At 61.2% G+C, this 96916-nt stretch carries 76 protein-coding genes, 1 other RNA gene and 1 CRISPR repeat array (1 of these 78 running past the window's edge); of the genes, 23 read left to right on the forward strand and 54 right to left on the reverse strand.

All coding sequences use genetic code 11. From position 1 onward, the window contains the following. Nucleotides 1-256 carry the 5' portion of a hypothetical protein gene (locus ACRQEG_RS02120; protein ID WP_274733821.1) on the reverse strand. It extends 68 nt beyond the left edge of the window, so the window shows 256 of its 324 coding nt (coding positions 1-256); it begins with the start codon at nt 254-256; the stop codon falls past the left edge of the window. 148 nt (nt 257-404) lie between these two features. Between ACRQEG_RS02120 and ACRQEG_RS02125 the strand changes: the two genes are divergently transcribed. Next, nucleotides 405-941 (forward strand): DUF4916 domain-containing protein, encoded by a 537-nt coding sequence (locus ACRQEG_RS02125; protein WP_026429485.1) that lies wholly within the window; start codon nt 405-407, stop codon nt 939-941. A 142-nt stretch (nt 942-1083) separates the two neighbouring features. On the opposite strand, the gene rdgB is transcribed toward ACRQEG_RS02125, so the two are convergent. The 6 genes from rdgB to clpS all read right to left on the reverse strand — a co-directional run bounded on the left by rdgB (nt 1084) and on the right by clpS (nt 5246). Further along, nucleotides 1084-1707, reverse strand: a complete 624-nt coding sequence (gene rdgB, locus ACRQEG_RS02130; RefSeq protein ID WP_274733823.1) for an RdgB/HAM1 family non-canonical purine NTP pyrophosphatase — start codon at nt 1705-1707, stop codon at nt 1084-1086. Continuing rightward, entirely contained in the window at nt 1698-2489 is a 792-nt protein-coding gene (gene rph / locus ACRQEG_RS02135; protein ID WP_274733824.1) for a ribonuclease PH, read from the reverse strand. Before rph ends, rdgB begins: the two co-directional genes overlap by 10 nt. A gap of 89 nt (nt 2490-2578) precedes the next feature. After that, nucleotides 2579-3376: an MBL fold metallo-hydrolase gene (locus ACRQEG_RS02140; RefSeq protein ID WP_274733825.1), complete on the reverse strand. Its 798-nt coding sequence runs from the start codon at nt 3374-3376 to the stop codon at nt 2579-2581. Beyond that, the gene (gene murI, locus ACRQEG_RS02145; RefSeq protein WP_274733826.1) at nt 3373-4185 is read right to left on the reverse strand and encodes a glutamate racemase; all 813 of its coding nucleotides are present in this window, start codon (nt 4183-4185) and stop codon (nt 3373-3375) included. The genes ACRQEG_RS02140 and murI overlap by 4 nt, the downstream gene beginning before the upstream one ends. A gap of 9 nt (nt 4186-4194) precedes the next feature. Then, the gene (locus ACRQEG_RS02150) at nt 4195-4905 is read right to left on the reverse strand and encodes a DUF2017 family protein (protein WP_274733827.1); all 711 of its coding nucleotides are present in this window, start codon (nt 4903-4905) and stop codon (nt 4195-4197) included. A 2-nt stretch (nt 4906-4907) separates the two neighbouring features. Beyond that, entirely contained in the window at nt 4908-5246 is a 339-nt protein-coding gene (clpS, locus tag ACRQEG_RS02155; protein ID WP_435730714.1) for an ATP-dependent Clp protease adapter ClpS, read from the reverse strand. An 82-nt stretch (nt 5247-5328) separates the two neighbouring features. On the opposite strand from clpS, the gene ACRQEG_RS02160 reads away from it, so the two are divergent. Next, the gene (locus tag ACRQEG_RS02160) at nt 5329-6684 is read left to right on the forward strand and encodes a nicotinate phosphoribosyltransferase (protein ID WP_435733761.1); all 1356 of its coding nucleotides are present in this window, start codon (nt 5329-5331) and stop codon (nt 6682-6684) included. An 88-nt stretch (nt 6685-6772) separates the two neighbouring features. Here the strand turns inward: ACRQEG_RS02160 and ACRQEG_RS02165 are convergent, their stop codons facing one another. The 3 genes from ACRQEG_RS02165 to ACRQEG_RS02175 all read right to left on the reverse strand — a co-directional run bounded on the left by ACRQEG_RS02165 (nt 6773) and on the right by ACRQEG_RS02175 (nt 9309). Next, on the reverse strand, nt 6773-8590 hold the full coding sequence (locus tag ACRQEG_RS02165) for a DEAD/DEAH box helicase (protein WP_284891828.1): 1818 nt from the start codon (nt 8588-8590) through the stop codon (nt 6773-6775). Beyond that, nucleotides 8551-8895, reverse strand: coding sequence for a DUF3039 domain-containing protein (locus ACRQEG_RS02170; protein WP_274733834.1), 345 nt, complete (start codon nt 8893-8895; stop codon nt 8551-8553). Before ACRQEG_RS02170 ends, ACRQEG_RS02165 begins: the two co-directional genes overlap by 40 nt. Before the next feature lie 129 nt (nt 8896-9024). After that, nucleotides 9025-9309 carry an HU family DNA-binding protein gene (locus ACRQEG_RS02175; protein WP_016442950.1) on the reverse strand — a complete coding sequence of 95 codons (285 nt, stop codon included), beginning with the start codon at nt 9307-9309 and terminating at the stop codon, nt 9025-9027. A 217-nt stretch (nt 9310-9526) separates the two neighbouring features. On the opposite strand from ACRQEG_RS02175, the gene mprF reads away from it, so the two are divergent. Beyond that, nucleotides 9527-12235, forward strand: coding sequence for a bifunctional lysylphosphatidylglycerol flippase/synthetase MprF (mprF, locus tag ACRQEG_RS02180; RefSeq protein ID WP_435733762.1), 2709 nt, complete (start codon nt 9527-9529; stop codon nt 12233-12235). Further along, nucleotides 12235-12705 carry a hypothetical protein gene (locus ACRQEG_RS02185; RefSeq protein ID WP_284891824.1) on the forward strand — a complete coding sequence of 157 codons (471 nt, stop codon included), beginning with the start codon at nt 12235-12237 and terminating at the stop codon, nt 12703-12705. Before mprF ends, ACRQEG_RS02185 begins: the two co-directional genes overlap by 1 nt. A gap of 10 nt (nt 12706-12715) precedes the next feature. Here the strand turns inward: ACRQEG_RS02185 and ACRQEG_RS02190 are convergent, their stop codons facing one another. The 3 genes from ACRQEG_RS02190 to ACRQEG_RS02200 all read right to left on the reverse strand — a co-directional run bounded on the left by ACRQEG_RS02190 (nt 12716) and on the right by ACRQEG_RS02200 (nt 18067). Then, complete coding sequence (locus tag ACRQEG_RS02190) at nt 12716-13636, reverse strand: class C sortase (protein WP_284891822.1); 921 nt, start codon at nt 13634-13636, stop codon at nt 12716-12718. An 86-nt stretch (nt 13637-13722) separates the two neighbouring features. After that, nucleotides 13723-15201 carry a SpaH/EbpB family LPXTG-anchored major pilin gene (locus ACRQEG_RS02195; RefSeq protein ID WP_320768156.1) on the reverse strand — a complete coding sequence of 493 codons (1479 nt, stop codon included), beginning with the start codon at nt 15199-15201 and terminating at the stop codon, nt 13723-13725. Nucleotides 15202-15328: 127 nt separating this feature from the next. Then, nucleotides 15329-18067 (reverse strand): MSCRAMM family protein, encoded by a 2739-nt coding sequence (locus ACRQEG_RS02200; protein WP_435733763.1) that lies wholly within the window; start codon nt 18065-18067, stop codon nt 15329-15331. 480 nt (nt 18068-18547) lie between these two features. Between ACRQEG_RS02200 and ACRQEG_RS02205 the strand changes: the two genes are divergently transcribed. Both ACRQEG_RS02205 and ACRQEG_RS02210 read left to right on the forward strand, forming a co-directional pair. Beyond that, nucleotides 18548-18961, forward strand: coding sequence for a DoxX family protein (locus ACRQEG_RS02205; RefSeq protein WP_284891814.1), 414 nt, complete (start codon nt 18548-18550; stop codon nt 18959-18961). 138 nt (nt 18962-19099) lie between these two features. Next, nucleotides 19100-19471 carry a PH domain-containing protein gene (locus tag ACRQEG_RS02210; RefSeq protein ID WP_284891839.1) on the forward strand — a complete coding sequence of 124 codons (372 nt, stop codon included), beginning with the start codon at nt 19100-19102 and terminating at the stop codon, nt 19469-19471. Nucleotides 19472-19615: 144 nt separating this feature from the next. Here the strand turns inward: ACRQEG_RS02210 and ACRQEG_RS02215 are convergent, their stop codons facing one another. Further along, nucleotides 19616-20692 carry an inositol-3-phosphate synthase gene (locus tag ACRQEG_RS02215; RefSeq protein WP_284891812.1) on the reverse strand — a complete coding sequence of 359 codons (1077 nt, stop codon included), beginning with the start codon at nt 20690-20692 and terminating at the stop codon, nt 19616-19618. A 268-nt stretch (nt 20693-20960) separates the two neighbouring features. Then, nucleotides 20961-21983: a Cna B-type domain-containing protein gene (locus ACRQEG_RS02220; RefSeq protein WP_316992452.1), complete on the reverse strand. Its 1023-nt coding sequence runs from the start codon at nt 21981-21983 to the stop codon at nt 20961-20963. Between the two features lie 241 nt (nt 21984-22224). On the opposite strand from ACRQEG_RS02220, the gene ACRQEG_RS02225 reads away from it, so the two are divergent. The 3 genes from ACRQEG_RS02225 to ssrA all read left to right on the forward strand — a co-directional run bounded on the left by ACRQEG_RS02225 (nt 22225) and on the right by ssrA (nt 26875). Next, a complete protein-coding gene (locus tag ACRQEG_RS02225) occupies nt 22225-23274 on the forward strand; it encodes a hypothetical protein (protein WP_284891808.1) in 1050 nt (349 codons plus the stop codon). 243 nt (nt 23275-23517) lie between these two features. Then, entirely contained in the window at nt 23518-24291 is a 774-nt protein-coding gene (locus ACRQEG_RS02230; RefSeq protein ID WP_435733764.1) for a hypothetical protein, read from the forward strand. Between the two features lie 61 nt (nt 24292-24352). Continuing rightward, nucleotides 24353-26093: direct repeats of the CRISPR family, unit length 29 nt; unit sequence GGAATTACCCCCGCTTGCGCGGGGAAGAG. 406 nt (nt 26094-26499) lie between these two features. Beyond that, nucleotides 26500-26875: a transfer-messenger RNA gene (gene ssrA / locus ACRQEG_RS02235) on the forward strand. A gap of 203 nt (nt 26876-27078) precedes the next feature. On the opposite strand, the gene smpB is transcribed toward ssrA, so the two are convergent. The 13 genes from smpB to ACRQEG_RS02300 all read right to left on the reverse strand — a co-directional run bounded on the left by smpB (nt 27079) and on the right by ACRQEG_RS02300 (nt 37479). Beyond that, nucleotides 27079-27609: an SsrA-binding protein SmpB gene (gene smpB, locus ACRQEG_RS02240; RefSeq protein WP_206435387.1), complete on the reverse strand. Its 531-nt coding sequence runs from the start codon at nt 27607-27609 to the stop codon at nt 27079-27081. A gap of 16 nt (nt 27610-27625) precedes the next feature. Beyond that, entirely contained in the window at nt 27626-28321 is a 696-nt protein-coding gene (locus ACRQEG_RS02245; RefSeq protein ID WP_284891803.1) for a YrzE family protein, read from the reverse strand. 101 nt (nt 28322-28422) lie between these two features. After that, the gene (locus ACRQEG_RS02250; protein ID WP_274733533.1) at nt 28423-29736 is read right to left on the reverse strand and encodes a M23 family metallopeptidase; all 1314 of its coding nucleotides are present in this window, start codon (nt 29734-29736) and stop codon (nt 28423-28425) included. 86 nt (nt 29737-29822) lie between these two features. Then, nucleotides 29823-30737 (reverse strand): permease-like cell division protein FtsX, encoded by a 915-nt coding sequence (gene ftsX / locus ACRQEG_RS02255; protein ID WP_126135352.1) that lies wholly within the window; start codon nt 30735-30737, stop codon nt 29823-29825. Continuing rightward, nucleotides 30737-31429, reverse strand: coding sequence for a cell division ATP-binding protein FtsE (gene ftsE, locus ACRQEG_RS02260; RefSeq protein WP_016442972.1), 693 nt, complete (start codon nt 31427-31429; stop codon nt 30737-30739). Before ftsE ends, ftsX begins: the two co-directional genes overlap by 1 nt. Before the next feature lie 169 nt (nt 31430-31598). Further along, nucleotides 31599-32750, reverse strand: a complete 1152-nt coding sequence (gene prfB, locus ACRQEG_RS02265; protein WP_274735633.1) for a peptide chain release factor 2 — start codon at nt 32748-32750, stop codon at nt 31599-31601. Between the two features lie 9 nt (nt 32751-32759). After that, entirely contained in the window at nt 32760-33191 is a 432-nt protein-coding gene (locus tag ACRQEG_RS02270) for a hypothetical protein (RefSeq protein ID WP_274735634.1), read from the reverse strand. Further along, complete coding sequence (locus ACRQEG_RS02275; protein ID WP_435730709.1) at nt 33188-33628, reverse strand: hypothetical protein; 441 nt, start codon at nt 33626-33628, stop codon at nt 33188-33190. Before ACRQEG_RS02275 ends, ACRQEG_RS02270 begins: the two co-directional genes overlap by 4 nt. Then, complete coding sequence (locus ACRQEG_RS02280; RefSeq protein ID WP_435730708.1) at nt 33625-34119, reverse strand: hypothetical protein; 495 nt, start codon at nt 34117-34119, stop codon at nt 33625-33627. The genes ACRQEG_RS02275 and ACRQEG_RS02280 overlap by 4 nt, the downstream gene beginning before the upstream one ends. Further along, nucleotides 34116-34328, reverse strand: coding sequence for a hypothetical protein (locus ACRQEG_RS02285; protein ID WP_435730707.1), 213 nt, complete (start codon nt 34326-34328; stop codon nt 34116-34118). Before ACRQEG_RS02285 ends, ACRQEG_RS02280 begins: the two co-directional genes overlap by 4 nt. 41 nt (nt 34329-34369) lie before the next feature. Next, on the reverse strand, nt 34370-35275 hold the full coding sequence (locus ACRQEG_RS02290) for a type II secretion system F family protein (protein ID WP_435730706.1): 906 nt from the start codon (nt 35273-35275) through the stop codon (nt 34370-34372). 15 nt (nt 35276-35290) lie between these two features. After that, on the reverse strand, nt 35291-36271 hold the full coding sequence (locus ACRQEG_RS02295) for a type II secretion system F family protein (RefSeq protein ID WP_435730705.1): 981 nt from the start codon (nt 36269-36271) through the stop codon (nt 35291-35293). A gap of 2 nt (nt 36272-36273) precedes the next feature. After that, entirely contained in the window at nt 36274-37479 is a 1206-nt protein-coding gene (locus tag ACRQEG_RS02300) for a TadA family conjugal transfer-associated ATPase (protein WP_435730704.1), read from the reverse strand. A gap of 197 nt (nt 37480-37676) precedes the next feature. On the opposite strand from ACRQEG_RS02300, the gene ACRQEG_RS02305 reads away from it, so the two are divergent. Then, nucleotides 37677-38735 (forward strand): phosphotransferase, encoded by a 1059-nt coding sequence (locus tag ACRQEG_RS02305; RefSeq protein WP_435730703.1) that lies wholly within the window; start codon nt 37677-37679, stop codon nt 38733-38735. Here the strand turns inward: ACRQEG_RS02305 and ACRQEG_RS02310 are convergent. Together ACRQEG_RS02310 and ACRQEG_RS02315 are read right to left on the reverse strand one after the other, a co-directional pair. Continuing rightward, on the reverse strand, nt 38683-42525 hold the full coding sequence (locus tag ACRQEG_RS02310; RefSeq protein ID WP_435730701.1) for an ATP-dependent helicase: 3843 nt from the start codon (nt 42523-42525) through the stop codon (nt 38683-38685). The genes ACRQEG_RS02305 and ACRQEG_RS02310 overlap by 53 nt on opposite strands. Beyond that, nucleotides 42522-45941 carry a PD-(D/E)XK nuclease family protein gene (locus tag ACRQEG_RS02315; protein WP_435730699.1) on the reverse strand — a complete coding sequence of 1140 codons (3420 nt, stop codon included), beginning with the start codon at nt 45939-45941 and terminating at the stop codon, nt 42522-42524. Before ACRQEG_RS02315 ends, ACRQEG_RS02310 begins: the two co-directional genes overlap by 4 nt. Nucleotides 45942-46137: 196 nt before the next feature. Here ACRQEG_RS02315 and ACRQEG_RS02320 point away from each other — a divergent pair, with 196 nt between their 5' ends. Both ACRQEG_RS02320 and ACRQEG_RS02325 read left to right on the forward strand, forming a co-directional pair. Next, nucleotides 46138-46362 (forward strand): DUF3107 domain-containing protein, encoded by a 225-nt coding sequence (locus ACRQEG_RS02320; protein ID WP_087070621.1) that lies wholly within the window; start codon nt 46138-46140, stop codon nt 46360-46362. A 259-nt stretch (nt 46363-46621) separates the two neighbouring features. After that, a complete protein-coding gene (locus ACRQEG_RS02325; RefSeq protein WP_435730697.1) occupies nt 46622-48319 on the forward strand; it encodes a DEAD/DEAH box helicase in 1698 nt (565 codons plus the stop codon). 85 nt (nt 48320-48404) lie between these two features. On the opposite strand, the gene ACRQEG_RS02330 is transcribed toward ACRQEG_RS02325, so the two are convergent. Beyond that, on the reverse strand, nt 48405-49031 hold the full coding sequence (locus ACRQEG_RS02330; RefSeq protein WP_274735648.1) for a MarC family protein: 627 nt from the start codon (nt 49029-49031) through the stop codon (nt 48405-48407). Nucleotides 49032-49247: 216 nt separating this feature from the next. Next, complete coding sequence (locus tag ACRQEG_RS02335) at nt 49248-50087, reverse strand: PHP domain-containing protein (protein ID WP_435730695.1); 840 nt, start codon at nt 50085-50087, stop codon at nt 49248-49250. Between the two features lie 72 nt (nt 50088-50159). On the opposite strand from ACRQEG_RS02335, the gene ACRQEG_RS02340 reads away from it, so the two are divergent. Genes ACRQEG_RS02340 through ACRQEG_RS02360 form a run of 5 tightly spaced genes read left to right on the forward strand, consistent with a single transcriptional unit; the run spans nt 50160 to nt 55455 of the window. After that, nucleotides 50160-51686, forward strand: a complete 1527-nt coding sequence (locus ACRQEG_RS02340; protein ID WP_435733765.1) for an aminopeptidase P family protein — start codon at nt 50160-50162, stop codon at nt 51684-51686. Further along, entirely contained in the window at nt 51686-52990 is a 1305-nt protein-coding gene (locus tag ACRQEG_RS02345) for a magnesium transporter MgtE N-terminal domain-containing protein (RefSeq protein ID WP_274755784.1), read from the forward strand. Before ACRQEG_RS02340 ends, ACRQEG_RS02345 begins: the two co-directional genes overlap by 1 nt. Next, nucleotides 52983-53630, forward strand: a complete 648-nt coding sequence (locus ACRQEG_RS02350; RefSeq protein ID WP_016442990.1) for a DUF1003 domain-containing protein — start codon at nt 52983-52985, stop codon at nt 53628-53630. The genes ACRQEG_RS02345 and ACRQEG_RS02350 overlap by 8 nt, the downstream gene beginning before the upstream one ends. After that, nucleotides 53617-54771 (forward strand): Mrp/NBP35 family ATP-binding protein, encoded by a 1155-nt coding sequence (locus ACRQEG_RS02355; RefSeq protein WP_435733766.1) that lies wholly within the window; start codon nt 53617-53619, stop codon nt 54769-54771. The genes ACRQEG_RS02350 and ACRQEG_RS02355 overlap by 14 nt, the downstream gene beginning before the upstream one ends. A gap of 60 nt (nt 54772-54831) precedes the next feature. Continuing rightward, entirely contained in the window at nt 54832-55455 is a 624-nt protein-coding gene (locus tag ACRQEG_RS02360; RefSeq protein WP_274735657.1) for an O-methyltransferase, read from the forward strand. A gap of 167 nt (nt 55456-55622) precedes the next feature. On the opposite strand, the gene ACRQEG_RS02365 is transcribed toward ACRQEG_RS02360, so the two are convergent. The 9 genes from ACRQEG_RS02365 to ACRQEG_RS02405 form a co-directional block, all read right to left on the reverse strand. Next, entirely contained in the window at nt 55623-55790 is a 168-nt protein-coding gene (locus ACRQEG_RS02365; protein ID WP_016442993.1) for a DUF3117 domain-containing protein, read from the reverse strand. A gap of 55 nt (nt 55791-55845) precedes the next feature. After that, nucleotides 55846-56628, reverse strand: a complete 783-nt coding sequence (locus ACRQEG_RS02370; RefSeq protein ID WP_274735659.1) for an LOG family protein — start codon at nt 56626-56628, stop codon at nt 55846-55848. Between the two features lie 58 nt (nt 56629-56686). Next, entirely contained in the window at nt 56687-57847 is a 1161-nt protein-coding gene (locus ACRQEG_RS02375; RefSeq protein WP_320758172.1) for a mannose-1-phosphate guanylyltransferase, read from the reverse strand. A 2-nt stretch (nt 57848-57849) separates the two neighbouring features. Further along, entirely contained in the window at nt 57850-59148 is a 1299-nt protein-coding gene (locus ACRQEG_RS02380; RefSeq protein ID WP_320758171.1) for a YihY/virulence factor BrkB family protein, read from the reverse strand. 70 nt (nt 59149-59218) lie between these two features. Beyond that, nucleotides 59219-60049: an exodeoxyribonuclease III gene (locus ACRQEG_RS02385; protein ID WP_320758170.1), complete on the reverse strand. Its 831-nt coding sequence runs from the start codon at nt 60047-60049 to the stop codon at nt 59219-59221. 1 nt (nt 60050) lies between these two features. Continuing rightward, a complete protein-coding gene (locus tag ACRQEG_RS02390; RefSeq protein ID WP_320758169.1) occupies nt 60051-61055 on the reverse strand; it encodes a bifunctional methylenetetrahydrofolate dehydrogenase/methenyltetrahydrofolate cyclohydrolase in 1005 nt (334 codons plus the stop codon). Continuing rightward, nucleotides 61055-62365, reverse strand: a complete 1311-nt coding sequence (gene glyA, locus ACRQEG_RS02395) for a serine hydroxymethyltransferase (protein ID WP_320758168.1) — start codon at nt 62363-62365, stop codon at nt 61055-61057. Before glyA ends, ACRQEG_RS02390 begins: the two co-directional genes overlap by 1 nt. Before the next feature lie 175 nt (nt 62366-62540). Next, nucleotides 62541-64058 (reverse strand): amino acid permease, encoded by a 1518-nt coding sequence (locus ACRQEG_RS02400; RefSeq protein WP_435730692.1) that lies wholly within the window; start codon nt 64056-64058, stop codon nt 62541-62543. A 217-nt stretch (nt 64059-64275) separates the two neighbouring features. Then, the gene (locus ACRQEG_RS02405; protein WP_320758167.1) at nt 64276-64797 is read right to left on the reverse strand and encodes a holo-ACP synthase; all 522 of its coding nucleotides are present in this window, start codon (nt 64795-64797) and stop codon (nt 64276-64278) included. Between the two features lie 190 nt (nt 64798-64987). Here ACRQEG_RS02405 and ACRQEG_RS02410 point away from each other — a divergent pair, with 190 nt between their 5' ends. After that, the gene (locus ACRQEG_RS02410) at nt 64988-66421 is read left to right on the forward strand and encodes a purine-cytosine permease family protein (RefSeq protein WP_016443002.1); all 1434 of its coding nucleotides are present in this window, start codon (nt 64988-64990) and stop codon (nt 66419-66421) included. A 92-nt stretch (nt 66422-66513) separates the two neighbouring features. Here ACRQEG_RS02410 and ACRQEG_RS02415 read toward each other — a convergent pair whose 3' ends face one another. Next, on the reverse strand, nt 66514-67389 hold the full coding sequence (locus ACRQEG_RS02415; protein WP_320758166.1) for a variant leucine-rich repeat-containing protein: 876 nt from the start codon (nt 67387-67389) through the stop codon (nt 66514-66516). A gap of 234 nt (nt 67390-67623) precedes the next feature. Here ACRQEG_RS02415 and ACRQEG_RS02420 point away from each other — a divergent pair, with 234 nt between their 5' ends. Beyond that, on the forward strand, nt 67624-69249 hold the full coding sequence (locus tag ACRQEG_RS02420; protein ID WP_435730690.1) for a zinc ribbon domain-containing protein: 1626 nt from the start codon (nt 67624-67626) through the stop codon (nt 69247-69249). Nucleotides 69250-69561: 312 nt separating this feature from the next. Here ACRQEG_RS02420 and ACRQEG_RS02425 read toward each other — a convergent pair whose 3' ends face one another. From ACRQEG_RS02425 to ACRQEG_RS02445, 5 genes are all read right to left on the reverse strand, one after another. After that, a complete protein-coding gene (locus tag ACRQEG_RS02425; protein WP_320758007.1) occupies nt 69562-69819 on the reverse strand; it encodes a hypothetical protein in 258 nt (85 codons plus the stop codon). 134 nt (nt 69820-69953) lie between these two features. Beyond that, nucleotides 69954-79004, reverse strand: coding sequence for a polyketide synthase (locus ACRQEG_RS02430; RefSeq protein WP_320758006.1), 9051 nt, complete (start codon nt 79002-79004; stop codon nt 69954-69956). Between the two features lie 84 nt (nt 79005-79088). After that, the gene (locus tag ACRQEG_RS02435; RefSeq protein ID WP_435730687.1) at nt 79089-80693 is read right to left on the reverse strand and encodes an acyl-CoA carboxylase subunit beta; all 1605 of its coding nucleotides are present in this window, start codon (nt 80691-80693) and stop codon (nt 79089-79091) included. Between the two features lie 41 nt (nt 80694-80734). Further along, a complete protein-coding gene (locus ACRQEG_RS02440; protein WP_320758004.1) occupies nt 80735-82489 on the reverse strand; it encodes an ATP-binding protein in 1755 nt (584 codons plus the stop codon). A 2-nt stretch (nt 82490-82491) separates the two neighbouring features. Then, on the reverse strand, nt 82492-83439 hold the full coding sequence (locus ACRQEG_RS02445) for a biotin--[acetyl-CoA-carboxylase] ligase (RefSeq protein WP_320758003.1): 948 nt from the start codon (nt 83437-83439) through the stop codon (nt 82492-82494). Between the two features lie 285 nt (nt 83440-83724). Here ACRQEG_RS02445 and ACRQEG_RS02450 point away from each other — a divergent pair, with 285 nt between their 5' ends. The 3 genes from ACRQEG_RS02450 to ACRQEG_RS02460 are packed head-to-tail and all read left to right on the forward strand — an operon-like array spanning nt 83725 to nt 86335. Continuing rightward, nucleotides 83725-84636: an ABC transporter substrate-binding protein gene (locus ACRQEG_RS02450; protein WP_320758002.1), complete on the forward strand. Its 912-nt coding sequence runs from the start codon at nt 83725-83727 to the stop codon at nt 84634-84636. After that, entirely contained in the window at nt 84636-85502 is an 867-nt protein-coding gene (locus ACRQEG_RS02455) for an amino acid ABC transporter permease (protein WP_320758001.1), read from the forward strand. The genes ACRQEG_RS02450 and ACRQEG_RS02455 overlap by 1 nt, the downstream gene beginning before the upstream one ends. An 8-nt stretch (nt 85503-85510) precedes the next feature. Then, nucleotides 85511-86335, forward strand: coding sequence for an amino acid ABC transporter ATP-binding protein (locus ACRQEG_RS02460; RefSeq protein WP_320758000.1), 825 nt, complete (start codon nt 85511-85513; stop codon nt 86333-86335). 363 nt (nt 86336-86698) lie between these two features. On the opposite strand, the gene pgi is transcribed toward ACRQEG_RS02460, so the two are convergent. Continuing rightward, a complete protein-coding gene (gene pgi, locus ACRQEG_RS02465) occupies nt 86699-88354 on the reverse strand; it encodes a glucose-6-phosphate isomerase (protein WP_320757999.1) in 1656 nt (551 codons plus the stop codon). Nucleotides 88355-88510: 156 nt separating this feature from the next. On the opposite strand from pgi, the gene ACRQEG_RS02470 reads away from it, so the two are divergent. Then, complete coding sequence (locus tag ACRQEG_RS02470; protein WP_320757998.1) at nt 88511-90778, forward strand: 6-phosphofructokinase; 2268 nt, start codon at nt 88511-88513, stop codon at nt 90776-90778. A gap of 143 nt (nt 90779-90921) precedes the next feature. Here ACRQEG_RS02470 and ACRQEG_RS02475 read toward each other — a convergent pair whose 3' ends face one another. The 6 genes from ACRQEG_RS02475 to ACRQEG_RS02500 all read right to left on the reverse strand — a co-directional run bounded on the left by ACRQEG_RS02475 (nt 90922) and on the right by ACRQEG_RS02500 (nt 96559). Continuing rightward, a complete protein-coding gene (locus ACRQEG_RS02475; RefSeq protein ID WP_320757997.1) occupies nt 90922-91563 on the reverse strand; it encodes a hypothetical protein in 642 nt (213 codons plus the stop codon). Next, nucleotides 91541-91771, reverse strand: a complete 231-nt coding sequence (locus ACRQEG_RS02480) for a hypothetical protein (protein WP_320757996.1) — start codon at nt 91769-91771, stop codon at nt 91541-91543. The genes ACRQEG_RS02475 and ACRQEG_RS02480 overlap by 23 nt, the downstream gene beginning before the upstream one ends. Nucleotides 91772-91888: 117 nt before the next feature. Further along, the gene (locus ACRQEG_RS02485) at nt 91889-92827 is read right to left on the reverse strand and encodes a LysR family transcriptional regulator (RefSeq protein WP_320757995.1); all 939 of its coding nucleotides are present in this window, start codon (nt 92825-92827) and stop codon (nt 91889-91891) included. A 119-nt stretch (nt 92828-92946) separates the two neighbouring features. Next, nucleotides 92947-94092 carry a class C sortase gene (locus tag ACRQEG_RS02490; protein ID WP_320757994.1) on the reverse strand — a complete coding sequence of 382 codons (1146 nt, stop codon included), beginning with the start codon at nt 94090-94092 and terminating at the stop codon, nt 92947-92949. Nucleotides 94093-94273: 181 nt separating this feature from the next. After that, entirely contained in the window at nt 94274-95815 is a 1542-nt protein-coding gene (locus ACRQEG_RS02495) for a SpaH/EbpB family LPXTG-anchored major pilin (RefSeq protein WP_320757993.1), read from the reverse strand. A 165-nt stretch (nt 95816-95980) separates the two neighbouring features. Next, nucleotides 95981-96559 carry an LPXTG cell wall anchor domain-containing protein gene (locus tag ACRQEG_RS02500; protein ID WP_435733767.1) on the reverse strand — a complete coding sequence of 193 codons (579 nt, stop codon included), beginning with the start codon at nt 96557-96559 and terminating at the stop codon, nt 95981-95983. Nucleotides 96560-96916 lie beyond the last annotated feature (357 nt).

Consider the following 96916-nt stretch of genomic DNA (forward strand, 5'->3'; position numbering starts at 1 on the left):
TGCCCAGGGGCCACAACCCCAGGGGCGTGGGCGCAAACCACAGCATGAAAACAGCGCCGGCCCCGAATATCCACGGGCGTTCGCTACGGTACCCGAACCCGCAGGCCGCAGCACCCACCGTACCGAGCGCAAGAATCACTCCGTACTGCGGAAGGAGATTCCCGCTGATTGCGATATACCAACCCACAACGAGGGTTGCCACGCCCAGCACAAGAATGGCGAGGGCAAGGTAGTTGAGGTATCGAGCTTGGCGCATGCCACTCAGTCTAACCCCCTAGCTGGCGCATCACACGCCGCGCCCCGGCCCACGCTGGCCCACGCCGGCCCGATACGCGAAAATGCAGATGTTTCGCGGGTAGCGTGGAGTGAACCACGGGAACGCGAAGCCCGGCAAAATTAAGAACATGAGTGAAGTCGACGCAGCTGATATGGGTCCGTGGCTCAGCCCCGAGGAACTCGAGTTTGTCCGGCACAAGGTCCCGATGGTGTACGTGGATATTGTGCCGGTTCGCCTGGATGAAACCGGGCGGGTGATCGCTATCGGGATGCTGCTGCGTGCCGATTCCGAGGGGATTTTGCGGGAGTTTCCCTCGGGGCGGGTGCTCTTCCACGAACCGGTGCGCGCCGCGCTCATCCGCCATATCGATAAAGATCTGGGCTCGGTGGCACTTCCCCAGCTTCCGCCCTACCTGGCACCGTTCACGGTCACCGAATACTTCCCCACTCCCGAACCGGAGGCGGGGTACTACGATGCGCGCCAGCATCGCGTTGATCTGGCCTATATCATCCCCATTCATGGGGATTGTGATCCAGGAAATGACTCCCTGGAATTCACCTGGTTTACGCCCGGGGAGGCACGCACCGCGGAGCTGCAGGCCGAGATGTCAGATGGGCACGCGGCTCTGCTGCGCGCCGCCCTTGGCTATATCGGCCGCTGCTAAGCACTGTAAACACCGCTTACGGCAGCGATTACGTCGCCTGTAAGCGGTGCTTACTCAGGGCCGGAGCGGGCCCCGCCCGCTCCATTAGCTCTGCTCCACCAGCTTTGCTCCCCCGGCACCGTTCCAGCAGCGCTATTTCCCTCTAGTGCTGTTCCAGCAGCACCTGCATAATCACCGGGGCTAGCTGGGCAAATGCCTTACCGCGGTGGCAGATAGCGTCCTTTTCTTCCGGGCTCAGTTCCGCATTGGAACGGCTGGAACCGACCGGCGCGAAAATCGGATCGTATCCAAAACCGCCGCTACCACGCTCAGCGGTAAGGAGAGTACCCGGCATATCCCCTTCGCGTACCTCCTCACGGCCCTGCGGGGTTACCAGTGCGGCCGCGCAATGGAAATGCGCGCCGCGATTGGCCAGGGGCACATCTGCTAACTGGGCGAGCAGCAGGTGGCGGTTTGCGGCGTCGTTCCCGTGCGCACCGCTCCAGCGCGCCGAAAAAATCCCGGGGGCTCCACCTAGAATATCCACACACAGGCCCGAATCATCAGCAATAGCCGGAAGGCCGGTGGCCCGCGCGTAGGCCCGTGCTTTGATGAGGGCATTCTGCGCGAACGTGGTGCCATCCTCCACCGGTTCGGGCACCTCAAACTCCCCGCCGGAGACCAGTTCGATTCCGTTCAACCACGGCGCCAGAATATTGCGCAGTTCCGTGACTTTATGGGCGTTTCCGGTAGCGACGACGACGCGCCGCGGCTGCGCTACTTCCACTGGTCACCGCCGGTAAAAACATCGCTACGCACGGGATTCTCCCCTGCGAAAAGCACCCGGTGCTGGAGCTCACGAAGCTCGCGGGTGCCCTTATCCGCCAGATCAAGCAAAACCGCCAGATCGGCACGGTTGAAAGGGTGGTGTTCCGCGGTTCCCTGCACCTCCACATAGTCCCCACTGCCAAGCGCCACGATATTCATATCGGTATCTGCCCGCACATCTTCTTCATAGGGAAGGTCAAGGCGGGGCTGGCCATCAATAATGCCCACGGACACCGCGGAAACCGAGGTGGTGAGAACCGGGCGACGCACCAACTTACATGCCCGGGCCCAGGAAATAGCATCCGCCAGGGCCACGAAGGCGCCGGTGATAGCCGCGGTGCGAGTTCCGCCGTCGGCCTGCAACACATCGCAATCCAGAGTGATGGTGTTTTCCCCCAGGGCTTTCATATCAACGGCCGCGCGCAGGCTGCGCCCGATGAGCCGCGAAATCTCATGGGTGCGGCCCCCGATTTTCCCGCGCACCGATTCGCGCGGGGAGCGATCCGAGGTAGCACGCGGAAGCATGGAGTATTCAGCGGTAACCCAGCCTTCCCCGCTGCCTTTACGCCAGCGCGGCACCCCTTCTTCAAAGGAAGCAACGCAGAGCACGGTGGTGCGCCCGTAGCGCACCAGCACACTGCCTTCCCCGGTTTCAAAATAGTGGCGGTCAATGGTAACGGGGCGCATCTCATCTGCGGTGCGCCCATCGGCACGAGTGGCGCTGGAGTTCTTGTCAGTCATGCCTTAAGGCTACCGCGCCGCTACGACATGAAAAATATGGCCGCGGCCCCGGGAGCCTCGAAACCGCGGGGACCTACCGACGCGCGGGCTTAGATGCGGAAGGCTTCCCCGGCCCGCACGCAGGCAACCCGGCCCTCGTATTCTTCCCGGGCCGCGGCTCGCACGGATTCCCGGTCCGTCCACGGCTGCAGGTGGGTGAGGAGCATCTCACGGGCTCCGGCCTGCGCTGCCAATATCCCGGCTCGCGAACCGGTGAGGTGAATGCCGCGCACGGTATCCCGGCCGTCCTCATAGGCGCATTCGGAAAGGAGCAGATCGGCGCCGCGCGCCGCGGCGACGACGCCGTCGCACAGATCGGTATCCCCCGTGAACGTGAGCACCGCGTTCTCCCCCGGGCGAATATCAGAAGGCCCGGTGATCCGGTAGGCGAAGGCCTCCACCGTGTGCAGGGCGGGGAAAGCCTGGATGGTCATGGGGCCAACGCGGAACGTATCCCCGCTGCGAACCTGGCGGAAATCAAAGACGTCATCGTACGTTTCCTCGGGGCCGTCGTCGCCCAGTTGGCGGGCGCGCCGCCGGGCATCCCCGGGGCTATAGACCGCCACCCGGGGCAGCGGGCCGGAGGGGTGCCAGCGCCGGTAGACCTGCATCCCGATGAGGTCCGCGCAGTGATCGGCGTGCAGGTGCGAGATCACCATGGCATCCACAAGCGCCGGGTCGGTATAGCGCAGCAGATGGCCCATGGCACCGGGACCGAAATCCAAGGTGAACGTGTAGGTTCGCGGAGTACCGTTCGCGTCTGTACCATCTGCCTGGATCAGGTAGGCCGAGGCCGGCGATTCGGGCCCGGACATCGAGCCGGAACATCCAATGATTGTCAGTCTCATGCCGAGAGTTCCTCCGTAGATAGCACAGTTCCTACTTCCGGACCGAGGAATCTGCGGGCGAGGCGCCCGAAACTCACCGGGTCACCGGTGGCGTAGAAGCGGCGCCGGGGGGTGCCCGGGCCGGCAAACATATCGCGGGTAGCTAGTGCGCGGTAAACGTCGCGGGCGGTTTCATCCGCGGAGGACACGATAGTGACGTCCTCCCCCATGGTGTAGGAGATCACGCCGGCGAGCAGCGGGTAATGGGTGCAGCCAAGCACCAGAGTATCCACTCCGGCCGCCCGCACGGGGGCCAGGTAATGTTCGGCCACCGCCTGCACCTGGGCGCCGGCCGTCTGCCCCTGTTCCACCAGCTCCACGAACTCCGGGCAAGCCCGGGTGGTCAGCTCCAGATTCGGGGCAGCGGTAAAAGCATCTTGGTACGCGCCCGATTCGATGGTAGCCGGAGTGGCGATCACCCCGATTTTCCCGTTCCGGGTGGCCCGTACCGCGCGGCGCACCGCCGGGCGAATCACCTCCAGCACCGGGATCCCCATCTCCGTAGCAAAACGCTGCCGCGCATCGGCAAGCGCCGCGGAGGTAGCCGAGTTGCAGGCGATAACCAGCATTTTCACACCGGATCTCACCAATTTATCCATGATATCCATGGCGTAGGAGCGCACCTCGGGGATGGATTTGGTGCCGTAGGGGCAGTGCGCGGTATCCCCGATATAGGTAATGGATTCGCCCGGAAGTTGATCAATAATGGCGCGCGCCACCGTGAGGCCACCTACGCCGGAATCAAAAATACCAATGGGACGGGAATCCATACTGTCAAGTTACCGCCGCAGGTCCTTGTTCTGAATGGCAGTGATGAGTGAATCTTGCCACCACGCGATAATCACGTAGAGCACGCCGATCATATCGTCGGTGGTATCGATCTGGGGGCGTTCGGATTCCATAATGCTGAGCGCACGCGAGGTCACCGCCTGCGATTCCGCTGCCGTGGTGATATTGCGGCGGCTGCCGAGCACGATGCGGATATCATTAGCACCGGCCAGCCACGCCCCGGCATCCTCATTACTCACCCACACTTTCTCGCTTGCCAGCGAAGTATAGAAAACCAGCAAGTTGCAGATTTTTGCGTGGCAGACCGCGGATTCGGTGAGCGAACGTAATTCGTCCGCGAGCGCGGGTTCTTCCGACATATCGGGGAGGAGGCGGGCGAGGGCGGTATCCATATTGCGCGCGGGAACGTAGCAGCGTGTGCTCTCCAGATCAGCTAATTCACGTTCGTAGGAGGCAAGCACATCGCTGGATTCTTCCACGTGCTGCGCGCTAGTTCCACCCGTCACGTGGTTAGTTCCGCCCGTCAGGTGGCTAGTTCCACCCGTAAGATCGCCGGCTCGGCTACCTTCGTCGTGCATTTCTTCGTCCAGGTTGTAGCCGAGCAGTGTTGCGACGTCGCGGGCGAGTCCGGCAAAAAGTTGCCGTTCGGTCGCGTCAACACTGGCGCGGTAGCCGCCGCGGGCGGGGCGGAAAGGCAGCATGGTTATCTTCCACCTTCCGGTTCTTCTTCGATGGTGGCGAGCAGGCCGTAGGTGTGCATGGCCCGGGCGTCTGTTTCCATCTGCTCGCGCGGTCCGGATGATACGACGGCGCGCCCGCGGGTATGGACCTCTAGCATGAGGGTGAGGGCACGGTCGGCCGAATGGCCAAAGTAGGATTGGAACACCCATTGCACATAGCTCATGAGGTTGATCGGGTCATCGTGAACAACGGTACGCCAGGCACGGGCCGGGCCGGCTACCGCTTCGAAAAGCGTGAGGCTTTCGGTGTGGGTGGCTGGGCTGCTGGCCCCTAAATCTTCAGAAGATGGGTGCGCGCTCATATCTCCATCCTAGTGCCAAGCTCTAACCGGCGCGGCCAATCATCCCCGGCCAGCTCAGGCGGGCGCGGGTAGACTCGTGCATATGAGTGTTTCAACTGCTTTGCTCACTGATATGTACGAGCTGACCATGGTGGATGCCGCCATGCAGTCGGGAAAGGCCCAACGGCGGGCCGTTTTTGAGATTTTTGCGCGCCGGCTCCCGGGCGGGCGCCGCTACGGGGTGGTGGCCGGAACTGGCCGTCTCCTCGACGCCCTGAAGAATTTCCGTTTCGGGGAAGAAGAAATTGAGTATTTGCGCGCCAATAAGATCGTTTCCGATTCCGCTTTGGAGTGGCTGCGCACATTCCGATTCTCCGGTGATATTTGGGGTTACGCGGAAGGTGAAATGTACTTCCCCGGCTCTCCGATTCTCACCGCGGTGGGAACTTTCGCGGAGTGCTGCGTGCTGGAAACTCTCGCGCTATCTATTTTCAACTATGACTCGGCGGTGGCGACGGCTGCCTCGCGGATGACGATTGCGGCGCACGGGCGGCCCTGCGTGGACTTCGGGGCGCGCCGCACCCACGAACGCAGCGCTGTTTCCGCGGCCCGCGCGGCCTATATCGCGGGCTTTGTGGGCACTTCGGATCTGGAGGCCGGGCGCCAGTACGGGATCCCGGTTTCCGGCACCTCGGCGCATTCTTTCACCCTGGTCCATGATTCGGAGCGCGAAGCTTTTGATACTCAGATCGCGGCGATGGGCACCGGCACCACCCTCCTCGTGGATACCTACAATATCGCGCAGGGTGTGGAGAATGCGGTGGCGGCCGGGCGCGCTGCCGGCGGTGAGATCGGCGCGGTGCGTATCGATTCGGGTGATTTGATCGCAACGGCTTTCCAGGTGCGTGAGCAGCTTGATCGCCTGGGGGCCACGTCCACGAAGATTACCGTCACCTCGGACCTGGATGAATACGCGATTGCGGCGCTCAATTCCGCTCCGGTGGATGGCTACGGGGTGGGGACCCGGCTGGTAACCGGTTCGGGAGTTCCCACCGCGCAAATGGTGTACAAGCTGGTCCAGCGCGAAGGTGCGGATGGCCGGCCCGAAGAGGTCGCCAAGGCCTCGGAAAACAAGGCTTCTGTGGGTGGCCTCAAGGTTGCCGGGCGGCTGGAAAGCGGGGGGCATGCCACCGAAGAGCTGGTGGTGAGCGCCGCTAGTTTCGCGGAGGGCCTGGCCTACCTGGAGAAGCAGGGTGCCCGCCCGCTTCAGGTCCACCTGGTGAACGCCGGCGTGATCGATGAACGCTACTGCGGCACGGAGGTCCTCTCCGCGGCCCGCCTGCGCCACGATACCTCGCGCGACGCCCTCCCCTACGACGGTTGGCGCCTCTCCGCCGGGGAACCCGCTATCCCCACCCGCATGGTGGATATTTTCCCGGGCGACGACGCCGCGGCTTAATTCCCGCTCGCCTTTCTGCTCGCTGCGGCCGTTGCGACTTGCTGCACCGGCCGCGCACTCACACGGCGCTGTTTCGGGGGTGACGCGCTTAGCGCTGGCCCACGAACCAGCGCCGCAGTGTTTTCACGCGTGCCTCAATCTGGTCGGCACTGGCGCGCGCCACTTCCGGGCCGCCGCAGGCCCGGCGCAGCTCGGTGTGAATAAGGGCGTGCGGGTCCCCGGTTTTCTTCGCCCAGGCAGCCACCAGCTGGGTGAGTTCCTTACGGGCGGTGCGCCGCCGGGTAAGTTCATCGGTTCCGGCGGCCGGGCGCTGGGTGCGGGCCTTTTTCGCCTGCTCGGCCTGGTGGGCCCGCAGCAGCGTAGTTACTTCTTCGGGTTCAAGCAGGCCGGGAATCCCCAGGAAATCGGCTTCTTCTTCCGAACCGACAGCTGCCCCGAGCCCGAATTCACCGCCGTCAAAAAGCGCCCTATCGAAAAGCGCACCCGATTCCAGGGCTTCGTAGCCCGGGCCGGCGAGTTCCTCACTGGTTTTTTCTTCCCGATTGGCGGCCTCCAGCAGCTCATCTTCCCAGCCGCTCACCTCCGCCTGCTTCGAAATGGCGTGGTCTCGTTCCTTTTCCATCTGAGCGGCCAGCTCAAGCAGCACCGGCACGGACGGCAGAAACACCGTCGCGGTTTCCCCGCGCCGGCGCGCCCGCACGAAACGCCCGATAGCCTGCGCGAAATACAGCGGTGTGGAGGCCGAAGTCGCGTACACGCCCACCGCTAGCCGCGGCACGTCCACACCTTCGGATACCATGCGCACCGCCACCATCCACCGGGAATCCGAATCCGCGAAGCTCGCGATTTTTTCATTCGCACCTGAATCATCGGAAAGTACCACGGTGGGGGCCTCCCCGGTGATCTCGGTAAGAATATCCGCGTAAGCCCGCGCGTCTTTCTGGTTGGAGGCGATCACCAGCCCACCCGAATCAGGTAGTGAGCGGCGCACCACCGTGAGGCGTTCGTTCGCGGCGGACAGCACCTCCGGGATCCACTCCCCGCCCGGGTTGAGGGCGGTACGCCACGCCTGCGCCGTCATATCTTTGGTGAGCGGCTCCCCCAGGGTCGCGGCCACCACGTCCCCCTGTTTCGTCTGCCAGCGCACCTGCCCGGAATAGGACAGGAAGATAACGGGCCGGACAACCCCGTCACGCAGGGCCTGGGCGTAGCCGTAGGTGTAATCAGCTTTCGAGCGCAGGTTGCCGCAGCCATCCGGTTCGTAGGTCACGAAAGGGATAGGCGAGGTATCCGAACGGAACGGCGTGCCGGTGAGGGCCAGGCGCCGCGCCGCCGGGGTGAAGGCTTCGCGGATGCCATCGCCCCAGGAGAGTGCATCCCCGCCGTGGTGGATTTCATCCAGAATCACGAAGGTGGGCCGCGCAGCGGTGCGTTCGCGATGCAGGGCGGGGTTGGCGGCCACCTGAGCATAGGTCACGCACACCCCGTTGAAGAAAGAGCCCTCGGTGCGTTGCGCATTCGTAAAATCAGCGTCCAGCTGAATACCCACGCGGGCCGCGGCCTGCGCCCACTGGGTTTTCAGGTGTTCCGTGGGGCAGACCACCGTGATGGTGCGAGCCTCGTGGCGCGCGAGCATTTCGACGGCGACGCGCAACGCAAAGGTAGTTTTTCCCGCGCCGGGGGTGGCTACCGCGAGGAAATCACGGGGCATGCGCTCCAGGTAGAGGCGCAGCGCTTCGGCCTGCCAGGAACGCAGGCTCGAGGTGGTTCCCCAGGCCGCGCGGGCCGGGAAAGCCGGAGGGAGATTCGAAGCGGCGGAAACAGAGGGACTATGCGGGGTGGAAGCGGGAATCGAACGGTGCAGACTCACTTGCCACTTCCCGGCACGTCCGGCCCGAAGGGCCATCCGGAGCCTTGGTTGCCCATCTGTTTGCGGATCTCCTTGCAGGTGGGGCACACCGGGTAACGATCCGGGTTGCGCGAAGGAATCCAGATCTTCCCGCACAGCGCCACCACGGGCTGACCGTATACGGCCGAGGCCACGAGGCGGTCCTTGCGTACATAGTGGGAAAAACGCTCTTCGTCACCGTGGGAGAGGCGTTCTTCGGTGCGCTCGAGCAACCCTACGGATTGTTGAGATTCCGTAGCCGGGCCGGCCGGGGCCGATGGTGCGCCCGGAGTTCCTAAAGGATCGGGAAGGGAAGTACTCATGGGCTCTATTGTACGGCCCGTGCCGGGAGTGGGAAGCAGCCGGGCGGCGCCGTCGTACCTCACCTCACCACAAAGAAGAATCGCCTCCCCGGCGTGAACCGAGGAGGCGATGCTGGACAGCCCGTGGCGTTACTTGTTGGACACAGCCTTCTTGAGGTTGGAGCCAGCCGAGATCTTCACGCCGTAGCCGGCGGGAATCTCGATTTCGTCACCGGTGCGGGGGTTGCGGCCCTTGCGGGCGGCGCGCTCGGTGCGCTCCACGGAGAGCAGGCCGGTGATCTTCACGGCTTCACCCTTGGAAAGCGAATCGACGAGCACTTCCTGGAGCGCGGCGATCGCCTTATCGGCATCGGACTTGGACAGGCCGGAACGGTCGGCGATAGCTGCGATGAGCTCTGTGCGGTTAACGGACATGAAAATACCTCTCGATATCTGTTCAGGTACATGGCTCATAAGAACCACTAAGCAAAAATGTAGCGGAAACTGGCGCCAAAGTGAGAATTTTCTGCGAAATCGCCGCGTGTCGGTTAAGACATACATCACAACTCCCACCAATTTCCACAGTTGTCACAGGTTTTGCGCGGCCTTGCCGCCTCCATTTACCGGCGCACGGGCCTGGTTTCAGGGCATAATGAGTAAGGTTCAGGATGCCTCCGGGCCGGTCAGTAGCGCGAAAGCGAGCACGCGGGCCGAGGCGTCGTCGTCGAAGAAAGGTTCCCCGGTGTCGCGACTTGTCGCTTTCATCCGCTCCCATCCCCGCCCCTTCAAAATCACTTTCTATGTGCTGGTGATCGCCGGGGTGGCGGCCGTGGCTCGTACGCAACTTCAAGAGTTGAGCGGGGAGCATATGGCGCGGGTCCTCAGCTCAACGCCGCCGGTGGTCCTCGTGGAGCTCGTGGCTCTCGGTTTCCTGGCGTTTACCGCCACCGGTATTTATGACATTTTCGCTTCGCGGCATTTCGGGGTGGAGGTCCCGGTGGGAACCGCCGTGAAAACCGGGTGGATTGCCCAGGCTTTCAATAATTTCGCGGGGCTGGGCGGGCTGACCGGCGGGGCGATTCGCTCGCGCTACTACAAGCGGGCCGGGGCCTCCACCAAAGCCGCCGTGGATGCCAGCGTTGCGGTGTGGGCCGCGAATCTGCTCGGACTTTTCGCCATGCTGCTGGCCACCCTCCCTTTCGCGTTCCGTTATGACGGGCGTTTCCTCATCGTGCCCGTGGTGGCCTGCCTGTACATCCCGGTGTATTTCCTGGCCGGCAAGGTGCATATCTGGAAGATTGACCTGCGCACCACCGCGATCGGCACCCAGAACTTCCGGCAGAAACTCCAGATGCTTTTCGCCTCTGTTGCGGACTGGCTGGCCGCGGCGGTGTTCTTCTGGATTTGCGTGCGCACGTTCCTGGGCGAGGTTTCTTTCGTGCAGGCGGTATTTGTGTACGCCACCGCAACGCTCGTGGGCCTGCTCAGCTTTATCCCGGCGGGGCTGGGAACCTTCGACCTCACCGTTATCGTGTTCTTTCAGCACCTCGGTTTTGATTCCTCCACCCTGGTGCTTGCGATTATCGTTTACCGGGTTACCTACTACGCGCTACCGTGGCTGGCGGCCACCGTGTACTGGCTGGCCGAATACGCCTACCCGCGCCTGGGCCTGGAGGACCGTGATAAGCGTGAACGCTGGCTCATTAATGCGCTCTCCACCGGCGTGGTGATCCTGGGGATTTTCTCCATCGTCAATGCTTTCGCGCCTTCTTTCTACGCGCGGGTGGCGCTGCTACATGTATTCCTCCCCCACGAAATGATCCGCTCCTCGCGCATTGTCTCGCTGCTGGTGGGGATCATGCTGCTCATTTTGGCGCGCGGGGTGCGCCAGCGTGTCAGCCGCGTCTTCCCCATCATTTTGATCCTGCTAGGCGTAGCCGCGGTGGCCTCGGTGGCGCGCGGGCTAGATACCGGCGCGCTCATCGTCATCATTCTGTTCTCGATTCTGCTCTACCTGGCACGCGGGGCCTTCAACCGCGAACCCCTCCCCTTCGAATGGCGTTCTTTCGCGTTTTCCGCGGTGATCGCGGTAGGTATCCCGCTGGCAATTTTCGCCTGGCGTTGGATCCACGGTGCCCCGCAGGCGCACGTATACCCCACCGCGCACGCCCTTCTCACCGGGCTGAGCATGATCTGCTTCGTTTCCCTTATTTCCCTCGCGCTGCTCTTCTCACGTTCCCGCGCCCCGCATTTCGAGCTTCCCACCCCGGCCGATGTGCAGCGTTTCGAGGCGTTCCTGGCCGAACACAATGCCGGTAACGCTTTCACCCACCTCTTCTACCTGGGCGATAAGCAGGTCTTTTATTCGTCTAACGGGCGCGCCGCGCTCCTCTACCGCCCCTACCGTTCCTCCATGCTGGTACTCGGTGATCCTTTCGGGGATGAGGCTGCTTTCGAGGAGCTTTTCGAGGAATTCGTCACCTATGCCGATGAACACGGCTGCTCGGTCGCGATTTACGAGATTGCGGATATCTACCTGGGGGCGTGCGCGAATATCGGTTTCTCCTTCGTGAAAATCGGGGAGGATGCCACCGTGGATCTGGCCACGTATTCCAATGTGGGCAATAAGGGCAAGGTATTCCGGCGTATGCGTAACCGGATGGGCGAAAAGGGCACCCATTTCGAGGTGCATTTCCCGCCCTATACTCCTGAGTTCCTGGAGCAGCTACGCGAGGTTTCGGATGCGTGGCTGGGCAAGCGCGCGGAGATGGGCTTCTCCCTCGGTTTCTTCGATGCCTCCTATATTGGCCGCACCCCGGTGCTGCTGGTGCGCGGGGAGGAGCGTATCGAAGGTTTCGCGAGCCTCATGCCGATGGCCCCGGGGGTTGCCTCCGTGGACCTCATGCGCATCCGCCCGGACGCGCCGGGCGGCACCATGGACGGTATTTTCGTTTCCCTTATCGAATGGGCGAAGGACAACGGCTATACCCACGTGAATCTGGGGATGGCGCCTATGTCTAATACCGGCACCACGCGCTTCTCACGGGCGCGCGAAAAGGTGGTGCGTGTGATTTACGATTTCGGGGACCGTCTCTACAATTTCAAGGGCTTGCGTTCCTATAAAGAAAAGTTCAAGCCGCGCTGGCAGTCCCGCTATCTTGCGTATACCGGCACGACGGCGCTCACCCCCACTATCTTGGGCCTTCTCGATGTTATTCAGCATCCGGATCGCAGCCGCGGGGCAATTCCGCTGCAGTGGAGCCTCCCCGCGCCTTGCCCGAGTGAGGGCGACGACGCCGCAGCTGCCGTTCCGGCAGCTGACGCTACGGCTCCCGCGGGCTCTGGAAAGGAAGGTGCCTGATGGCAAAGCGGCCCTCGATGCGTGATCCCGAAACGCCGATGTCAGCATTTGGCACGGTGGTGCTGCGGCGCCCCGCGGAGAATGTGCACAGCGCGCTGGTAGCTGATCCGGAACGGCACAAGTCTGAGCTCGCGGCTGCGGAACGGCGCGATGCGGATAATCAGGTGCGTGAGCTCTTCCCGGAGGCGCGGATCTGGTACCTGGAGGCACGGCCCAGCCATTTCCGATTGAAGTCGGCTGGCTTCTTTATTATGAGCATGCTGGATTTGGATGCTTTCCGGGGGTGGTTGGATGGACCGCATCCGCGTGCTTTTTACCTGGTGGAGCAGGGGAAGCTTCAGCTCCTCGTGCGGGTGACCGATACCGGCCTTGAGGCTATTGCGCTTCCCGCACCACCCGCGCCGGTGGCGAAGCGGCGCTTCACCATCGGTAGGGATGAATTCTTACGTGCTGACGAGGAACTGTCCTGAATAGCGGGCACTATTCTTCCTGAGCGGCTGCTACCTTCTGAGCCGAGGCTTCTTTCCGGGCGGCTGCTGCTTTCTGGGCGCGGCGGCGCTCTTTCCACGTCGTACGCGCAAGCACCCCGATGGTGGCCAGCACAGCCACTCCGTACGCAATAGCGAACCACGGGAAGCGCGGCAGATCGGAGGGTTTATTCGCGGCTTCTACGTCCGCTACCGGGGTGGGGATAATGCGCTCCCCCGTGACTAGGATGCGATGGGAGTTAATACCGAGCGGGGTGCAGGTCACCAGGGTGACGAGGTCTTTGCCTTCTTCTACCCGCAGGGTATCGGTATCTTCCGGCGCTACTACTTTGGTATCCCGCACGCGATAGGTGAGTACATCTCCGAACACTTCAATGGTGAAGGTATCCCCCACATTGACTTTGTTGAGGTCGGTGAACATGCGGGCGTTCGCGAGGCCGCGGTGCGCGGTGATAACGGCGCGGGTGCTGGGCCCGCCCACGGGTAGTGAGGTGCCTTCTAGGTGGCCGGCCGCGCGGTTGAGAACCTCATCTGAAGTGCCATGGTAGACGGGTAGGTCAACGTCGATAGTGGGGATGCGGAGTCGGGCCATGAGGCCCTCGGAGTCCGCGGCAAGGATTTTTTCGTATGGCCAGATGCCGTCTGCGGCGGTGGTGTCGCCGGTGCCGGTGGCTTTGCGTTCATTGGCTTCCAGGACCGCGCCAGCGTTGAATGCTTCGTTATAGGCATGCGCGGCGGCTAGCTGGGTATCTTTATCGGGCTGGGCGGTAGCGATTTGCTCGGAGTACGCCCCGGTGACTTTGGATTGCTCGTATTGGGAGAGCCAGGCGGCGGCGTGCGGGTACACCAGTAGCGTGAGCCCGAGGATAACAAGGAGCCCGATGAGGTAGGGCAGCAGCAGGTTTTTCTTCATGAGATACAGACCCGGGTGGGGAGGTACCAGATGGCACCTCCCCACCCGTTCGGTAGGCCGCGAAAGTTACGCGGTCAGTTCTGTGCTTAGGCGTTCACCGCGCGGTTGCGGCGAACCTGAGCGACGGTCAAGCCACCAGCAGCACCCAGCAGCGCGAGGCCACCGAGGGTGAGCATGAGCTGGCCGGCAGCACCGGTCAGCGGCAGGTTCGGGCCGTCATGCTTGGTGTTATCAACAGTGAGTCCGACTTCAGTAGTCTCTCCCTTATTGACAGTAACCGGCTTGACTTCGGTACTAATCACGTAACCGGCAGGAGCCTTCTTTTCCTTGACGAAGAACTGCTTGCTATTAGCATCTCCAAGAACCAGACCCGGGAAACGAACCTTACCTTCATCATCCGATGTCGCGGAAGCAATGGGGTTCGTACCAGCTTCAGCCTCAGCCTGGGTAGCGAATACTTCGAATTCAGCACCCTTCAGCGGCTTCTGGTTATCCTTATCCTGCTTGAGCAGAATCAGGTTACCGAGCTTCACGGGGCGGTTGCTGGTGGTCGTTTCGGTACCCGGGTTGTATTCGTTAACGATCGGTCCGAAGGAGTTAGGAATCTCGCCATTCTTCGGGAGGCCGGTAATTTGGGTCGAAAGCTCAACCTTGAATTCCTGGCCGGCCTTGACCTTGTTCAGACCTTCCTGAGTGAGCTGCACGGTAACGGTCTGACGCACCGAGACGTCAGTATCATCCTTAGCAGCCGGGTTCACATCAAGGGTGTAATCGGTGTTTTCCGTAAGAGCCTGACCACCCAAGGTCACAGTTGCAGAGACGTACTTGAGGTGAGCATTGAGCTGATCGACCATGCCGACCTTCTTGTAGGTTTCGTCCTTCTTCAGCGCCGGAACCTTGTACTTGATATCCCACTTAACGATGTCGCCAACCTTTTGAGCGGCTTCGTCCTTCAGAGTCTTGGTGCCGTCATCGGACACGGTGTTCTTCGGGTAAGCATGGACGTCGTAGATCCATTCGGCCTTGTCAGCTACCTTCGAAGGGAACGGAATGGACACAAAGAAGGGCTGAGCCTTTTCGATGACCTTGTGATCACCCGTATTACCTTCGCGAACGAGGTACACACCAGCAGCTAAATCTGCAAACTGCGCAGTGCCACCATTAGCGGTCGTCTTAGTAGTCTCGGCAGCGTTCAGCGCCACGTCGTTACCTTCGTACGTGACCTTCTTGGTATTTTCATCGTACTTGAGCTTGGAGATCTTCTCCCACTCGTCCGGGTTGGAAAGATTGATTCCATCAACCTTTTGGAGAATGAATTCGATACCGTCGAGAGCTTCTGCCCCCTGCGGAACATCCGTGATTAGACGACCATTATTGTCTTTATTCCAGGCCGGGTTCTTGTACTTGTGAACCGTAATGGAACCCTTAGCGTTAAGATCGGGGTTGCCGAGGGTGTCAGCACCCGGCACAGCGTGGGCCCCGGGTGCGAGCACCAGACCAGCGGCGCCCAGCAGGGCGGTGATCAGGGCGGCGAGCACCGCGCGGATAGATTTCTTCAGCTGCATGGTAGTCCTCTCCGTGATTGCAGCACATATTGCTTCAATTAGTTTTGTGGTTATTTCTGCCCGAAGGGCGGCGTTAGCTGCACAGTTTGACGTGCACAGCTCTCAGTGGCTGAGCCTTATTTCACGCTCACCCCCGGTTTCGCCGTCTGATCATCACGATGCTCACCAGGAGCACAGCTCCCCCGAGCACCGCGAAGCCTGCCGTGCGGAACGCGTCCTCGCTCCATCCACCGGTGAGTGGGAGCGGCGGTGCCTCACGAAGCTTGTTATAAATCGCGCCGAGATTCAGTTCCACGGGCTCGTTACGGTCATTCGTGACCGTTGTGGCGCCCACCTCCACGGTTTTCACCTCGGTGGATTTCACGTAGCCCAGCGGCGCGGTCTTTTCTTCCAGGGTGTAGGCACCCCAGGGAACGTTTTCCAGGCGCAACTTGCCCGGGCGCGGATCCTGATCCTGCCAGAGCTTCGTGGCCGGGCACGCCTGCGCGGTCTCCCCCACGCAATCGCTTACCTCGAAAGGCCGCCCATGCTGATCGCGCACCGTCCATACGGATCCCTTGAGGAATTTCTCCGACCCGGTTTCCTTCTTTTCCCAGACGATGGTGCCACGCACGCGATCATTCTTAATGATGACCGGCGGATTCTGCTGCGCCGTCGTTACTACCTGGGGCGCACCCGCCGGACGGTACCCGCGCGGCGCAGATACTTCATCCACCACGTAGCGCCTGCCAATGAGCACATTGTCCCACCTGGCCCGGCCGTATCGATCCGTGGTGCGCTCGCCTTGACGCGGCTCACCAGCATCGCAACGGCCGTTCCCGTTGGTATCCTCGCACAGGTCGAAAACAGCTCCGGGCAGCGGATCATTCCATTCGCTATCGCGCTTCTCCACGGTCAAAGACGTCACCTTCGGGCTATTCAACACCGAACAGGTGAGATTCCCGTTCACAGCGGGCGAGGTCACTTCCCCGACAAAGGCACCGCCATCCTCACGTTGGTTATGAACCCGAACATTCCGCCCCAGCTTGTCCGTGCAGCTCCATACTTTGTTGTAGTCACTGAGGGACGAGGCCGACCCATCTGCCAGCTGCTCCTTGAGCACATATACGCGATCCCGGCCACGCAGCATCTTGCGCGTCGCCGTTTGGGGACCGGTGGCCTGGCCCGTCGTCGTAACCGATTCGGAATACGGTGCACCGCCCAGCGGATTATTACCGGGGTTCTTCTCGGCAACCGTGACGGTGAACTGATCACTGCTGTTCAGGCGCTGAGTAATGTTCTTTTCCGCGCTAATCGTGGGAAGGTCTGCGCAGCCTTCAGTATCGGCAATCGCCTGATCCGCCCACTGCCCGTTCGGATCAGTGGGCGCCTTGGGCACCTGGAAGACCGGGTTTCCGTTGTTCTTCACCTGGCCGGAAATAATATCAACTTCGTAAACCCGCGCTTGAGGAAGACCTGCCTGCCCCGGCTGCAGGTTACCGTGCTGGCCGGTATAACGACCCGAGACATAAAAGGACCCATTCGGACCAGCCGCCAAACCATCCGGCTCGAACATGCGAAGGTTCATGAAGAACGAGCGAATCAGTTTGCTCGGAAGCTTCGGGAAATTCCGATTGCGAATCGTGCCCAGATTGATCACCGGGTTCGTGCGCGAGTCACTCGGACTTGCGTACTGCCCCTTCTTAATCGCTTCGTCATATGCATTCTTGAGGTCTGCCGCATCAATGCGGTCAATACGCATTTGGCTGAGACCCGAAAAATCACGGCCCTGATTATTCTTACGCCCCTCGGAAGAACCGGAGAGAAGATAAAGATTTCCTTCTTTATCGAAAATAAGATCAGAGAAAATGGCTGAGGACAGGCTGGTGGTCTCCAGGTATCCAAGAGTCACCAGGCGGTTCGTGGCCGGATCGAAGACCACGAGCTTACGCTTGGAGGTGTAAGGATCGTTCGGCCTCCCGGGCTTCGCCTTACCCGCGTCACCGACCATAAAGTATTTACCATCTCGGCCTGGAGACATCGTTCCACCCTTGATCGGCATCTCCGGCGACAGCACTTTGTACCTCACGAGGGATTCGTATCCTTTTTCGCCAGTGTTGCTGATACGCCCGTGCGCGATCCAAGTTTCCGGGCTTGCACCCGGCGTAGTTTCTCCGCGTAACTCGGTATGCCACATGGACCCATCCGCGGCAATCGCCAGCGCGTCATACCCGACCTTTTTCGGACCAGCGGTCCAGTCCTTTCGCCATTCCACGCGCCCGACAGGTTCGGAACCGAGCCCTCCATTCGGCTTGACAGTAAGAAGATTAATTTCACCCTTACCGGAGCTCATGGAGTAAAAACCGCGACCGGAGCACTGCTGCATAGAAGTTTCCCGTACGTTGCGCGGGGCGAAGTGATTAGGAGGTGCAGCCAGTAGGCTGGCCGAGCCGTCACGCGGAGCGGTTTCCGGCTGCTCAAGAGTTCCAAGCTGTTCGCGCCAGCTCTTCTGCGCCCGATCCAACGGAGTGGTGGCCTCTGCGGTTTCCGCGGCACTCGGATCGGTTTCCGGCGCCGAAGTAGGTTCGGTGGTGCCGGCTGCACCTTCTGCCGTTTCCGCTTCTGCCGTACCTTCTTCAGTGATGGGCAACGGCGCTGCCGGGCTGGCAGGCTCGGGCTGCGCAGGATCCGTGGCGGCGGTGCCAGGCTCCGAAGTTTCCGAGGTGGGCTGGTCACTAGCGTTTTGTGCGGTGGTTACACCGGGAGTGGGATGAGGTGCCGGGGCTTCCGAAAAAGGGAGACCCGTGGCGTGGCTGGTCATCAGTGCGGCCATGATCGTTGCAACCGTTGCCGGTATCGCCCGAAAACTCACGCTCATCCTGTCCATTACACGAAGGTTTGATCACCGGAAGTGGTTTATCAGCCCGCCGTATAACTAATAGTTATCAATCAGCTTAACAACCTACGGGAATGAATACCTACTGTCCAGTAGGTCAAAACGTGATTCATATCCGCCAAAGTTCCTAGATTGCTTCCATCCTGAAAATTTTTTGCAAATCTTTACACTTGGCAAGTTGGCGTACTATGGCGCAAAAATCCCCAGAAATAGCACCCCCCCCCGCGTTTTTTTCGCGCCACCATAGCACGGCAAATTCTAGGACCCTTGACCCAACCCGTTTATCTCAAATGAAGTTTCACCAATTGGTAAAGGATTTTATGTAGTGGGCACCACACGATAATTGACGAAAAGTACGTAATGTGTTCATGGTTGTCTAGTGACAAATTCGGCACGGAATTCAGTTCCGGCCTGTCGCACCCGCTCGTGAAATGGTTGAACATGGCTTCATGCCAGGTCTACGATCAAGCTATGCCACGCAAAGATCCACAACTCCTGACCGGCCTGCTCGCCGGGATGGGAAGCCTCCACTTCGTTGCCCCCAAACCTTTCGACTCCATCATCCCGCCCCAACTGCCCGGCCAGCCGCGCGCCTATACCCTCGCCTCCGGGGTGGCCGAATTAGCGACAGCCGGACTCATTGCACAGCCCCGCACCCGCAAACTCGGCGGCGCTGCGGCAATCGCCCTTTTCCTGGCCGTTTTCCCGGCGAATATCTACATGGCCCACCAGTGGCAAGACAAGCCCTGGCGGCTCAAGGCTATTGCTTACGGCCGACTCCCCCTTCAGGCGTTACTTATTAAGCAAGGTTGGAACGTCATGAAAATGGCTAATGCTGAGATGGGAGCCAACGCGAAGGAGGCTACCGGGGTGAAAACTCGGTAGCGAACCAGTGGTGGCTCGGGTGCCCACAGGCTCGTGAGCTGCGCCGTCGTACCTACCTGAACTCAGTCCCGGCGTGCAAAAATGGCTGTATCGCTGCGAACAGCGGTGTTCGCACTAGGACCGAAAGAGACAACAACAATGGAACTTGCACCGCTTGCCACATGGATCTTCTCGCGAGAGATTCCTATACCACCGGACGTGGAGAACATCCTCGTCGAAGGAGAGGAACCATATGCCGCATACAAAGCGGCGCGCGATAGCGCTATATTCACGTCAAAAAGGTTAATTGTGCGTGATGCTCAAGGACTCACGGGCAAAAAAGTTGAAATTTACTCCCTTCCGTATAGTTCTATCAAAATGTGGTCAACCAAAAACGCAGGATATTTGGACATCAGCGCAGAAATCAAACTCTGGACTATGGCCGGGCATATCGGAATTAGTTTGGACGAAAAGATTGACGTACGCCGTATTGACCAATTAATCGCCCGGTGCGTGCTCGGGGCGCGGTAAAGCAGTCGGGGCGATTGTGTAGCACCCCGGTGTATATCGGTACATATGCGTGGCGGCCGCTCCTTGTAGTGGAAACGGCCGCCACGGTCATTTAGGCAAAAAGCCGGGTATTTCGCACGAAGCGTCCGGTACTCAGCGTGAGGTTTAGCGTTCCACTTCCCCGCGGATGAAAGCCTCCACCGCAGCACGGGCCTCCTCATCGGGGCGCTGCCGCGCCGGCGACTTCATGAAATAGGCACTGGCGGAAAGCAGCGGGCCGCCGACGCCGCGGTCGAGAGCGATCTTGGCCGCGCGGATCGCGTCGATAACCACGCCAGCAGAGTTCGGGGAATCCCACACTTCGAGCTTGTATTCCAGCTTGACGGGGATATCACCGAAGTTGCGGCCCTCCAGGCGCACGAAGGCAAATTTGCGATCCTCGAGCCACGGGACCCAATCGGAGGGCCCCACGTGGATATCGTGCGGGTCGAGCTGCTGGGTGATATTGCTGGTGACAGCCTGGGTTTTGGAGATTTTTTTCGATTCCAGGCGCGAACGCTGGAGCATATTCTTGAAATCCATATTGCCGCCCACGTTGAGCTGGTACGTATGGTCAAGGGAAATCCCGCGCTCTTCGAAAAGCCGGGCGAGCACCCGATGGGTGATAGTCGCGCCGATCTGGCTCTTAATATCGTCGCCCACAATCGGCACGCCGGCATCCGTGAACTTCTGGGCCCACTCCGGGTTGGAGGCAATGAACACCGGCATGCAGTTAATCATGGCAACACCGGCATCAAGGGCTGCTTGCGCGTAGAACTTCGCGGCTTCTTCGGAGCCGACCGGGAGGTAGGAAACCAGCACATCGGCCCGTGCATCCCTCAGCGCGGCCACCACATCAACGGGTTCAGCTTCGGATTCGGTAATGGTGGCGCGGTAGTACTCCCCCAGCCCATCCAGCGTCGGGCCGCGCAGCACCTCCACCCCGGTGGGTGCCACATCGCAGATTTTAATTGTGTTATTTTCGCTGGCGTTGATCGCGGTGGCCAGATCGACGCCGACTTTCTTAGCGTCGACGTCGAAAGCCGCAACGAACTCAATATCGCGGATATGGTAATCGCCGAATACCACATGCATCAGGCCCGGGACCGTTTCGCTTTCAGATGCGCCGTGGTAGTAGGTCACGCCCTGCACCAGCGAGGACGCGCAATTACCTACTCCCACAATGGCAACGCGAATCGACATACGGTTACTCCTTTGTAGTTATTGATGAAACGTGATTGTTTTTTCAGCCATCGGTGCGGCGGGCGCCACGGTGAGCGAGACTGAACGGGGCACCTGTGCCCCCATCACCAAGCCACTATGGCACTAAAAAGTTCTTTTGTGAAGAGACCTTACGGGCGGATGTGGTTGGCTGACGCGCGGACATTGGTGGGCGCGCTAGTGTGGGGCGGCGACTTTACGGCGTCGCCGCCCCACGATGAGTCACATTAATGTGCGGAGTTCACGGTGCTTAGCTGCGCCGTCGTACCACCATCACACCTCCCGCTCCCAAGAGAGCAAAGCCCGCCAGGGGCACGGCCGGACCGGCCATGGATGTTCCCGTTTTCACGAGCCGCTCGCGCGGCGTAGGCGTGGTTGTGGGAGTTGGCGTTTGCGAGGGAACCGGCGGGGTTGTTGCCGGCGGGGTTGTTGCCGGCACCGTCGGAGTCGGGGTGGGCGTGGGGGTCTCCGATTCCGTAGGTGTCGGAGTCGGGGGCGGCGGCACGATAGTGTTCGTCACCACGAATCCATCCGTCATATTCCCCGTCACGGCCGTGGTGTACCCCTCTACAGACTCCTCCACAATCGTGTAATTGATGAGGTAGCCGCCTGCGCACTTGTCCACTTCAGCGAAGGTGACTTTCCAATCTTCGGCCGCACCAACAGTCTTGCGAGCGACTTCCTTGCCGTCACCCAGCAGCACGAAAGTGATGTTCTCCGGGCGGGTTTGCTTGGCGTTATCGTCGTCCTGCCAGGCCTTCGTTGCCGAGACATCCGTAGCCAAGGTATTGGTGAATCGGAAGGTGCCATCCGGATTCGTATCCTTATCGCTGCGGTACCCCGGTGAGGGAATTTCCGCGATGCCGTACTCGACTTCGTTATCCCTCCAGGTGGGGCCAGCAAGCTCATATTTGGGGACGCTGAACGTAAAATTCCATTCATCGACCGTTGAGGGGTAATTTACGACCTCGAATTGGTCCTTGTTGGCTTCGTAGCGGGGATTGATCCACAGCTGTTCGCTGCGGTCCTGGTAGACCTTGAACACCCCGTACTTGATCGTTTCCTTGGGTAAATCCTTTTGTAGGTTACCTTCGGCATCGCGGGTGTACTGCGTTCCCCACAGCTCCAAGGTAATGAAATCGGGGTGTTCCTTGGCCGGGCACTCGACCCGCGCGGCCGGACTATCGACCGGTTGCGCCTGCGAGTAGGCCGTGATGCCCAGCAAGGCCAGCAGAAGCGCGACCGCCATCGCGCCAAGTTTTCGTATGCTCATCGTTATCCTCCCTCCATCGACTCAGCCATGCCCGATGCGCGCGACGCCATCATCACCGCAATCCGGCCGCGAAAAGGCGTGTTTTCTTATTTTCGCGCGGCTGCTTGTCTCATCTTCGCCCATAGAATGCGCGGCATGTGAGGGAACTAAGTCCCACCGATTTAGCGCGACGACGACGCCACTTCGCCTACCAGCACATATGCCACGATGCGCGAAAAAACTGGTTGTGAGAGACTGAAGCATGGCCGAAGAAATGCGCGTTATCACACCTAAATATCAAGCTACGCTGGAACCGCCGGTTATCGGGGCTGTCCTCGTGGACGCGTCCGTCAGCTACGACGGCTTACCGGTGGCGATCTGGAGCACGGACGAGGATTATCACAAGTTTTTTGGGAGGTCCGACGATGGCTGTTACCCTAATGTGCATATGAATGGTGTTGTTGACGCTCTGCTGACACAGCATAACGGTACCGGCAAAGTTACCCAGAAAACACCTATTTTTCGATTCCCGGTTTGCTTCCCCCATATCCAATCCTTACCTTCGGGAGCTTTTCTTCTTGTCGGGTCACGGTGCCGATGGCACGCAACGGAGAATCGTGCTGACCACAACGCTTTCATCTACGATGTCGAAGGCAAACTAATCAGAAGCGGGACTGTTGGGGATGGAGTTACCGATGTCCAAGCGCTCAGCGATGGTACTTTCTGGACTGGGTATTTCTATGAAGGAATTATCGGTAATAACGGATGGCATGCGCAGTTGCGCCCAAATGACGCGGATAAGGAAACTCGCGAACCAATCGGAGAGTGTGGATTGATCCGCTGGGACAGCAACTTCGAGAGCGTTTGGCGCTACCCTACTGCTGAGGAGCTAACGCCCACCTTTGGTAAAGAGCTTGCCCGCCATGCATATATCGACGACCATCGCGCGTTGCACTGTACCGATAAGGTCTCAACAATATGCCCAAATTACGACTTTGCCATCACGAGCATTGCCGGCGATCAGGTCACACGTATTGTTGAAACCCACGGTGCACTACACGACATTCGTGGCCTTGCCGTATCAGGTTCACACATTCTGGCCTACTGTGTGGAGCATGGTGGAGATCACTACTTCGTCTTGTCAGATACGACGAACGGGTATCAAGAAATTGAGAAGTGCCACATCGATTCTCCAGAAGAAGTTTATGGTCCGTGGTGGCTTGCGAGTTGCCGCGATTCAAAAATACATTGGATTGACGATTTTGGCGTGTGGTTCACTGTGGATATCAACGATGTGTGGCCGGATGAGTAGCGTGACAAGGTACGGCGTCGTCGTACCCTAGCGCGAAAAAGTGACGCGACAGAAAGACTGAAGAAATGCGCATTATCACGCCCCGGTACCAAGCCACTCTGCAAGCACCGGTTACGGGCGCGATTCTTCGAGCGTAACGAGAATTTTCCGCGGGTTTTCGTTTCTGAAGACGCGGTCGCGATTTTCGTGCTGCATAATCTGGACGGGACGGTACGCATTGCTTCTACGCCCGTCGATCTACCCGTGTCCGTTCCTGATGTTCAATACTTGCCTAACGGCACATTCCTCGCCGTTGGCGCGCGATGCCGGTGGTCCAGCGACCGGCGCGAGGCCACCCACAATGCCTACATCTACACTGCGGGCGGGGAGCTGGTGCGATCCGGAGTACTCGGTGATGGCATCCAGGATGTCCAAGCCCTCAGCGATGGCACCATCTGGACGAGTTATTTCGATGAAGGAGTTTTCGGTAACTTCGGTTGGGACTTCGGAGTACGCGGAGAGAAAAGCGGAGAGGCGGAAAACCTTGCGCTTGGGTTTTGCGGGCTCTGCCGCTGGAATAGCGAACTACAAGCGGAATGGCTCTATCCTGACTGGCATGATGTAGAACCGGAGTTCGGCGAGGACTTGGCCCGCCTGACCTTTATTGCCGATTGCTACGCCATGAACTGCACCGATGAGCGGACGATCATTTGCCCCTATTCCGATTTCCCATTGGTCACAATTGAAAAAGATCGGATTACACGGATCGTTGATACTCGCAAGGAAATACCGCGGCTGAGAGGCTTGGCAGTTTCGGGACATCGTGTACTCGCCTACGGTGATTATCGCGAACCCATCTGCGCCCTTGCAGATACGAGCGACGGATACCACGAAATCACGCGCTACCAGGTGCAACACACGTCCGATGCCAAACTCCCCTATTACCCCGCCGGGTCCCGCGGCTCCGCGATCCACTTCATCGACAGCCTTCGACGGTGGTTTGTTCTGGATGTCGACGAGGTGTGGAGCGAGGTGTAGGAGGACCTGGCCAAGCGCGGTAAGCCGCAAGGCACACGGCACACGGCACACGGCACACGCTGGAGTTTCCTCCGCTTGCGCGGGGAAGATTTGTAGAACGATCCGTTGGTGACGACCATGACGGAATTACCCCCGCTTGGGCGGGGAAGAGGCCGACGTCGCCAGTGGCACCCGCATCTCCCTAGAATTACCCCCGCCGGCGCGGGGAAGAGGGCCTAGCGGTTATCGAGGGGCCAAGCTACAAGGAATTACCCCCGCCTGCGCGGGGAACAGGTTGCTGCCATTATTCCATTCCTTTCACGGGGGGGGAATTACCCCCGCCTGCGCGGGGAACAGATCGCGGCCGACGTCAAAACATCCGCCGAGTTAGAATTACCCCCGCCTGCGCGGGGAACAGCCGAGCACCCGCGAGAGCGGGATGTTGTAGGCGGAATTACCCCCGCTTGCGCGGGGAACAGACGCGGCCTTGAACTTGACCGGCACGAGCGCGGGAATTACCCCCGCTTGCGCGGGGAACAGGGCCCGCCCACACCCGCAAACTCAACCCCCCCCAGGAATTACCCCCGCTTGCGCGGGGAACAGCCCCGACCCCGCCCGCACTCAACCCGAAACCCGGAATTACCCCCGCTTGCGCGGGGAACAGCGAATTTCTCCAGCTCTTTACGCGCCTGCCCCGGAATTACCCCCGCTTGCGCGGGGAACAGGGACGGCGGCGGCCATCATCTTTACTTTGCCGGGAATTACCCCCGCTTGCGCGGGGAACAGTACGGATATGCCCGCCCGGCGAAACTATCGCTGGAATTACCCCCGCTTGCGCGGGGAAGAGTCCAGCAAGCCGCCAGCTATGGAGAGCGCACAGGAATTACCCCCGCTTGCGCGGGGAAGAGGAGCGCGGCCGCGGTGGTCGCTGCTTCCACCGGGAATTACCCCCGCTTGCGCGGGGAAGAGGCATGGACGGTGGCGGCGTTTTCCTTGAAAACAGAATTACCCCCGCTTGCGCGGGGAAGAGCGAGGTCAAGCCCTGCGCCTTCCACCATCTGAGGAATTACCCCCGCTTGCGCGGGGAAGAGGTGGCGGTCTTGAGCATGTAGGGGGTCATTTGGGAATTACCCCCGCTTGCGCGGGGAAGAGGAGACTGTTTCTGGGTATCGGTTTACGCCGACGGAATTACCCCCGCTTGCGCGGGGAAGAGATTCGATGAGAGTGAGGATTGATAGATTTTCTGGAATTACCCCCGCTTGCGCGGGGAAGAGAGGTAACACCATGGGTTCAACTCGCATTAAAGGGAATTACCCCCGCTTGCGCGGGGAAGAGAGGCTGGCTAGGGTGCGGATGCCGTAGAGGACGGAATTACCCCCGCTTGCGCGGGGAAGAGGCCGGGTCACGGCAAGCCGGGGACGGCTTACTGGAATTACCCCCGCTTGCGCGGGGAAGAGAACGCAATGACCGTGGCGGGGCCTAATTCGCCGGAATTACCCCCGCTTGCGCGGGGAAGAGCGAAGTTCGACGAAACCCTCACCGACAGCGACGGAATTACCCCCGCTTGCGCGGGGAAGAGTTCCTTGAAGCTAAGCGTGGTAATCGGCATGGGGAATTACCCCCGCTTGCGCGGGGAAGAGTGAAACGATTTTCGAATATGAGACCGATGGAAGGAATTACCCCCGCTTGCGCGGGGAAGAGCGAAAATCTGAGCCCGGAAGAACGCGAAAAGGCGAATTACCCCCGCTTGCGCGGGGAAGAGTCATTGACCATTTGCACGCTAATGATAGGGATAGAATTACCCCCGCTTGCGCGGGGAAGAGACTGCCTGACCTGGTCGTTTATCCGCGGCAGGCCTGGAAAACAGGCTGGAACAGAGTTCCAGATTTGCGGTTCTCTGCGAGATATACCCGGTACGTCGGCCCGCCGGACATTGCAGCCATGTCAGTTCCCATTTCTTAAATTTAGCTTATTCTGCCCTGTTCGTCGTTATCGTACACAGGGGGATACTTCTGCGTATCAGGTTTGACTATTGCGACAACAACACTTTCAGGCCCGGCGGGCACCACTGCGGTGGCATATATATTTCTTCACCTCAGAAAAGGCACTGGATTCTAAGTACATTGCCAGCGGGAATAGCGCATACGGCGTCGTCGTTGTAGACTAATGAATCCACCGCGCTAGTGGCATTGAGTGCCGGGCGGGTGGAACTGTTTGATAACAGCATACGGGGATGATCGGTTTCGACGGCGGTAGTTAGTCGGAGGGAAGCGGGCCGAGGATGTAGAGTCATCTCGATAACGCGTCTCTGCAAACCAATAGGTGCCAAGAACAAGAGCACCGATTTCGCCCTCGCTGCCTAAGCTAAGCGACCTGCGAAATCTGCTGAACTAGGTGTGCTTTCCGCCTAGACCTCAGCATCGCTTAGAAAGCCACTGGTGAGTACGTTTGCTACGGGCGTGCTCGCGACACCAACATAGATAGGTTCGTCAGGGCCTGGTTCGTGTGGAACCCTGGAGCCGAAAACAACTATCAACGAACTGCGCCCGGAGAATACTCCTTTGGCTATCGTCGGACCCGGGTTCGATTCCCGGCATCTCCACTAATCATGAGCACCCACTCCGATTTTTCGGCGCGGGTGCTCATTTTTCTTTGGTAGTTCCGCTAAATTCCAGAATGAAGGAGCGTGATTCGCCAGGAATCCTCGCGAAGCCCCGATTGGCCAGTGCATCGCCGCCACTATAGGCGCGCATCGATTCACACCCATCCTTCAATAGCGAAAGCTCTTCACCACGTTACCACGGTCAGCTACCGCACCAGCCCTTCGCGGCGCCTAGCTGCAGACATGGCCCGCTGTGCCTCCCGGTCTGCTTCGCGCCGGCGGATTGTCTCGCGCTTATCCCATTCCTGCTTGCCCTTGGCCACCGCGATTTCCAGCTTGGCGAGCCCGCGCACGAAGTACAGCTCGAGGGGCACAATCGTATACCCCTTCGCCTCGACCGCCCGCGCCAGCTTCTCAATCTCCGATTTGTGCAGCAGCAGGCGCCGTTTGCGGGTGGGCGCGTGATTCGTCCACGTCCCCATCGCGTAAATCGGGATATTGATCCCGTGCGCGTACACCTGCCCGCGGTCCACCTCAATCCAGCCATCCACTAGCGAGGCCCGCCCCATGCGCAGCGCCTTCACCTCGGTGCCGGATAGCGACATCCCCGCCTCAAAGGTGTCCTCAATGAAATAGTCGTGCCGCGCTTTCTTATTGCGCGCGATCACCTGATGCGCATCGGCCGCGGCTTTCGCCTGCTGGGCCGCGCTCAGCTTCCCCGCTTTTTTCTTCGCCACTCGGGCTTTCTCCGTTCTAATCCTTAAGCTCGCGCTGGTCTGTGATGAGGAGCCATACAAAAACAAGGGTTCCGGCCAGCAGCACCACCGCCGGCGCGCTCACGTCCAGTAGATGATCGGTGAAGAACGACGGCGCAGCTGCCGCATCAGTATTCACCGTCAAAGTGATAATCAATCCAATAACAAAAGTAGTCACGCCGGTAGCTACCCCGGCCACCGCGATCCCCCGCCGCGTGGAGATCGTATTAATCATGCGGCGTACCATCGCCAGCACAATGAGCGCCGCGAAACCGACCGCGAAAAGCAGCGTCCCCACCGCGTAAGGCGAATCGGTGATAGCAGCTCGATCCCACACGAACCAGGCGAGCACGAGCGCCAGCACCCCGGTGAGCACCTCGTAGGCCGTTGCTTTACGCTGCCCGCGCGCGTAGCGCTTCTCCAATTGCCGCCGCGAATACTCGCTCACATCTGCCTTCTGCTTTTTCTTCGCCGGCGCGGGCACATCGGGCGAACCAGACGCGGGTGCGTCCTGACGCGGCGAACCGAAGCTTACCTCGGTGGTTGCAACCGGTGTTTCAGCACCGGCCGGAACCGCGTCCTCCTCCATCACCCGAGGTTGGACCAGTTCTTCTGCTTCCGACGCGGTGTCAGGCACGTGCGAGGCCGCGGCGGTGGTGGGAGCGGGATCGGTCGAGCCGTGTGCTTGTGTCATGACATCCTCATTCGTCGATTCGTGGTTAGGTGGTCAGCTACGCCAACGCGCTGGGCTAGCCAATATGCAGGGCTCGCCAGTGCTCCAGCGTTTCCGGCGCGTTATTCGTAGAATCCCGGCAGGGACATCGGGTCGATGACCACGCCGTCCTGCCACACCTCAAAGTGTACGTGGCAGCCGGTGACCATGCCCGTCATTCCCGTCCAACCGATCACATCGCCCTGGCCCACGCTCTGCCCCACGGACACGTTGAAGCCAGAGAGATGGTTGTAAACCACCACGTAGGACGAGCCATTGATATAGCCGAGGTTGAGAATGACCTGGTTGCCGTGCGTGCCATTACCGGAGGCCGGCCGCACCGCAGCCACCACGCCGGCAGCCGCCGCATATTGCGGGTTACCGCAGGCTGAACGCAAGTCCACGCCCTCGTGCATCCACCAGCCGCCGTCGAAGGGATAGACCCGCATCCCGAAGGGCGAGGTCACATACAGCGGGGCGGGCACCGGTGGGATGAGTGCTCCGGAGGCCGCCGGAGGCGCCGCCGGGGCACCTCCCCCGCCGCCCTGGGCTGCTGCTTCCGCGGCGCGCCGCCGGTTTTCTTCGTCAATGCGGGCAATCTGCGCGGCGGTGTCATCGCGGGCCGCGTTCATGGCCGAAAGCGAATTCTGGAATTCTCCGCGCCGCGCCTCCAGGGCTTGGGATTGCTGGGTGACAGAAGCTTCGAGATCCGCGAGTTCCTTGGTGCGGGCCGCGGCTGCTGCTTCTTTCGATTTCTTTTCCGCCACGGCGGCGTCCGCCTGGCTCTTGAGCTGGGAGATCTCCCCTTGCACTGCCTTTTGCCGCTGGGCGCGGGTCCGGTTCGCCGCCGTTGTTTGGGTGACGTCGGTGAGAGTTTGGGATTGCACCCGGGTAATAGCTTGGTTCGCGGAAAGCGCGTTGAAGAAATCCGCGCTCGACTTCGCGCCGATGAGGAGCTCCACGGTAGAAACCCGGTTATCCCCGCGGTATTCAGAACGCGCGATCTCACCGAGGTTATCGCGCGTTTCGCTCAGTTTCTTCTCTCCTTGCGCAATGGAGGAGGTGATGGAATCGAGTTCACCTTCGGCGGCATCCAGGCGCGCACCGATCTTTTCTTGTTCGCGCTGGGCTGCTGCGGCGTCGTTCTGCGCCTGCAATAATGCGGCCTGCGCCCCGGGAACCTGCGCCTGCGTTTCTTGCAGCTTGAGGTAGACGTTCTGCAAATCCACGTCCACGCCCTCGAGGGAGGACCGCAGATTCTCAATTTCCGCTTCCTGCTGTTCTTGCTGGCGGACGAGGTCGTCGCGGTCATCGGCACGCGCCGGCGTCGCTAACCCGGCGACGCCCAGCGCACCTGCTGCCAGCGCCCCCAGCCATCGTCTGCTCCCGATTCTCACCGGATCACCTTTCCTATATGTATCTCTGTTAGCGACCGTACCGTCATGGTGAGCGACGACGCCGCGGCGCCGTCGCCCCACTTCCGTTACACGCGTGCGTACCTGCGCAAAGCGATCCAGGATGCCAGGCCGGACACCACTACCGAACCGATAAGCAGCCAGGGCGCCACCTGGAGGGCTTCGCTCACGCCAATCACCCGAATCCACGGCAGCGATTGGGAAATCCAGTCTTCCAGCAGGAATTTCGCTGCCAGCCACAGCCCTCCGACCGCGAAAATCGCGCCGACGAGTGAGGCGATAATTCCCTCGAGGATGAAGGGCAGCTCGATAAAGAAATTCGAGGCGCCCACGTAGCGCATAATCCCCGTTTCGTTACGCCGCGACATTGCCGAGAGGCGAATCGTGGTGGGAATGAGGAGAAGCGCGGTGAGGATCATGACCGCGGCCAGTCCGCCGGCAATCGCGGTGAAGCGGTTGAGGGTGGCGAAAACCGGCTCGATTTGTTCGCGCTGGTCGTACACGCTCTGCACTCCGGGGCGGTTGCCGAGGTCTTCCACGAGCACCTGGTACTTTTCCGGGTCGTGGAGTTTGACGCGGAAGGAAACTTGCATTTGGTCGGCGGTGACGGTGTCACGCCAGACCGAATCGCCCATTTGTTCGCGGTAATTGGCGAAGGCTTCTTCTTTAGTTTCGAATTCGTAGCGCTCCACCTGGGACGCAAGCGGTTCGGTGGTCAGGGCGGTATCGATAGCTTTGATTTGTTCCTCGGTGGCTTCGTTACCTGCGCATGGTTCGGTGGCGTCATTTGCCGCGCACATGAACACCGAGACTTCCACCTGGCTGTACCAATCGGCACGCAGGTGGCTGATCTGGGTTTGGAGTAGCGCTGCCGCGCCCACAAAAAGGAGGGAAACGAAGGTGACGAGGGAAACCGAGGCAGCCATCGCCTTGTTATTGATAAGTCCCTTGAATGTTTGGGACAGGACGAAACGACTGCGCATTAGTGTTGCCCTCCTCCGTACTGGCCGCGATCCTGATCGCGAACGATCACGCCGTTGGCCAGCTCAATGACGCGTTTACGCATCTGGTTGACGACGCTGGCATCGTGCGTGGCCATAACCACCGTGGTGCCCGAGCGGTTGATACGGTCCAGGAGGCGCATAATCGACAGCCCGGTGTTTTGGTCCAGGTTTCCGGTCGGTTCGTCAGCGAGGAGAATTTCGGGGCGGTTGACCATGGCGCGGGCAATAGCCACGCGCTGCTGTTCCCCACCGGAAAGTTCGTTCATGCGGCGGCGTTCCTTGCCGTCCAGGCCCACCATTTCCAGCACTTCCGGAACTTCGGTGCGGATGCGGTGGCGCGGAGCCCCGATGACCTGAAGCGCGAGTGCCACGTTATCGTGCACGTTCTTATCGGGAAGGAGCCGGAAATCTTGGAACACCGTACCGATACGGCGCCGCAGGAAGGGGACACGCCGCTGGGAGACCGTGGCGAGGTCCTTGCCGAGCACCTCAATTTTTCCGGATGTTGGCCGTTCGGCAACGTTGATGAGCGAAAGCATCGTTGATTTTCCCGAACCGGAGGGGCCCACGAGGAAAACGAATTCGCCGCGGTCAATATCCGCGCTTACCGAGTCCAGCGCGGGTTTCGCGCCCTTCTGGTAGAGCTTCGTCACCTTGGTAAATGTGATCATAAACTTGCCCTTAGATTACTACTATCGTGCTTTACCCTACGGAACAGGCCGCGAAATCGCGCGGGACGCGCCGCGTACTCGCAAAAGACGCGTCAATCACTCGTGCACCCGCCGCGTGCTCGTGCACCTTACTACTCGGTATGCGCGGTGCGGTCGCGTTATTCACCGTCTACTCCCCCACGTTATTACTTGTCTTTTCCCCTGCCTTTTCGCCCGTGGCACGCCAGCGGATACCAGCGTCGATAAAACCGTCAATATCACCATCAAAAATAGCGTCGGTATTCCCCGATTCGTACCCGGTACGCAGATCCTTGACCATCTGGTAGGGCTGGAGCACGTAGGACCGCATCTGATCCCCCCACGAAGCCTTAATATCTCCGCGTAGTTCCTTCTTTTCGCGTGCTTCCTCTTCCTGTTTGAGCAGGAGTAGGCGCGATTGCAAGACCCGCATAGCGGCGGCCCGGTTTTGAATCTGAGATTTCTCATCCTGCATCGAGACCACGATCCCGGTGGGCAGGTGGGTGATACGTACCGCAGAATCGGTGGTATTCACGGATTGGCCGCCCGGCCCCGAGGAACGGAACACATCAATGCGGATATCGGTATCAGGAATATCGATATGGTCAGTTTGCTCGATAAGAGGAATAACCTCGACGGCGGCAAAGGAGGTCTGGCGCCGGCCCTGGTTATCAAAAGGCGAGATGCGCACCAGCCGGTGGGTCCCCGCTTCCACCGAGAGGGTGCCATAGGCATAGGGTGCGCTCACCTCAAAGGTGGTCGATTTCAATCCGGCCTCTTCGGCGTAGGAGGTGTCGAGCACTTTGGTGGCGTAGCCGCTACGTTCGGCCCAGCGCAGGTACATGCGTTGGAGCATCTGCGCGAAATCGGCCGCGTCCACTCCCCCGGCCCCGGAACGAATAGTTACCACGGCATCACGTTCATCGTATTTGCCGGAGAGCAGGGTGCGGATGTGGAGTTCTTCCAGCGCCTTTTCTGTGCTTGTCATTTCTTCGCCGAGCGCTTCGTAGAGTTCCCGAGCCGAAGCCGGATCTGAAAGCTCTTCTTCTTGCGCTATTTCGAGCAGCGCACCGGCATCCTCGATACGCGCGCGCATGGTCTCAAGTTTCTCCAGTTCACTTTGGGCGTGGGAGAGTTTCGAGGTGACTTCTTGGGCACGGGCGGTATCATCCCAGAGCCCGGGAGCGGAGGATTCTTCCGTCAGCGCGGCGATACGCGCGGTGAGGCCCTCCACATCGGTCACCGCTTCGATTTGGTGAAAAACACTGCGTAGATGGTCAAGACGTTCGGAAAAATCACTCACGGCATAAGGCTACCTCAGGTCAAGGCGCGCCCGGGCCTGCGCGCGGAGTGGAACGGGCAGGTCCAGTACCGGCAGCCGCACCGTTTTTTCCAGGGCGACGACGACGCCGGCGCTATCCGCGCCGGTATCTGGCAGCACGCGCTCCGCGGGACATGTTGCGGCAGCGAGCTGGCGCACGGTGGTGGTGCTGGGATGACAATCGGCCAGGGGCGCGCTGCTGAAATAGCATTCGCGAGTGATCTCTTGGCTGATCGCGAGCGCGGCGGAATCGGCCTGCCCCTGGAGCGCGTGCCGAGCGGTGAGGACGGTGGCGAGGTAGATAAAACCCAAGCACAGTAGGGCGCTGAGCGCCCAGGTTCCCAGGCCGAGGATGAGGATATTGCCGCGTTCCCGGGGTGTTGCTCGTGCCCGCAGTGCCGGAGATTTCGCCAGGGTGTTCACGGCCGCGCCTGTCGAAAACGATCCACGGTTGTTGAGGCACTCTGCTCGATAAGAACAGTGCGCCCAAAATAAACGAGCGGAACCGAGACCCCGACCGTGACGGTGATACGTGCTCCCGGGCTTAGGCACGGGTGGGCGGAGCAGGAGATCCGCGGGGGCGCGCCGCTTAGGGTGGCGCCGCTAACCGCGGCATCGCTCACCGCGGCGTGAACAACCGCCCGAGCTCGCGCTGTTCCACTGGCCGTGTTGTCCGCGGTTGCGAAACTGCGGGCTGCTTCCTGGGCTGCCTGCGCAGCGACCGCGCGGGCGCGGTTAATCCCGGTGCTTTCCACGGTAAATATGAAGAGCGGGAGAACAAGCACAACGAGGATAGCGAAGGCTTCCAGAGTTCCGTTTCCTTTTTCGCGGGTGCTTCGGTACCTCACCTGGTTTTTCATAACGGTGATCCTTTCGCGGGTGGAGGGTGGGTGTGCGCCCTACGAGCGGTGAGGACGTGTGCGTGGGCTCGCAGCTTGACTGGATGTGTTCCCAGGAGGGAGGAATATGTTCCGGCGATTTCGACCCGCAGGAATTCTTCTTCTCCGATGCGAATCGTGCTCGCGCTGGCTGTGCACTGGCAGGCGGGTAGGCGCGCGGTGATCTCCGCGGTGGCCTGGCCAGCTATCTCGGGCAGGCTGAGCTGGCGCACCGCTCCCGCGCGAGCGGCCCGTGCTGCGCAATCACGTATCTGTTCGATTGCAAAGACGCGGGATCCGAGAACCGCAAGCGCCAGGGCGGCGAGGACCATCCCCCCGGCGAGGAGGCAAAAATCGATGACTGCACTGCCGCGTTCAGAATCTGGCGCGCGAGGAAAGGGCGCGCTGGACACATGCTCTGCGGGGAGTGGCTTGCCGGAAAACAGCGCTGTGGGTTCAGGTATCGGTGTCATGAAAAACTCGAGATGCGTTCGATGGCGGTGGAGAAGAGGTTCGTGAGGGCCGGGCCGGCTATCGCCCAGATGGCGAGCACCAGGCCGACGGTCATGAGGGTGACAAGTACCCAGCCAGGCACGTCTCCGCGTTCCCGAGAATCCGGAATGGTCCACGTTGCGGCTGGTAGATCAGGGTGGATAAGCGCGCTGTGCGTGCTGACTGGCATAAGTAGTTCCTTTCGCTAGATAGGTTGGTTGTGGCGGTGGTTTATGGGGAGGTGAGGGGAAGAAAGGTGAGTCGGGCCAGGCCCGGGTAGAGGGCGATGACCACGATGAAGGGCAAGATGAGGAAAACAACGGGGATCATCATGAGGATTTCGCGGCGGCCTCCACGTTCGAGGAGCTGGCGGCGGGCATAATCTCGTGCTTCTTCGGCTTGTACCCGCAAGGTGTCTGCGAGCGGAGAGCCGTGGGCTAGTGCGGCAACTAAGGCTTCGCATAGGCTTTGCAAGGCCGGGTTGTGTACCCGTTCGTTAAGGTGGCGCACTGCGGTGGTAAGCGGGTCTCCGGCGTAGACGTCCCCGAGGGTCCGCCGCAGTTCTTTTCCCAGGGTTCCGCCGGCGAAGCTCGCAACATATTCAATAGCTCCCACGATGCTGGTACCTGCCCCGACCGCGATGCTCAGGAGGTGGGCAATATCGGGAAGTTCTGTGGTGATAGAGCCGTCGCGGCGGCGCAGGCGCGCGGTGAGCTGAGAGTCCACGCCGAGGATGGCGCCGATGAGGAAGAACACTGGGCAGGCGGTCGCGAGCGCAGCGGGTAATCCGCGGGCCAGGCAGGCTAGCCCGAACACGATACCGACCGCTCCCGCGAGTACTCCCGCGCGTAATTGGGCAAAGCGGAAGTCTGCGACGTCGCCCTCCCCTAAACGGTGGAGGCGGCCCGTGACCGATGCGTGAGTGGAACCGAATTTTTCCGCGCCGCGCAACAGTATTCTGATAATGCGATGGGGCAGGCGCGGGCGGGCACCGCCCAGGTAGGGCACGATGCGCGAAACCAGTGCGGGGCCTGGCCAGAGCCACCACCAGCCGAGGAGCACGAGGCCGGCCGCGCAGAGACTCCCGGTAAGTGCAGGGAGGGGTGCAGGAAGAAACGCGCGAAGGGGAAGAAGCATAGGAGCGGTCCCGTCCTATACTGCGGCGCGCCGGGCGCGACTGGGACGGGGCGGCGAGGACGAGCCGACCTGTGAGGCGGCTGGCGAAGCAGTGGGCAAGGTAGTAGGTAAGGCTCTCGGAGCGGATCTCGAAACCGATCCCGGCGCAGATCCCGGTGAGCCGGCCAGGACTCGTTGTTCTTCGGGGAGTCGGCCCAGGTGGAGCATGAGTCCGTAGGCAAGCAGTGTGGCGCCCAGGCCAAGCAGGAGGATGAGGGTGCCGGTTGGCGAGGTGAAGGCATCCATCGTGCCCGGCCTGGTGGAGAGCAGGAGGAGGACGAGCCACGGGGCAAGAGCGGCCACCCGTGCCCCGTTAACGGTCCATGATTGCCGGGCGAGGAGTTCACCCCGGGCCCGGTTTTCTGCGCGCAGGGATACCGCGAGCGATTCCAGGACGCGGGGTAGATCGTGGCCGCCGTGGCGCACCGCGAGTCGGAGAATTTCGAGGACCCGGTCCGATACCGGGTCGTGGAAGGAATCTTTGAGGCGGGTCAGGGAGGCATCAATACTTCCGGTTGTTTGCAGGTGAGTGGCGAAGGAGCGCATTGCGGGCGGGGCGTCTGGCCGAGTGGCGAGATAGAGAAGAGCTTCGGGGATAGTGCGCCCGGCACGCAGGGAAGAGAGCAGCTGATCGATACGGTCAGGCCAGGCCAGACGCTGCGCTTCCCTGGTTTTTCTCCCGGTGTGACGAGCATGCCAGAATGGCAGCCATATTCCTACCGTTCCTCCGGCTACGCCGAGGAAAGGATGACCGGTGGTGAGCAAGGCACCCAGGGCCAGTCCAAGACCGCAACACAGAGCTATCCCGAGTCTGCGTGTGGGAATGGTGATGCGCGGCTTTCTTTGACGCGCAGGCCAGCCCGAGCGATCCCGCCAGCCCGAGCGGTCCGGCGCGGACAGGGCGCGAATAACTGTGAGGATTCCGGTGGCAAGTAAAGCTCCTACGATCAGTCCCATGATCAACTCGCCTTCCTCGTAAGAATGTGGCCATCTGGCGCAAGACCTCCGACTTCCAGAATCTGGGTAACCCGGCGCTGCCCGCTGGCGGCACGCGCCACGTGAATGACGAGGCTGATGGTGGCGGCAACGGTGGGTGTGACGAAGTTCGGGGTAATATTTTCACCCGCGAGGAGGGGGAGGATCTCCAATTTGGCCAGGGCTTCCCGCGCACTGTTGGCGTGAATGGTGCAGGCCCCGGGAATACCCGCGTTGAGGGCCACAAGAAGATCGAAGGCTTCTGCTCCGCGTACTTCTCCGATCACGATGCGGTCCGGGCGCATACGTAGACTTTCACGCACGAGGTCACGGAGCGTCACCGCGCCGCGCCCTTCCAGGGAGGGCGGACGCGTTTGCATCGCAACAACATCGGGGAGGTCGATACCCAGCTCAAACACTTCCTCAGCGCTGATGAGGCGTTCTGTTGGTGGTATCGCGCCGAGCAGAGCACGTAAAAGAGTAGTTTTGCCGGCCCCCGTTGATCCCGATACCAAAATATTGCGCCCGGCGATCATGGCTGCGCTCAGATAGTCTGCCTGCTGCGCTTCTAACATGTGTACATCCACCAGATCACTAAGCTTGCGGGCCCGCACCGTGTATTTTCTGATATTGATCGCCCAGTGGCGTGCGGTGATATCGGGGATGGCCACGTGGAGGCGTTCTCCGCTAGGCAGCTGGGCATCGACAAAAGGGGTGGATAGGTCTAGACGCCGACCGGAAGCATAGAGCATCCGCTCGACCAAAGTGTGGATCTCACTTTCGGCCATGGTGAGATCAACACGGGCGGATACCCCGGCGCGGGCCACAAAAATCTTATCGGGGGCATTGATCCAGATTTCCTCCACCTGCGGGTCATCGAAGAATTTTTGTAGTGGTCCGTATCCGCCCAATTGGGAGATGAGGTGGGAGCGCACGCTCTCCGTATCCGCCAGTGCCGCGTGTTCCCCGCGCACTGATTCGTCATTAAACGTGGTGAGGGTTTCTCCCACGATGGTTTCCAGGAAGGCGGTATCCCGGCGGGGATCAATTCCGCGGTGCCGAATCGTTGCCCGAACTCGCTCTTCTATGGCCTGCCGGGTGGCGGAGGCAGGGCGATAAGCACGACTGGCCGCGTGCGCTGAGCGAGCCGAGGCGAGGCCCGCTGGCCCCGGATATGCCGTTTCGTGCATGGCGCCCCCTTTGGATATTCGGGTGGTGATCGTGGTGAGGTGCTCTCACTGTAGGGTCTCCCGCGTCCGGGAATAGCACCCAGCCGGCTGGCTGTGGATAGGGGATGCGTTTCGCGATGATGTGGATAGATCCGGTGGCCGGTCTATATCCGGGGTGTAGGCAAGCACGTGGCTGAGTTTTCGGATAAATTGAGGGGGTGACTACTTCTCCGCTCTATCTTGCTGCGCTTGCCGTCGGGGCTCTCGGCGTCGAGATTGTCTCCACGCGCCAACCGTTTGTTGAGACGGAAGATTTTGTTTCCGGTTGTGTCCTTGATTCTCAGGGGCGCCACTGGATGGTTAAAGTTCCTCAGAATGGCACGGCGGCAACATCCTTAGAAGCCGAGGCGGCTCTGGCCCCCCAGCTTTTGGAGGAATTGCGGGCCGGTCGCCTACCTTTCGATATCATGCGACCGGCTGGTTTTGTTGATGCGGATACCGGGGGCCGCGCGGTGGTCTACCCGGAGCCTTTTGGGCGGGCGCTGGTTTTCGAAGCCCTCGGTGAGGAAGAAGTACGGGAGATGGGGCGTACTCTCGCCGCGATTCACAGTATTGATCGGGATGTGGTGGCTCGTTCCGGGTTGCCTGTTTATACGGCTGGGCAGTGGCGTGACCGGGTGCGAGCCGAGCTGGAGGCAGCCGATCAGGAAACGTCCCTTCCCACGATTTTGCGCCAGCGCTGGATGGATGTGCTGGATAGTGACGAGGTGTGGGATTTTGAGGAAACGGTTGTCCACGGTGATGTGGCTTCCGATAATTTCTTGTGGTCGAATGGCTCGGTTGCGAGCGTGCTCGGTTTTGGTGAGGCGCACGTGGGCGACCCGGCTCGGGATTTAGCGGCGATGCTTGTTCTTGATGATGAACAGTGGCCGAGTTTTATTACTTCCTATGAGAATGCGCGCTCGGTTGAGCTGAGGGAAGCGGATTACACCCGTATTATTTTCACTTCGGAGTTCGCGATTATTCGCTGGCTCATGTACGGGATTCGTACGGGCAGCATGGAGATTAGGAACGACGCCGTCCAGATGCTCGGCGCGCTGGCTGAGGATGTACGTGAAGCCCCGGATTTGCTTCCCGCTCCCCCGGCATCGGAGTCGGCTTTCACTGAAAGTGCTTCCGATGCCGAGGCGAGCGGTGCGGATGAGCTGACCGGGGAGACCGCGGTTACTGCTCCTGATTGGGCAGACCCGCACGAAGCAGAATTTCCTCCTCGCTGAGCTTCCCGGCCCGTAGTTCCTCAGCTCTGTTTCCCCGCAGGTATACGAAGGAAGCGTCGATGTCCGCAAGGGGAACGCCGTGTGCCCGGGACCAGGCAAGCCGATAGAGGGCGAGCTGGAGTTCGCGGGCCGCTTTGGTTTCCCCGTAGGGGCGCCGCCCGGATTTCCAGTCCACGATAGTCACCGGGGCACGCCCGGGTACCTGAGAGGTATCAAAAACGGCGTCGAGTGCGCAGTGGACAACATGCCCCCCGATAACCACACCGAGTTGCTGTTCGATGGCGAGCGGCGGGTAGCTCGCCCATTCGGATGCTTCGTAGTTTTCATACATATGCATGATTTCTTCCGCGCTGAGAACAGGATCATGTTCGAGGGGATCCTCGCTATCAATATTGAGCACGGCGGCGCTCGCGTAACTATCAGCGATTTTTTCGTGCAGGATCGTCCCCAAACGCGCAGCTCGCGAGGGCTGGCGGGGAACCGGGCGGCGTTTATTGAGCAGGTATTCTTCCCGGTGTTCAGCCCGGTAGACCAGCTCGGTGGCGGTGTAATGCCCGCCGGCCTCGGTGTAGTCGGCTGTTTCCGCTTGCTGTTTGCGTGCGATGAGCCGGCCGATGACCTGGGTGAGTTCGGCGCGCTGGTCAGCATCGAGAGTTTCCGCCTCGATAGGGAGGCTGCGGGCCAGGTCACGCGGCCAGGCAAGCAGATCGGGCGCCTCGAAATAATGCGGTACGGGTTCGAGCACCGGCGGGTATACAACTTCTTCCCCGAAAATATCGACGAGCTCATCCACGCTCAAGCTGTCCGGTGCAATATCCGGGAATCCTTCCGGCAGCTTTACGGACGAAACCGTAGCAGGCGAGGCAACCAGCGTGAGCTCTCCGCTAGCGGCAGCTTCCCGCACCGCGCTCAGGAAGCACGAGGGAGGCCGCGTTTCAACGCCCAGCGCGTTCTCACTCCCATCTGCCGGGGTATCGGCAGCGTTCTTCTTCGCTTGCTTTTCTGCCTTCTGTACCCGGCCGGACACATCCTTCTCATCTTGGAAACAGTATCCGGCCAGCAGGAGCTCCCGAGTGGACCGGGTAAAGGCCACGTAGGCAAGGCGCCGCATTTCTTCACTTTCGTGGTACGCCAATTCGTCAAGGAACCGCGCATAGGTATTCGCGACGGTGATTTTGTCGAGATTACGAGCACCGGCCAGCGTAAATTGGGGCAGATACGGGTAGTCGGTGCGCAGGGGGTACGGGAAAATACCGGTATTGCGCGGCCAGGATTTCACACCTTCGGTCACTTCGGAGAACTGGCCTTTCACGAGTTCTGGTACGACGACGAGGTCACACCATTCCAAACCTTTGGCAGCATGAACGGTCATCAATTGGATAACGCCGGGGGTAACATCGACCGCGCTCTCCACCCGCGGAATATCTGCCCCGGATTCTTCTTCCCCGCCGTGTTCTTCTGTTTCCACCACGTCGAGCCATTCCACGAATTCGCGCATACCGCGCTGACTATCACCGTGCGCATAGGTGCGGGCCAGGGAGATGAATTGGTCGATGGAGGTACGGACCCGCTGCCCGCCTTCGCTGCGGGTAGCGGCCGCGGTATCGAGGCCGAGCAGGTGAACGGCCCGATCAATCTGATCGCCCAAAGCATTATGCAAACCGGAACGCAAGGATGCGAGGGTGGCGTTCAAGCGCCGCAGGCGTTCCCAGCCACTGCCGGAGAATTCGGCTTGCGCGGATCGGGCTGCTTGCTTGAGCTCAGCTTCGCCCGTTTCCGCCAGCTCCGGCGAATCCACGTGCTCACCCGTGCGCTCACACGGAGTCGTCGGGGTGCCCGCCAGGAGCATAAGCGCGTGGAGTGCCTCACCCAAATTGGCTTCATCACGGCTGTTGAGAAGGGGTTGCGCGGTGGCAGGTGTACCTTCTGCGCCAGGCTCGCCCTCGTGGACGGGTGCGGCGTCGTCGCTTATAAAACTGGCACGCACGTCGCTATCGACTTTGGTGACCGCCGCGGCCGCGTAGCGACGCGCCCAGCGCGAAAGCGCGCGAATATCTGCCACCCCGATATTCCAGTGGGCGAGTAAACGCGCGAGGAGGTCGCCGCGGGCCGGGTTGGCAGCCAGGCCGAGTGCGGCCCGCAGGGTAATGATTTCCGGGCGCGCCACTAGTGATTCCCCGCCCACGATCTCAAAGGCGAGGGGCTGGGGCACTGTGCTTCCGGGGTGAGCAGCAGATTCCCTGGCTAGCTGGCTATTGAGTTCCCGCAGGGCGGCGGCCATCATATCGATGTAGGAGCGTTTGCGGCACAAAACCGCGATCTCTGCTCCGCGCGGTGCTTCACCGCGAGCGCGCCGCTCTTCGTTTTCCGCGGCCACCCGCTCGCGTACCGCGAGGATATGCCGGGCGATACTCCGGTAGGAGTCTTCGCGCAGCAGGGTACGGATTTCGCTGACGCGCCCGGCTCCCGCTCCGGGCCGTTCCCGCAGCCGCAACGGCGCGATATCGGCACTATCTCCCGCGCTCCCCGCGGTTTCCGCGTTTGTTGGAGCGGGCCTGAATTCGGGTGGGAAATTCGGGTGGTCGCGATCTTCGCGTAGGAACGTGTCCCGTTCCAAGGGAGTGGCGACGGCGTTGCCTGCCGCGAGCACGGCTTGATCATTACGGAAAGCGGTGGAGAGCTGGAGTTTCTCTACGTGCCCGAAAATGCGGGTGGTGTGGCGTGCGAAGTTGGTGAGGGCGGCGGCGCTGGCGCCTCGCCACCCGTAGATGGCCTGGTTCGGATCCCCTACCGCGGTGATGGATAGGAAGCCGTCTCGTTTCGCGGTGAGTGCGCTGAGGAGGAACTGTGCCTGATTTTCATCTGTGTCTTGGTATTCGTCGAGCAGGATCAGGCGATAGCGGGACGAGATTTCCTTGGCGATTTGGGGATACCGGGTCATGATGCGCCCGGCGATAGCGACCTGGTCGGCGAATTCGGTAACGTTGAGTTCTTTTTTGAGCTGGAGGTAGGACTCCACTAGCCCGAGCACGACCTGTTGCTGTTTGGGTACTGCCGCTCCCCCTTTCAAATTGGTGAATTTCTTGGAGGCATCCGGGTACCAGCAGCGCGCGCTCATGATGCGTGTTGAGTCGGCACACAGCGTTTCCAGGGCTTGATCTTGGGCGGTGAGGAAAGCGCGGGCTTCTGCTAGCTCCACGCCGTTGGTGAGGATTCCTTGGGCGAAGGTGAGGGCGTCGTTGATGAGGCTGGAACGGCTGCGTTCGGCAAGGACCGCGGTACTAGCGCTGCTGGGCAGGGCGCTCACAACCTGGTCCATGAGCTGGACGCGTTCGGCATCGGTGATGAGGCGGGCGGTGGGATCGGCTCCGACCAGCATGCCGTAGGCTCCGGCGATGTCGTTCGCGAAAGAGTTGTAGGTGGATATCACGGGCCTGCGCATGGCGCTTCCCGCGTTGCTTTCTTCCGGGGCGAGGAGGCCGAGTTTTTCCAAGCTGGTGTTAACTCGTTCAGCTAGTTCTCCGGCGGCTTTCCGGGTGAACGTGAGGCCAAGAACCTCATCCGGGGTGACGTTGCCGCAGGCGAGGTGGTAGGCGATCCGGTCCACCATGGTTTTTGTTTTACCCGATCCGGCTCCGGCAACCACGAGGATGGCCGGCGCGGTGGAGGTGATAACCCGGCGTTGTTCCGCGGTGGGTGGGTGTTCTTGGCCGGCGAGGATGCGGTCTAGAGCGGCATCGGGTTCCGCTGGTGCCTGTGCTTTAACGTATTCGTGGGATGTGGGTGTCATGAGAAAATCCGTCCTTCTTGCGTGAGTGGACTAATGGATTGAACCCGGTCATTGGCTTCTTCCAAACTGGGAGAGACCGGCACGAAGCCACTCACCGCGATCTGGGCGGCGCTGCGTACCCGGTCTTCCGCGCGAGCCGCGCTCACCTCATCAAGAGGCTCTTGGGTGAGAACGGACGGGCTGTGCTGTTTCTTCAAGAAATTATGCGGGTGGACATATACAAGTTCCGCGCCGGCAGGGGTGTGTTTTTCACTCAGGGCCCACTGGTAGACCTGGAGCTGGGCGTGGTCCTCAGCCTGTGCCTCGCTGGGCTTATATTTTCCGGTTTTCAGGTCAATGACCCGCGCGCCTTCCCCGCGATTGACGAGGCGGTCAATGGAACCGGATACCCGTACGGGCGGGGTGCCGGGTAGCTCACGGCTAATCCGGCGTTCCACGCCTAGCAAGGTGTCATCCCGGTGGGAATCAAAATAGATATAGAGGTTATCGACCATGTCACTGGCTTGGTCTAAGAGGAGTTTGTCGTAATGGGTGGGAGTTTCGGATAGTTTTTCAGGCCAGAGTTCTACCAGTCGGGCGTGCATCTGCTCCTGGTTGGGTTCCTCAGCGAATTCTTCGGCGATACGGTGAACGAGGGTTCCGATGGAGGCGCTCTCAGTGCCTTCTTCCGAGCGCAGGCCCACTGCGGAACAGAATCCGTCAAGCGGGCAGGCAAGAAGGGATTCCACCGCTGAGGGACTCACGTAGACCGGACCGGGCACCGCTGCTTCGGTTGAGGTGGTGAGCTCATCCATCCAGGTGTGTGGATCCGCCGCGTTAAATCCGGCACTGCGCATTTTCTCTAGAGCTGCCCGGGCGAAATCGCTGGATTCTCCCCCGGCGCGTAGTGCCCGGCGCAGTACCCCAACGGTTTCCTCACTGCTGAGGAGCGCGGGCGGAATCGGTTGGGCAACGAGGGGCCGGTGCCCGAGGGGAAGAGTCATACCCCATCGCGGATCGCTGAGTGAGCGCACGGTGCGTGGAAGATTGGAACCGCTCCCACCGGCTCCCGCGCCGGCTCCCGCGCCCGCGCTAACACTTGCTCCGGCTGAATTTTCCGAGATGTCAAAGCCGAGCAGGGGGAAGAAGCGCGAAGGGGTATCTCCCATGCTGTCCGTGGTGGTCACGAGGAGACTGCGCCGGGAACGCGTAACCGCGAAATGTAATTGGCGTAGTTCATCAGCGATGACCCCCGCCGTGGAATCGCGATAGACCGCGCCTCCGCTAGCCGCACTTCCTGTGGTAGCAGCACCTCCTCCACTAACCGCGGTTCCCGCACTAGCCGAACCGTCTGCACCAGCCGCGGCGGCCGAACTGGCTCCGCCGGTAAACCTTCCGGTCACAAGTTCACTCAGGAGTCCGGTACCCGTGAGGGCATCGCGCGGGCGCGGATTGGGCCATACTCCATCCACCACGTGCATGAGGACAATATGATCCCATTCGCGCCCTTGGGCTCCCGCGGGAGTGAGGAGGGAAACGCTATCGGCTTGCGCGCCACCGCGCGCAATGGAATCTTCGGGGAGTTCTTGGGAACTCACTTCCTCCAGGAGAGTATCCACCGTGACGGCTGGGTCACGGTCAGCCATGCGTTGCGCCACCCGGAAAAGAGAAATAACCGCATCGAGATTCCGGTTGGCCCGATCAGCATCCGGGCCGTGCCCGAGGGCTAATTGTTGCCATTCTTCGGATTTTCCAGCGCCCTCCCACGCGGCCCACAGCACCTCTTCCGCTTGCATGGCGCAGGCCTCCCCCGCCTCCCGGATATGAGCGAGCAGAGCCCGCAAGGGTTCGAGTTCCGCTGCGGTAGGCCCACCGCACCCCAGGACGGCTCCGGTGAGAAGTTCTGCTTCACTGCCACGCTGCCCGGAGAGGAGGGCTTGGGCGCGCAGCCACCTGCCTACCCGTTTAATTTCGAGGGGATCCATTCCGATCATGGGTGAGGCAAGTAATGCCGGGATATCAACGCCTTCAGGGGTGGCGAAGGCATGCGGGCCGCTGGTGAAGGCAGCGCGGAGGAGGTCAAAGAGTGCGGCGACTGCCGGTTCGCGGTGGAGGGGTTCATCGCTAGCCTGGGGTGCTACCGGTATTCCGCGCCGCACGAGTGAGTCGCGGATCCGCCCGTGTTCGCTGCGTGCACGGGTAAATACCGCCATCTGCGCGTAGGGGGTTCCGGTGCGCAGATGTACTTCTTCCAGGTAGGAGGCCACGTAGGCAATTTCTTCTTCCATGTGGGCGAAGCTGGCCCCGCGCAGCGCATCATTCCACGGATCGGTTACCGCATCACCGCCACTGCCATGATCCGAAAGTCCCGGCCCGGCTCCGCGGTGGGCGTGCACGCCGCCGCCCACCGGGAGGGCCTGCTCAATGCGCTGGGCTTGGCTAATGAGAACGGAACCGCCGCGGTGCCGGACGTTGAGGTATACAAGATCCGCATCTAGGCCGCGGGGAGCGGGATAAGCAAGATCACCGGGGAGGGAATGCACCCCACCACGGAATCCTTGGACCGCGCTATCGGGATCACCAGCCACGATGATCCGTGTTCCCTGATCGCGCATCACCCCTAAGAGAGGAAGCATAGAACGCGGTGCGTTCTGGGCATCATCAACAAGGACCATTGCCCAACGGGGCCGCGGTACCGGGACCGTGCGGCCCGCTGCCGCCAGATGTTCTTCCCAATCCGCAAGCATATGGGTAGCCGCACCGACGAGCTGGCTGTGATCAAGACGATCCGGGCTAGCGGCCGAACCGGCCAGCGCATCCCCCAGAGTGCGCACCTCATCGTAACGGCGCATAAGCGCGCCGGCCAGGTGCCACATCTGCGCTTGGAGTTCGGGCACGCTGCGGTTTTCCGCCCAGGCTTCCAGCTGGCCGGCATCCAGGCCGAGTTCGCGAGCGCGGGTGATAAGGTTACGCAGCTCTTGGCGTAATCCGGGAAGATCACGTACATCCTCTGTAACAAAATCGGGGAATTGTATCCCCGAGTATTCATCACTGAGAATCTCCCGCACGATACGATCCTCATCAGGACCGGAGATCAATTCCGGTTTTTCCCGGCCCAGCGCTTGGGCGTAGCGCTGCACGATGGCGTAGGCGAAGGCAGAAAGAGTGCGGACCTCCAGGTTTTCGGGGCGCACCCCGGCCGCCAAGGTGAGCAGGTGTTGGAGGCGCGCTGCGGCGCGCCGATCCTGGGTGATCACCGCAATATTTCCCTCACGGAGAGCCGCGCGGGCGATATGCGCGAGGACGGTGGTTTTCCCGCTTCCGGGCGCGCCAATAATGCTCAGCGTGCCCGGGGCTAATCCGCCCGCGGACCGTGCCAGAGCCGCGCTGACCGCTGCCTCTTGCGAGGCATCGAGTTGTTCGACGATGCTGTCCACCACGATCCTTTCTTCGCAGGTGCGTTGTTAGGATTAACCATACGAGAGGCTTACGACAAAATTTTTTGTCGTAAGAGGCCGCTACTGTGGAGGCATCGCGAACGCTACTGTGAACGCATCGCGAAGATGAGCTATCAGGCTCCTTCACGGCGGTGCCTTATGGCCCCGCATCCCTAGAGTATTCAAGGAGAAACATATGGAAATCGTGATTGGTTTTCGTGAAACTACCCGTGATTTGATTTTGGAAACGGATGCCTCGGTTGAGGAATTGCGCGCACTTGTCGATGCCAGCCTGGGTGGAGAAGGCAAGCCTTTGCGTATTACCGCGAAGAAGAATCGTGAAGTCACTATTCCCGCCGATGCTATTGCTTTCGTGGAAATCCGCGAACAGGATACCCGCCGGGTTGGCTTCGGTCTCTAGGAGATTCGTGGTGCACGGGAGGTCGCGGCGGCCCGGCCGGGTTAGTGCCGTAGAATAGCCGGGAGCCTGAGGGCGTGTACGCCGCCTCCAGGCGTGATTGATATGTGTAGCTGCCCGGTCGCTGGGGATTGTCGCGATCGGCTGCTACGCCGGGTGGTGTGCTCGGTCGCCGGTGTGTAACCGGCTGATGTGGCATATATCGCAACTGCTGCACCCGCCCCTAGCTCGTGCGCGTTAGCGCACGCAGAAAGGACAGCATATGGCTTCCGGAGTGATTGATTCCTCCCGCGCTCATGAACCCACCGACACCTCCCCCGCCGCCGATATCACCGGTACGGGAGAGGGCCTCGAAACCAAGTCTTTCGCAGATTTCGGAGTTTCCGAACCCATCGTTCGTGCCCTGGCAGAGCACGGCATTACCCACCCGTTCCCGATCCAGGCACTCACCCTTCCCGTTGCCCTGACCGGGCACGATATTATCGGTCAGGCCAAAACCGGCACCGGGAAAACTCTCGGTTTCGGTATTCCGCTCCTCGAGGTCGCCGTGGGCCCGGGAGAAGAAGGCTGGGATGCCATTTCCCCGGCAGATCAGGGTAAGCCCCAAGCACTCGTCGTGCTTCCCACCCGCGAACTGGCCAAACAAGTTGCTTTGGAACTGCGTAACGCCGCCGCCCACCGCAGCTTGCGTATCGTCGATATTTACGGTGGGCGCGCCTATGAACCCCAGCAAGAAGCACTGGCCGAGGGCGTCGAAATCGTGGTGGGCACCCCGGGTCGCATCATTGACCTCATGAAACACGGTGTCCTCGCACTCAGCCGCGTTCGCACCGTGGTCCTTGATGAGGCCGATGAAATGCTCGACCTCGGTTTTTTGGACGACGTCGAAAAAATCCTCTCCGCAGTTCCACCTACCCGCCACACCATGCTCTTCTCGGCAACCATGCCCGGCCCCGTCATCACCATGGCACGCCGCTACATGACGAAACCGACGCATATTCGTGCCCATACTCCCGGTGATGACAGCGCCACCGTGAAAAATATTCGCCAGGTTGCCTACCGCGTCCATGCTCTCAATAAAGATGAGGTGGTCTCGCGCATTCTCCAGGCCCGGGGCCGGGAGCGCGCCATTATTTTCTGCCGCACCAAGCGCAATGCAGCCCGCCTGGCAGATACCTTGCGCGAGCGCGGATTCGCGGTGGGATCCCTGCACGGCGATCTGGGCCAAGGTGCTCGGGAACAAACCTTGCGGGCCTTCCGTAAAGGCAAGATTGACGTGCTTGTTGCAACCGATGTAGCTGCCCGCGGTATTGATGTGGACGATGTTACCCACGTCATTAACTACCAGTGCCCCGAAGATGAAAAGATCTATATTCACCGCATCGGCCGCACCGGCCGGGCCGGGAACAAGGGTACCGCCGTGACCTTCGTGGATTGGGAAGATATGCCCCGCTGGTCACTTATCAGCAAGCAGCTCAACCTCGGGATGGCCGATCCGGTAGAGACCTACCACACCTCCGATCACCTCTACACCGATCTTGATATTCCTACTGATGCCGGCCCGACCCTCCCCGAATCCCAGCGGGTGCTAGCCGGCTTAGATGCCGAAGAAATTGAGGATCTGGGCGAAACCGGCCACTCGCGGGGCAGGCGCGGGAATTCCCAACGTCGCGCGGCTCGCCGTGGCGGGCACGAACGCCGTGGCTCACGCGAACGTGGCGGTGCGCGCCATTCTTCTTCCGCCGGTGGATCGCGCCGTGCCACATCCACGGACACAAAGACCGAGGGGCAGCGCTCGGGAAACGGGCGTCGTCGTGCTGAAGAAAAAGAACAGCGCAGTACTTCCGGGCGCACCCGCCGCAAATTCAGCACCCCCAGCACGCGGGCCGAAACTTCCGCGGCTAGCGAGCAGGCAGGAACGCAGCGGCGGCGTCGTAAACTCTCCCGCAAACTGGACTAAGAAGGATTAACAAGCTCAGGCGGGCAGCTCCACATTTCCCGGAGGTGCCCGCCTGCACTTTAAGAAGTGTGCGGAAAAGAAAAACTTAGGCAGCTCCCGGCCACACGGACACCGCGCCGGCAATAATAAGCTGCACCGAAATAGCGGCCAGCAGCATACCGGCAATGCGGGTGAGGAACACCGTGCCGCCTTCGCCGAGGAGCCGGTGCATGGGCGAAGCGAAACGCAAAACCACCCATTCAATAATGTGCAGCAGAATAAAGGCCGCGATAATCGCGAGGATCCCACCCAAAGAATCGCCAGATTCCTCCACCTTAATCATGATGGCAACAATCGCGCCGGGACCCGCCAGCAGCGGAATCCCCATGGGAACCAGGGCGATATTCACCGAGGAAGCCTTCGCTTCTTCTTCTTGCGGATTGGATTCGTCCTGCATGAGCTGGAGGGCGACGAGCAAAAGCAAGATACCGCCGGAAATCTGCATGGCGGCGGTGGTGATTCCCAGCAAATCCAGAATGTATTTACCGAAAACCGCGAAAATCGCCAGCACAATCGCGGAGGTGAGGACCGATTGCCAGGCCGCGCGATTACGTTCTTTATTGGTATTACGCGCGGTAAGAGCAATAAAAACCGGGAGGTTACCCAGCGGGTCGGCGATGACGAACAAGGTCATGAAGGTGGACAAGAAGATCGTGACATCAAAGACGGCCACGGGGCAGTACCTCCTGATTCTCCCCGGCGACCAGGTCCTCCACATCCGCAGGAGCGGTTTTACACCGAGCCGGATTTATAACGACACCATCCTAAGACATCCCCGCGATAATCGAAAAGACATCCTGAAAGTTTTCACGGCCGTGCCCGCACCAGCGAAGAATGGCGCTCGCAGGTACCCGGCTCCCGCCGGAACGCTACGGCAGTGAAGCGCGTTTTAACCTAGCACAGGCAAGGCGGTACCGTCGACCAACTCGGCGATAATTTCCGCGCTCGTGGTGTATTGCCCGAGCCGATTCGTTTTCCCACTCCCGTGATAATCACTCGCCCCAAAACCGCGTAGCTGCAGCCGCGCGGCAATGCGTTCCAGGCCCGGCACTAGCTCCGGATCATTTTCCGGGTGGCGTAGCTCCACCCCAAAAAGCCCGGCCGCGGCCATCTCATCAAAAGCACGCTCGGGCACGACCTTATTGCGTGCGGGTGCCACCGGATGAGCAAGGACCGCTTTCCCGCCCGCCGCCGTGACCATCCGGATGGCCTCGCAGGCCTGCGGCGCATAGTGGGACACATAATACGGCCCGTGCACGGAAAGATAGTGGGTAAAAGCCGCGCTCCGGGTGGGAACCACACCGGCCGCCACCAGGGCATCGGCAATATGGGGACGCCCGACCGTCGCCCCCGGAGGGGTATGAGCCACCACGTCATCCCAGGTGATCGGCACATCCGCGCTGAGCTTATCCACAATGGCCCGGGTTCGCGTCAGGCGCGATGCCTGCGTGGTGACGATATGTTCCTGGATCGCATGATCATTCGGATCAAAAAGATAGCCGAGAATATGGCAGGTGATCCCTTCCCATTTCGTGGATAGCTCCATGCCACGGATAAGAACGACGCCGCAGGAGGCCGCCGCAGCGGCGGCCTCCTCCCACCCGGCCACCGTATCGTGGTCGGTGAGCGCAATTCCGGCCAGACCGATACGCTCAGCTTCCTCCACGAGTTCGCGTGGAGTGACCGTGGAATCGGAAGCGGTGGAGTGAGTGTGGGTATCGATAGCCATGCTCTCCAGCTTAGCCGGCGGTGAGTGCGGGAAAAGTTCCCGGGTCTTTTTATGTCGGGAAAGGGTGCGATAATGGACGGTATGACTACCAAGGGACAGCACGATCAGGATACTGCGCAGCAAAATTTGCGCGCTCGCGGAAATAACCGTTCTCAGCAGCCCAGTAACCTCGAATTTCGGGAGTTCATGGGCTCGGATTGGGGCCCGCGCCCCGAACCGGCACCACGCACGGAGGTGGCAGATTATTTGCCGGCACGCCACGCCGCTCTTTCCGCACTTTTCCCGGGTGAACGGCTCGTTATTCCAGCCGGGGAAACCAAGGTACGCGCTAATGACACCGATTACCGCTTCCGTGCCCACTCTGCTTTCTCGCATATGACAGGCCTGGGCGGGGAACAGGAACCGGGCGCGGTGCTTGTTTTCAACCCGCGTGAAGAAGGCGGACATGATGTCACCCTGTACTTCTACCCGCGCGCCTCGCGTTCCTCGGAGGAGTTTTATTCGGACCCGGCCCACGGGGAATTCTGGGTGGGAGCCCGCCCCTCCCTGGAGGAAGTGAGCCGCGCCACCGGATTGGCCACCGATTCTCTCGATAACCTGCCCGATGCCCTCGCGAAGGATCTTGGGGAAGGCCAGGTGAGTCTCCGGGTGCTCGCGGAAGCATCGGAACAAATCACCGCACAGGTAAGCGATTTGCGTGCCGCGGCCGGGCTGTCCCAAGATGCCGCTCAGGATATGGAGCTGGCCCAGGCCCTCTCTGAACTTCGCCTCATTAAGGATGATTTCGAGATCCGGGAAATGCGCAAAGCTGTGGCCGCTACCTATTCCGGTTTCGATGAGATTATTCGCAGCCTGCCCCGCGCGGTTGCCCACCATCGCGGGGAGCGCGTGGTGGAAGGTGCATTCTTTGCACGCGCCCGCGAAGAAGGTAACGGCCTGGGATATGACACCATCGCGGCCTCCGGTAACCATGCCAATACCCTTCATTGGATGACAAATGACGGCGAAGTTCGCGATGGCGATCTTATCCTCGTGGATGCCGGGGTGGAACTCGATTCTCTCTACACCGCAGATATCACCCGCACCCTCCCGGTCAGCGGCACCTTCACGGCAAACCAGGCGGAGGTCTATAACGCTGTGCTCGAGGCCGCTGAACGAGCCTTGGAAGTGGCAGGTACTCCCGGTGTGAAATTCAAGGATGTGCATGCCGCCGCCATGGAGGTTATCGCTAGCTACCTAGAAAAGTGGGGTATGCTTCCGGGCACCGCAGCCCAGTCCCTGTCTCCCGAAGGCCAGTACCATCGGCGTTGGATGCCGCACGGCACCTCCCATCACCTCGGCTTGGATGTGCATGATTGCGCGGCCGCCCGCCGGGATATGTACCTGGATGCGGAACTGAAACCGGGGATGGTCTTCACAATCGAACCCGGCCTCTACTTCCGCGAAGATGATCTCAAGGTTCCCGAGCGTTTCCGCGGTATCGGGGTGCGCATCGAAGATGACATTCTCATCACGGAAAACGGCGCCGAGCGCCTCTCGGAAGATATACCGCGGACCATTGCCGATATCGAAGAATGGTTCACGCGGGTGCAGCGCTGATGAAAACCTCGCAAAATTCTCGCGTTTTTATTGGGCGGCTGGCCGGTACCCCCGTCTACGATCCCATTGGCGACCAGGTGGGTACCGTCCATGATGTTGTCGTGGTGTTCCGCGTCAAAGGGGTACCTTCCGCGGTCGGGCTCACCATTGATGTGGTGGGGCGGCGCCGGGTCTTTCTGCCCATTACTCGCGTCACCTCCATCGCGAACGGCCAGGTCATCATTACGGGTGTGCTCAATATGCGGCGCTTCCAGCAACGCAGTTCGGAAACACTCGTCATGGCTCAGCTCATTGACCGCGAGGTGGTGGTCCGGGAAACCGGCACCCGTATGAGCGTCGTGGATGCGGCCATTGAGCCGCTGCGCGGGCGCGAATGGGGCCTCACCCAGGTGTATGTGCGTGGAATCGGCACGAATTCCCGCCATTCTGAAATCCTCAAGGTGAGTGAGGTGGCTGGTCTCTCCACGGCGAGCCACACCCAGGGTGCCGCTTCCATCGTCTCCCAGCTGGTGGATCTCAAGCCTTGGGATATCGCGGAAATTTTGCGTGATTTACCTGAAGAGCGTATGCAATCGGTCGCCCGCGAGCTCACGGATGAAAAGCTCGCGGACGTCTTGGAAGAACTCGGTGATGAGGACCGCGTGACGGTGCTGGCAGGTTTGGATGTGGAACGTGCCGGTGACGTTTTGGACGTGATGCAGCCCGACGACGCGGCCGACCTCATGGCCGATCTGCCTTCGGAAACAGCAGCGATCCTCCTCGACTCCATGAGTGAAGGCGAAGCGCAGGATGTGCGCCGCCTCCTCACTTATGATGAGCGCACCGCCGGTGGTCTCATGACCCCCAACCCGGTGATCCTCGGTCCGGATGACACGGTGGCGCAGGCCCTGGCCGCGGCATCCCGCCCGGATATTCCCCCGGCGCTGGCCGCGGTGGCTTTTGTGTGCCGCCCGCCTTTGGAAACCCCCACGGGGCGGTATTTAGGTGCGGTACATATCCAGCGGGCGCTGCGCGAACCTCCCACCACGATGCTCGGTTCTATTCTGGATCGGAATACCGAAGGCGTGGATCCGGAAGCCCCCATCGGTTCGGTCACCCGCGAATTGGCAACTTATAACCTCACCGCGGTCCCGGTGGTGGATCAGGGACTCCTCCTCGGGGCAGTCTCCGTTGACGACGTGCTCGACCATCTCCTCCCCGAGGATTGGCGTGATATGGATGATTCCTGGGAGGGCGCTGATACTGAGGAAAGGCCCGTAGACTCCCCCGCCGCATCCACGACGAACGAGGTGAACCGTGGCTAATGATTTCAATGAACCGCTCGAACGGCGCAGCCGCTTGTTTCGGCGCCGCCGGCGCAAAGATCCGGAAGCTGCCGGGCGCGCCGCGGAAAGCATTGCCCGTTTCCAAGGCACCGCAAGTTTCCTGGTTTACCTGACTATTTTCGTGGTGGCGTGGCTGGCGTGGAACACCATGGCCCCCGAAAAATGGCAATTCGATTCAGCCGAATTCGGTTTCACAGCGCTTACGCTCATGCTCTCCTTACAGGCCTCTTATGCCTCGCCCCTCATCCTGCTGGCCCAGAACCGCCAGGATGCCCGAGACAAGGTGAGCGCCGAACAGGACCGCCAGCGCGCTGATCGTAACCTGGCAGATACCGAATACCTCATGCGTGAAATTGCCGGCTTGCGCGATGCGGTTGGCGATATGGCCACCCGTGACTTTGTGCGTTCGGAATTGCGCGATTTACTCCACGAGCTTGATGACCGCAATATTGATCGCGCCGCCGAACGCGAAGAACGCATCCGTGAATTGCAAGAAGAACTCGATGCGGTCAAGGCCCAGCGCGAAGCACGCGATGTTCCCGTTGATCCGGGAGATGACCACGCCCGCGCCGCACTCGACCTTGACCGCCCTAGGGAGGAGCCCGGTGCCCACGAGTGATCCTGTTTCCGATTCGGTGCCGCGCTCACCCGCGGCCCCTCCCCTCACCAAGGATCGGGTTCTGGAGGCCCTCTCCGGGGTTATCGACCCGGAATTACGCCACCCGATTACCGAACTGGATATGATTCACGGGCTGCGGGTGAGCCCGGAGGGCGCCGTCACCCTGACGGTGCTTCTCACCACCGTGCACTGCCCGCGCCAAGACGTGATCGAACGGGAGGTACGCGAGGCCATCGCCGCACTTGCCGGCGTCAGCACCGTTGCCATCACCATGGGTGCCATGACTCCACTCCAGGTGCAACACCTGCAGCAAAAGCTGCGCGGCGGGCGCACCACAAGGGAGATTTCTTTTGCGCGCCCCGATTCCCCCACCCGCGTTATCGCGGTGGCCTCCGGGAAAGGCGGGGTAGGCAAATCCTCAATAGCCGCGAACCTCGCGGTTGCACTGGCCGCCACCGGACAGCGCGTGGGCCTCATCGATGCCGATATTTACGGTTTTTCTATCCCCGGGATGATGGGAGTGGACACTCCCGCTCAGCAGCTCAACGGCATGATCATTCCCCCGGTCGCACACGGCGTGAAAGTCATGTCCATCGGTATGTTTGTGCCGGGTAATACCCCGGTGGTCTGGCGCGGCCCTATGCTTCATAAAGCCCTCGAACAATTCTTCGCGGACGTGTACTGGGGGGATCTTGATTATGTTTTCCTCGATTTGCCGCCCGGGACGGGCGACGTCGCTATTTCATTGGCGCAGATGCTACCGCGCGCGGATATCCTCGTTGTGACGACGCCGCAAACGGCTGCCGCGGACGTGGCTGAACGAGCCGGTGCAGTTTCTAAACAAACGGAGCAGACAGTTATCGGCGTCGTCGAAAATATGTCCTACCTGGAACTACCGGACGGAACAAAAAATACAATTTTTGGTTCCGGCGGTGGACAGCTCGTCGCCACGAATCTCAGCGCAACGCTCGGGTACCCGGTCGAACTTCTCGCCCAAATTCCGCTGGAGCCGGCACTGCGGGAGGGCTGCGATGCCGGAACACCATTCGTCCTCGATATGGTGGACTCCCCCGCGCGCGATATTTTGCGAGCCCTAGCGGCACGTATCCAAGAGCTGCCGCGGCGCGCATGCCCCGCGTAATGGCACAGCGCACTATGATAGAAACATTGCTGCGCACGATCCCTGTTATGGAGGAGGCTTATGTCCGATCGGACCCTGGCGTGGACATACGCTGAAGATGCCGTTATCGAAGGGGATATTACCCGGGCGGCCCGCGCCACCGCCGCTGAATTCTCTATCCGGTGCGTGAGCCCAGCCTGCGGGAACTTCCTCACGGTCCTGGCTGCCTGCGCGAAAGTCAATAACGCGGTCGAAATCGGAACGGGCAGTGGAGTTTCCGGCCTCTACCTGCTGCGTGCCGGGGATATTCACCTCACCACGATTGACGTGGAGTCCGAAGCCCAGCATGTGGCACGTTCCCTCTTCGCTCGAGCCGGGGCCCGCCCTGGAAAAGTGCGCATTATTAACGGGCGCAGTGCTGATATTTTGCCGCGACTAGCGGCCCACTCCTACGATATGGTGCTTGTCGACGGCGATCCCCTCGAGGCGGCCGGTGACTGTGAAGAAGCTTTGCGGATTTTGCGACCCGGGGGCCTATTGGTAGTGGCTGGCGCCCTCCAGGGCGGTAAGGTCGCTGACCCGGCGCGCCGCGAAGAACCCGTGGTGGCCATTCGCCATCTCATTAAAGCACTTATGCAAGCCGAAGAACTCGATACTAGCTTGGTGCCTCTGGGCGATGGAGTACTAGTCTGCCGGCTGCGCTAACCGGGCCATTCTTCGTTTAAAAGGAGTTTTATCTGGTACCGGTGGCTGACTAGTTAGCCACTCACCCTTTCACCAGGATGCTCCGGTTATAAGCATGCATGTATCCGGGGGCCGCGCCTGCCGGCCGGCCCCCGGATAGGTAGTCGATGCAGATACTTCGGTGGTGGTTACTTCTCCACACTTGCGAGAGCTTCTTTAAGGCTCACGCATTCTTCATCGTTGAGTTCCAGGACGAGGCGTCCGCCGCCATCCACTGGGATGCGGACCACGATTCCGCGCGCTTCACGTTCGACTTCCAGCGGTCCATCACCCGTGCGTGGCTTCATAGCTGCCATAGTGGTTTCCTTCCTGTTCGCCGCAACTATGCGACTAACGTCACCCCTAATTCTACTAGAAGTCCGCCACCTGTTCGCGGCGAGCTTGTCGCGTGGCTTGTTCCGCAGTAAGGGACCTCTGACCTGCGATAAGAGCATCGACAGCCTCATGGGCGGTATCCACCACGGTGAAAATATTCGGATCTGCGGGCGAAATCATACCTTCGCTCACCAGGCGCCCGCGGATCCATTCCACGAGACCGCCCCAGAAATCGCTACCCACCAGCACCACCGGGAAACCGGCGACTTTACCTGTTTGTACCAGGGTGAGGGCTTCGAAGAGTTCATCGAGGGTACCAAAACCACCGGGGAGCACCACGAAACCTTGAGAATACTTGAGAAACATTGTTTTGCGCACGAAGAAATACCGGAATTCAATGCCGAGATTGACGTACTCGTTGAGGCCCTGTTCGTGCGGGAGTTCAATTCCCAGGCCGATGGAGAGACCGTCATTCGCCGCCGCGCCTTTATTGGCGGCTTCCATAATCCCCGGGCCGCCACCGGTAATAATCCCGAAGCCTTGCTGGCTGAGAATATCGGCGGTTTCTTCGGCCACCCGGTAGTAACGGGATTCGCGCCCGATGCGCGCCGAACCGAAAATCGAGACGCAGGGTGGTACGTGGGCGAGCGCCCCGAATCCTTCCACGAATTCGGATTGGATGCGCAGCACTCGCCACGGGTCGCTGAGGGTCCAGTCCCCGTTGCTCCGGTTGGACAGCAGCTTGGTATCCGCGGTGATGGGCGGGATCTGGGCACCGCGCCGGGTTTGTGCCCCGCGCCGATAGTCGCGTGTATTCATGGTTTCTATTGTCCTTCGCTACCTACGCGCCTTCCACTTCGCTACGCGGAGCGGAAAACTACCTGAGCTCGGCCAGCCCGGCCGCGTCCAGGCCGTCAACGGCTTTTTTGACATCCTGAGCTTTATCGCGGGTGGTTACTAGCAGGGCACTTCCGGTATCGATAACGACGGCGCCCGGTACTCCCACCACAACAACGGGCTTCGTCGAGCTGTACACCAGAGAATCCGGCGCGTCAACGGCGAGCACCGGGGCCCCCGTGCTTCCCGGGGCGCGTTGGGTGGTGAGCTCCCCCGCAGGGATACCTTCAGCGAGGGAATCGTAATCTCCCACATCGGACCAGCCCATATCTGCTGGTACCACGGCAACCCGGCCCGCAGCAGCTGCCGGTTCCGCTACCGCCCTGTCAATGACTTCCTTCGGGATGGACGCCCATATTTCTTCTACCTGCGGATTTTGCCGGACCGAGTCCAGATCCCACAATTGAGCAAGCTGGCGCAGCGGTGCGGCGATATCAGGGCGGTATTCGGTGAGCATATCCATAAGCGTGGCCGCCCGCGCCACGAAAATCCCGGCGTTCCAATAGTAGCCGCCCTGCGCGAGATAGCGCGCGGCGGTTTCCGCATCCGGTTTTTCTACGAATTGTTCTACCTGCAAGGCGGCGGTGCTCTCCAGCGGTCCACCGGCGTTCTCCGTGTTCTCTCTGCTAGCGGGCGATCCGCCGGCCGGAGATTGACCGGGAAGTGCCGCGCCCGCACGGATATAGCCAAATCCGGTGGCCGGTCCGGTTGGAGTAATCCCGAGGGTAACAAGATAACCTCGGGAGGCAGCCTCCAGCGCCTTGCGCACGGCCGCGGTGAACGCCGCGGTATCGGAAATACGGTGATCGGCCGCGAAGGAACCAATCAGAGCATCCGGATCTGCGCGATGGGCGAGCGCCGCGGCAATACCGATAGCGGCCATAGTGCCACGCGGACTCGGCTCAACCACATAGTGAAGGGGCGTCGTAATACCAGCCAGTTGATCGCGCACAGCCGCGGCATGTGCGGTGCCCGTCACGGTGTAAATACTGGACGCCAGCGGGGCAAGCCTGGTCACCGTATCGTGAATCATGGTGTGCCCCGAACCGAAATCAACCAGGAACTTCGGGTGGCTGGCCCGCGAGAGTGGCCACAGCCGCGAACCGGCTCCCCCGGCGGGAATAATCGCATGGAATGTCACGCCTAGCTATCCTTTCGCTGCGAGCGCGCAAGTTCGCGTTGTCCGCTCACGTAGTGTGCGCGAGCTTCCTCAGCTTTAAGCTGTGCCTCACGCGCCTTTGATTCTAGCTTTTCGGCCCGGCGGCGGGCCAGGTTACCGGCCAGGCCTCCCCATTCGGGGAGCTCTTCTTCCTCCTCGCCGGTGGCATTATTCGGTTCGGGCAGGAGGGAACCGGTGATGGGATCATGGGGCCACGTGAGTGTTTCCGGAACGGAGAGGGTGACGTAATTGGGCGTGGTGGTACCCCGCAATTCTTCCGGATCCTGCGCTACGTAAGCCCTTGGCGGGTTCGCCATATACGCGGAGACCATGAGCACAATACGCGAAGCGAGGTTGAGCCACAGCAGCAGGGTGGCAATAGCGGCGAAGGGCGCGAGGAGCGGGTTTCCGGACACGCTGGATACCGCGGAGGTCCCCACCACCCGAATGATGGAGAGGAGGAACGCACCGAGGGCCGCCCCCGTGATGAAATCACGGCGGGGCACCCGGATCCCGGAGGTGAAGCGAATAATGAACATGATGACGAGCGCGTCCACGGTGGCCGCGAGCAGGAAGACCGCGATTTTGGTTCCGAATTGCACGAAGGCCCCGTCCATTCCAACATGGGTAAGGAGCATGGTTCCCACCGAGCCAACGAGGGAACCGATGATCGCGGAGGTAAGGATCCCCAGGGCGAGCACCACGAATCCGGCAAGGCGGAAGAAGATGCTCACCACCCCATTTTCGGTTCGTTGATTCACCCCGAACATGGCACCGATGGCAGTGGAGAGCCCGGCCATAATGGACATGGCCGTCCACAGCAGCACCGCGCCAGCGATGATGGTAGCCACCACGGAGGTTCCCGAGAGGATGAGGTCATCGGGATTGATGAGGCCTTCCCCGGAGGAATCTTGGAGAATACCGGGGAGGGCCGCATTGACGCCATCCACCACGGTTTCCCGCAGCTGCGCGTTTCTTCCGAGAGTAGCCATAAAAACGGTCCAGGTTATGGTGAGAGCCGCGGTGATGGCGAAAAGCGCCGAATAGGCGATTCCACCGGCGAGCAGACCCCCACGGGCCTTTCCGTAGCGACCCAAGCCCCGCATAATACGCGTGCCTTGCGCCCATTCGGCCAGGGCTTTTCCTTTGCGAACGACGCCGGCTATCCCGCTTTCCGCCCCTTGTGCTCCGCTGGGTGCACCGCGCCGAGCGGCTTGCCGCCCCTGCCGGTCCACGCCGAGAGCTTGAGAGACACCGTCCATCATTGAATTCCGCTTTGTCACATAGCCATCGTACGTGAGGCCTACGACAAAAACAGACGTTTTGATTCCTCAACGGTCCTGAATAGTACGCCTAGAGCTGGTAGTCCACCGTGAGCGGGGCATGGTCGGACCAGCGCTCCGCGTAGGAGGATGCTCGCCCGACAGTAAAGGCTTGCGCGGTGGCGGCAAGTGCCGGGCTGGCCATATGGTAATCGATGCGCCAACCCACGTTGTTGTCAAAAGCTTTGCCGCGCTGGCTCCACCAGGTGTAGGGGCCTTTGCCCTCATGCCCGCTGCGTTCTAGCAATGCGCGTTGCACATCCACCCAGGGGCCACCGAACCACCGATCCAGGTAGGCGATTTCATCGTCAAGCACCCCGGAGGTGCGATTGTGGTTGGACTTCCAGTTCTCAATATCAGCTTCGGTGTGAACGATATTGAAGTCCCCGGCAACTAGGGTGCGTGCGGCCGGGTCGAATTGTGCTAGGCGGGCACTCACCCGCTCGAGGTGCGCGTATTTTGCCGCCATTTTTTCCGGATTATCCGCCACTCCCGAATGCAGGTAGGCGCTCACCACCCGCAGCTGGAGATCCGGGAGTTCCACTTCAAGCCAGCGCCCGCTATCCACCGGGGCTTCAAAGCCAACAGGTTCCCCATCAGCTCCCACGCCCAGGTGATCCCGAACTTCACCTACGCCAATGCCTTCGCGTACTGCTACCGCGACTCCGGCCCGGCCTTTGAGTTCGGAAACAGCCGTGTAGACCTGATAACCGGTGCCCGCGAAAATTTCTGCGGTGATATCCGCGGGGGCACGCACTTCTTGGAGCAGGACGATATCCGCCGCGGTAGCCTCCAACCACGCCGCGATTCCTTTTCGCGCCGCCGCGCGAATCCCGTTGACGTTGACTGTGCTGATCCGCATATCATTCCCTTTCGTGTCCAGTCCCGGAATGCTCCGGGAGGATATGTGCTGCCGCGGGCGATCCTGCTGGGATCTGCTGTTCTGCGGCACACGGGACCGCCGCGTATTCACCAGCCGTGCCGTGTTGTTCCGCCAGGTAGCGTTCAGCCATATCGACAACGTTGCTGAGCAGCATCACCCGAGTCATCGGGCCGACCCCGCCAGGATTCGGTGATATCCAGGCTGAGTGTTCACGCACGCCCGGGTCTACATCCCCAAGGGTGCGCCATGTGCCTTCCGCGGTGCGCTCCCGGGTTACCCCCACATCAACAACAACGGCGCCGGGCGCCACCCATTCCGAACGAACGAAACCAGCCTGGCCTACCGCGGCGATAATGACATCCGCGTGCCGGCATAGCTCGGGAATATTCGGAGTGCCGGTATGGCAGAGCGTCACGGTGGCGTTAATGTTCTTCCGGGTAAGGAGAAGGCCAATGGTTCGCCCCACCGTGATGCCGCGCCCGAGGACCACTACGTGTTTTCCCGCAAGATTGAGCCCGTGGCGTTCGATCAGCTCCACTATGCCGGCCGGGGTGCAGGGCAGCGGGGAGGTGAGCTGCCCGCTCACGCCTGCCACCAGACGCCCGAGGTTAACCGGGTGAAGGCCATCAGCATCCTTATCCGGAGCGATTGCTTCGATGAGGCGGGATTCGGGCATCCCGGCGGGAAGCGGGAGTTGGAGAATATATCCGGTGCAGGCCGGGTTGGCATTGAGCTCATGCAGCGCAGCGGCAACTTCTGCCGCGCTCGCGCTAGCCGGCAGCTCTACTTGCAGAGAAGCGATACCTACCTCCGCGCAATCACGGTGCTTACCGCGTACATACGCCGCGGACGCCGGATCATCGCCCACCAGCACCGTTCCGAGCCCGGGAGTGTAGCCGCGGGCGCGCAGGGCATCCACCCGCACCCGCAGTTCATCTTTGATAGTGGCGGCGACGGCGCGCCCGTCCAGAAGTTGTGCTGCCATTACTGACCTTCCCCGCTCCGGGTGGCGCCAACCTGGTCCAGACCAGCGTAGAGCGGGAAGCGGTCCGTGAGCGCGCGTACCCGAGTGCGCAGTTCTTCGACCGGTGCCGCGTGGCCCCCGATGAGGGCGCGGGCGATAATATCGGCAACTTCCGTGAATTCTTCCGGGCCGAAGCCGCGGGTGGCCAGCGCCGGGGTGCCGATGCGCAGCCCGGAGGTGACGAACGGCGGGCGGGGGTCATAGGGAACCCCGTTGCGGTTGACGGTAATACCGATACTACCGAGCAGGTCCTCCCCTTCCCGACCGTTGATCGCGGCATTGCGCAGATCCACAAGGACCAGGTGGACATCCGTGCCCCCGGAAATAATCGAGATTCCGGCCTGAGCCACATCAGCTTCCGTGAGCCGCGCGGCCAGAATCTGGGCCCCTTCCAGGGTGCGGAGTTGGCGCTCGCGGAATTCTGCCGTGGCCGCGTACCCGAGAGCCACCGCTTTCGCGGCGACCACGTGCATGAGCGGGCCTCCCTGGTTGCCCGGGAATACCGCGGAATTAAGCTTCTTGCCGTATTCCTCCCCGCGCGCGGAAAGGATCATCCCCGAGCGAGGCCCACCTAGGGTTTTATGGATGGTGGTGGTGACCACATCCGAGTACGGGAGGGGGTTGGGGTGCAGCCCGGCGGCTACCAGGCCGGCGAAATGGGCCATATCAGTCCACAACACGGCACCGACTTCATCGGCAATGGAACGGAAGGCCGCGAAATCCACATGCCGCGGATAGGCGGACCACCCGGCGATAATCATGGCGGGGCGTTCGCGCAGGGCGGTTTCACGCACCTCATCCATATCGAGAAGATAGGTTTCCGGGTTGACGTGGTAGGCAGCCACATCGTAATTGCGCCCGGAGAAATTAAGTTTCATGCCGTGGGTAAGATGCCCGCCCTGATCAAGGGCCATACCCAGTACTTTCGCCCCCGGTTTCACCATCGCGTGGTAGACAGCGGCATTCGCTGAGGCACCCGAATGCGGTTGCACGTTCGCGTAATCCGCCCCGAAGAGGCTTTTTGCCCGCTCTATGGCGAGGGTTTCGGCCTTATCCACCCATTCGCAGCCCCCGTAATAGCGCCGCCCGGGATAACCTTCCGCGTACTTATTGGTGAGAACAGAGCCTTGAGCTTGCAAAACCGCGCGGGAAACAAAGTTTTCCGAAGCGATCATTTCCAAGCCTTCTTGCTGGCGGCGCAATTCCCCGGTGAGAATCGCGGCAACTTCCGGGTCCGCCACGGCTAAAGGTTCATCCAGTGGTGTACTCATGTCTCTCCTCCACACCTTCGCTGTTAGGTCGACAGTCTACCGCGGGGTTACGACACAAAAATTGTGGCGCAGCTTTCCGGACCACGCGGGCCGTTGCGGCGTCGTCGTACACAGGCTCGTAGAAAATGCAGCCGCTCCGCGCAGAAACACCGCGCCGCACGGAACAACGCGCCGCTCAGGAAATCTTGGGGGCGCTCAGGTCTGCGCGGGAGAGATCCGCGGCGGGGCTCTTCGTGATGAGTTTGTGGCCCCACCACAGGCCAAAGAACAACGGCAATCCGATATAGGAAGAGAGCAGATCGAGGGCGCCACCGCCGGAGGTAATAATGAGGTAGCTCTGCCCCACGATGACCACCGCGCACATCACCAGCGCCACGATGGGACCGGCCGGGTAGAACCGCGCCTTGAAGGGGAGTTCGTCAAGGCTACGGCCCTGAGCGATAAAAGCGCGCCGGAAATTGTAATGGCTCCACGCGATACCCATCCACGTGATAAAACCGGCCAGTCCGGAAGCATTGACGAGCCAGGCGTAGGCTTTGCCATCGCCCATAAAGGAGGAGATGAAGCAGGCGGTGGCCACCAGAATCGTGATGATCATGGCGTTGAGCGGGACGCCGCGGCGGGTCAGGCGCGCCAGGAATTTCGGGGCGCTGCCCTGCTCGGCGAGGGCGAAAAGCATGCGGGTGGACACATAAAGTCCGGAATTACCAGCGGAGAGCACCGCGGTGAGAATAACGGCGTTCATGACGGCGGCCGCGAAAGCTACCCCGGCGCGCTCAAACACCAGAGTGAAAGGCGAGACCGCAATATCGGAAATATCGGTGCGCAGCAGGTTCGGATCGCTGTAGGCCACCAGGGTGCCCACCACCACGATGGCGCCGATGTAGAAGATGAGGATGCGCCAGAAAATTGTGCGAGTGGCGCGCGGGACGGTGGTGGCGGGGTCGCGGGCCTCCCCCGCGGCGATCCCCACCATTTCAGTGCCCTGGAAGGAGAAACCGGCCACCATGAAGACCGCGAGGATTCCCGCGCCGCCATTGACGAACGGTGCCTCACCTTCCGTCCAATGAACCAGTCCCGGGCTGGCACCGAAAACACCGACGATCATGAGGAGCCCCACCGCAATAAAGGCGAGAACCGTCACCACTTTGATGAGAGCGAACCAGAATTCACCTTCGCCGTAGGTGCGCACCGAAAGCGCGTTGAGCAAAATGAGGAGGGCCAAAAAGACCGCGGACCACACCCAGCCGGGCGTATCCGGATACCAGTACTTCATGACGAGCGCCGCGGCGGACAGCTCGGCGGCCACGGTGATCGCCCAGTTGTACCAGTAGTTCCAGCCGGTAGCGAAACCGAAAGAAGGCGAAACGAAACGCCGTCCGTATTCTTCGAAGGAGCCGGCCACCGGCAGGTAGGCCGCCATTTCCCCCAAGGATTGCATGAGGAGGTAGACCATCATGCCGATAAGCCCGTAGGCCACCAGCGCTCCGCCCGGGCCGGCCTGACTGATTGTTTCTCCCGAGGCCACGAAAAGCCCGGTGCCAATCGCCCCGCCCACCGCGATCATGGTGAGGTGGCGGGCGTGCAGGCCGCGCTGCAGCTGCGGCTCGGCGGATTGTTGCGGCTGCTCGGATCGCTCAGCCTGCCCAGCTTGCGTAGCTCGCCCAGGTTGTCCAGCGTGCTCTGGTGCCACGTTATCTCAGCTCCTTCATCGCGGCGCCCCTGTGGGCGGGCCCGCTCCCCGCGGTGGCCGCGCCACCGCCTCAGTGCTTCGTTCGTACCGGCACACGGTAGTGTACGCCAACGGTAGTGCGCTACCGCTTCTCAGAGCGTGAGCCACGGGTCTATTTCCGGCCGGTTCGGGGTGTAGCGGCGGCCGGTTCGGGGTGTAGTGCGGTTTAGGGCGCGGTTTACCGGGTGGGTGCGGCCCGGTGCGCCGCATTATTGTTCTGGTATTCAATAAGAACGACGGCGCTAGCCACGTTCCCATCGTGACTCATCGACACGTGAATATTCACGCTCCCCAGGGTTTTATGAACCGCCCCGGCTATCGGCGCCCCGAGGATAATCGCCGGGCGCCCCCAGCGGTCGTTGGTGACTTCGATAGCGTCCCAATGTCCCTCGGGTAGTACCGGTTGGGAACCGTACAACGCTGCCGACCACGCTTTAATAAAGGCCTCTTTGGCCGCCCACCGCGCCGCCAGGTGGGGGGCGAGCTCCGCGGCCGGAATAACAGTTTCAAAGCCGGCATCTTCAGCGGCCGGGGTGGCGAAAGCTCCGGCGGCCTCAGTGCGGGTGTGGCGTTGGGCCCGGCGAATCGCGTAGCGCATTTCCCGCGCGGTAAAAACGTTGCGGAAGCGGGAGCCGGGTAGATCCAGCTGCTGAGCGAAGGCATCGATGGCGACGGTATCGGTTCCAATTCCCGCGATCACCGCGTGCTCCTTCCCGGTAACGTATCACTTTGGCCAGCTCCAGACCAAAGCGGCGCCGTCGTTCCCTGTGACTTTCGCTCACACGTAACTTTCCCTTTTATGGTAAACGAGACCACCGGTTCTTGTCTGCTCTTCCCGACTTTCGCTTTCCCTCTTCCATTCGCCGCTGAGCTGGAGAAAGATAGTACCTATGGCATCGATAGAGACAACCGGTATCGAAATAGTCGACGATAGTGAGCGCACCGCGAAACCCCGGCATCTTTTCCTGCCGTGGTTCGCCTCGAATATCTCCGTTTTTGGGATGAGTTACGGGGCGTGGGTGCTTGGATTTGGTATTTCTTTCCCGCAGGCGCTGGTTATCACGGTCATCGCCGTGATTCTTTCCTTTGCTATTTGCGGGGTCATCGCGCTGGGCGGCAAACGCGGCTCGGTGCCTACGATGGTCATGTCCCGGGCAGCTTTCGGGGTCAGCGGCGCAAAAATTCCGGGCATTATTTCCTGGCTGACCTCCATCGGCTGGGAAACTTCGCTGGCCATTACCGCAGTTCTGGCCACCAATACGGTGCTCGCGCGGCTGGGGTGGGCCGGGGAAGATTCCACCACGGTCAAAGTGGTAGCGGCAGCAATTGTTGCCACCCTCATCGTTTTGGGCGCGGTGGCCGGCTACCACATTATTATGAAAATGCAGGCGGTTCTCACGTGGATCACCGGCATCACCACCATTATCTATATTATTTTAGTTTTCCCGCATCTCGACGCCGGCGCGCTCTTCTCCCACTCTTCCGGCTCAGTGGCGGCCATGCTCGGAGCTTTCGTCATGGTACTCACCGGCATGGGCCTGGGCTGGGTGAATATCGCGGCGGATTGGTCGCGCTACCAGAGCCGGGAGGCGCGCGGAAGCCACATTATTTTCTGGAATACCCTGGGCGGTTCCCTCGGCCCGGTGGTGCTCATTAGTTTCGGCCTCATGCTGGCTGGTTCAGATGACGCCCTCTCCGAAGCCATCGGCTCTGACCCGGTCGGGGCGCTGGCCACCATCCTGCCCACCTGGTTCCTTCTCCCCTTCCTCCTCACCGCAATTCTTTCGCTGCTGTCGGGCGCGATTAACGGTATTTATTCTTCAGGGCTCACGCTCCTGACCCTAGGTATTCGGATTCCGCGGCCGCTCGCCTCCCTTATCGACGGTGTCATTCTCACCGTGGGAACCGTATACGTCACCTTCTTCTCGCCCACGTTTATCGGCCCCTTCCAGTCCTTCCTGGTTACCTTGGGGGTACCGCTTGCCGCGTGGACCGGCATCATGATGGCGGATATTACTTTGCGTAAGCGTGATTACGACGACGCCGCACTCTTCTCCCCCACCGGCCGGTACGGCAAGTACAACGTGACCTCCCTGGCCATCTTGGCGGTGTGCTGTGTGATCGGCTGGGGTTTGGTAGTCAACGGCTTCTCTGATGCGCCCTTCAATGATTGGCAGGGCTACCTCCTCCCCCTCATTGGCGGGGTGGACGGACCCCTCGGTTCGGGCAATATTGGAGTGATCCTGGCCCTCATCATCGGCTTCGTGGCCTACTACGCCCTGTGCGGGGCGCGGGTGCGGCGCCAAGAAGTAGAGATGATTTAGCGCTCCCCATACACAAGTGGGGCGGACATTTTAATACTGTCCGCCCCACTTTTATGATTTTACTTTTTCTTGCTATGCGCAAGCTTTCCTCGTTATTGCTGCTTTTTGACCACCAGTACGATAGCCCAGATGGAGAAGGCAATATTCACGATGGTGGCGAGGATAAAGAGGATGAAGCCGAAACCAACGCTGGCAACTTCAGAGAAATGGGAGAGCTTCGACAGTGCGTCCATGCTCCCGATGAACAGCAGAATTCCGAAAAGCAAACCCACCCCGCCGGCGGTAGCCATCGTCCATTTCTTCTTGATCACAAGAGCAAGCGTGGAGAAAACAGCCGCGATGAAGTAGCAGAAAAGAACGGTGGCACCCACTCCGGAATCGCCCGACATCATGCTGACAGAAAACCCAAAGCTGGAAGCAAAAGGCAGGAATACGCTGAGCATCGCAAGCACCTGAGCACCAATGAGCACGGCCGGCACAATCGTGCGCCAGTTAATGCCGCCCGCCGCGGAAGCAGTCGCGAAGCTCTGGCGCACCGCACCGGCCTGCTGGGCGACAGCCGGCGCCACCCGGTTACTAACAAATTCCTTGGCGCCGGTGGCGAATTGCTTGAGGCCCTCTTTCATATCCCCCACGGAATTATCGGGAACACCCGGCCCGGCCACGGCGCCCTGCGCCACGGCCTCCTGGTATTCCCGTAACGTGGGTTCACGCCCGTTATCCAGCTGGAAACGAGCTTGCCACTGTTCGGCAGTGAGGGGCTGCGCGGCATGCGCCGGGGCCTGCTGGCCCTGAGCTTCGGCCTGGCGCTCGCGAATCCAGGAGACCAGTGCCGGATAGCACTGCGGGTGCACCGCGATAGCATCCCAGAGGTCGGGACGCTGGGCCGCGACATCGGCAAGATCCCGCGCGGTAATCTGCGGGTCTCCCAAGTTTTCAAGGGTCATCGTGCGCGGATCGTACATCATAGCCGTTCTACTTTCTCCCATAGAATTTTCGTTCCGTGACAACGCGGACGAAAACCCGTGTAGCTACTAATAGTTTCTATGGTTAATATACGGAGTTTTCTCCTGTAGCAACTGTATCCCAGCTACCCTGGATACGTGGAGTTTATGAAAAACTCTACAGGTACGACGGCGGGGCTCATCACGCGAGTTCCACCTTCCACGTCACCGTACTCCATCTGTGAGGAAGGACTTTCTATGACTAACGGACCTGACCAGTTCCCACCGTCCACGCCGGTGCCCCCGCCTCCGCCTCCGCCGCCCTCCGCGCCGAGCCCTGAGGAAGCGGAGCTGACCCGGACGATTCCGCCCGTCGAGGAGGTGCCGGCAGCGCGGCCCGAGGCTACTCCGGCGCATCCGCTCGCGGTCCCGGTGCCTCCCCCGCAGCCCGATCCTGAGGCCGCATTCTCTGCTGAGACCCCGGCGGGTGATTCGCCCGCGCCAGCGGCGCCGTCGCCCCTGCCCCCAAGCGAGCCTGAAGCATGGCTCACCACCGAGGCTGATGCGGGTGCGCCCACCCGCATCGCACTTCCGCGAATGCTCGAGGAGATTCCGAGTGCGACCAGTGCCGGGGCTGCCCCGGATGCGATACCGGCTCCTGACTACGCACCCGCTCCCGGTTATGTGCCGCACTCGGACTACGGCACCCCGCCGCAGAGCTACGCACCTCCGAGTGGCTACGGCACCGCGCCGAGTCCCGCGGCAGGACCTTGGGCGCAGGGAGGAATGTACCCGGCCACTGCGATGCCCGCGGTGCCACACCAGAAGAAATCACATAAGAAATTGTGGATCAGCCTGGTGGTTCTGCTCGTGCTCGTCGTGGCAGGCGTTATTAGTTTTAAGGTAGCGGCCAGTAAATTCGCTCCAGAGAAAACTGCCGAGGCATATCTCTCCGCGATTGTGGAAGGGAAGGCTAGCGCAGCGCTCGAGGTATACGACCCGAATGTGCGTTCCGGGGAGCGCCTATTCCTCAGCGATGAGATTTATAGCAAGGCCACGAATCGGCCCACCGATTTTGAGGTAATCTCCGCCTTTAAACAATCGCAGCCGGGCGGGAAAAATACCGTGCACGTGAACGCCGAATTCACCATCGATATGAAGAAATATCCGGTTGACCTGACGCTCAGCGAGCGCGGCAAGAAATTCCTGTTCTTCTCCGAATGGCAAGTGACCGATGCGCCACTGGGGACCGTGGAGCTACGTTCCGCCACGCCGCGCGTGACTATTAATGGGGTCGACGTCGATCTTTCGACCACGGTGGACCTGGCCACGAAGGGCGAGCGCGCCAGCGAGTACTACTCACTCCCCGCTTTCCCGGGGACCTACACGGTGGGTGCCCAGGGCGGTGATACCTTCGTGAGTTTCGGGGAGACGGAGAGTGTATCCGTTCCGGTTATTGGCCCGGGTTCCTCGGCATCCATTGAACCGAGCTTCACCCCCGAGGTAACCGCGGAAATCCAAAAGCAGGTCAATTCCCGCTACGAGGCGTGCATGCCCGCCGATACCTTCGAGGTGAAAGACTGCCCCGAATTGAATATGAGCGATCCTCTTTTCCAAGCCGTGACGGAGATTCGACGCTCGTGGAAGGAAGAGCCCAAGGTTGAGGTGGAAGCCACCAGCCTGCGCTACGAGAATGGCGCATACGTGGGCACCGCCAAGGTCAAGGGCAAGGCTATTATTAATTACAAGCAGCGCTACAGCGAGAAGGATCCCTGGAAAGAATCGGAGTGGCCGGTCAATATCTGGGTGAACCGCACCCTGCGCTTCGAAGTGAAGGACGGGGCGATCACGGTGGATTTCTCCAAGGATAATTACGGCTGGTAAACGGGGGCTCATAACGGTATGCCGTTAGCTCGGATCCAGTCCAGTACTGCATGAACCGGGCCCGGTGTCGCACGGTGGACCGGGCCCGGTATGTGTTTTCCGGGGTGTACTGCGAATGTCGTACATACGAAGTACAGCTCTGAAAACACCTAGCGCCCCCGCAGATGCCGGTGTGACTCCTGAGGTTTGACTTATAGGACCTCAGCGTCCGGCAAACCCGCTTGCTCGGGCGTGCAGTAAATTCTTTGCCACTTCTCGTCTCGGCTGATCACCGCGAGTTCACCAATGCTCAGCAACCATTCACAGGCAGTTTTAACCGGGCTGCTGCGTTCCCAGCCCTACCCCACCGCGCGGCCGAGCTGCGAGTGCGCCGGCGAGCAGAACCAATTCTTGGGATCTGCGCACGGCCTGTAGCGAATCAATCTGGACGCAGCCGAGGTGCTGGAAAACATCGGCGATAGAAGGCTCGGCGCTGCGAGCTTCCGGGGCAAGCATCTGCGCCGTCACCGCAATTTTCCGCGCTGTTGCAATATCGATGCGATACCGCGGCTCACTATCAGGATTCACCATCACGGTATTGAAACATCCGCTGCCACCAAGAAGCAAGCGCGCACAGAGACACAAGCAACGCACACACAGAACGGGGCGGAGTGGTTCGTGATGAACTACCCCGCCCCGCTCTTATGGGATGGATCCGCTCGGGTTTAGCGCAGCTGGTACTTTCCGTTCACCAGGCGATAGCGCGGATCAAGGAGCAGCGCAGCTTCGCCTTCGTGGCGATCCCCGGCGAAGCGCTCGTCCACCGAGGTTTCGGTGTAGAGCGGCGCGTGGCCGACCATTCCGGCAACCAGGTGGCGCGCGCCGTCCAGCAGGCGCATATCAGCGCTCTCGCGCCACAGCTGGGCTGCCTTAGCGCCGTTGGTGCGCGCGATAGCAGCCTCGAACGCCGCCGGATGCACGAGCATCATAAGCGCGGAGACATGGCCGAAACCGAGCGAGGTCAGCACGGCCGCCTTAATATCTCCCACCTCGAGGACTTCACGCGGCCACACTAGGTAACTACGTTCCTCAAAGGCCGGATCGGAGCAGTCCAGGGCCTTATTGCCGGGGATCTTCCCGGTGGCAAACATCTGGGTGATGCCAGCCATCTGGAAGAGCGCCGCCCCGCCCTTGGAATGCCCGGTCAGGGTCTTCTGGGAAACCACGTAGAGCGGATTGCCTTCGCTGCGCCCCAGCGCCGTGAAGAGGCGGTCATGGAGTTCCGCTTCGTTCGGATCATTCGCATTGGTAGACGTATCGTGCTTGGAAAGCACGGCGACGTCGTCCACACTCACGCCGAGCTCGCGCAGGTTCGTGGCCAGTACGGAGTTTTCTCCGCCCATGCCCGCGGCCAATGCTCCCAGGCCAGGTGCGGGAATCGAGGTTTGGATACCGTCCGCGAAGGAGCGGATGTAGGCCACCACCCCGTAGACCGGCAGCCCCATCTGGGCGGCCACGTCTCCGCGAGCCAGCAGCACCGTGCCGCCACCGCACGCTTCCACGAAGCCACCGCGGCGCAGATCGCCAGCGCGGGAGAAGAAGCGCGGATTAATGCCCTTCTTCGCCATCGCGGCAGAATCCGCAGTCGCATTCATATCACCGAAACCGATAAGGGACTCCACCTGCACGTCATCAATCGCACCGGATACCACGAACTGGGCCTTGCCGGTGGCGATCTTATCCACGCCCTCTTCCACGGACACCGCTGCGGTCGCGCAAGCGCCAATGGGGTGAATCATGGAACCGTACCCGCCCACGTAGGCCTGCATGGTGTGCGCGGCAATAACATTCGGCAGGGTTTCCTGGAGGATATCCTGCGGGTAATCCTTACCCAGGAAGCGATCCACGTACAGGCGGCGCATGGAGGTCATCCCACCGAAGCCGGTGCCCTGCGTGGAGGAGACATCCACCGGATGGACGTATTCGAGCAGCTCTGCCGGAGAGAACCCGGCCGAGAGGAAAGCATCCACCGCCGTCATGAGATTGTAGATAGCCATCCGGTCCGCGCCCTCCACGAGCGATGCCGGAATCCCCCACTTGGCCGGATCGAAATCGGTGGGGAACTGCCCGCCAACGCGGCGGGTGAGGGTGGTGCGGCGCGGCATATAGGTCAGTGCCCCGGCCTTGCGGGTCACCCGCCATTCGCCGTCGTCTTCGAAGAAGCTGGTGAAGGTCGGATCCGCTTCGGCGTGGGCGCGAGCTTCCGCTTCGCTGCCCACCGTGAAGGTCACGTCCTTCTCCAGGTAGACCGGTGCGATATCGGTGGTTCCGATATCGGCCAGCGGCCCGTCGTCCACAAAAGCGCGGATTCCGGAACGTGCCACAACCTCATCACGATAGCGCTCGAAGATATCCTCTTCGGGCACCAGTTCCCCTTCGGGGGTGTACCAGCCCGGCTTGGGGGTATCAAACCAGGTAAGCAGGCCCATCATCCAGGCCAGCTCAAGCACCCCGGCCGGGGTGAGGTCCACATCGCCGTCGCTTTGAATACCCAATTCGGCTTCCCACCGGGTACGCGAGCTACCCCAGGGGCCGGTTTCACCCAAGCCCACGATAACCACGAGGTCCTCAGGCTTCGCCGTGCCCTTCCCGAAAGCACCCAGGTCCATGGTCGGCTGGTGGATGCTCACCGGACTGGGCAGGGCTCGCACGCTCGGCGCGGCTTCCGCCGTCGGCGCGGGGGCGGGCGGCGTGATGCTCGCGGCCAGTTCGGGCAGGTTAATATCACCCAAGCCACCGGTCATATCGTGAATAACCGGCGCGGTGCGCGCAGCCGCCACAGATTCAGGCGTAAAGAGAGTGAGCAATTCGCGCCCGGCTTCCGCCGTGGACCACGTGTGCACGCCCTTGGCTTCCACGGCTTCCACCAGCGGATCATTCCCGCCCATGAGGCCGGTGCCGCGCACCCACCCGATCTTCGCGTGCGCGATGGTGGTGCGCTGCCCCCAGGGCTCCACGCGCCATTTATTGACCACGGCATCCAGCGCGGCCTTGACTTCGCCGTAGGCGCCGTCACCACCGAAGGATCCCCGATTCGGGGAGCCCGGCAGAATCACGTGCATGCGATGGTCAATGGCGGCATCGGTTCCGAGGCTCGCGAGGGTGCCGATGAGGCGTTCCACGCTCCACAGCAGCACTCGGGCCTGGTTTTCCGCTTCGGGGCCGGCATCGCTGAGGTAGCCGCTCACCCGCGGCGCCGCGAAGGGCACCAGGAGATCCGGGATAAGCGCCGGCTTGATGAGCTTCGAGGTGGCACCCACCGTTTCGCGCTGTTCGGCACCGATCCACGCGGTGATCGCGTCAACGTCGCGGAAGGAGGCGAGGTTGGCGGGAATGAGCCACAGTTCAGCACCGTTGATGGCGTTCTCGCGGTAGAGCTTTTTGGCGAAGTTCAGGCGCGCGGTGGAGATACGCGAGGAGGTGGCGACGACGGTCGCCCCGCCGGCCAGCAACCCGGCCACCACCGCACCCGCGATGGAGTTTTCTGCCATACCGGTGACCACCGCGACCTTCCCGGTGTAGATGCCGGGGGTGGTATCGCGGGCCGCACGGGCGATCTTGGTCAAACGCGCCGCGAGCTCGGGATTGCGAGCCGCCTGCCATTCGGCCTGGCGGGCTACTTCTTCCCCAACCCCGGTGAAATTGGCGCTTACCTCATGCCCGAAGGCGATCTTGGCAACGTCCTCGCGGGCGGTAGCCCAGCGATCGCACAGGCGCACGGCCTGGGCCGGATCGAAGCGCGGGGTCACGAAGTCTTCCCAACCGCTTCCCAGTTCCGCGCTCATGGCTTCGCGCAGCGCCAGATCATCGGTGCTCGCGGGCGCCTCTGGGCGCTCGTTGTGCCCGAGGCGCGCGAGCAGGTCGCGCGCGGTTCCGGCCAGGATCGCGTCCATACGTTCGGCATATGCGTCCAGGGCAGCGGAATCGACGACGCCGCCCGCACCGCTCCCGGTACTCGGGAGGGCAACGTTGATACCGTGGGCCGCGCCGACCGCCCGCACCGCCGCGTCGATGAGGTCATCGAGCTGGGCGGCCGAGGTGGGGGCCAGCGGGAGGGTTGCCAATTCGTCGCCGCGTACCGACTTGCCTTCGCGAGTACCCAGAAGGATCGTGGCGGTCACGTGGGCCACCCAGCCTTCGCCGAGCTGCCAGGTCTCCTGCACCCGCTGGGCGACCCGGGCGGGCTTGGCGCCGGCCGCACCGGTGAGCGAGCGCAAGCGGTCCGCGATAGCTTCGCGCAGCACGCTGCCGAAAGGCTTGTAGGAGTGGGCGGCCTGATCCACTTGGGAGACCAGGGTAGCCAGCGGTGCTTCCGCGGCGCCGTCCATGGAGGCCAGGTCGAATTCAGCGGTCATATCCATGAGGATCTGGTTGCGCTTGGAAGAAACCCCGTTGGTGAGGGTTTCAACCGAGTCGGCATCGCCCATTTGATCCAGGCGGATCTTCGTGGACCAAGCCAGCAAAACGCGCAGGGCATCCCCGGCTCGGAAGGGTAGATCCGCGGCCGGCTGGCCATCGCCCGCCGGCGCCGCGGTTGCTGCCGGAGCCGGCGCGGCCGCAGCTGCGGGAGCCGGTGTTTCCGGAGTTGCAGGGGCGGAGGGCGTGGCTTCCGGCGCCGAGGTCGCAGCGGTATCCTCGCTCGCCGCGGCAGCGGTGTTCGCGGCCGGGGCCGCAGTGCCGTCCGCGAATCCTTCTTCAGCAACCGGAGCGCTGGCAACGTCCTCGTGCAGAACCCGCTTGGCATCGCGCTGCACGTTGTATACGCTCACATGCCGCTGGGCGTGCTTGGGCAGCGCGAGGGTGCGGGTGGCCATATTCGCCAGGGTTGGCGAAGCGGCCAGGCCGATTTCCACGATATCTTCCACCCCGGCCTCAATGAGGTAATCCTGGGTTTCAATCCAGCGCACCGGGGAGGCAAATTGCCAGGCCAGTAGCTCGATAAGCAACTCGCGAGCGGTTCCTACCCGGTCGCGCGTGAGGCGCGCGGGCAGGTCGGCGCGAATCTCGCGCACCACCTGGGAGGGAACCACCTCAAGAATGGCATCGCAGAAGTCTTCCGTGAGTTCGAAGGGGCGAGCCACCAGATTCGGCAGGTAGCGCCCTTCGAGAATTTCGAGCTTGATATCGGCAGGAACGATGGCGCGCAGAGTGTCCCCGAATTCGGCCACGCCGGTGCGCAGCACGCTGGAGTGGAAAGGCACATCAATACCCGGAACCAGCATGAAGGGGCGCTTACCCCCGGCCTGCCGGGCCCGCTCGTTGGCGTCCTTTTCCAAGGCTTCCAGGCCCGCCACGGTACCTGCCACCGCGTACTGGGCGCCTGCCAGGTTGTAATTGACGATCTCGAGGAATTCCCCGGAAGCGGCCGCTACCTGCGCGACGTAGTCGCGCACGGCGTCGTCGCCCACCCCAAATTGGTTGGGACGCAAGGCACCCATGCGGTAATTCGAGCGGCCCTGCTCATCGCGTTCCACGAGATGATGCATGGTGGTACCGCGCCGGTACACGATTTCCAGCACGTCCTCGAGGCTGAAGACCTGCGAGTACGCGGAGAGGGCATTGTATTCGCCCAGGGAATGCCCGGCGAAGTAAGCACCGCTTACCAGTGAACCCTGTTCACGCAGCCGCGAGGTTTGGGCGAAGGCCACGGTCGCGAGCGCCACCTGGGTGAATTGGGTGAGGTTGAGCACACCCTCCGGGTGGCGGAAAATCTCATCGCGCACCCGCAGCTCCACCGGGTTATCGCGCACCACGGCGAGGATGGAGAACCCGAGTGCGGAGCGGGTATGCCGGTCGGCACGTTCCCACACCTCGCGTACGGCAGCCGAGGCCGCCCGGTCGTCGAGGGTCATGCCGCGGGCCTGGATCCCCTGCCCCGGGTAAACATAGGCGGTACGCGGGGCGCTCACGGTGCAGGATGCCTGGGAAACCACGGTATCCCCGCAGCGGGCGGTGACATCGAGGGCAAGCCCGCCCCCGCGCACCCGGCCCACGCGCTCCACGGTGATATCCACCGCGTCACCGAGGTTAACCATGCCGAACATGCGGTAGGTCCACCCGGTGATGTGCATGGGAGCACGCCCGGGCACCGGATCGGCAACCGCGTGCTGAGCGGCGGCGCACAGCCACATGCCGTGCACCAGCGGGGCCTCCATTCCCGCCACTAGCGCAGCGTTGCGGGACACGTGAATCGGGTTGAAGTCACCGGACACAATGGCAAAAGCCGTCATATCGGTGGGGGCCTGTACCGTAACCTTGCGCAGCACCGAGCGCGGGGTGTCGATAATATCGGCGTCCACTCCCCCGCGGGCGGCCGGCTCCGAAGGCAGATCCGTGGTGGTGGCGCGCCCGCGCATGGCGAAGCGTTCCTGGAATTCCAGCACCACGGTGCCATCTTCGCGCGAAACATTCGTGCGGATGGTCAGCACCCGGCCGGCGGAAGATTCGGCCACGGAGGCCACCCAGGAGCGCGCGGTGAGCTGCCCGGCCTCCAGGATGTCCTCCACCGGCACATTCACCTTTTCGAGGTGGTCGAGGTGCACGCCGGAGAGCAGCCCTTCGATAATCGGGTAACCATCGGCTTCGCCCGAGCCCATCGCGGAATAGATAGTGGGCCAGCACGAACCGAGGAGCGCGGAGGGTACGGCCGCCGGAGTGCGCCCGGCTGGCGCGGTAATCCCCGCGTGCAGGGTGTTGATCTCCGGGGAGACCGCGAAGGTCAGGGTGGCCACGCCGTCGATCATGTCGGGTTGCTCGGTGATGGGAGTGCCGCCCAGCGTCGTGGTTCCCACCCCGGACATCGCGGCGAGGACCTCGCGCATGGCGCCTTCTAGGCGGGCATCGTCCACCACGGGCAGCCCGCCGGTGGCCACCGATTCGGGCAGCAGCAGCGGGATGCGCATATGCCGCACCACGTGCTGGTGGGCCTGGGTACCATCCCAGAGGGTATCGAGAGGCACGAAGATTTCCAGGCCCTCCGGAGTATCGCGGATTTCCGCTTCCGGAATGAGGTGGGCCGGGTTGGTGGCCAAGTGGCCGTGCCATACGATGAAGGGAGTTTCCCGCAGGAAGGTTTCCCGGTCGCGTGCCGCGCGGGAGAAGGCCGGCTGGGCCTGCGCCCCGCTCGCACTCACCCGGACCACGGCATCTTCTTCGTAGCGGCCCAGAATCTCGGCAATCGGCTCATCCACCTTGGTGATGGCCGCTACCGAGGTAGGTCCGGGAATAATACGCACCTGGTCCGCGGTGTAGCGCGGGTTACGGGATTGCCACAGGGAATCCGAACCCCAGAAACGCAGCACCTGCTCGTTAATAACCGGTACGAAAGGCACCGGCTTGGGGTACTTGGACGCCAGAGCCACGAACCACGCCTCATCCTGGGCGAGCACGGTGTGTTCTTCCGCGCTCGGGTAGGCAGCGAGGAAGCGCTCGAGCGCGGCCTGCGGATCGGCGGCGGCATCAGCCTGGGTGGGGAAGAGCGTGGGTACCTCCCCGCTTTCCGCTTCGCACAGGCGCGCTTCAAAGCGCTGAAGCATTTCCCAGAAACGGGTTTGGGTGGTGTCGTCGGCCCAGGGAACGGTCAGTTCCACATAGCGGCGCAGCACCTGGGCGTAGGTCATGTGCGCGATATCCCCGAAGTAGGGCTTGGCGGTGGCGTTGATCGCGGTGATGATCTCATCGCGGCGCGCGGCAATCGCTTCGGCGTCCCCGTCCACTTCCACGAGGAGGCGCGCGGCACGGGCGGCCGCGTTTTCCACGTTGTAAATATCGGCGTGCAGGGAGGACTGGGTGGAGCAAATGCCACCGCGGGTGGATCCAGCCGCGACCCAACCACCGTTATCGTCCGGGCTCACACCGGGCGTATCAACGAGAAGCTGCTTGACGTCCGGATTCGTTTTCGCTTCCTTCGCGGCCATCGCCGCGGTCCCGATGAACACGCCGTCCACGGGCATGGGCCGCATACCGTAAGCCTGCGCCCAGGTTCCGGTGAGGAACGACGACGCCCGCTCGGGAATGCCCAAGCCGCCACCCACGGTAATAATGAGGCCGGCCTCACGCATCTGACCGTACGTCGCGATGAGCAGATCTTCCAGGTTCTCCCAGGAGTGGTGCCCACCGGCGTGGCCGTCTTCCACCTGCGCGATAAGCGGGGCTCCCGGGCAGGCCTTGGCGATCTCTACCAGCTGGCGGATCTGGGCCACGGTGCCGGGCTTGAAAGCAATATAGGGGAAGCCTTCGGCGCGCAGCCGCGCGATGAGTTCGAGGGCTTCGTCCTTCTCGGGAATGCCGGCGCTAATAACCACGCCGTCCAGGGGTGCCCCGGCAGCGCGCTGGCGGGAAACGAGCCTGCGAGATCCGAATTGGAGATCCCACAGGTAGCGGTCCAGGAACATGGTGTTGAACTGGGCCACCCGGCCCGGTTCCAAGTGCTCACGCAGGGTGGAAAGGTTCTCAGCCAGGACTTCTTCGGAGACCTGCCCGCCCCCGGCGAGCTCGGTCCAGTACCCGGCGTTAGCAGCGGCCGCCACGATTTCCCCGTCCACGGTGGTCGGGGTCATCCCGCCGAGCATAATCGGGCTACGCCCGGTCAGCCGCGAGAAAGCGGTATCCAGGTAGGTATGGCCCTTGATCTGGCGCAGTTGGGGTGCGTATTCAGACCAGTCACGGGTGCGGGTCACGCGCGCCACCCCGGTGACCAGGTCATCGCGGGCCGCGGCGGTGGAAGCATCCACGTAGCTCACTCCGGTGCCGGCCAGGTTTTCCAGGGCGATGGTCTTGAGGTTCGGGCCCGGGCCCAGGTCCACCACGAAACCGGCCGGGGTGCCGCCCTGCCCGGCTTCTTCCAGGGCGGCGGCGAATTCCGCGGTCCAGTCCAGGCTGGCGGTGAGCACGGCGCGGGCCAGTTCATCGCTGCGTTCCACGTTGAGAGAGCAGCGAGCCGCCCAGGCGTCCACCAGGGCCACGGCCGGTTCGAGGAGCGGGGAGTGGAAGGGGGCTCCCACGTTGAGGAATTCACACACCGGGTGGAGGGCTTCCCCACCGGTGAGTTTATCGGCGCGGGCGCGCGCTTCCCGTTCGGCTTCGCGTTCGATGAGGGCCACCAGCGCGGTGAGGGCGGCCGGGCGCCCGGATACCACGCAGGCTTCCCGCGAGTTAATAATGGCCACATCCGCATCCGGGACCTTGGCGGCCAGGCGGCGCAGCAACGGGGCTCCCACGCCCCGCACCGAGAGCATGGGGCTGGCGTCCTTGCTCGCGGTAATCCCGAGTTCGCCGCTGATCTTGGAGGCGGCCGCCCCGATGAGGCGGGCGAGGGCGAAAATGCTGGCCGGTTCGCTGGATTCCACCATGGCGGCGGCCAGTACGCCCTGGGAGTGCCCGATGGTGGCGGTGGGGCGCACGGCCAGGTCACGGTAGGCCCCGTACTGGCTGAGCAGGATGCCGGGAACCGAGGTGTGGGGGGCGCGCCCGGCGCTGGCGGGGCCGCGCAAGCCCAGCAGGTCGAGGCGCCCGGCGGAAATCACGGTGAGTTCGGGGAGCACCGGGGCGAGGATTTCCTCGGCCGCCGCGTCCACCGCGGTCAGGTCGGCGCGCAGCCGCGCGGAGGTGAGCAGCTCATCTAATTCGGCGCGCCAGGGGGTGCCCTGGCCGGCGAATTGGAGGATCCACGGGGAAGCCGGCGGGGTGGCCGTCAGGGATTCATACACGCTGGTCATAGTGTTCTTTCTGCTAGAGGCGGGAGGTCCCGCGAGGCAATTCTTGAAAAATGGAAAGATCGAAATTGGGTTCGGGGCGGGCCGTTACATGGGAATATTCCCGTGCCGGCGCTCGCCCGGATGCGAGCAGTCTTTGGTGGCGAGGATGCGCAGGGACTCAATGAGCACCCGCCGGGTATCTTCGGGGGCGATAATGCCGTCCAGTTCCCCGCGTTCCACGGAGAGGAAAGGATTGACATTCTCGCGGGTGTACTCTTCGATGAGCTGCTGGCGCACCGCGGCCACATCCTCACCGTTTTGTTCGGCTTCCCGCAGGCGCCGTCGCCCTGTAATAGCGACCGCGCCCTCGGCACCGAGCACCGCAATTTCGGCACCCGGCCACGCGAAGTTGAGGTCCCCACCCAGGGATTTCGACCCCATCACGATATAGGCGCCCCCGTAGGCTTTACGCAACACCACGGTGACGAGGGGCGTCGTCGCATTCGCGTAGGACCAGATCAGTTTCGCACCGCGGCGAATAATCCCGGCCTGCTCCTGTTCGGTGCCGGGCCGATAGCCGGGCACGTCCACGAGGGTGATCACGGGCACGTGGAACGCATCGCAGAATTGCACGAAACGCCCGGCTTTTTCGGAGGCGTCCACGTCCAGGGTGCCGGCGTCCACGAGCGGCTGATTGGCCACGATCCCCACCGATTGCCCGGCCAGCGCCGCGAATCCCACCACGATGGAGCGGGAGAAATGCTCCTGGACCTGCACGAATTCCCCGTAGTCCACGAGGTTCGCGATGACGTCGAGCATATCGTAGGGCTGCTTGGTGGAGGCGGGCACCAGATCGGAGAGGTGCCGGGCGCACTGGGTATCCGTGGCCGTTTCCTCATAGTCCCAGCGCGGCAGCTCCGCGTCGCAATGCGCGGGCAGGTAGGTGAGGAGAGTGCGGGTGTAATCGAGGGCATCGTCCTCGTTCGCGGCCAGGTAGTGGGCCACCCCGGATTGGAAATTGTGGAGGGTGGCCCCGCCCAGGTCGTCGAAGGAGACCTCTTCTCCGGTGGTCGCCTTGACGACGTCCGGTCCGGTCACGAACATATGCGCGTTATCGCGCGTCATAATAATGAAATCGGTGAGGGCCGGCCCGTACACCGCACCGCCCGCGCAAGGTCCCAAAATGACGGAAAGTTGCGGGATAATGCCCGATGCCGCGATCGTTTTCTTAAAGATGCGGCCGTATTGGGACAGGGCGACGACGCCGTCCTGGATGCGGGCGCCACCCGAATCAAGCAGGGACACCATGGGAATGCGCAGCTCGAGGGCTTTGTCCATGAGGGCCACGATTTTATCGCCCTCGGCCTCCCCCAGGGTACCCCCGGATACGGAGAAGTCCTGGGCGTATACCGCTACGAGCTGGCCATCCACCTGGCCAATTCCGGTTACCACCGCGGCGCCCCGGAAGCCGCGACCCAGGTTCCCGCCGGCGAACTGCCCGATTTCGGTGAAGCTGCCCTCATCGCACAGCAGTGCGATGCGTTCCCGGGCGGTCTTTTTGCTCATGGAGTGCTGGCGCTTTGCGGCGTGTTCCTCGGCCTGCCGGGCCAGGTCATGTTGATACTCCGCGAAACGCACCCGGTCCACCTGCTGGGCGCTGTGATCCAGGGTTTGCCATTCGTGGGCGGAACGTAATTCAGTCAGCGACATGATTCTCCTTCGCTACTTTCGGGCAGGGGTTGGGCTGGTTTTTAGGCATCGGCACCCACCACCCGCACGAGGGGCTGGAAAGCTGCCACGGTGGCCCCGGCCCGCACTTCCACATCCGTCACTTCGCCATCGCGCGGCGAATAAACATAACTTTCCATCTTCATGGATTCGAGCACGACCAGCAGATCGCCTTCGTGGACCTTATCCCCCGGTTCCACCACCACGCGCACCACAATCGCCTGGATGGGAGAATTCACCATCCCGCTCGGATCGGTCAGGTCCTGGGCCGGCATCGCGGTGCGGGAAGCTGCCTGGGAACGGCGCGGCTGCAGGGTGCGGCGAGCCACGTGCGATCCGGTGGCAATCAGCGCGGCCGGGAGGGTCATACGCATACGCCGCCCATCTACTTCAATAACGAAAGTATGGCGCGGTTCTTCATCTTTAACAGGCGCCGGGGTAGCCACGGCCTGCGTATTTTCGTAAGCAGGGAGCACGGTATCTTCCAGCCAGCGGGTGGAAGGAATATGCCCGGCGAAATCCTCCATGGCCAGCACATCGCGGTACATGGCGCAGGGGGTGGCCACCCCGGTGATCTGCAATTCCGCGAGCGCGCGGCGCGAACGGGCAATGGCCTGCTCCCGATCCGGGGCGGTCACCACAAGCTTGGCGAGCATGGGATCGAAATCGGCGGTCACAATATCGCCTTCTTCAATTCCCGATTCGATACGCACCCCGTGGCCCAGCGGCCAGCGGATTTTTTCAATAGTTCCGGTGGAGGGCACCATGCCGGTGGCCGGATCCTCGCAGGTAATACGGAATTCAAAAGAGTGGGCGCGCGGGGCGGGAACCTGAGAGAGTTCCGCTCCGGATGCAATAAGAATCTGTTCGCGTACCAGGTCCATTCCCGTCACCTCTTCGGAAACGGTGTGCTCGACCTGGAGACGCGGATTCACTTCCAGGAAATTAACCCGCCCATCGGGTTCCACCAGGAATTCACACGTACCCAAACCAACGTAATCCACCGCTTCGAAAAGCCGGCGCGACCACTCGGTCACGATCGCTTCCGCGTTTCCGGGCAGCAGCGGAGCGGGTGCTTCTTCAATGAGTTTCTGGTTGCGGCGCTGGGCCGAACAATCGCGGGTGGAAATCACCGCGAAATTGCCGTGGGAATCGCGGGCTGACTGCGTTTCAATATGGCGGGCGGTGCGAATAAAACGCTCAACGAAATAGGAATCCAGATCCGCCCCGTGGGCCGCGAAGAAGCGGTCCAGGTCAGCGGCTTCATTGTGGATGGTGATACCGCGCCCGCCCCCGCCGTCGGCCTTCTTGGTGACAATCGGGAAACCGAAGCGGGCCACGAACTCATCCACCCCGGCGCGCCCCTGCACCGGATCGGAAACACCGGGCACCGGAGCCACGCCCACCGATTCGGCCAGGCGGCGTGCCTGGATTTTATCGCCGAGGCGATGGAGTACCGCGGGGGCCGGGCCGATCCACGTTAGCCCCGCTTCAATAACAGCGGTGGCGAATTCGGGAACTTCGGAAAGAAAACCGTAGCCGGGATGCACGGCGTCCGCGTGGGAACGCTTGGCAATCGCGATGATTTTCTCGATATTCATATAGGTATCGGCATACGCGGTGCCCTCCAGCGCGTAGGCACTATCGGCATCCTCCACGAACTGCGCTTCGCGATCCGCATCGGCATAAACCGCCACCGCTTTCATCCCCATATCGTGGGCGGTACGAATAACGCGCTCGGCGATTTCGGAGCGATTGGCAACAAGAATTTTTTTCATCACTATTTTCCTTCCGAGGGCGTTACCCGACCCAGGAGCGAGACTTCTCCGGTGGAAATACACACCTCACCGCCAGGGGTGGCGACCACGAGTGCGCCGTCGGCTAAAACCCGCATCCCGCGCCCGCGCACCGGAGTATCGCGGGGGCGGTTAACGGTGATTCCTTCGCGCAGGGTGTCGCAGGTGGCATTGAGTTCGGCTAAGAGTCCGGAACGTTCCGCCGCGGTAGTCCCGGTGCCGGTCACCCCGGCATCACTCGCCTCCGTTTCGGGTACGACGGCGCCGCTAGCTGCCGCCGGGCCCCTCCCGCTTGCGCAGGCGGCACCGAGGGCGGCCAGCCGCGCCCCGAGTTCGCGCACGTAGACGGCAGCTACCTCATCGCGGCTGGGAACCGGGAATCCGGCGGTAGCAAGAGACGCGGAGGTGGGAGTGGGGAGTTCTTCGGTGCGCAACCCCAGGTTGATTCCCACCCCGAGGACAATTCCGATATTCCCGGCCGCGTCCGTGCTCACGACTTCCCCCAGCACGCCGGCCAGTTTCGCGGCCCGCGGGCGGGTGACAATATCATTCGGCCAGGAAATCGCCACGTCTGCCCCGAGCTTTTCCAGGGCGGCGCGCGCCGCCAGTGCCCCGGCGAACGTCACCCAGCTCAGCTCCGCGCGTACGGTTTCCGGCACTGCAATAAGCACTGAGAAAAGCAGGGAACCATCTTTGGTAGCGAACCAGGAGCGGCCCATCCGCCCGCGCCCATCGCTTTGCTCATCAGCAATGAGACCGCACACCAGCCCAGGTGCGGGAGCGCCCCCGGAACTGAGCCAGAGTTCAGCCAGATCATCCTGGGTGGATGTGGTCAATTCGGCATGTAGGAGCTCGGCACCTGGGATCCCTACCTCCCCCAGCGCGCTCGCGGTTCGCGGGAAGAGCACGTTTCCTGAATGCACGTGACTCACCTCAGCCTTCTTTCCGGCGGGCCACCCCACCGCTAACTTACTAATGCGTAACCTTACGTAATCGTAACTTACGGATTCGTAACATACCCGCTTCGCTGGCGCGCGCCACCGTTAGACCTCTCACATCCAGGGCGCACAAAGCCCGCAAATGCGCCAAACTCGCGGTTATCCACCCACATATTCACATGTTTATACATCTAGGCGCATACTTACTGGCTATACTTGGGATTGTTCCGAGTAATTTCCACCCGAACACTGAAAAAACATTCACCGTAGGGGAAGAAAATGAAGAAAACATTCGCGTTGCTCGCCGCCGGCCTCCTCACGCTGGGCGCCTGCTCCAACGACGAGGCGGCTTTGACGGATTCCACCGCCGCGGCCGATCCGGGTGAATCCGGTTTCGCTGTTGATGGCATCGCGGCAGATTCCGCCGTCGTCGCCCTAGTTCCCGCGGATATTACCGCGCGCGGGCAATTGCGCAACGGCGCGTCCACCGATTACGCTCCCGCGGAATACCGCAAGGCGGACGGGCAGACCCCCACCGGTTACGATATTGATCTCACGCGCGCCATCGCGAAGAAAATGGGGCTCAAAGACGGCACCACCACGCACGTGGAATTTGATTCACTTCTCCCCCAGATCGGAACCAAATTCGATGTGGGCCTGTCCACCTTCACCGTCACTCCCGAACGTGAAGAAGCCTTCAATATGATCACGTACTTCGAGGCGGGGTCCGAATACGGAGTACCGGCCAAGTCCAGCGATTTCACCCCGAATAACCCCTGCGGTTTCACCATCGGGGTGCAAACAGGCTCCTCGCAGGAGGATGCCCTCAAGGAGGCCACCGCTGCCTGCGAAGCCAAGGGCGCCAAGCCGATTAAGATCATGTCCCTACCTGACGTACCGCAAATCGTTACCCGGGTGGTCTCCGGCCAGTACGACGCTATTTTCGCCGATTCCCCGGTACTTGGTTACGCGGTGGCCCGCTCTAACGGGCAGCTGAAGACCACGGGTGATATCTACGATTCAGCCCCGGTGGCTATCGCGGTGGCCAAGGATAACCCGGAGCTCGCCAAGGCGGTGCAGGCCGCGTTGCAATCCCTCATGGATTCGGGTGAACTCAAGGAAATCTTCGCGCATTACGGGATTACCGAAGGCGTGCTGAGCACTGCTGAGATTAACCCCCAGGTGCAGTAATGGAGAAGATTCATCCGCAAGCCCGCGTGAAGCTGAGCAATATTGCCTGGCTCATCGTCATGGCGGTGCTCGGGGCGATGGCGCTTAACGCGCTTATCACCAACGATGCTTTCCACTGGGATGTGGTGGGGCGCTATCTTTTCGATTGGCGGATCCTGCGCGGTATCGTCTACACCCTGGTGCTGACCGTGCTGGCCATGGTTATTGGCATTATCTTGGCGTTGACCATGGCGGTGCTGCGCGAATCGAGTAACGCGGTACTGCGCGCGGCGGCCCGTTTCTATATTTGGTTCTTCCGCGGCACCCCGATTTACACCCAGCTCATGTTCTGGGGCCTGCTGCCCTCGCTCTACCAGAAATTATCCCTGGGGATTCCCTTCGGGCCGGAGTTCTTTACCTTCCAAACAGACCGGGTCATCACCCCGTTTATCGCGGCAATTATCGGGCTGGGACTCAACGAAGGTGCCTACCTGGCGGAGATCATCCGCAGCGGTTTGGGTGCGATTGATCCGGGCCAGCGGGAAGCCGCAGTGGCGCTGGGGATGCGTTCGGGCACGATCATGCGGCGTATTATTTTGCCGCAGGCCATGCGTATTATTATTCCGCCCACCGGGAACGAAACGATCTCGATGCTCAAAACCACGTCACTGGTGCTCGCCGTTCCCTTCACCCTGGACCTCACTTTCGCGGCCCAAGATTTGGGTTCGAAAACCTACCTCCCCTTCCCCTTCCTCGTGGTCGCCGCTATCTGGTATCTGGTTATTACCTCGCTGCTCATGATGGTGCAGCACCGTATCGAACGCCATTTCGCGCGCGGCTTTGACGGGCGTACCGCGACGACGGCTTTCCTCGACGTCACCCCCTAAGGAGCACAATGACTCACGCCATGGTGGACGTGTGCGACGTCTACAAATCTTTCGGCGACCACACCGTTCTCAAAGGTGTCAATCTCACGGTAGAGCGCGGCGAGGTGGTGGTGCTGCTCGGCCCTTCCGGTTCGGGTAAATCCACGCTGCTGCGCTGCCTGAATGAGCTAGAAACTATTACCGCCGGGCGGATCTACCTGGACGGGGAGCTGCTGGGCATGACCGAGCAGCCCGCACCCACCGGGTGGCGCGGGATGCTGGCTCGCCGGGCCGGTGCCCTCACCTCCCAGGGAACCTGGCTGCGCCAGCGCACCGAGGCGGAGGTTGCTGCCCAGCGCGCCAAGGTCGGGATGGTTTTCCAGCGCTTCAACCTTTTCCCGCATATGAGCGCGATGGAAAATATTATGGAGGCACCCGTGCAGGTGGCCCACCGCCCCGAAAAAGAGGCACGGGCCGAAGCCTTGGAACTCCTGGAGCGGGTGGGCTTGCGCGATCACGCTAATCATTTCCCGGCGCAGCTATCGGGCGGGCAACAGCAGCGGGTGGCCATCGCCCGCGCCCTGGCCATGCACCCCGAACTCATGCTTTTTGATGAGCCCACCTCGGCGCTCGATCCGGAGCTCGTGGGCGAGGTACTCTCCGTGATGCAGGATTTGGCCCGCGGGGGTATGACCATGGTGGTGGTCACTCACGAAATCGGTTTCGCCCGCGAGGTTGCCGATAAGGTGGTCTTCCTCGACGAGGGCATGATCATCGACGAGGGTACCCCGGCTCAGGTTATTGACAACCCACGCTCGGAGCGCACCCGCGATTTCTTCACCAAGGTGCTCTAGACAACCGTCCGCAGCCCCGTCTTTCGGTCTATCGGTCCTTCCTTGAGCAGAACCTCAGGAGTCACACCAGCACCCCGGGGCACACCAGTACCCTGGGGCACAACAGCACCCTGGGGCACAACAGCACCTGCGGGGGACTAGGTGTTGTCAGAGCTGTACTTCGTATGTACGACATGTGCAGTACACCTCGGAAAACACACGCCGGATCCGAACTAACAACACGCTGTCACTAGCAACTATTTTGCCTATTACCTCGCTACGGCAGCTAGATATACGGTGCCGGCCACTCCCGTTATCGGGGGTGACCGGCACCGTATGTGTCTACTGGGCGCTAGTGCCGTGCGGCACTATTGCCGCGCAGCACTACTTCCGGTGAGCGCGGTAGTACTCAATGAGCTGGCGGGTGGAGGAATCCTGAGCCTCCACGGCCGCCGCATCTCCGCTAATCGCCGGGGTGAGTTCCTTGGCCATCTGCTTGCCCAGCTCCACGCCCCACTGGTCAAAGGAATCGATACCCCAGACCGCACCTTGCGTGAAAGTAATGTGCTCGTAGAGCGCAATAAGCTGGCCGAGCACCGCGGGTGTGAGAGCCGGGGCCATAATCGAGGCGGTCGGCTTATTCCCGGGGAATTCCCGCGCCGTCACAATTTCTTCCGGGGTACCTTCCGCACGTACCTCATCCAAGGTCTTCCCGAATGCGAGGGCTTTCGTTTGCGCGAAGAAATTGCCGAGGAAAAGTTCATGCTGATCGGCGTCTCCGTCCACCAGCGCGAAAACAGGATTCGCGAAGGCAATGAAATCAGCTGGAATGAGCTGGGTGCCCTGGTGGATGAGCTGGTAGAACGCATGCTGGCCGTTGGTACCCGGTTCACCCCAGAACACTTCCCCGGTCTGGGTGGTCACCGGGCTGCCGTCCCAACGCACCCGCTTGCCATTGGATTCCATGGTGAGCTGCTGGAGATAAGCCGGGAAACGGTGGAGGTATTGGGCGTAGGGCAGCACCGCGTGGGTGGCCGCCCCGAAGAAATTGACGTACCAAATATTGAGGAGCCCCATGAGGAGGGGCACGTTTTCCGCGGCCGGCGCGGTGGCAAAATGCTCGTCAATCGTGCGGAATCCGGAGAGGAATTCTTCGAAATGTTCCGGCCCGATGGCAATCGCGAGAGAAAGGCCGACGGCGCTATCAACCGAATAGCGCCCCCCTACCCAATCCCAGAAGCCGAAAGCATTGGCGGGCTCAATTCCGAATTCCGCCACCTTTTCCAGGTTGGTGGACACGGCCACGAAGTGCTTGGCCACCGCACCGACCTCTTGGATGCCGCGCGCGGCGAGCTGGGCGAGGAACCACGAGCGGGCCTGGCGGGCATTGGTGAGAGTTTCCAGAGTGGTGAACGTCTTGGATGCCACGATGAAGAGCACGGTTTCCGGGTCCACCCCCCGCAGGGTCTCCCCCACGTCGGTGGGATCAATATTGGAAATGAAGCGGCATTCCAGCCCGTCCTTGACGTACGGGAGCAGTGCTTCGTAGGCCATCACCGGGCCCAGATCCGAACCGCCAATTCCGATATTGACTACGGTCGTGATGGCTTTTCCGGTTACCCCGCGCCAGCTGCCTTCGCGTACCTTGGTGGCGAAAGCGTACATCCGCTCGAGGACCTCGCGTACATCAGTGACAACGTTGTGCCCGTCTACTTCGACTGTGTCATCCGCGGTGCGCCGCAGCGCGGTATGAAGTACTGCCCGGTTTTCGGTCACATTAATCCGCTCTCCGCGCAGCATCGCATCGCGGCGCGCGGCAACCCCGGTTTCTTCGGCAAGCTCAATCAGGGCATCGCGGACGTCGTCGTCTAAATATGACTTGGACAGATCCACAAAAAGATCACCAGCGGTGAAACTCAGCCGCTCGGCACGCTGGGGATCCGCGGCGAAGCGAGCGCGGAAATCAGCGGTGAAGCCGTCGTGAAGGTCATGCAGCCGCGCCCAGGCGCGCGTGGTTGTGGGGTCAATGGGGTGCGACATGGTTATCCTCATCCTCGAAGTAGTCTTTATCTCGTAGTGTAATCAACTTCGCGCCCGCGCGGCGCACCGCTACCACACCGCGCGGGCGCGCCGCCGGACTCTAGCACCACACATGAGCCCACCATCTTTGACACAATGATCTTCGGAGGAGGAACCATGTCAGATCACGCAGATCCCGTATCCCTTGCCATTCTTACCTCGGGTGGGGATGCCCCGGGCATGAACCCGGTGGTACGCGCCGTGGTGCGCACCGCTTTACACGTGGGTGCCCGCCCCTTCGCGATTCGCGAGGGATGGCGCGGAGCTATCGATAATCTTATTGAGCCAATGGTCTGGAGTGATGTGTCCTCCATTCTGGATAAGGGCGGCACAGTTATCGGCTCGGCCCGCTCCACCGAATTCCGGGAACGGGAGGGCATGCGGACAGTAGCCGCGAATCTGGTGCGCGCCGGAATTGACCGCCTCGTGGTTATCGGCGGGGATGGCTCCCTCACCGGTGCTGATACCCTGCGCGAGCGCTGGACTGGACTCCTCGACGAACTGGTCGAATCCGGGGAAATTGAGGCCGATGTGGCCGCGCGCCACCCCGAACTGCATATTGCCGGGGTGGTCGGCTCTATCGATAACGATATGGTCGGCACCGATATGACGGTGGGAACTAATTCGGCCCTGTGCCGCATTATTGATGCCATTGACGCTCTCACTTCCACAGCCGCGTCCCACCAGCGAGTTTTCGTGGTGGAAGTGATGGGGCGGCGCTGCGGTTACCTGGCTCTTATGGGCGCGATGGCCGGCGGTGCGGATGATGTCATCATCCCCGAGCTTCCCCCCGAAGATGGCTGGGAAGACGCCATGTGTGAGAAGATCCGTGCCGGGCGAGCGGCCGGGCGGCGTGATTCGATTATCGTTGTTGCCGAAGGGTGCATGGACCGGCACGGTGAAAAGATCACCGCGCAGCGCATCCAAGCCGCCATTAAAGAACGTACTGGAGAATCACCACGTATTACCGCGCTCGGCCACGTACAGCGCGGCGGCACCCCGTCCGCTTATGACCGTTGGATGTCCACTCTGCTCGGTTACACCGCAGCCCTGGAAGTCATCCGGGCCGAACCGGGCGAAGAATCCTGCATTATCGGGATCCGTAATAATCGCCTCCAACGCCTGCCGCTGGTGGAAACGGTTGCCAATACTAAGAAGGTTATTGACTACCTCGAGGAAGGCGATTATGACGCGGCGGTGCGCTCACGCGGCACCAGCTTCTCCCGGATCAAGTCCCTTTTTGAAACGCTTTCCTCCCCGCTGGGTGAAGACCGCTATTTCAAGGATGGCTGGCGCCCGCGGGTGGCTATTCTGCACGCCGGCGGGCTCGCCCCGGGAATGAACGCGGCCGCGCGCAGCGCGGTGCGGCTCGGCCTGGATCGCGGCTTTGAAATGCTCGGTGTTGAGGGCGGCTTCCCCGGCCTCATCCGCGGGGATATTCGCCCACTCAGCTGGGGCGATGTGGATGGCTGGGTCTCGCTCGGCGGTGCGGAACTGGGCACCGCCCGTTCGGTCCTCGGAATTGAGGATTACTTCGGGCTGGCCCGCTCCATCGAAGCCAACGGGCTGGACGCCATTATTATGATCGGCGGCCTGGCCGGCTATGAAACCGCGTGGAATATGGCGAAGGAGGCAGATCGCTATACCGCTTTCCGTCTCCCCCTCATCTGCGTGCCGGCCTCCATCGATAACAACCTGCCTGGCCATGATCTTTCCATCGGTGTGGATACCGCACTCAATACCAATGTGGAGACCATCGATAAGATTCGCCGCTCCGCATCCGCGTCCCGGCGTTGCTTCGTGGTGGAAACGATGGGCCGGAAATGCGGCTACCTCGCGCTTATGAGCGCGCTATCCACCGGAGCCGAGCAGGTCTACCTGCACGAAACCGGGGTGGATCTGGCCCTCCTCACGAAGGAAGCCGAGCGGATGAATAGGGCCTTCGATGGCTCGCGTTCCCTCTACTTGGCCATTCGCAATGAGGATGCTTCCAAGTACTACACCGCGGATCTGCTACGGCGGGTTTTCCAGCAGGAAGGCCACGGGGCTTTCTCGGTTCGTTCCACGATTATTGGCCACCAGCAGCAGGGCGGTATCCCAACCTCCTATGACCGGACTCTCGCGGTGTCGCTCGCTGCCCTCGCCATTGATGAGGTCACCGCGCAGCTGGAGAAGAAAGAACGGGTGGGCGCGCGCTATATTGGCCAACACAATGGCAAGCTGGAATCCCATCCGATCATGCGCATCGACGAAGAGATGGATATGAAGGACCGGGTACCCCTGGATCCGTGGTGGATTTCGGCACTCCCCGTGCTCTACACGGTAGCGGCCCGCGAGGATACTACCCCGCTGGAGCACCTGGCGATTTACGACGATAACCGGTAGCCGCGTTTTCTTGTAGCGCGGTTCTTGTACTCGCACGCGGTGGGGGCGACGACGCCGCTAACTGGCAGCGCTCCCACCGGCCGCGGCTGCGCTCCTCATCCTCGGCCTCTGAGGCCCGGTTGCATTTTATTAGCGCGGGTGGTTCACTCTTCAAGAGCTTGGAGGGCGGTGGCGCGATTATGCCGCACTACGGATCGCACCTGGATCTGTTCCCAATCCTCGATGCCTTGGTTGAGCGCTTCGCGTGCGCCGGGTGCGCATGCCACCCCGAGCTCATCAATGACCAAGAGGAGAATTTCTTCCAGGCAGGGCCGGAACCAGCGCCGGCCCACCGTGAAATGAATATCGGCAATGTGGGGAGTGCGGGCCTCGTTCTTGATGCGCCGGCGCGACCTGCGGGAATGAGTGCCACTCAGGACCAGGGCGTGTGTCCATTCGTCGCGGTGGGAATGGATCTGGATATGGGCACAGGGAATATTCGAGCGTGGTGAGCGAATATAGTCCCAGCGCACCAGCGGCTCGCTGCTTTTTGCTCCTCGGATGACCGAGAACGTTGATTCGTTGACGCTGAGCGAGCCGGTTTCCGGATTAAGGAAAAGTTCGTAATCGAAGCGGACGATAAGGAAACGAGCAACACGAATATCGCCAAATAGGCTTATTGCCGGTGGGTTTTCTTTTCTGAGGGCTTGCTTCACTATCGAAAACCCGGGATCAATCAGCTCCCCAATCCTCTGTAGATGTGCCGCAAACTCATCGGCACGCTCATCCAAGTGTTCGTTCACCACGGCACAACCCCTCGAAGCGATCTAATCCTTTCATTTCAACATAGGCGTCGGACTCTTTTGGTCCGAGCTGGTAGTTATCGGCGCGCCAGTCGAATTCTTCGCGGGTCATTCTGACCTCGCGCAAGATTTCTTCCTTGCGTTCGAGGATTTCTTCCAGCGAGTTGTAAACACGATCCGGAAAATACAACCGGTCCTCGTAAACATCCATATGTCCACTCCTTCAATTGCGTAGTTCCGGGTGGTTACCCGTCTTTCTCCGTCATTCTTGCATGATATGGAAGCGCAACAAAGAGCTATTTACCGCCCTGCGGATGAGGGCAGCGTTTCACGATTCTGTGGATAACTTCTCGCCAGCTGCGCTCCCACCGGCCACGGATGCGCGCACCGCTTCCAGGAATATCTCCCCCACCCGGCCCAGACGTGCTTGCTTATCCCAAGCAAGCACACAGGTCAGGCCCACTAACCAATCCAAAGGGATAAACACCAACCCCACACCAGCAGTTACCACGCCCGCCCTGGTATCCGCGCGTCCACTCAAGGCCATATTCTCCAGCACGATAGCCTCACCAACCCCGGCCTCGACCATAACCCGGGCCCCGCGGCTCGTCCCGTACCGTCCCACCACCATCAACTGGTTTTCCTTATCAAGCCAATACCCAAGCTCTCGGCTACGCTCCTTCGGCATAATAAGAGACCGCTGGGTAATATCCGCCCGCCGAACCGTTCCTCGCCCAACCAGATCACTATCACCGCGTACCAGTAGCCCCCACCGGTCCTCACCGCTAAGTGCCAGGGTCTGCCAGGCTGTGCAATCCCAAGAATCATCCAAAACCGCGAAAGACGCAGTCCCCTCACCGATCATCCGGGTAGCTGCTTCACGCCCACACAATGTGACCTGGAAACTAATCCCCGGATAACGCGCCCGCACCTGACTCATGACGGGTGCCAGGCTATCCATGGCACTACTTTCCCGCCCCGCGATCACAATAGTGCCCTGTGGGTTATCCTCCAGGTCCTGAAGCTCCGCCACCGTAGCATCCACGAGCCCCAAGATCTGGTGACTGCGCTCGACCAGGTAGCACCCGGCTTCGGTCAGTTCCCTGCCGCGCCCGACTCTACGGGTAAGCGTCTGGCCGACTTCTTCTTCCAAAAGCTGGATACGCTTCACGACCGCCGCGGTAGTACACCCATACTCACGGGCCACCGCATCCATAGTTCCTAAACGCGAATAAAGAATAAGGGTTTCTAATAATTCCAGTCTCACACCGGTACCTCGTTGTATGTCGTGATACTAAATGGTCTAAATCAGTGAGTGATGAATGGTGAGTAATACCCGACGCCGAGTACTGCACGACGCCGCAGCACCCCGCCGCGTTCTTTCGGTTAGCGGAGCATGTGCCGGGGCAACATACCCCGCCTAGGTTCTTCCTCGCGCCGGGCGAGCGCGGAGCGGGCCACCAGGAACGCGAACAGCAAAGATATAAGAATGGCGAGCACGAAGAGGGTCATCCACCATGACCATTGCAACCCGTCCACCCCCGGCACCTCCACTGGGTCAGGCAACACCCGCTCACCCGTCACCAGCAAACGATGCGAATTCACCCCATACGGGGTACAGGTAAGAAGAGTGGCTAGGTCACGCCCGGGTACGCGTACCAGCAGGCTTGGGTCGTGAGGGTCGACGACGTCTATCCTGACCACTTTGTAACCAAAGACTTGGCCTTGGATTTCGAAGAAAAACTCATCCCCAACCTGCATATCGGTGAGCCGGTCAAACATCGACGAGGTCGGCAGGCCAGTATGAGCCGTCACCACACTATGCCGATTTATGCCACCTACCGGGATATCGGTACCAAACATGTGCCCAGCACCCCGTTGGAGGGTCTGCGGGGAGGTGCCGTGGTAGATCGGGAGTTTCACCCCGATCTTCGGAATTTTCACGATCCCCATAATCCCATCCGGCTGATCAAGCACCCTCGCATACTCCCGGTAAGCCGGCAGGTCCGTGGCTATATCGTCAAGATAAGGATCAAGGACCGCCATACCCTGATGACTAGCGTTATAGGCGTGAGCACTCTCAATATACGAGTTCCGCAGTTCCTGGGACTGGGTATTCACCTTACCCTCATAGGCACGGGAGACTACTTTGGATTGCCAGTTATTCCATACTGTCGAAGTCACCGGATAAGCCAAGCACAGGATCCCGATAAGGATCATGGCCAACGGGGAGAGCCTGCGTTTATCCTCGCCCGGATCGGTATAGAACAGCAGGCTCGCAAACCCGCTTTCCTCACCTACACGCGCCGCACGCCGCCCACGAGCCAAACCCGCGGCGGGGCCTTGATGTTCCTTGAGTTCCACATGATGTGCTGGCGCAGGAGCCGGTTCGGGCTCCACATGAAGTGCCACTTTTGGTGTTTCCCTGGGTTCTGCCCCTGGTGCCGTCTTGGATTTCGTTTCGGGAGCTGGGTTGGAGGTCGGGGCCTCTAGGGCACGCCGCCCACGCACCGCGCCCGCTTCACCACTCACGTCCCTACCCCTTCCTTGACCCACGTGGCCTTTTCCTTGCGCTAGACGTTCAATTCGTATTGCGCTACTCGTGCAGATTTAACTTGCGCTTGATAGATTGTGGGGCCAGTCGGACTGACCGGCCCCACAATCTTCGTTACCTACTCAGGCTGGCAAACCTGAACCGTTAGTCTTTTCCTGTTTAGGCGTTGTTTTTACGCGAACGCAGATGCGTTACCGCACCACTCGCCACCAGACCAGCACCAAGAAGGGCAAAGATCCCCACCCCGATAGCACCCGTCTTGGGCAAATCGAACCACTTACCCGAATCCTTCGTCGGCACGTTCTTAATACCAGTCTTGAACACCTGGCCGGCCTGATCGGTTACGGTGACTTCGGTGATCTCATCCGAGCGAATGAACTTCGCGGGTGCCTCAACCTCAACCACGTAGAAAACGGAGTCCTTCTTCGCCTTAAACTTGTCAGTCAAGCCGTCCTGGCCGGTCACCTTGGTACCGAAGCCCTTAGACATCCCTTCGCACTGGGTTCGGTCCTTCTGGGCCACACACTTCTGGGCATCAGCCTGGTTGGCGAAGGCTACGAACTTCGCACCCGCAAGCACACTTCCGTCCGAAGCATCGGTCTTAGAGATTTGGAAATCGTAGAAATCAATGGTCGGGAACGGATTCGGCGTCGGATCCGGACCAGGCCCAGGCTCGGGGCCAGGTTCGGGAACAATCGGTCCGGGAGTCGGTTCGCTATCCGAGTGTCCGGGAATGAAACCAAACTTATTAGAAACCGAATCAAGAGCAAGATCAGCCTTGAGGGTGAAGGTGAGGTCCACAGTCACCACCGGAGCCTCCGAGGCAGTCGCCTTAGCGGCGATAGCGTTGAGGCCCTCGTCGGTGAAGTTCACCTGCAAGCGAGTACGACCCGCTTCCACACCCTCAGTTGAAGTAGCAACGTTGTACTGCGACTTCGCGATCTCTTCACCGTTGACCTTCACGGCTTTAACCGAGGTCTGGTCGATCACCGTGTAAGCATCAGTCATCGCATCATCGAAGACTGCGAAGCCCTTAATATCGGTCCCCTTGATCGGGCCCTTCTTATTCAGGGTCGCGGAGATGGTGTAGGAGATGTCGTCGCCTGCGCCTACGACCTTGTCGAAAGCACCAGTCTTCTTCACAAGGTCACGAACGTCCGTATTCTTCGGGGTGACCGAAACATCATAGGTGTACTTCTGGTCCGCGGAAGAAGTACCCGTGATTTCTGGGACCGTCATGAAGAACGGCTTAATATCCGAGGTATGCCCAGCCGGCACTTCGGATTCCACAATCTTGTACAACCCAAGCGGCAGGTTCTCGAAGAGAGCCTTACCTTCACCAGTGGTCTTGACCTTGTGAACGGCGGTCGTGCTGAGCTTAGCCTTCGGGCTATCGGGATTCGCGTTCAGGTCCTTGATTGAACCAGCCACGGTCTCCCAATCGCTCATCTTCTTCATGTCACCAAGGGTGACATCCCCCAGGGCATCCACCTTCGTGACCGTAAACTCGGCACCGTTAACCGGCTTCTTGGTGGTCGCTTCTTGTTTCGTGATCGTAATCGACCCCGTCGTGGGAGCACCCTGCGCCCACGGAGCAACCGGATCACTTGCCGGTGCGGCGTGAGCTGCCCCGATACCCATTCCCGTCAGTGCCAGCGCACACGCCGCCACCAACGCTCTCAATGACTTCTTACGAGCCATACTTGTTTTCCTTCCCAATAAATTCAGCACCACACAATGTGCTGACCAACACGCCAGGACAACGCCAAACACGTGTTGTTGAACTTGCTAAAATACCTGTCCCTTTACTCGGGCCTACCCCACCGTCTGTTTTCCCGAGACCGGGTACGGGGTGGGTGTATCGGTTCACGCGCTCTGGCCCACCCCCTTCTTCCGGCGGGTGATCCACCATCCGCCCGTCAGGGCAAGGATCATGAGCGCACCACTACCGGCGAGGTAGTTCACGTTTGTCTGGCCCGTCTTCGGCAACGCGGGCTGCACAACCTCCACACTCAAAGGCTTGCGTGCCCACCCCACGCCTTCCACACTGTTAGGCCCACTAGCCGCGCCTGTGAGCGGGTCGATGGTGATACCGGGTTTCGTGGCATACACCCAACACCGATACATGCCCAGCTCGGCCTGGGTGGCATTACCATCCACCTCACCAACCGTCCGTGCACCATTACCCGCAAGCTCGGTGCCGGTAGGTGCTTGCTTCACGCGCACCAACTCCACACCCACCGGCAGCGCATTGTGATCGCCCTCGGCCTGACCGTCATGCTTCGGGGCGCACACGGTTTGAAGGCTAATAAGCCCGGGATCTGTTGTTGACGTGGCTTCCACACTTAGCGGCTGTAATACCGGTTGGCCTTTGACCACCGTGAGCGTGTCTTGAGAAACCGTGAGGGCAACATTCACGCATTCCCCCACTTCTCGCTCACCCATGTCCCGCTCACGCGTCTCAGTCCGCTTCGAAGCCTTCGCGGTATCCAAGACCCACTTACGCGTACCGGAATCCCACCGATGGGGTGTCGTGGTCACCGTCCGGGTTTGCTTGACCTTCCGTGTCGCGCAGTCTTTAGAGCCGTCAACCCATTCCGTTGACGTGACTTGGGCCGGCAACCGAGGAGTACACGCCTGATGCTCACCATCATTCATATCCCGCTGACGATTCTCAGTCCGCTTCGACGCCTTCGCAGTGTCCAAGACCCACTTCCGCGAGGATGAATCCCACTTATACGGAGTCGTCGTCACAGTCCGCGACTGCGAAACCTTCCGAGCATTACAATCCTTCGCACCATC

The organism is Actinotignum stranguriae (assembly GCF_051265215.1).
Taxonomy (GTDB): Bacteria; Actinomycetota; Actinomycetes; order Actinomycetales; family Actinomycetaceae; genus Actinotignum; species Actinotignum schaalii_C.

Coding starts and splice junctions, on each gene's coding strand:
- ACRQEG_RS02125 (WP_026429485.1), top strand. CDS start 405: ATGAGTGAAGTCGACGCAGCTGATATGGGTCCGTGGCTCAGCCCCGAG.
- rph (WP_274733824.1), bottom strand. CDS start 2,489: ATGACTGACAAGAACTCCAGCGCCACTCGTGCCGATGGGCGCACCGCA.
- ACRQEG_RS02140 (WP_274733825.1), bottom strand. CDS start 3,376: ATGAGACTGACAATCATTGGATGTTCCGGCTCGATGTCCGGGCCCGAA.
- murI (WP_274733826.1), bottom strand. CDS start 4,185: ATGGATTCCCGTCCCATTGGTATTTTTGATTCCGGCGTAGGTGGCCTC.
- ACRQEG_RS02150 (WP_274733827.1), bottom strand. CDS start 4,905: ATGCTGCCTTTCCGCCCCGCCCGCGGCGGCTACCGCGCCAGTGTTGAC.
- clpS (WP_435730714.1), bottom strand. CDS start 5,246: ATGAGCGCGCACCCATCTTCTGAAGATTTAGGGGCCAGCAGCCCAGCC.
- ACRQEG_RS02160 (WP_435733761.1), top strand. CDS start 5,329: ATGAGTGTTTCAACTGCTTTGCTCACTGATATGTACGAGCTGACCATG.
- ACRQEG_RS02165 (WP_284891828.1), bottom strand. CDS start 8,590: ATGGCCCTTCGGGCCGGACGTGCCGGGAAGTGGCAAGTGAGTCTGCAC.
- ACRQEG_RS02170 (WP_274733834.1), bottom strand. CDS start 8,895: ATGAGTACTTCCCTTCCCGATCCTTTAGGAACTCCGGGCGCACCATCG.
- ACRQEG_RS02175 (WP_016442950.1), bottom strand. CDS start 9,309: ATGTCCGTTAACCGCACAGAGCTCATCGCAGCTATCGCCGACCGTTCC.
- mprF (WP_435733762.1), top strand. CDS start 9,527: ATGAGTAAGGTTCAGGATGCCTCCGGGCCGGTCAGTAGCGCGAAAGCG.
- ACRQEG_RS02185 (WP_284891824.1), top strand. CDS start 12,235: ATGGCAAAGCGGCCCTCGATGCGTGATCCCGAAACGCCGATGTCAGCA.
- ACRQEG_RS02190 (WP_284891822.1), bottom strand. CDS start 13,636: ATGAAGAAAAACCTGCTGCTGCCCTACCTCATCGGGCTCCTTGTTATC.
- ACRQEG_RS02195 (WP_320768156.1), bottom strand. CDS start 15,201: ATGCAGCTGAAGAAATCTATCCGCGCGGTGCTCGCCGCCCTGATCACC.
- ACRQEG_RS02200 (WP_435733763.1), bottom strand. CDS start 18,067: ATGGACAGGATGAGCGTGAGTTTTCGGGCGATACCGGCAACGGTTGCA.
- ACRQEG_RS02205 (WP_284891814.1), top strand. CDS start 18,548: ATGCCACGCAAAGATCCACAACTCCTGACCGGCCTGCTCGCCGGGATG.
- ACRQEG_RS02210 (WP_284891839.1), top strand. CDS start 19,100: ATGGAACTTGCACCGCTTGCCACATGGATCTTCTCGCGAGAGATTCCT.
- ACRQEG_RS02215 (WP_284891812.1), bottom strand. CDS start 20,692: ATGTCGATTCGCGTTGCCATTGTGGGAGTAGGTAATTGCGCGTCCTCG.
- ACRQEG_RS02220 (WP_316992452.1), bottom strand. CDS start 21,983: ATGAGCATACGAAAACTTGGCGCGATGGCGGTCGCGCTTCTGCTGGCC.
- ACRQEG_RS02225 (WP_284891808.1), top strand. CDS start 22,225: ATGGCCGAAGAAATGCGCGTTATCACACCTAAATATCAAGCTACGCTG.
- ACRQEG_RS02245 (WP_284891803.1), bottom strand. CDS start 28,321: ATGACACAAGCACACGGCTCGACCGATCCCGCTCCCACCACCGCCGCG.
- ftsX (WP_126135352.1), bottom strand. CDS start 30,737: ATGCGCAGTCGTTTCGTCCTGTCCCAAACATTCAAGGGACTTATCAAT.
- ftsE (WP_016442972.1), bottom strand. CDS start 31,429: ATGATCACATTTACCAAGGTGACGAAGCTCTACCAGAAGGGCGCGAAA.
- ACRQEG_RS02275 (WP_435730709.1), bottom strand. CDS start 33,628: ATGAAAAACCAGGTGAGGTACCGAAGCACCCGCGAAAAAGGAAACGGA.
- ACRQEG_RS02280 (WP_435730708.1), bottom strand. CDS start 34,119: ATGACACCGATACCTGAACCCACAGCGCTGTTTTCCGGCAAGCCACTC.
- ACRQEG_RS02285 (WP_435730707.1), bottom strand. CDS start 34,328: ATGCCAGTCAGCACGCACAGCGCGCTTATCCACCCTGATCTACCAGCC.
- ACRQEG_RS02290 (WP_435730706.1), bottom strand. CDS start 35,275: ATGCTTCTTCCCCTTCGCGCGTTTCTTCCTGCACCCCTCCCTGCACTT.
- ACRQEG_RS02295 (WP_435730705.1), bottom strand. CDS start 36,271: ATGGGACTGATCGTAGGAGCTTTACTTGCCACCGGAATCCTCACAGTT.
- ACRQEG_RS02300 (WP_435730704.1), bottom strand. CDS start 37,479: ATGCACGAAACGGCATATCCGGGGCCAGCGGGCCTCGCCTCGGCTCGC.
- ACRQEG_RS02310 (WP_435730701.1), bottom strand. CDS start 42,525: ATGACACCCACATCCCACGAATACGTTAAAGCACAGGCACCAGCGGAA.
- ACRQEG_RS02320 (WP_087070621.1), top strand. CDS start 46,138: ATGGAAATCGTGATTGGTTTTCGTGAAACTACCCGTGATTTGATTTTG.
- ACRQEG_RS02325 (WP_435730697.1), top strand. CDS start 46,622: ATGGCTTCCGGAGTGATTGATTCCTCCCGCGCTCATGAACCCACCGAC.
- ACRQEG_RS02335 (WP_435730695.1), bottom strand. CDS start 50,087: ATGGCTATCGATACCCACACTCACTCCACCGCTTCCGATTCCACGGTC.
- ACRQEG_RS02340 (WP_435733765.1), top strand. CDS start 50,160: ATGGACGGTATGACTACCAAGGGACAGCACGATCAGGATACTGCGCAG.
- ACRQEG_RS02345 (WP_274755784.1), top strand. CDS start 51,686: ATGAAAACCTCGCAAAATTCTCGCGTTTTTATTGGGCGGCTGGCCGGT.
- ACRQEG_RS02360 (WP_274735657.1), top strand. CDS start 54,832: ATGTCCGATCGGACCCTGGCGTGGACATACGCTGAAGATGCCGTTATC.
- ACRQEG_RS02365 (WP_016442993.1), bottom strand. CDS start 55,790: ATGGCAGCTATGAAGCCACGCACGGGTGATGGACCGCTGGAAGTCGAA.
- ACRQEG_RS02370 (WP_274735659.1), bottom strand. CDS start 56,628: ATGAATACACGCGACTATCGGCGCGGGGCACAAACCCGGCGCGGTGCC.
- ACRQEG_RS02385 (WP_320758170.1), bottom strand. CDS start 60,049: ATGCGGATCAGCACAGTCAACGTCAACGGGATTCGCGCGGCGGCGCGA.
- ACRQEG_RS02390 (WP_320758169.1), bottom strand. CDS start 61,055: ATGGCAGCACAACTTCTGGACGGGCGCGCCGTCGCCGCCACTATCAAA.
- glyA (WP_320758168.1), bottom strand. CDS start 62,365: ATGAGTACACCACTGGATGAACCTTTAGCCGTGGCGGACCCGGAAGTT.
- ACRQEG_RS02410 (WP_016443002.1), top strand. CDS start 64,988: ATGGCATCGATAGAGACAACCGGTATCGAAATAGTCGACGATAGTGAG.
- ACRQEG_RS02415 (WP_320758166.1), bottom strand. CDS start 67,389: ATGATGTACGATCCGCGCACGATGACCCTTGAAAACTTGGGAGACCCG.
- ACRQEG_RS02420 (WP_435730690.1), top strand. CDS start 67,624: ATGACTAACGGACCTGACCAGTTCCCACCGTCCACGCCGGTGCCCCCG.
- ACRQEG_RS02425 (WP_320758007.1), bottom strand. CDS start 69,819: ATGGTGAATCCTGATAGTGAGCCGCGGTATCGCATCGATATTGCAACA.
- ACRQEG_RS02430 (WP_320758006.1), bottom strand. CDS start 79,004: ATGACCAGCGTGTATGAATCCCTGACGGCCACCCCGCCGGCTTCCCCG.
- ACRQEG_RS02435 (WP_435730687.1), bottom strand. CDS start 80,693: ATGTCGCTGACTGAATTACGTTCCGCCCACGAATGGCAAACCCTGGAT.
- ACRQEG_RS02440 (WP_320758004.1), bottom strand. CDS start 82,489: ATGAAAAAAATTCTTGTTGCCAATCGCTCCGAAATCGCCGAGCGCGTT.
- ACRQEG_RS02450 (WP_320758002.1), top strand. CDS start 83,725: ATGAAGAAAACATTCGCGTTGCTCGCCGCCGGCCTCCTCACGCTGGGC.
- ACRQEG_RS02455 (WP_320758001.1), top strand. CDS start 84,636: ATGGAGAAGATTCATCCGCAAGCCCGCGTGAAGCTGAGCAATATTGCC.
- ACRQEG_RS02460 (WP_320758000.1), top strand. CDS start 85,511: ATGACTCACGCCATGGTGGACGTGTGCGACGTCTACAAATCTTTCGGC.
- pgi (WP_320757999.1), bottom strand. CDS start 88,354: ATGTCGCACCCCATTGACCCCACAACCACGCGCGCCTGGGCGCGGCTG.
- ACRQEG_RS02470 (WP_320757998.1), top strand. CDS start 88,511: ATGTCAGATCACGCAGATCCCGTATCCCTTGCCATTCTTACCTCGGGT.
- ACRQEG_RS02480 (WP_320757996.1), bottom strand. CDS start 91,771: ATGGATGTTTACGAGGACCGGTTGTATTTTCCGGATCGTGTTTACAAC.
- ACRQEG_RS02495 (WP_320757993.1), bottom strand. CDS start 95,815: ATGGCTCGTAAGAAGTCATTGAGAGCGTTGGTGGCGGCGTGTGCGCTG.
- ACRQEG_RS02500 (WP_435733767.1), bottom strand. CDS start 96,559: ATGGGTGAGCGAGAAGTGGGGGAATGCGTGAATGTTGCCCTCACGGTT.